At 71.7% G+C, this 115,343-nt stretch carries 95 protein-coding genes and 3 tRNA genes (1 of these 98 only partly in view); 55 read left to right on the top strand and 43 right to left on the bottom strand.

The window, feature by feature from the left end:
- Nucleotides 1–655, top strand: the 3' portion of a protein-coding gene (locus tag OG199_RS28500) for a TerD family protein (protein ID WP_356800516.1). Its footprint begins 209 nt before the window's first position; 655 of the gene's 864 nt are visible here — the last part of the coding sequence; its start codon lies beyond the left edge, outside the window; it ends in the stop codon at nt 653–655.
- An 89-nt stretch (nt 656–744) separates the two neighbouring features.
- On the opposite strand, the gene OG199_RS28495 is transcribed toward OG199_RS28500, so the two are convergent.
- The 6 genes from OG199_RS28495 to OG199_RS28470 form a co-directional block, all read right to left on the bottom strand.
- On the bottom strand, nt 745–1,485 hold the full coding sequence (locus tag OG199_RS28495) for a Tellurium resistance (protein ID WP_356800543.1): 741 nt from the start codon (nt 1,483–1,485) through the stop codon (nt 745–747).
- 197 nt (nt 1,486–1,682) lie between these two features.
- Nucleotides 1,683–2,831, bottom strand: a complete 1,149-nt coding sequence (locus OG199_RS28490) for a DUF475 domain-containing protein (protein WP_356800517.1) — start codon at nt 2,829–2,831, stop codon at nt 1,683–1,685.
- Between the two features lie 135 nt (nt 2,832–2,966).
- Nucleotides 2,967–3,542 carry a TerD family protein gene (locus OG199_RS28485; RefSeq protein WP_148013792.1) on the bottom strand — a complete coding sequence of 192 codons (576 nt, stop codon included), beginning with the start codon at nt 3,540–3,542 and terminating at the stop codon, nt 2,967–2,969.
- Nucleotides 3,543–3,823: 281 nt separating this feature from the next.
- A complete protein-coding gene (locus tag OG199_RS28480; protein ID WP_148013793.1) occupies nt 3,824–4,399 on the bottom strand; it encodes a TerD family protein in 576 nt (191 codons plus the stop codon).
- 113 nt (nt 4,400–4,512) lie between these two features.
- On the bottom strand, nt 4,513–4,971 hold the full coding sequence (locus OG199_RS28475) for a peroxiredoxin (RefSeq protein WP_356800544.1): 459 nt from the start codon (nt 4,969–4,971) through the stop codon (nt 4,513–4,515).
- A 159-nt stretch (nt 4,972–5,130) separates the two neighbouring features.
- Nucleotides 5,131–5,559: a DUF3052 domain-containing protein gene (locus OG199_RS28470; RefSeq protein ID WP_153290793.1), complete on the bottom strand. Its 429-nt coding sequence runs from the start codon at nt 5,557–5,559 to the stop codon at nt 5,131–5,133.
- A 480-nt stretch (nt 5,560–6,039) separates the two neighbouring features.
- Here OG199_RS28470 and aceE point away from each other — a divergent pair, with 480 nt between their 5' ends.
- Both aceE and OG199_RS28460 read left to right on the top strand, forming a co-directional pair.
- A complete protein-coding gene (gene aceE, locus OG199_RS28465) occupies nt 6,040–8,772 on the top strand; it encodes a pyruvate dehydrogenase (acetyl-transferring), homodimeric type (RefSeq protein WP_356800518.1) in 2,733 nt (910 codons plus the stop codon).
- Between the two features lie 81 nt (nt 8,773–8,853).
- Nucleotides 8,854–9,630 carry a potassium channel family protein gene (locus OG199_RS28460; RefSeq protein ID WP_356800519.1) on the top strand — a complete coding sequence of 259 codons (777 nt, stop codon included), beginning with the start codon at nt 8,854–8,856 and terminating at the stop codon, nt 9,628–9,630.
- Nucleotides 9,631–9,818: 188 nt separating this feature from the next.
- Here the strand turns inward: OG199_RS28460 and OG199_RS28455 are convergent, their stop codons facing one another.
- Nucleotides 9,819–11,309: an MFS transporter gene (locus tag OG199_RS28455; protein ID WP_401799221.1), complete on the bottom strand. Its 1,491-nt coding sequence runs from the start codon at nt 11,307–11,309 to the stop codon at nt 9,819–9,821.
- A 243-nt stretch (nt 11,310–11,552) separates the two neighbouring features.
- Here OG199_RS28455 and OG199_RS28450 point away from each other — a divergent pair, with 243 nt between their 5' ends.
- The 3 genes from OG199_RS28450 (at nt 11,553) to OG199_RS28440 (ending at nt 14,483) form a co-directional block, all read left to right on the top strand.
- Nucleotides 11,553–12,212 carry a TetR family transcriptional regulator gene (locus OG199_RS28450; RefSeq protein WP_356800521.1) on the top strand — a complete coding sequence of 220 codons (660 nt, stop codon included), beginning with the start codon at nt 11,553–11,555 and terminating at the stop codon, nt 12,210–12,212.
- Between the two features lie 131 nt (nt 12,213–12,343).
- The gene (locus OG199_RS28445; RefSeq protein WP_405831873.1) at nt 12,344–13,561 is read left to right on the top strand and encodes an alpha/beta hydrolase; all 1,218 of its coding nucleotides are present in this window, start codon (nt 12,344–12,346) and stop codon (nt 13,559–13,561) included.
- Between the two features lie 67 nt (nt 13,562–13,628).
- Nucleotides 13,629–14,483, top strand: a complete 855-nt coding sequence (locus tag OG199_RS28440; protein ID WP_356800523.1) for a DUF4429 domain-containing protein — start codon at nt 13,629–13,631, stop codon at nt 14,481–14,483.
- Between the two features lie 24 nt (nt 14,484–14,507).
- Here OG199_RS28440 and OG199_RS28435 read toward each other — a convergent pair whose 3' ends face one another.
- Nucleotides 14,508–15,524, bottom strand: coding sequence for an aldo/keto reductase (locus OG199_RS28435; RefSeq protein ID WP_405831871.1), 1,017 nt, complete (start codon nt 15,522–15,524; stop codon nt 14,508–14,510).
- Nucleotides 15,524–16,003: a MerR family transcriptional regulator gene (locus tag OG199_RS28430; protein ID WP_401799016.1), complete on the bottom strand. Its 480-nt coding sequence runs from the start codon at nt 16,001–16,003 to the stop codon at nt 15,524–15,526. The genes OG199_RS28435 and OG199_RS28430 overlap by 1 nt, the downstream gene beginning before the upstream one ends.
- Before the next feature lie 110 nt (nt 16,004–16,113).
- Here OG199_RS28430 and OG199_RS28425 point away from each other — a divergent pair, with 110 nt between their 5' ends.
- Both OG199_RS28425 and OG199_RS28420 read left to right on the top strand, forming a co-directional pair.
- Nucleotides 16,114–16,584: a GNAT family N-acetyltransferase gene (locus tag OG199_RS28425; protein WP_356800526.1), complete on the top strand. Its 471-nt coding sequence runs from the start codon at nt 16,114–16,116 to the stop codon at nt 16,582–16,584.
- A 19-nt stretch (nt 16,585–16,603) separates the two neighbouring features.
- Nucleotides 16,604–17,425 carry a serine hydrolase domain-containing protein gene (locus OG199_RS28420; RefSeq protein WP_356800527.1) on the top strand — a complete coding sequence of 274 codons (822 nt, stop codon included), beginning with the start codon at nt 16,604–16,606 and terminating at the stop codon, nt 17,423–17,425.
- A gap of 267 nt (nt 17,426–17,692) precedes the next feature.
- On the opposite strand, the gene OG199_RS28415 is transcribed toward OG199_RS28420, so the two are convergent.
- Nucleotides 17,693–18,355 (bottom strand): pirin family protein, encoded by a 663-nt coding sequence (locus tag OG199_RS28415; RefSeq protein WP_356800545.1) that lies wholly within the window; start codon nt 18,353–18,355, stop codon nt 17,693–17,695.
- A 135-nt stretch (nt 18,356–18,490) separates the two neighbouring features.
- Between OG199_RS28415 and fasR the strand changes: the two genes are divergently transcribed.
- From fasR to fabF, 5 genes are all read left to right on the top strand, one after another.
- Complete coding sequence (gene fasR / locus OG199_RS28410) at nt 18,491–19,696, top strand: fatty acid biosynthesis transcriptional regulator FasR (RefSeq protein ID WP_266698965.1); 1,206 nt, start codon at nt 18,491–18,493, stop codon at nt 19,694–19,696.
- An 89-nt stretch (nt 19,697–19,785) separates the two neighbouring features.
- Nucleotides 19,786–20,709, top strand: a complete 924-nt coding sequence (locus OG199_RS28405) for an ACP S-malonyltransferase (RefSeq protein ID WP_356800528.1) — start codon at nt 19,786–19,788, stop codon at nt 20,707–20,709.
- Between the two features lie 16 nt (nt 20,710–20,725).
- Nucleotides 20,726–21,757, top strand: a complete 1,032-nt coding sequence (locus tag OG199_RS28400) for a ketoacyl-ACP synthase III (RefSeq protein WP_356800529.1) — start codon at nt 20,726–20,728, stop codon at nt 21,755–21,757.
- A 71-nt stretch (nt 21,758–21,828) separates the two neighbouring features.
- Entirely contained in the window at nt 21,829–22,077 is a 249-nt protein-coding gene (locus OG199_RS28395; protein WP_148013808.1) for an acyl carrier protein, read from the top strand.
- 100 nt (nt 22,078–22,177) lie between these two features.
- Complete coding sequence (fabF, locus tag OG199_RS28390; RefSeq protein ID WP_356800530.1) at nt 22,178–23,449, top strand: beta-ketoacyl-ACP synthase II; 1,272 nt, start codon at nt 22,178–22,180, stop codon at nt 23,447–23,449.
- 180 nt (nt 23,450–23,629) lie between these two features.
- Here the strand turns inward: fabF and OG199_RS28385 are convergent, their stop codons facing one another.
- On the bottom strand, nt 23,630–24,124 hold the full coding sequence (locus tag OG199_RS28385) for a DUF3145 domain-containing protein (protein ID WP_148013810.1): 495 nt from the start codon (nt 24,122–24,124) through the stop codon (nt 23,630–23,632).
- 243 nt (nt 24,125–24,367) lie between these two features.
- Between OG199_RS28385 and OG199_RS28380 the strand changes: the two genes are divergently transcribed.
- Both OG199_RS28380 and OG199_RS28375 read left to right on the top strand, forming a co-directional pair.
- On the top strand, nt 24,368–25,267 hold the full coding sequence (locus tag OG199_RS28380; RefSeq protein WP_405831869.1) for an SGNH/GDSL hydrolase family protein: 900 nt from the start codon (nt 24,368–24,370) through the stop codon (nt 25,265–25,267).
- A gap of 57 nt (nt 25,268–25,324) precedes the next feature.
- Nucleotides 25,325–26,302, top strand: a complete 978-nt coding sequence (locus tag OG199_RS28375) for an aldose epimerase family protein (protein ID WP_356800532.1) — start codon at nt 25,325–25,327, stop codon at nt 26,300–26,302.
- A gap of 121 nt (nt 26,303–26,423) precedes the next feature.
- Here the strand turns inward: OG199_RS28375 and OG199_RS28370 are convergent, their stop codons facing one another.
- A complete protein-coding gene (locus OG199_RS28370) occupies nt 26,424–28,841 on the bottom strand; it encodes a glycoside hydrolase family 3 protein (protein ID WP_405834696.1) in 2,418 nt (805 codons plus the stop codon).
- Nucleotides 28,842–29,164: 323 nt separating this feature from the next.
- On the opposite strand from OG199_RS28370, the gene OG199_RS28365 reads away from it, so the two are divergent.
- Nucleotides 29,165–29,740 carry a TetR/AcrR family transcriptional regulator gene (locus OG199_RS28365; protein WP_356800546.1) on the top strand — a complete coding sequence of 192 codons (576 nt, stop codon included), beginning with the start codon at nt 29,165–29,167 and terminating at the stop codon, nt 29,738–29,740.
- A gap of 119 nt (nt 29,741–29,859) precedes the next feature.
- Here OG199_RS28365 and OG199_RS28360 read toward each other — a convergent pair whose 3' ends face one another.
- Genes OG199_RS28360 through OG199_RS28350 form a run of 3 tightly spaced genes read right to left on the bottom strand, consistent with a single transcriptional unit; the run spans nt 29,860 to nt 31,446 of the window.
- Nucleotides 29,860–30,198 carry a YrdB family protein gene (locus OG199_RS28360; RefSeq protein ID WP_356800534.1) on the bottom strand — a complete coding sequence of 113 codons (339 nt, stop codon included), beginning with the start codon at nt 30,196–30,198 and terminating at the stop codon, nt 29,860–29,862.
- A 24-nt stretch (nt 30,199–30,222) separates the two neighbouring features.
- Nucleotides 30,223–30,621 (bottom strand): RidA family protein, encoded by a 399-nt coding sequence (locus tag OG199_RS28355; protein WP_356800535.1) that lies wholly within the window; start codon nt 30,619–30,621, stop codon nt 30,223–30,225.
- 9 nt (nt 30,622–30,630) lie between these two features.
- The gene (locus tag OG199_RS28350) at nt 30,631–31,446 is read right to left on the bottom strand and encodes an NAD(P)-dependent oxidoreductase (RefSeq protein ID WP_401799025.1); all 816 of its coding nucleotides are present in this window, start codon (nt 31,444–31,446) and stop codon (nt 30,631–30,633) included.
- Nucleotides 31,447–31,495: 49 nt separating this feature from the next.
- Between OG199_RS28350 and OG199_RS28345 the strand changes: the two genes are divergently transcribed.
- A complete protein-coding gene (locus tag OG199_RS28345) occupies nt 31,496–32,428 on the top strand; it encodes a LysR family transcriptional regulator (RefSeq protein ID WP_405831866.1) in 933 nt (310 codons plus the stop codon).
- Nucleotides 32,429–32,543: 115 nt separating this feature from the next.
- Entirely contained in the window at nt 32,544–33,902 is a 1,359-nt protein-coding gene (locus OG199_RS28340; protein ID WP_356800538.1) for a pyroglutamyl peptidase, read from the top strand.
- 42 nt (nt 33,903–33,944) lie between these two features.
- Here OG199_RS28340 and OG199_RS28335 read toward each other — a convergent pair whose 3' ends face one another.
- Both OG199_RS28335 and OG199_RS28330 read right to left on the bottom strand, forming a co-directional pair.
- Nucleotides 33,945–34,769: an EI24 domain-containing protein gene (locus tag OG199_RS28335; protein WP_401799031.1), complete on the bottom strand. Its 825-nt coding sequence runs from the start codon at nt 34,767–34,769 to the stop codon at nt 33,945–33,947.
- 72 nt (nt 34,770–34,841) lie between these two features.
- Complete coding sequence (locus tag OG199_RS28330) at nt 34,842–35,705, bottom strand: hypothetical protein (protein WP_405831865.1); 864 nt, start codon at nt 35,703–35,705, stop codon at nt 34,842–34,844.
- 279 nt (nt 35,706–35,984) lie between these two features.
- Here OG199_RS28330 and OG199_RS28325 point away from each other — a divergent pair, with 279 nt between their 5' ends.
- Nucleotides 35,985–38,543: a M14 family zinc carboxypeptidase gene (locus OG199_RS28325; RefSeq protein ID WP_405831863.1), complete on the top strand. Its 2,559-nt coding sequence runs from the start codon at nt 35,985–35,987 to the stop codon at nt 38,541–38,543.
- Nucleotides 38,544–38,632: 89 nt separating this feature from the next.
- On the opposite strand, the gene OG199_RS28320 is transcribed toward OG199_RS28325, so the two are convergent.
- A complete protein-coding gene (locus OG199_RS28320; RefSeq protein ID WP_405831861.1) occupies nt 38,633–39,052 on the bottom strand; it encodes an organic hydroperoxide resistance protein in 420 nt (139 codons plus the stop codon).
- Nucleotides 39,053–39,175: 123 nt separating this feature from the next.
- Nucleotides 39,176–40,195, bottom strand: coding sequence for an NADP-dependent oxidoreductase (locus tag OG199_RS28315; protein WP_356809629.1), 1,020 nt, complete (start codon nt 40,193–40,195; stop codon nt 39,176–39,178).
- A 127-nt stretch (nt 40,196–40,322) separates the two neighbouring features.
- Between OG199_RS28315 and OG199_RS28310 the strand changes: the two genes are divergently transcribed.
- On the top strand, nt 40,323–40,757 hold the full coding sequence (locus tag OG199_RS28310) for a MarR family winged helix-turn-helix transcriptional regulator (RefSeq protein ID WP_401799037.1): 435 nt from the start codon (nt 40,323–40,325) through the stop codon (nt 40,755–40,757).
- Nucleotides 40,758–40,979: 222 nt separating this feature from the next.
- Here the strand turns inward: OG199_RS28310 and OG199_RS28305 are convergent, their stop codons facing one another.
- On the bottom strand, nt 40,980–41,786 hold the full coding sequence (locus OG199_RS28305; protein WP_405831859.1) for a hypothetical protein: 807 nt from the start codon (nt 41,784–41,786) through the stop codon (nt 40,980–40,982).
- A 263-nt stretch (nt 41,787–42,049) separates the two neighbouring features.
- Here OG199_RS28305 and OG199_RS28300 point away from each other — a divergent pair, with 263 nt between their 5' ends.
- The 9 genes from OG199_RS28300 to rox all read left to right on the top strand — a co-directional run bounded on the left by OG199_RS28300 (nt 42,050) and on the right by rox (nt 54,209).
- A complete protein-coding gene (locus OG199_RS28300) occupies nt 42,050–43,207 on the top strand; it encodes a mandelate racemase/muconate lactonizing enzyme family protein (RefSeq protein ID WP_356804896.1) in 1,158 nt (385 codons plus the stop codon).
- A complete protein-coding gene (locus tag OG199_RS28295; RefSeq protein WP_405831857.1) occupies nt 43,204–44,208 on the top strand; it encodes a zinc-binding dehydrogenase in 1,005 nt (334 codons plus the stop codon). The genes OG199_RS28300 and OG199_RS28295 overlap by 4 nt, the downstream gene beginning before the upstream one ends.
- A gap of 110 nt (nt 44,209–44,318) precedes the next feature.
- On the top strand, nt 44,319–45,287 hold the full coding sequence (locus OG199_RS28290) for a hypothetical protein (RefSeq protein ID WP_401799044.1): 969 nt from the start codon (nt 44,319–44,321) through the stop codon (nt 45,285–45,287).
- Nucleotides 45,288–45,426: 139 nt separating this feature from the next.
- Entirely contained in the window at nt 45,427–46,545 is a 1,119-nt protein-coding gene (gene chvE, locus OG199_RS28285) for a multiple monosaccharide ABC transporter substrate-binding protein (RefSeq protein ID WP_356804891.1), read from the top strand.
- A 32-nt stretch (nt 46,546–46,577) separates the two neighbouring features.
- Nucleotides 46,578–48,128: a multiple monosaccharide ABC transporter ATP-binding protein gene (gene mmsA / locus OG199_RS28280; RefSeq protein ID WP_356804890.1), complete on the top strand. Its 1,551-nt coding sequence runs from the start codon at nt 46,578–46,580 to the stop codon at nt 48,126–48,128.
- The gene (gene mmsB, locus OG199_RS28275) at nt 48,125–49,372 is read left to right on the top strand and encodes a multiple monosaccharide ABC transporter permease (protein WP_356804888.1); all 1,248 of its coding nucleotides are present in this window, start codon (nt 48,125–48,127) and stop codon (nt 49,370–49,372) included. Before mmsA ends, mmsB begins: the two co-directional genes overlap by 4 nt.
- Before the next feature lie 56 nt (nt 49,373–49,428).
- Nucleotides 49,429–50,577 carry an aldose epimerase family protein gene (locus OG199_RS28270; RefSeq protein WP_405831855.1) on the top strand — a complete coding sequence of 383 codons (1,149 nt, stop codon included), beginning with the start codon at nt 49,429–49,431 and terminating at the stop codon, nt 50,575–50,577.
- Nucleotides 50,578–50,738: 161 nt separating this feature from the next.
- On the top strand, nt 50,739–52,478 hold the full coding sequence (locus OG199_RS28265; protein WP_405831853.1) for a pyridoxal phosphate-dependent aminotransferase: 1,740 nt from the start codon (nt 50,739–50,741) through the stop codon (nt 52,476–52,478).
- A 279-nt stretch (nt 52,479–52,757) separates the two neighbouring features.
- Nucleotides 52,758–54,209, top strand: a complete 1,452-nt coding sequence (gene rox, locus OG199_RS28260; RefSeq protein WP_405831852.1) for a rifampin monooxygenase — start codon at nt 52,758–52,760, stop codon at nt 54,207–54,209.
- Between the two features lie 26 nt (nt 54,210–54,235).
- On the opposite strand, the gene OG199_RS28255 is transcribed toward rox, so the two are convergent.
- The gene (locus tag OG199_RS28255) at nt 54,236–54,715 is read right to left on the bottom strand and encodes an ATP-binding protein (RefSeq protein ID WP_356804880.1); all 480 of its coding nucleotides are present in this window, start codon (nt 54,713–54,715) and stop codon (nt 54,236–54,238) included.
- Nucleotides 54,716–54,841: 126 nt separating this feature from the next.
- Here OG199_RS28255 and OG199_RS28250 point away from each other — a divergent pair, with 126 nt between their 5' ends.
- From OG199_RS28250 to OG199_RS28240, 3 genes are all read left to right on the top strand, one after another.
- Nucleotides 54,842–55,681, top strand: coding sequence for a Scr1 family TA system antitoxin-like transcriptional regulator (locus tag OG199_RS28250; RefSeq protein WP_405831851.1), 840 nt, complete (start codon nt 54,842–54,844; stop codon nt 55,679–55,681).
- Complete coding sequence (locus OG199_RS28245) at nt 55,678–55,926, top strand: DUF397 domain-containing protein (protein ID WP_356804877.1); 249 nt, start codon at nt 55,678–55,680, stop codon at nt 55,924–55,926. Before OG199_RS28250 ends, OG199_RS28245 begins: the two co-directional genes overlap by 4 nt.
- A gap of 103 nt (nt 55,927–56,029) precedes the next feature.
- On the top strand, nt 56,030–59,014 hold the full coding sequence (locus OG199_RS28240; protein ID WP_405831849.1) for a beta-galactosidase: 2,985 nt from the start codon (nt 56,030–56,032) through the stop codon (nt 59,012–59,014).
- 78 nt (nt 59,015–59,092) lie between these two features.
- Here OG199_RS28240 and OG199_RS28235 read toward each other — a convergent pair whose 3' ends face one another.
- A complete protein-coding gene (locus OG199_RS28235) occupies nt 59,093–59,959 on the bottom strand; it encodes an SMP-30/gluconolactonase/LRE family protein (protein ID WP_405831848.1) in 867 nt (288 codons plus the stop codon).
- Nucleotides 59,956–60,732 carry an IclR family transcriptional regulator gene (locus OG199_RS28230; protein WP_356804871.1) on the bottom strand — a complete coding sequence of 259 codons (777 nt, stop codon included), beginning with the start codon at nt 60,730–60,732 and terminating at the stop codon, nt 59,956–59,958. Before OG199_RS28230 ends, OG199_RS28235 begins: the two co-directional genes overlap by 4 nt.
- 192 nt (nt 60,733–60,924) lie before the next feature.
- Here OG199_RS28230 and OG199_RS28225 point away from each other — a divergent pair, with 192 nt between their 5' ends.
- The gene (locus OG199_RS28225) at nt 60,925–61,530 is read left to right on the top strand and encodes a hypothetical protein (RefSeq protein WP_405831845.1); all 606 of its coding nucleotides are present in this window, start codon (nt 60,925–60,927) and stop codon (nt 61,528–61,530) included.
- Here OG199_RS28225 and OG199_RS28220 read toward each other — a convergent pair.
- The 3 genes from OG199_RS28220 to OG199_RS28210 form a co-directional block, all read right to left on the bottom strand.
- A complete protein-coding gene (locus tag OG199_RS28220; protein WP_405831843.1) occupies nt 61,511–62,422 on the bottom strand; it encodes a RimK family alpha-L-glutamate ligase in 912 nt (303 codons plus the stop codon). The genes OG199_RS28225 and OG199_RS28220 overlap by 20 nt on opposite strands.
- A gap of 72 nt (nt 62,423–62,494) precedes the next feature.
- Nucleotides 62,495–63,709, bottom strand: coding sequence for an MAB_1171c family putative transporter (locus OG199_RS28215; RefSeq protein ID WP_356808912.1), 1,215 nt, complete (start codon nt 63,707–63,709; stop codon nt 62,495–62,497).
- Between the two features lie 6 nt (nt 63,710–63,715).
- Entirely contained in the window at nt 63,716–64,357 is a 642-nt protein-coding gene (locus OG199_RS28210; protein WP_401799058.1) for a toxin-antitoxin system, toxin component family protein, read from the bottom strand.
- A gap of 555 nt (nt 64,358–64,912) precedes the next feature.
- On the opposite strand from OG199_RS28210, the gene OG199_RS28205 reads away from it, so the two are divergent.
- Together OG199_RS28205 and OG199_RS28200 are read left to right on the top strand one after the other, a co-directional pair.
- A complete protein-coding gene (locus tag OG199_RS28205) occupies nt 64,913–66,469 on the top strand; it encodes an acyl-CoA synthetase (RefSeq protein WP_356808913.1) in 1,557 nt (518 codons plus the stop codon).
- Nucleotides 66,462–67,802 (top strand): carboxyl transferase domain-containing protein, encoded by a 1,341-nt coding sequence (locus OG199_RS28200; protein ID WP_405831840.1) that lies wholly within the window; start codon nt 66,462–66,464, stop codon nt 67,800–67,802. Before OG199_RS28205 ends, OG199_RS28200 begins: the two co-directional genes overlap by 8 nt.
- A 64-nt stretch (nt 67,803–67,866) precedes the next feature.
- Here OG199_RS28200 and OG199_RS28195 read toward each other — a convergent pair whose 3' ends face one another.
- On the bottom strand, nt 67,867–71,499 hold the full coding sequence (locus OG199_RS28195; protein ID WP_405831838.1) for a S8 family serine peptidase: 3,633 nt from the start codon (nt 71,497–71,499) through the stop codon (nt 67,867–67,869).
- Nucleotides 71,500–71,931: 432 nt separating this feature from the next.
- On the opposite strand from OG199_RS28195, the gene OG199_RS28190 reads away from it, so the two are divergent.
- From OG199_RS28190 to OG199_RS28180, 3 genes are all read left to right on the top strand, one after another.
- Nucleotides 71,932–72,969, top strand: coding sequence for a rod shape-determining protein (locus tag OG199_RS28190; protein WP_153290745.1), 1,038 nt, complete (start codon nt 71,932–71,934; stop codon nt 72,967–72,969).
- A gap of 56 nt (nt 72,970–73,025) precedes the next feature.
- Nucleotides 73,026–74,579, top strand: coding sequence for a GAF domain-containing protein (locus OG199_RS28185; RefSeq protein WP_405831836.1), 1,554 nt, complete (start codon nt 73,026–73,028; stop codon nt 74,577–74,579).
- A 174-nt stretch (nt 74,580–74,753) separates the two neighbouring features.
- Entirely contained in the window at nt 74,754–75,503 is a 750-nt protein-coding gene (locus OG199_RS28180) for an SDR family NAD(P)-dependent oxidoreductase (protein ID WP_405831834.1), read from the top strand.
- 532 nt (nt 75,504–76,035) lie between these two features.
- Here the strand turns inward: OG199_RS28180 and OG199_RS28175 are convergent.
- The 3 genes from OG199_RS28175 to OG199_RS28165 all read right to left on the bottom strand — a co-directional run bounded on the left by OG199_RS28175 (nt 76,036) and on the right by OG199_RS28165 (nt 76,425).
- Nucleotides 76,036–76,109: transfer RNA gene (locus OG199_RS28175), tRNA-Ile, on the bottom strand.
- A gap of 165 nt (nt 76,110–76,274) precedes the next feature.
- Nucleotides 76,275–76,347, bottom strand: a tRNA-Asn gene (locus OG199_RS28170).
- Nucleotides 76,348–76,352: 5 nt separating this feature from the next.
- Nucleotides 76,353–76,425: transfer RNA gene (locus OG199_RS28165), tRNA-Asn, on the bottom strand.
- Between the two features lie 145 nt (nt 76,426–76,570).
- Between OG199_RS28165 and OG199_RS28160 the strand changes: the two genes are divergently transcribed.
- The 4 genes from OG199_RS28160 (at nt 76,571) to OG199_RS28145 (ending at nt 82,368) form a co-directional block, all read left to right on the top strand.
- Nucleotides 76,571–76,876: a YtxH domain-containing protein gene (locus OG199_RS28160; RefSeq protein WP_356808876.1), complete on the top strand. Its 306-nt coding sequence runs from the start codon at nt 76,571–76,573 to the stop codon at nt 76,874–76,876.
- Between the two features lie 171 nt (nt 76,877–77,047).
- Complete coding sequence (locus tag OG199_RS28155; RefSeq protein WP_405831832.1) at nt 77,048–78,502, top strand: FGGY family carbohydrate kinase; 1,455 nt, start codon at nt 77,048–77,050, stop codon at nt 78,500–78,502.
- Nucleotides 78,503–78,706: 204 nt separating this feature from the next.
- A complete protein-coding gene (locus OG199_RS28150; protein ID WP_356808877.1) occupies nt 78,707–80,440 on the top strand; it encodes an ABC transporter ATP-binding protein in 1,734 nt (577 codons plus the stop codon).
- Entirely contained in the window at nt 80,440–82,368 is a 1,929-nt protein-coding gene (locus OG199_RS28145; protein WP_356808878.1) for an ABC transporter ATP-binding protein, read from the top strand. Before OG199_RS28150 ends, OG199_RS28145 begins: the two co-directional genes overlap by 1 nt.
- 96 nt (nt 82,369–82,464) lie before the next feature.
- Here OG199_RS28145 and OG199_RS28140 read toward each other — a convergent pair whose 3' ends face one another.
- From OG199_RS28140 to OG199_RS28120, 5 genes are all read right to left on the bottom strand, one after another.
- The gene (locus OG199_RS28140) at nt 82,465–83,778 is read right to left on the bottom strand and encodes an RNA polymerase sigma factor (RefSeq protein ID WP_405831830.1); all 1,314 of its coding nucleotides are present in this window, start codon (nt 83,776–83,778) and stop codon (nt 82,465–82,467) included.
- Between the two features lie 248 nt (nt 83,779–84,026).
- Complete coding sequence (dnaG, locus tag OG199_RS28135; RefSeq protein WP_405831828.1) at nt 84,027–85,937, bottom strand: DNA primase; 1,911 nt, start codon at nt 85,935–85,937, stop codon at nt 84,027–84,029.
- Nucleotides 85,938–85,983: 46 nt separating this feature from the next.
- Nucleotides 85,984–87,249, bottom strand: coding sequence for an NAD(P)/FAD-dependent oxidoreductase (locus OG199_RS28130; protein ID WP_401799073.1), 1,266 nt, complete (start codon nt 87,247–87,249; stop codon nt 85,984–85,986).
- A 93-nt stretch (nt 87,250–87,342) separates the two neighbouring features.
- A complete protein-coding gene (locus tag OG199_RS28125) occupies nt 87,343–88,716 on the bottom strand; it encodes a deoxyguanosinetriphosphate triphosphohydrolase (RefSeq protein ID WP_356807078.1) in 1,374 nt (457 codons plus the stop codon).
- 62 nt (nt 88,717–88,778) lie between these two features.
- Entirely contained in the window at nt 88,779–89,693 is a 915-nt protein-coding gene (locus OG199_RS28120) for a sirohydrochlorin chelatase (protein WP_356807080.1), read from the bottom strand.
- A 224-nt stretch (nt 89,694–89,917) separates the two neighbouring features.
- Between OG199_RS28120 and OG199_RS28115 the strand changes: the two genes are divergently transcribed.
- Both OG199_RS28115 and OG199_RS28110 read left to right on the top strand, forming a co-directional pair.
- A complete protein-coding gene (locus OG199_RS28115) occupies nt 89,918–90,637 on the top strand; it encodes a vancomycin high temperature exclusion protein (protein WP_401799075.1) in 720 nt (239 codons plus the stop codon).
- The gene (locus OG199_RS28110) at nt 90,634–92,139 is read left to right on the top strand and encodes a membrane-associated oxidoreductase (RefSeq protein ID WP_401799077.1); all 1,506 of its coding nucleotides are present in this window, start codon (nt 90,634–90,636) and stop codon (nt 92,137–92,139) included. The genes OG199_RS28115 and OG199_RS28110 overlap by 4 nt, the downstream gene beginning before the upstream one ends.
- Nucleotides 92,140–92,209: 70 nt before the next feature.
- Here OG199_RS28110 and OG199_RS28105 read toward each other — a convergent pair whose 3' ends face one another.
- On the bottom strand, nt 92,210–92,647 hold the full coding sequence (locus OG199_RS28105) for a gamma-glutamylcyclotransferase family protein (RefSeq protein ID WP_405831825.1): 438 nt from the start codon (nt 92,645–92,647) through the stop codon (nt 92,210–92,212).
- A gap of 261 nt (nt 92,648–92,908) precedes the next feature.
- Between OG199_RS28105 and OG199_RS28100 the strand changes: the two genes are divergently transcribed.
- The 3 genes from OG199_RS28100 to OG199_RS28090 all read left to right on the top strand — a co-directional run bounded on the left by OG199_RS28100 (nt 92,909) and on the right by OG199_RS28090 (nt 96,298).
- Nucleotides 92,909–94,555: a M4 family metallopeptidase gene (locus OG199_RS28100; protein ID WP_356807086.1), complete on the top strand. Its 1,647-nt coding sequence runs from the start codon at nt 92,909–92,911 to the stop codon at nt 94,553–94,555.
- A 406-nt stretch (nt 94,556–94,961) separates the two neighbouring features.
- Nucleotides 94,962–95,489, top strand: coding sequence for a hypothetical protein (locus OG199_RS28095; RefSeq protein WP_356807088.1), 528 nt, complete (start codon nt 94,962–94,964; stop codon nt 95,487–95,489).
- 164 nt (nt 95,490–95,653) lie between these two features.
- Nucleotides 95,654–96,298 (top strand): class F sortase, encoded by a 645-nt coding sequence (locus tag OG199_RS28090; protein WP_405831822.1) that lies wholly within the window; start codon nt 95,654–95,656, stop codon nt 96,296–96,298.
- Between the two features lie 51 nt (nt 96,299–96,349).
- Here OG199_RS28090 and OG199_RS28085 read toward each other — a convergent pair whose 3' ends face one another.
- Nucleotides 96,350–97,132, bottom strand: coding sequence for a TSUP family transporter (locus tag OG199_RS28085; protein ID WP_356807092.1), 783 nt, complete (start codon nt 97,130–97,132; stop codon nt 96,350–96,352).
- 111 nt (nt 97,133–97,243) lie between these two features.
- Here OG199_RS28085 and OG199_RS28080 point away from each other — a divergent pair, with 111 nt between their 5' ends.
- The 5 genes from OG199_RS28080 to OG199_RS28060 all read left to right on the top strand — a co-directional run bounded on the left by OG199_RS28080 (nt 97,244) and on the right by OG199_RS28060 (nt 102,293).
- Nucleotides 97,244–97,480 carry a hypothetical protein gene (locus OG199_RS28080; protein ID WP_405831820.1) on the top strand — a complete coding sequence of 79 codons (237 nt, stop codon included), beginning with the start codon at nt 97,244–97,246 and terminating at the stop codon, nt 97,478–97,480.
- 356 nt (nt 97,481–97,836) lie between these two features.
- Nucleotides 97,837–100,422 (top strand): nitrite reductase large subunit NirB, encoded by a 2,586-nt coding sequence (gene nirB / locus OG199_RS28075; protein ID WP_401799087.1) that lies wholly within the window; start codon nt 97,837–97,839, stop codon nt 100,420–100,422.
- Nucleotides 100,419–100,790, top strand: coding sequence for a nitrite reductase small subunit NirD (nirD, locus tag OG199_RS28070; protein WP_405831819.1), 372 nt, complete (start codon nt 100,419–100,421; stop codon nt 100,788–100,790). Before nirB ends, nirD begins: the two co-directional genes overlap by 4 nt.
- Nucleotides 100,791–100,828: 38 nt before the next feature.
- A complete protein-coding gene (locus tag OG199_RS28065) occupies nt 100,829–101,413 on the top strand; it encodes a TetR/AcrR family transcriptional regulator (RefSeq protein ID WP_356806200.1) in 585 nt (194 codons plus the stop codon).
- Between the two features lie 115 nt (nt 101,414–101,528).
- Complete coding sequence (locus OG199_RS28060) at nt 101,529–102,293, top strand: SDR family NAD(P)-dependent oxidoreductase (protein ID WP_405831817.1); 765 nt, start codon at nt 101,529–101,531, stop codon at nt 102,291–102,293.
- A 15-nt stretch (nt 102,294–102,308) separates the two neighbouring features.
- Here OG199_RS28060 and OG199_RS28055 read toward each other — a convergent pair whose 3' ends face one another.
- The 4 genes from OG199_RS28055 to OG199_RS28040 form a co-directional block, all read right to left on the bottom strand.
- Nucleotides 102,309–103,247: an oxidoreductase gene (locus OG199_RS28055; protein ID WP_405831816.1), complete on the bottom strand. Its 939-nt coding sequence runs from the start codon at nt 103,245–103,247 to the stop codon at nt 102,309–102,311.
- Nucleotides 103,248–103,315: 68 nt separating this feature from the next.
- The gene (locus OG199_RS28050; protein WP_356806205.1) at nt 103,316–103,555 is read right to left on the bottom strand and encodes a hypothetical protein; all 240 of its coding nucleotides are present in this window, start codon (nt 103,553–103,555) and stop codon (nt 103,316–103,318) included.
- 194 nt (nt 103,556–103,749) lie between these two features.
- The gene (ppdK, locus tag OG199_RS28045) at nt 103,750–106,500 is read right to left on the bottom strand and encodes a pyruvate, phosphate dikinase (RefSeq protein WP_405831814.1); all 2,751 of its coding nucleotides are present in this window, start codon (nt 106,498–106,500) and stop codon (nt 103,750–103,752) included.
- Nucleotides 106,501–106,940: 440 nt separating this feature from the next.
- The gene (locus tag OG199_RS28040; RefSeq protein WP_405831812.1) at nt 106,941–108,176 is read right to left on the bottom strand and encodes an ROK family protein; all 1,236 of its coding nucleotides are present in this window, start codon (nt 108,174–108,176) and stop codon (nt 106,941–106,943) included.
- A gap of 119 nt (nt 108,177–108,295) precedes the next feature.
- On the opposite strand from OG199_RS28040, the gene OG199_RS28035 reads away from it, so the two are divergent.
- Both OG199_RS28035 and OG199_RS28030 read left to right on the top strand, forming a co-directional pair.
- Complete coding sequence (locus OG199_RS28035) at nt 108,296–109,927, top strand: MGH1-like glycoside hydrolase domain-containing protein (protein WP_405831810.1); 1,632 nt, start codon at nt 108,296–108,298, stop codon at nt 109,925–109,927.
- Nucleotides 109,924–111,861: a glycogen debranching N-terminal domain-containing protein gene (locus OG199_RS28030; RefSeq protein ID WP_356806209.1), complete on the top strand. Its 1,938-nt coding sequence runs from the start codon at nt 109,924–109,926 to the stop codon at nt 111,859–111,861. The genes OG199_RS28035 and OG199_RS28030 overlap by 4 nt, the downstream gene beginning before the upstream one ends.
- A 6-nt stretch (nt 111,862–111,867) precedes the next feature.
- On the opposite strand, the gene OG199_RS28025 is transcribed toward OG199_RS28030, so the two are convergent.
- Nucleotides 111,868–112,395, bottom strand: a complete 528-nt coding sequence (locus tag OG199_RS28025) for a hypothetical protein (protein WP_401799102.1) — start codon at nt 112,393–112,395, stop codon at nt 111,868–111,870.
- A 67-nt stretch (nt 112,396–112,462) separates the two neighbouring features.
- On the bottom strand, nt 112,463–113,632 hold the full coding sequence (gene dusB, locus OG199_RS28020) for a tRNA dihydrouridine synthase DusB (protein WP_405831808.1): 1,170 nt from the start codon (nt 113,630–113,632) through the stop codon (nt 112,463–112,465).
- A 156-nt stretch (nt 113,633–113,788) separates the two neighbouring features.
- Between dusB and OG199_RS28015 the strand changes: the two genes are divergently transcribed.
- Nucleotides 113,789–115,258, top strand: a complete 1,470-nt coding sequence (locus tag OG199_RS28015) for an MFS transporter (RefSeq protein ID WP_356808663.1) — start codon at nt 113,789–113,791, stop codon at nt 115,256–115,258.
- Nucleotides 115,259–115,343: the final 85 nt, after the last annotated feature.

The following is a 115,343-nucleotide window of genomic DNA, read 5'->3' as shown; positions in this document are numbered from 1 at the left end:
GAAGCGCGTCGCCGAGGGCCTCTCCGACACGATCCAGACAGATCTGGCCGGTGTCGAGTCCGGCGTCGGACAGATTCTGCTGGTCGCATCGGCGGACGGGGTCTCCTTCGACCGCGTACGCTCCCTGCGCATTCTGCTGTACGACGCCTCCGGTGCCGAGGGTGAACCACTGGCGTACTTCGACATCAAGCCGGAGACCGGTACCGAGACGGCGCTGATCTGCGGCGAGCTGTACCGGCGCGGAGCCGGCTGGAAGTTCCGGGCGCTCGGTGAGGGTTACCCGAACGGGCTGGAGGGACTGGCCTCCGATTTCGGGATCACGGTGGACGAGTCGGAGCCGGAGGCCGCCGCCGTACCGGAGGCGGCGGACTGGGCCGTCCCGGTGACGTCGCCGGAGGCCTCGGTGCCGCTGCCGGCCGAACAGCCCGCTCCGGTGCCCCAGCAGCCCGCGTACGGCTATCCGCAGCCGCAGACGGCACCCGCCCAGCCCGCCTACGGCTATCCCCAGCCGGCGAGCCGGCCGGCCTACGGGTATCCGCAGCCGCAGACGGCGCCCGCCGTTCCGCCGGCGTACGGGTTCCCGCAGGCGGTCGGCGCGCTGCCCGACCCCGATTTCCGGCTGCCGCCGCAGGGTCCCCAGTTCGTCGGTCGCTGAGCCGCACCGCGGGGAGCCGTCCGACCGGGGCGGCGCTGCGCGGCCGGACGGAGATCCGTCCGGCCGGGGCGCGCCGGGTCGAGGCGTGCTCAGCGGTCGACCTTGGACTTGTACCCCCGCCCCCACTGCAGTCCCCAGCCGTACAGCCGGTCGAGCTCGGCCTGGAAGCCGTAGACGAACTTCACCTCGCGGCGCACGGTGATCTCGCCCTTGTTGTTCTCGATCATCACCACCGCGCAGGACCGGGCCTGCGGATGGCGTTCGTCGAGGCCGATCTCGATCCTCGGGCCGTTGCTCGGGTAGAGCGTGATGACGGCGTGCGTACGGTCGAAGGCGGGCGTCTGGTCGTAGATGTAGACGAAGACCAGCAGCCGTTTGATGTCGTCGCGGTGGTCGAGGTTGACGTACGCCGTCTCGCCGGAGCCGGAACCGAAGCGGTCGTCGCCGCTGAGCTTCACGAACGGCGGGCCGTTGATCTCACCGAGGAGGCCTCCCAGCGGCTGCACCACGCCCTTGGTGCCGTCCGCGAGCTCGTACAGCACACCTAGGTCGAGGTCGACGTTCACCATGCTCTGGGTGTGCGCCTGGACCACGTCCGGCTTGAAGATCTTGAGGGGGTGCCGCAGCAGACTGCCGGACTGCTGGGCGCCGCCGATGTCGGAGGTGCGCATCCGCCAGGACAGGTTGATGCGCAGGTTGCCGGTGGCCGCGCCCTGTTTGGTGAGCGAGACCGTGTGGTTGCGCTTGGTCAGTTCTATGGAGTTCGTGGCCGCGCTGCCGGAGTCGAAGTCCGTCGTGCGTCCGCGCCACAGCTCGTCCCAGAAGCCCATTGCCGATCCCGCCCCCATGTTGCCTCGATATGCGGCGGGGCGGCCGTGAGGACTGGTCCTCGACAGCCGCCCCGTTCAGAGCGTTCCCTCACCCGGCCCCGGTTCACACCCGCGCGGCGCCGCCCCCGGGGCGCGTGCGCCGAAGGGGCGCGCCGGTGCCGAGCGGGTGAACCGAGCCTCCGCGAAACGCGGGTCCGTCAGACCCCGGACGAGACCTCAGCCTTGTCGTCCGAGGTCGTCGCTTTTCCCTCGGCGGCCGCGAGCGCCTTGTTGCGGCGTACCGACGACCAGAAGGACCAGCCGATCAGGACGACACCGACGAGACCGGTGATGACCTCGTTGATCTGGTACTGGATGGTGACGAGGAGGATCACGGCGAGGGCGCCGATCGCGTAGTGGGCGCCGTGCTCCAGGTAGACGTAGTCGTCGAGGGTGCCCTGGCGGACCAGGTAGACCGTGAGCGATCGGACGTACATGGCGCCGATGCCGAGGCCGAGCGCCATCAGCACGATGTCGTTGGTGATGGCGAAGGCGCCGATGACGCCGTCGAAGGAGAACGACGCGTCCAGGACCTCCAGGTAGAGGAACATGAAGAAGGCGGCCTGGCCGGCCAGGACGACGGCGGGCTTCTTCTTGCCCGTCCGCTCGGCCTCCTCCTCTTCCTCGTGGGTGCGTTCCTCCTCCTCTTCGAGCCGGTCCTCGAAGTAGCCGGAGAGTCCGCCGACGACCATGTACGTGATCAGACCGGCGATGCCGGAGATCAGCACCGTCTGCGCCTTGTCCGCGTGGCCGCCGCCGTGCTGGTGGGCGTGGACCGCGAAGGTGAAGGAGGTGATCAGCAGGACGACCAGGGCGATGCAGACCGACAGCATGTCGACCTTGCCGAGCTTGGCCAGCGGGCGCTCGATCCAGCGCAGCCACTGGATGTCGCGGTCCTCGAAGATGAAGTCGAGGAAGATCATCAGCAGGAACATGCCACCGAAGGCGGCGATCGACGGGTGGGCGTCGGTCACCAGCTGCTGGTACTTGTCCTTGTCGTTCAGCGCGAGATCGACGGCGTCGATCGGGCCGATCTTGGCACTGATGGCGACGATCACGACGGGGAAGACCAGACGCATACCGAAGACGGCGATCAGCACACCGACCGTGAGGAAGATCTTCTGCCAGAAGGCACTCATCTTCTTCAGGATTCCGGCGTTGACCACCGCGTTGTCGAAGGACAGCGAGATCTCCAGGACGGCCAGGATCGCCACGATGCCAAAGGCGGTCCACCCCCCGTAGAAGGCCGCTGCGACCAGACCGATCGCGGTAATCGCGAACGACCAGCCGAAGGTTTTCAGAAGCACTGGCTACCCAATCATCGTGTGGTGGGGGCACCCCCAAGCGCAGGCTTGGGGGAGAGCCTCCCCCGCGCCGTACTCGGCTTTACCTACTGTTGACCACGAAGTCTAGAGGCCCGCCCTCGGCTGATACAGGTGGGCCTAGGAAACATTGACCCCGAAGTCCAGGGCGATACCGCGCAATCCGGACGCGTACCCCTGGCCCACCGCGCGGAACTTCCACTCGCTGTTGTAGCGGTAGACCTCACCGAAGATCATCGCGGTCTCCGTGGAGGCGTCCTCGGAGAGGTCGTAGCGGGCGAGCTCCTGGCCGTCGGCCTGGTTGACCACACGGATGAAGGCGTTGCTGACCTGGCCGAAGGTCTGGCCGCGGTTGTCGGCCTCGTGGATGGAGACCGGAAAGACGATCTTGTCGACGTTGGCCGGCACCTTGGAGAGGTCGATCAGGATCGACTCGTCGTCCCCCTCGCCCTCACCCGTGAGGTTGTCGCCGGTGTGCTCCACCGAGCCGTCGGGGCTCTTGAGCTGGTTGTAGAAGACGAACCACTCGTCGCCGAGCACCCGGCCGGAATTGCACAGCAGCGCGCTGGCGTCCAGGTCGAAGGGGGCTCCGGTGGTGGAACGCGCGTCCCAGCCGAGACCGATCATCACGTGTGTGAGGTTCGGTGCGGCCTTGGAGAGGGAGACATTGCCTCCCTTGGCGAGCGTGACGCCCATGATCTGATTCCTCCCCGGTGAAGCGGTCACTCAGTCCTGCGGGCGGTGTCCCCGCCGTTCCCGGCCGGCCCGTCCGCTTGGTCCGGGTCCGGGAGGTGTCTTCCCCCGGCACGGCACAGCATGCGCGCGGCGCCCCGGCGCTCGGATGTCGCACACCGGGCGCGCGGATATCGGGCAGGCCCGGCGCCGCACCCGCGGAGGTGCGACGCCGGGCCGAGGAGCCGGAGGCCGTGGGCCCGGGACGGGGCCCTACGGCCGGGGGCTCGACGCCGGAGTACGGCTCAGACGTTGACGCCGAAGTCCTGCGCGATGCCGCGCAGGCCCGATGCGTAACCCTGGCCGATGGCGCGGAACTTCCACTCCGCGCCGTTGCGGTACAGCTCGCCGAAGACCATGGCGGTCTCCGTGGAGGCGTCCTCGGAGAGGTCGTAGCGGGCGATCTCCGCCTCGCCGGCCTGGTTCACCACGCGGATGAACGCGTTGCGGACCTGGCCGAAGGACTGCTGGCGGTTCTCGGCGTCGTAGATCGAGACCGGGAACACGATCTTCTGGACGTCGGCCGGGACGGCGGCGAGATTCACCTTGATCTGCTCGTCGTCGCCCTCGCCCTCACCGGTGATGTTGTCGCCGGTGTGCTCGACCGAGCCGTCCGGGCTCTTCAGGTTGTTGAAGAACACGAAGTTCTGGTCGGAGCTGACCTTGCCGTCCGCGTTCGTGAGGATGGCGCTGGCGTCGAGGTCGAAGTCGACGCCGGTCGTCGTACGGGCGTCCCATCCCAGACCGACGATGACCGCGGTCAGTCCCGGGGCCTCCTTGGTCAGCGATACGTTGCCGCCCTTGCTGAGGCTGACTCCCACGAGTCCTCCCATTGGTGTCCGGGGGCGGGGAGCCCCGTCGTGCGTTGGTATCGGATCAACGTGTCGATCCTAGTGACGGGTTCCCGCACCCTGCAGGCCCTGCGACCGAAGAATCACAGGGTGTCGAGCGCCTTCACGTACTCGTTCAGGTCACGCGCGTCCGGCAGACCGTTGACCACGGTCCAGCGGACGACGCCCGCCTTGTCGATGATGAAGGTGCCGCGCACGGCGCACCCCTTGTCCTCGTCGAAGACGCCGTACGCGCGCGAAGTGTTGCCGTGCGGCCAGAAGTCGGAGAGCAGCGGGTAGTCCAGGCCCTCCTGCTCGGCGAAGACGCGCAGGGTGTGGATGGAGTCGTTGGAGACGGCCAGCAGTTGGACGTCGTCGTTGACGAACTTCGGCAGTTCGTCGCGCAGGGCGCACAGCTCGCCGGTGCACACACCGGTGAACGCGAACGGGTAGAAGAGCAGCACCACGTTCTTCTCGCCGCGGAAGTCGGACAGCTTCACGGTGGCGCCGTGGTTGTCCTTGAGCTCGAAGTCCGGTGCCTCGGTGCCGACCTCGATCGCCATACTCACACGCTTCCCTTCCAGGGGGCTGTTCGGGTGACGACCACCCTACGCAGGGGCATCCGGACGTCCCGGCACGGCCCATGGCGGAGGCCCCCGCCGGCGGATCGCCGGCGGGGGCCTCGGCACACACGGATGCTCTGCGGCAGACGGAGCGACAGCTCAGCGCTTCGACTTGGGCGTGGCCAGACGCGTGCCCGACCACTCCTTCCCCACGGAAATGCTCTTCGTCTGGGAGAGGCCTGCGGTCTGGGCGGCGTCATTGATGTCGCTGGGCTCGACGTAGCCGTCCCGGCCGGTCTTCGGGGTCAGCAGCCAGATCATGCCGCCGTCCTCAAGGAGACCGATGGCGTCCACCAGGGCATCCGTAAGGTCGCCGTCCTCGTCGCGGAACCACAGCAGTACGACGTCTGCGACGTCGTCGTAGTCCTCATCGACCAGATCCTGGCCGATCAACGATTCGATACCTTCACGGAGGTCGTGGTCAACGTCGTCGTCGAAGCCGATCTCCTGGACCACCTGTCCGGGCTCGAACCCCAGCCTGCCGGCCGGGTTGGTCCGCTCCTCCGCGTGGTCCGCGGTCGCGCTCACGGCTTGCCTCCTGATCATGTTTCGGTAGATGTCTCAGCCACGCGCGTGCGCGAAGCATTGGCCGTAGTCCACACGGGCGGGGCGGATCGCGCAAGTACCCGGCCGTCGAGACCGCCGAAACGGTGACGATCCCGGCAGTGTCGGCGCAACTCCAGTCGGCGAATCACGGCCATAGGTGACGCACACCACACCTTTCTGCCCCATTTGTGAAGTTCGGAACCCTTGGAGCGTACGAGACCCGAACGACTTTGCGGAACGCGTCACGGAGTGAGCGTATCGTTGCGTTTTGGTCTGGCACGTCCCGGCGATCTGCGGGAATGTCTCGGTTACCTATCGGTAGAGATGACGATTCCGTTCCCGAGGTACACGATTGGGGAACGGTGCCGAGACACCGTTCATCCGCCCCAGACAGCGCCCAGAAAGCCCTTACTCAGCCCCCCGGGCAGCCTTCAGACAGCCCTCTGACAGCGAAGGAACAGCGTGGCTTCCGGATCCGATCGCAATCCGATCATCATTGGCGGCCTTCCCAGTCAGGTCCCGGACTTCGACCCCGAAGAGACACAGGAGTGGCTCGACTCGCTCGACGCCGCCGTCGACGAGCGCGGCCGCGAACGCGCCCGCTATCTGATGCTGCGGCTCATCGAGAGGGCCCGCGAGAAGCGCGTGGCCGTGCCCGAGATGCGCAGCACGGACTACGTCAACACGATCGCCACCAAGGACGAGCCGTTCTTCCCCGGCAACGAGGAGATCGAGCGCAGGATCCTCAACGCGACCCGCTGGAACGCGGCCGTGATGGTGTCCAGGGCGCAGCGTCCGGGCATCGGCGTCGGCGGCCACATCGCCACCTTCGCCTCCTCCGCCTCGCTCTACGACGTCGGCTTCAACCACTTCTTCCGCGGCAAGGACGAGGGCGACGGCGGTGACCAGATCTTCTTCCAGGGGCATGCGTCCCCCGGTATCTACGCCCGCGCGTTCCTGCTCGACCGGCTGAGCGAGCAGCGGCTCGACGCGTTCCGCCAGGAGAAGTCGAAGGCGCCGTACGGGCTGTCCTCGTACCCGCACCCGCGGCTGATGCCGGACTTCTGGGAGTTCCCGACCGTCTCGATGGGCCTCGGCCCGCTCGGCGCGATCTTCCAGGCGCGGATGAACCGCTACATGGAGGCGCGCGGTATCGCGGACACCTCCGCGTCGCACGTCTGGGCGTTCCTCGGGGACGGCGAGATGGACGAGCCGGAATCGCTCGGACAGTTGTCCATCGCGGCTCGGGAGGGCCTCGACAACCTGACCTTCGTGGTCAACTGCAACCTCCAGCGTCTCGACGGCCCGGTGCGCGGCAACGGCAAGATCATCCAGGAGCTGGAGTCGCAGTTCCGGGGCGCCGGATGGAACGTCATCAAGCTGGTGTGGGACCGCAGTTGGGACCCGCTGCTGGCGCAGGACCGCGACGGCATCCTCGTCAACAAGCTGAACACCACACCCGACGGCCAGTTCCAGACGTACGCCACCGAGACCGGTTCGTACATCCGCGACCACTTCTTCGGCGACGACCACCGGCTGCGCGCCATGGTCGAGGGCATGACCGACGCCCAGATCCTGCACCTGGGCCGTGGCGGTCACGACCACAAGAAGATCTACGCGGCGTTCTCGGCGGCCAAGGCGCACGCGGGCCAGCCGACGGTGATCCTGGCGCAGACGGTCAAGGGCTGGACGCTCGGGCCGAACTTCGAGGGCCGCAACGCCACGCACCAGATGAAGAAGCTGACGGTCGCCGACCTCAAGGGCTTCCGCGACCGGCTGCACCTGCCGATCTCGGACAAGGAGCTGGAGGACGGCGCGCCGCCGTACTACCACCCGGGCCGCAACTCCGAAGAGATCCAGTACATGCACGACCGGCGCAAGGGACTCGGCGGCTACGTCCCGACGCGTGTCGTGCGCGCCAAGCCGCTGCAGCTGCCCGAGGACAAGACGTACGCGAGTGTGAAGAAGGGTTCGGGTCAGCAGTCGATCGCCACGACCATGGCGTTCGTACGGCTCCTGAAGGACCTCATGCGGGACAAGGAGATCGGCAAGCGGTTCGTGCTGATCGCGCCCGACGAGTACCGCACCTTCGGCATGGACTCCTTCTTCCCGAGCGCGAAGATCTACAACCCGCTCGGTCAGCAGTACGAGTCCGTGGACCGCGATCTGCTGCTCGCGTACAAGGAGTCGCCGACCGGTCAGATGCTGCACGACGGCATCTCGGAGGCGGGCTGCACCGCCTCGCTGATCGCGGCGGGTTCGGCGTACGCCACGCACGGCGAGCCGCTGATCCCCGTCTACGTCTTCTACTCGATGTTCGGTTTCCAGCGCACCGGTGACCAGTTCTGGCAGATGGCCGATCAGCTGGCGCGCGGTTTCGTGCTGGGCGCGACCGCCGGCCGTACGACACTGACCGGTGAGGGATTGCAGCACGCGGACGGCCACTCCCAGCTGCTCGCCTCGACGAATCCGGGCTGCGTCGCGTACGACCCGGCGTACGGCTTCGAGATCGCGCACATCGTGAAGGACGGTCTGCGCCGGATGTACGGTCCGGACTCGGAGGACGTCTTCTACTACCTCACCGTCTACAACGAGCCGATCCAGCACCCGGCGGAGCCGGCGAACGTCGACGTGGAGGGCATCCTCAAGGGCGTCCACCGCTTCAGCGAGGGCACTTCGGGCTCGGTCCCGGCACAGATCCTGGCGTCCGGCGTCGCGGTTCCGTGGGCGCTGGAGGCGCAGCGGATCCTCGCCGCCGACTGGAACGTCAGGGCGGACGTCTGGTCGGCGACCTCGTGGAACGAGCTGCGGCGCGAGGCCGTCGAGGTGGAACGGCACAATCTGCTGCATCCCGAGGAGGAGCAGCGCGTGCCGTACGTGACGCGGAAACTGAGCGGTTCCGAGGGACCGTTCGTGGCCGTGTCGGACTGGATGCGATCGGTTCCCGACCAGATCGCGCGGTGGGTGCCGGGGACGTACCAGTCCCTGGGCGCGGACGGCTTCGGCTTCGCGGACACCCGCGGGGCGGCGCGGCGCTTCTTCCACATCGACGCGCAGTCGATCGTGGTCGCGGTTCTGACCGAACTGGCCCGTGAGGGCAAGGTCGACCGGTCGGTGCTGAAGCAGGCGATCGACCGCTACCAGCTGCTCGAAGTGGCGGCGGCCGACCCCGGGACCGCGGGCGGCGACGCGTAGGTCCCGCGTACAGCGGTCGTGTGAGGGGCGGCGGAGCCCGGAGCTCCGCCGCCCCTCCGGCTTTCTTTCTACGATGCGGGTATGAAAGAGCTATCGGCACAGCTCCGTTGGGAGCAGCGCACGCAACGGCCCCTGCTGGCGCTCGCGGTGGCGTTCGCGGTGGCCTACGCCGTGCCGATCGTGGACAGTGAGGCCAGTCCCGCCGTGGCGGTGGCGTGCACGGTGGTGGAGTGGACGGTGTGGGGGTCGTTCGCCGTCGACTATCTCGTGAGGCTCCTGCTCGTCCGGCGCCGCAAGGAGTTCGTCCGCACGCACTGGCTGGACCTGTGCGCGGTGATCCTGCCGATCCTTCAGCCGCTGCGGCTGCTGCGGCTGGTCGCCACACTGACACTGGTCGGGCGGCGGGCCCGGATGGCCTCGCAGATCCGGCTGACGACGTATGTCGGGGGCGCGGTGATCGGGCTGCTCATGTTCGGTTCGCTCGCGGTGCTGTCGGTGGAGCGGGAGTCTCCGAACGGGAACATCAAGACGCTGGGTGACGCGGTGTGGTGGTCGTTCACGACGATGACGACCGTGGGGTACGGGGACCACGCGCCGACCACCGGGATGGGCCGCGTCCTCGCCGTCGGTCTGATGCTCTCCGGCATCGCCCTGCTCGGTGTCGTCACCGCCAACATCGCGGCGTGGTTCATCTCGCGCTTCGAGAAGGACGACGTGGAGGAGCGCCGGCAGACGGCCGCGATCGAGGCGCTGACGGAGGAGGTGCGGGCGCTTCGCGCGGAGGTCGCGGCGCTGTCGGGCGTCCGGGAGGCTGTCCGGCACCCCGCACCGGGCGTGGCGGAGGAGCATGCGCGCTGACCCGCGCGGGGCCCCTCTCGGCGCGGGAACTGCGGGCGCGCTGCCCCCCTCCGACAGCGCGCCGCAGATCCGTTCGCCTCCCTGTTCGTGCGGAGGACGTGACCCACTGTGACCTGCGGCGCGCGCCGAACGGGCGGGATCTTGTGGGGTGTCACCCGGACGGGTGACACCGCACAAGAAAACGCCGGTCAGATGTGACCGCCCCCCGCGCCCGCGGCGTCCGCGTTCTCGCCCCGCTTGGTGAGCAGCGCGACGAAGACCGCCACCAGGGCCACCACGGCGGCGACCAGGCAGGCCAGGCTCATGCCGGAGACGAACGTGTCGTGGGCGACGGTCGTGATCCTCTCCGCGAGCTGGGCCGGGGTGCCCTTGGCCACCGGCGCGGCTCCGACCTGGACGGCCTGCGAGGCCTGGTCGAGCTGGGCCGGGGTGAGCGGCGGAAGCTTGGCGTCGGCCCAGTTGCCCGCGAGGTCGCCGTCGACCTTGGAGGCCATGACGGCGCCCAGGACCGCAGTACCGAGGCTGCCGCCGATCTGCATCGCGGCCTGCTGGAGACCGCCGGCGACACCGGAGAGCTCCATCGGCGCGTTGCCGACGATGACCTCGGTGGCACCGACCATGACCGGGGCGAGCCCCAGTCCGAGGCCGGCGAACCAGAGCGACATGACGGCGCCGCTGGTGCCCGTGTCCAGCGTGGACATGCCGTACATGGAGATCGCGGTGAGGGCCATGCCGCCCGCCAGCGGGATGCGCGGGCCCGTCTTGGTGATCAGGGCGCCGGCCAGCGGGGAGCCCACGATCATCATTCCGGTGAGCGGGAGCAGATGCAGCCCGGCGTCGACCGGGCTCATGCCGTGCACGTTCTGCAGGTAGAAGGTGACGAAGAACAGGCCGCCCAGGAAGGCGATGGCCATCAGCACCATGAGGACCACGCCCGCCGACAGCGGTACGGAGCGGAACAGGCCCAGCGGGATGAGCGGCTCCTCGACCCGCGTCTCCCAGAGGGCGAAGAGCGCGAAACCGAGCACCGAGGCGGCCAGGAAGGCCCAGGTCAGGCCGGCGCCCCAGCCCCACGCCGGGGCCTTGATGAGCGCCCAGACCAGGCAGAACATGGCGCCGGAGAGCAGGGCGATGCCGGGGATGTCGAAGGAGCGCGGGGCGTTCTGCGCGCGGTGGTCGGTCAGGATCAGCAGGCCGAGGACCAGCGCGGCGACACCGACCGGGACGTTGATGAAGAAGACCGACTGCCAGCTCACGTGCTGGACCAGCAGGCCGCCGAGGATCGGGCCGCCCGCGGTGGAGGCGCCGATGACCATGCCCCAGATACCGATCGCCATGTTCAGCTTCTCGGCCGGGAAGGTGGCCCGCAGCAGGCCGAGCGCGGCCGGCATGAGCAACGCGCCGAACAGACCCTGGAAGACGCGGAAGGTGACCACCAGGGCGATGCTGCCGGACAGGCCGATCGCCCCGGAGGCCGCGGCGAAGCCGACCACACCGATCAGGAAGGTCTGGCGGTGCCCGAAGCGGTCGCCGAGCTTGCCCGCGGTGATCAGGGTGACCGCGAGTGCGAGGAAGTATCCGTTGGTGATCCACTGGACGTCGGCGAAGCTCGCGCCGAGGTCCTTCTGGATGGCCGGGTTGGCGATGGCGACGATGGTGCCGTCCAGGGCGACCATCATGACGCCGACGGCCACGGTGAACAGGGTGAACCACGGATGGCCGCGCAGCCCGGAGGGCCCCGGCCGATCCGACGGGGCGACCGGCGTCCTGTCTCCGGACCCCGTCGTGTCGATGGTGGTCTGACTAGTCATGCGTCGAGGCTAATGACAGCCACTGACAGTTGACAAACCAATTCACAAGTCGGTAACTGTCACGTCACCCGCGAGTACGCTGAGCTGGGCAGGAGAACAGAAGAGGACCCCATGGAGACGACCTCCTTCACACCGATGGCGCCGCGTCCGGGCCTGCGTGAGCGGAAGAAGAAGCGCACCCGGGACGCGCTGCTGCGGGCTGCCCTCGAGCTGTTCGTCACGCAGGGGTACGAGCGTACGACCGTGGACGAGATCGCGGAGGCCGTCGACGTCTCGCAGCGCACCTTCTTCCGTTACTTCGCGGGCAAGGAGGACGTCGCCCTGTTCACCCAGGGCATCGCGGAGTCGCGCTTCCTCGCCGCGGTCCGTGAACGTCCGCCCCACGAAGCCCCGTTGGAGGCTCTGAGCGGTGCCGTGCTGGAGGGCTGGGACACCATCAGTGAGGCGGTCGAGGCGGTCGTCCCGATCGAACTGCACATGCGCGCCCACCAGTTGATCGAGGCGACGCCCGCACTGCTCGCCGCCCACCTGCGCCGTTCCGCCGAGCTGGAGGACGAGATCGCCCGGGTGATCGCCGAGCGCGAGGGGGTCGACGTGGACACGGATCCGAGGCCGCGGGTCGCGGTGGCCGTGTTCTGCGGGGTGATGCGGGTGACCCACCGGATGTGGGGCGCGGGCGAGGACGGCAGCGTCGAGGCCATCCGCGCGCTGACCGTCACGCATCTCGACCACCTCGGGCCCGCATTGGCGGAGAAGTGGCGCACGGAATGAGCAACTCCGCGCACACAACGTCACTATTTATCTGAAACTGAACCCGCTTTGCCCCAATTACCCCGCCAGAAACGTGATCCCGACCACTCGTTTAACGGGAGGCACCCCTCTTCTCCTAGGGTGTCCTCTCAGTGACTTCCTTCGACACATCTCCCCAACTGAACGTCTGGCGCGCGTTGCTCGCGCTGGCCGTGGTTTTCGTGATGCTGGCCACCAGTGGCTGGACCGCGCTCCACAGCCATCGGGGGGCAACCCCCCTCCAGGCGTCCCGCTCCGCGTGGGAGCACGGCCGAGTGGCCGGACAGGCCCTCCCGGACCCCGACTCCGCGCCGGGCCGCCTGTCCCGCTTCTTCGCCTCGCTCGACAGCCATCAGCGCGGCCGTCTGGCGCACCGCTACCCGCTCGCGGTCGGCAACATGAACGGCGCGCCCGTACGGCTGCGCTACACGGCCAACCGCATCGCCATCGGGCAGCAGCGCAGGATCGAACTCGAGCGCATGCACGACAACCGGCTCTCGTCCGTCGGGCAGCAGGAGGCCGGACGCCGCATGCACCGCTACGAGGCGATGCTGCACAAGGGCCGTACGTTCCTCGCCTTCGACCCGATGGGCTCGGGCCGGGTCGCCGAGGTCTTCGGCGACCTCGACAGGGCCCAGCGGATCTCCGTCGTGGTGCCCGGCGTCGACACCGACCTGCTCACCTTCCAGCGCAGCAACAAGAAGTACTCGGCGCCGGTCGGCATGGCGACCTCCCTGTACGAGGCGGAGCGCGCGGCGAGCCCCCGGACCCGTACGGCCGTGATCGCCTGGGCCGACTACACCGCGCCCAGCGGACTCGGCATGGACGCGGCCACCGGCGTCCGCGCGCAGGAAGGCGCGGTCCGGCTGAACGCGCTGCTGCGCGCGCTGCCCGGCAAGGCCCCCGTCGCCCTGTACTGCCACAGCTACGGCTCGGTGCTCTGCGGTGTCGCCGCCCACACACTGCCCTCCCGGGTCTCCGACATCGCGGTCGCGGGCAGCCCCGGCATGCGTGCCGACAAGGCCTCGGCGCTGCACACCTCGGCCCGCGTCTGGGCGATGCGGGACTCCGACGACTGGATCCAGGACGTCCCGTACCTCGAGTTCGGCGGACTGGGACACGGCGCCGACCCGGTGTCGAAGGCGTTCGGCGCGCGGGTGCTGTCCGCCCGGGGCGCGAAGGGCCACGGCGGCTATTTCGAGCCCGGCACGGAGAGCCTGCGCAACTTCGCGGACATCGGCACTGGCGCATACGACACGGTGCGGTGCGCGCACGACGACGACACCTGCCGGCAGGATCTGGCCGACACCTCGGCGGCAGGACGCGCGTAGAGGACCGAAGAAGTGCGGTCCGCCCGAGGAGGGGACTCCGGCGGGCGCGCCGCTTACGATGGCCCGCATGGGTGACGTACTGGCCGGATTTCATGCCGCCTGGGAGTTCGAGTCCGACTCCGTGCTCATCCGCTTCGAGCGGGGGATCCGTACACCGAAGCTGTTCCAGGCGCTCGGCGAACGCCGTGTCCCCCTGGAGGCGATCGAGGCGGTGACGCTGACGCCGGGCAGGCGCGGCACGGTCGTGCTGCACGCCGTCCCCAGGGCGGGCGCCGATCCGCTGATGGACGCGGCCTCCGGGCAGCTGAAGGAGGGGTGCGACCCCTACCGGCTGGTGCTGCCCACCGACCGGGAGACCCTCGCCGAGTACTACGCGGACGAGCTGCGCGCCCGGCTCACCGAGGACGCCGGGCCCCCCGAGCGCTATCTCGTCGCGGCGCCCGAGGCGCCGCTGCGGTTCAAGGCGTACGACGGGAAGGCCGCCTTCGACGGCACCGCGGTGTCCTTCCGCTGGTTCTGGACCGGCGCGTCCTCCGCCAAGTGGAAGGCCGGTGACCAGAGTTTCCCGGTCGCCGGGCTGAGCGGTGTCGAGTGGCGCTCCCCCGAGGTCTTCGAGGGTCATCTGCGGCTGCTGCGCCGCGAACCCGTCACCGCGCAGCCCGCCCAGGCCGATCAGGATCCCGCCGCCGTCGTCTTCGGACTCGGTTACGGGCCCGTCCACGAGTCGCTCCCGTTCGCGGCCTCGGTGCTCGCCGCCGTACGGGCCTCGGGCCCCGCACCGGTGACCGCGGCCCCCGCTCCCCGCCGCGACCCGGCCGACATCGCCGACCGCATCCGTCACCTCGGCGAGCTGCACGAGGCGGGACTGGTCACGGACGAGGAGTTCACGAGGAAGAAGGCGGAGCTGCTGGCGGAGCTGTGAGGCGCGCCGGCGACCGCCGCGCCGTTACTCCCGCCCCGCCGACGTGGACGACATGTCCGCGTACCGCTCCCCCGCCACCTTCGAGGCGATCGGTTCGAGCAGCGCCATCTCCTCGTCGCCGAGAACGATCCGCGTGGCCGCCGCGTTCTCCTCGACCCGGCTGCGCCTGCGCGTCCCCGGGATCGGCACCGCCGGCACCCCGTACGACGCGGCCTGCCGCTGCACCCAGGCCAGCGCGATCTGGCCGAGTGAGGCGCCGTGCGCCTCCGCGATGGCGCGTACCGGCTCCAGCAGGGCGGCGTTGACGGCCGCGTTGTCGCCGGTGAAGCGGGGCTGCTGCCGACGGAAGTCGGTGTCGGTCAGCTCCTTGTCGGCGTTCGCGAACGATCCGGTCAGGAAGCCGCGCCCGAGCGGGGAGTACGGGACGAGCGCCACGCCCAGCTCCGCGGCGGCCGGGACCACGCCCGCCTCGATGTCACGGCTGAACAGCGACCACTCCGACTGCACGGCCGTGATCGGATGCACGGCCTGCGCGGCGCGCAGCTCCCCGCCGGTGACCTCGCTGAGCCCGAGGTGCTTGACCTTGCCCTCGCGCACCAGCTCGGACATGACCCCGACGGTCTCCTCGATGGGGATGTTCGCGTCACGACGGTGCATGTAGTAGAGGTCGATCACGTCGACGTCCAGCCGCCTCAGGCTCGCCTCGACGGCCTGGCGGATGTACGGGGCGTCGTTGCGGATCACCCGCGTCGTCGGTTTGTCCGGCGGGATCGACAGGCCGAACTTCGTCGCGACGACGAGCTCGTCGCGGTGCGCCTTGAAGAACGGCGACAGGAACGTCTCGTTGTCGCCCTGGCCGTAGGCGTCCGCGGTGTCGAAGAGCGTGACGCCGAGTTCGAGCGCCCGCTCCAGGGTGGCCCGCGCCTCGTCGGCGTCGGTGGGCCCGTACGCGAAGCTCATCCCCATGCAGCCCAGGCCCTGCGCCCCGACCTCGGGGCCGTCGGTGCCGAGTCGTACCTTCGCGATCTTGCTGTCCGTCATCAGGACCTCTCCGACGCCAGGGCTCGCCCGGCGTCCGCATAGAAACTGATCTTGTGGTCGAGGACCGCCAGGGTGTCCTGGAGCTCGGCGATCCGCGCCTGCACGTCCCGGCGGGTGGCTTCCAGGAGCTCGAACCGCGCGAGGTAGGTGTCGTCGCCCTCCCGCACCAGCTCCGCGTAGCGCACCATGTCGGCGACCGGCATGCCGGTGAGCCGGAGCTTGCCGACCAGGCTCAGCCAGTCCAGGTCGCGGTTGCTGTACCGGCGCTGACCGGTGTGCGAGCGGTCGATGTGCGGCATGAGACCGATCCGCTCGTACCAGCGCAGGGTGTGCGCGGACAGGCCGGTGAAGGCGACGACCTCGCTGATCGTGTAGCTGTCCTGGCCGTCCGGGCGCCGGTGCCGCTCGGGAGGTGCCGCGCACACATCGGTCCTGGTGCCGGTCTCGGCGGCCTCGGCCGTGGTCTCCATCACCGTCATGACCTCCACGCTAAAACCTTGGAGTGCACTCCAAGCAAGCGGTATCCGGTAAAAGGCGACCGGTGCGAAACGGAGGACGTCCGCGGGGCGCGCTGGCTACCGTGCGGATCATGACTCTCGTACGCCGTGCCGTGCCCGAGGACGCACCGGAAGTGCTCCGCCTGCGCCAGATCATGCTCGACTCTGTCTTCACCACCGACGGCTCCACGGAGTGGCACGCCGGGTCGCTCCCGACGATACGCGGCAGGCTGGCCCGCCCCGAGGGCGACTTCGCGGCCTTCGTCGTCGACCACCCCGGCCGGCCGGACGCGCTGGCCGCGCTCGTCGCCGGGACCATCGAGTACCGGATCGGGCGGCCCGGCAATCCGCGCGGCGCGGTCGGTCACGTCTTCAGTGTCGCCACCGACCCCGACGTGCGGCGCCGGGGATACGCGCGGGCCTGTATGGAGACGCTGCTCGACTGGTTCCGCGAGCGGGACGTGCCCCAGGTCGACCTCAACGCCTCCGCCGAGGCCGAGCCGCTGTACGCGTCCCTCGGGTTCGTGCGCAAGCCGGACCCCTCGATGCGGCTTCGGCTGTGAGCCGCTTAGGCTCGTACACATGTCCCTGCGCAGCCTGGCGTTGATCGAGAACTGGCCCGTCCCCACGGCCGCGGCGGCCGTCGTCCGCGCGGACGGCACGGTGACGGGGTCGCACGGTCCGGTCGACCACCGCTTCCCCCTCGCCTCGGTCACCAAGCCGCTCGCCGCGTACGCCGCGCTCGTGGCGTACGAGGAGGGGGCCATCGATCTCGACGAGCCGGCGGGTCCGGCCGGGGCGACGGTCCGTCATCTCCTCGCGCACACCTCGGGGCTCGCCTACGACGAGCACCGGGTGACATCCCCGCCCGGGGAGCGGCGGCTGTACTCCAACGCCGGGTTCGAGGTCCTCGGGGACCACATCGCCAAGGCGACGGACATCTCCTTCCCCGAATACCTGCGGCAGGCGGTGCTGGAGCCGCTGGGCATGACGGGGACGTCGCTGAACGGCTCGCCCGCGAAGGACGGGGTGTCGACGGTGGCGGACCTCGTGCGGTTCACCGCGGAGGTCCAGGCGCCGCGGCTGCTCGATCCCCGGACGGTGGCGGACGCGATGACCGTGCAGTACCCCGGGACGAAGGGGGTGGTGCCGGGATACGGCCACCAGAACCCCAACGACTGGGGGCTCGGTTTCGAGATCCGTGACTCCAAGTCCCCGCACTGGACGGGTGCCTCGTCCTCGCCGCGTACCTTCGGCCACTTCGGGCAGACCGGTACGTTCCTGTGGATCGACCCGGTGGTGGGCGCCGCGTGCGTCGCCCTCACGGACCGGGCGTTCGGGCCGTGGGCCGTGGAGGCGTGGACGCCGTTCACGGACGCGGTGCTCCTGGAGCTGCGCGGCTGACGCGGCTTCGCGCTGCCGGGGGCGGTTCTTCGGGTGCGGGTGGGTGGGGGCTGGTCGCGCAGTTCCCCGCGCCCCTGAAGTCGTCCGGGCCCACCGGCGTCCACAGACACGGCAAGCTCCGCGCACCACAGGACACCGGACGCGCGGCCACGCTCTCGAACGGCACGGCAAGCTCCGCGCACCACAGGACAACGGACGCGCGACCATGCCTTCAGGGGCGCGGGGAACTGCGCGATCAGCCCCCACGTACCCGCGGCCGGAAGACCTTCAGCCCGCGGCCGTCATCTCCCACAGCAACAGCTCCGCGGGAGCCGTCGCCACCGCCTCCAGGTCCTTCGCGTCCGTGACGCGGGCCGCGTCGCCCGGCCCCAGCTCCACGCCGTCCAGCCGCACCCCGCCCCGCACCGCGTGGACGTAGACGAACGCCGCGTCCGGAACCGCCGTCCGCTCCCCCACCGCCAGCCGCCGCACATGCAGCATCGCCCCCGCCTCCGGGACCGCGTACGGCGTGGAGTCCGCGATGCCGTGGACGACCTCGTAGGACGGAACGCCACCGGGCGCGGCCGGAGCCAGCCACATCTGTACGAACACGAGCGGGCCCGGCCCGTCGTTGCGCTCGACGTGCCGGACACCTGCCGCCGCGCTCAGCCGCTGCACGTCCCCGGCCCGCACCAGCGACTCGTGACCGGCCGAATCCCGGTGGGTCAGCTCCCCCTCCACCACCCACGTGACGATCTCGGTGTGGCTGTGCGGGTGCTCGTCGAATCCCGCGCCGGGCGCGAGCCGTTCCTCGTTGCAGGCGATCACCGCGCCGAAGCGGAGGTTGTCCGGGTCGTAGTGCGGGCCGAAGGAGAAGGCGTGCAGCGAGGAGATCCCGGCCGCCGGGTCCCCCCCTCGGTAGCGCTCGTCAGCGCGCCGTACCTCGATCACATCCGCCACATCCGCCACATCCGCCAGCGCCGTACGTCCGTCACGTCCCCCACCGTAGCCCCGCTCCCGTCGCTCCCGGCCCCGATGGGAGACCCGCCGCCGCACAGCTCCGTCCTGATAAGGCAGTCTTGTCCCGTGCCCGAACCCGAACGCAGCAACACCGAGCGCCCAGCGCACGACATCCACACGCACTCAGCGACCCTGAAGCGGCTGGAGAAGTCGTCCGGAAGTCTCGCCGCGCAGGCCATCGCGCGGATGGACGAGACGCTGCCGTGGTACCGGGCCATGCCACCGGAGAACCGTTCCTGGATCGGGCTCGTCGCCCAGGCCGGTATCGCCGCGTTCACCGAGTGGTTCCGGCGCCCCGACGCGCCCCAGGCCATCTCCACCGACGTGTTCGGCACCGCCCCCCGCGAGCTGACCAGGGCCATCACCCTGCGCCAGACCGTCGAGATGGTGCGCACGACGATCGAGGTGATGGAGAGCGCCATCGACGAGGTGGCCGCTCCCGGCGACGAGTCCGTGCTGCGCGAGGCCCTCCTCGTCTACGCCCGGGAGATCGCGTTCGCCACCGCCCAGGTCTACGCGCAGGCCGCCGAGGCACGCGGCGCCTGGGACGCCCGGCTGGAGTCCCTGGTCGTGAACGCCGTGCTCTCCGGCGAGGCGGACGAGGGTGCCGTCTCCCGCGCCGCCGCCCTCGGCTGGAATTCCCCCGAACACGTCTGCGTGGTGCTGGGTACGGCGCCCGACGGTGACAGCGAGCTGACCGTCGAGGCCATCCGGCGGGCGGCCCGGCACGCCAAGCTCCAGGTGCTGACCGGGGTGCTCGGAGACCGGCTCGTGGTGATCGCGGGTGGCAGCGACAACCCGCTCGGCGTCGCCAAGTCGCTGATCGGCCCGTACGCCGCCGGACCCGTCGTCGCGGGGCCGATCGTGCCCGACCTGCTCGCGGCGACCCGCTCCGCGCAGGCCGCCGCGGCCGGCCTGAAGGCGTGTTTCGCCTGGCAGGACGCCCCGCGCCCGGTCCTCGCCGACGATCTGCTGCCGGAGCGCGCGATCGCCGGAGATCCCTCGGCCCGTGAGCAACTGGTGGAGGAGATCTACAGACCACTGGAGGAAGCCGGCTCCGCGCTCCTCGAAACCCTCAGTGTGTATCTGGAACAGGCGAGCAGCCTCGAAGGCGCGGCCCGAATGCTCTTCGTTCACCCCAACACCGTGCGCTACCGGCTACGACGTGTGACTGACGTCACCGGTTGGTCACCCTCGGATGTACGATCCGCCTTCACACTGCGGATCGCGCTCATCCTGGGGCGTCTGGCCGATGGAGATCTCCAGACGTAGGCATTTGTCGGAGCCCTACAATTCCCCTTCGTGTTCTTCGTCCCTGTCCCCACGGGCGGCCGTGGCCGTCCACAAGAGAGAGTGTGAGAGTGCTCGTACTCGTCGCTCCCGGCCAGGGCGCCCAGACGCCCGGCTTCCTGACTCCCTGGCTCGATCTCCCCGGTGCCGCCGACCGCCTCGCCGCGTGGTCGGACGCCATCGGTCTCGACCTTGCCCACTACGGCACGCAGGCCGACGCGGACGCGATCCGGGACACGGCTGTCGCACAGCCGCTCCTGGTCGCCGCCGGACTCCTCTCCGCCGCGGCGCTCGGCGACGTCTCCGCCCTCGCTCCCGGCGCCGTCGCCGGCCACAGCGTCGGTGAGATCACCGCGGCCGCGTTCGCGGGGGTGCTCGACGACACCGCCGCGCTGACGCTGGTACGCACCCGGGGCCTGGCGATGGCCGAGGCCGCCGCTGTGACGCAGACCGGTATGTCGGCGCTGCTCGGCGGCGACCCCGAGACGACGGTCCCGCACCTGGAGAAGCTCGGCCTGACCCCCGCGAACGTGAACGGCGCGGGCCAGATCGTGGCCGCCGGCACGCTGGAGCAGCTGGCTGCCCTGGAGGCGGACAAGCCCGACGGCGTGCGCCGGGTGGTGGCCCTGAAGGTCGCCGGCGCGTTCCACACGCACCACATGGCACCGGCCGTCGAGGCGCTCGCGCAGGCCGCCGAGGAGCTGAACCCCGCGGACCCGCAGGTCACGTACGTCTCCAACAAGGACGGTCAGGCCGTCAAGTCCGGCGCCGACGTCCTGAAGCGGCTGGTCGGCCAGGTGGCCAACCCGGTCCGCTGGGACCTGTGCATGGAGACCTTCCAGGAGCTCGGCGCGACCGCGCTGATCGAGGTGTGCCCGGGTGGCACGCTCACCGGCCTCGCCAAGCGCGCGCTGCCGGGCGTGAAGACCCTGGCGCTGAAGACCCCAGACGACCTCGACGCGGCTCGCGAGCTCCTCGCCGAGCACAGCGGCTGACAAGGAGCCCGAGAGCATGTCGAAGATCAAGCCCAGCAAGGGCGCCCCGTACGCACGGATCCTGGGCGTGGGCGGCTACCGTCCCGTCCGGGTCGTGCCCAACGAGGTGATCCTCGAGACGATCGACTCCTCCGACGAGTGGATCCGCTCGCGTTCCGGCATCGAGACCCGGCACTGGGCCTCCGACGAGGAGACCGTCGCCGCGATGTCGATCGAGGCGTCCGGGAAGGCCATCGCCGACGCCGGGATCAACGCCGACCAGATCGGCGCCGTGGTCGTCTCCACCGTGTCCCACTTCAGCCAGACCCCGGCCATCGCCACCGAGATCGCCGACAAGCTCGGCACGAACAAGGCCGCCGCCTTCGACATCTCGGCCGGCTGCGCGGGCTTCGGCTACGGACTGACCCTGGCGAAGGGCATGGTCGTCGAGGGTTCGGCGGAGTACGTCCTGGTCATCGGCGTGGAGCGACTGTCCGACCTCACCGACCTGGAGGACCGTGCGACGGCCTTCCTGTTCGGCGACGGCGCGGGCGCGGTCGTCGTGGGCCCCTCCCAGGAGCCGCACATCGGCCCCACGGTGTGGGGCAGCGAGGGCGACAAGGCCGGCACCATCAAGCAGACCGTGCCGTGGGACCGTTTCCACATCGGCGACGTCTCGACGCTCCCGCTCGACTCCAAGGGCGAGATCAAGTTCCCTGCGATCACGCAGGAGGGCCAGGCGGTCTTCCGCTGGGCCGTGTTCGAGATGGCGAAGGTCGCCCAGCAGGCGCTGGACGCGGCCGGGATCAGCCCGGACGACCTGGATGTCTTCATTCCCCATCAGGCCAACGAGCGGATCATCGACTCGATGGTGAAGACGCTGAAACTGCCGGAGCACGTCACGGTCGCCCGGGACGTACGCACCACCGGCAACACCTCGGCCGCCTCGATTCCGCTCGCGATGGAGCGGCTTCTGGCGACCGGTGAGGCGAAGAGCGGCGACACCGCGCTCGTCATCGGATTCGGGGCGGGTCTCGTGTACGCCGCCACGGTCGTTACCCTCCCCTAGGCACACCGTCCGGACCACTCCGGCCGGAGTACCGCCACACCCTCTGGATACATACCGAAGGAGCGCCTGACATGGCCGCCACTCAGGAAGAGATCGTCGAAGGTCTCGCCGAGATCGTGAACGAGATCGCCGGGATCCCCACCGAGGACGTCCAGCTGGACAAGTCCTTCACCGACGACCTGGACGTCGACTCGCTGTCCATGGTCGAGGTCGTCGTCGCCGCCGAAGAGCGCTTCGACGTCAAGATCCCGGACGACGACGTCAAGAACCTCAAGACCGTCGGCGACGCGACCGACTACATCCTCAAGAACCAGGCCTGATCCGCGGATCGGGCCCGGCCCGGTCCACCGATCAGTCCGTTGCCCCGCCACCCGGCGGTGGCGCCGCTGAATCCTCGTATCCGTTGGAGAAAGAATTCCCGTGAGCTCGACCAATCGCACCGTGGTCGTCACCGGTATCGGCGCAACCACACCGCTGGGTGGCGACGCAGCCTCGACCTGGGAGGGCCTGGTCGCCGGCAAGTCCGGCGTCCGCGCCCTGGAGCAGGAATGGGCCGCCGAACAGGCCGTCCGCATCGCGGCGCAGATCGCCGTGGAACCGGGCGAGGTCATCCCCCGCCCGCAGGCCCGCCGTCTCGACCGCTCGGCGCAGTTCGCGCTGATCGCGGCCAAGGAGGCCTGGGCGGACGCCGGCTTCACCGACCGGGCCGGCGACGACCCGGCCATCGACCCGGACCGCCTCGGCACCGTCATCGCCTCCGGCATCGGCGGCGTGACGACCCTGCTCGACCAGTACGACGTGCTGAAGGAGAAGGGCGTCCGCCGCGTCTCCCCGCACACCGTCCCCATGCTCATGCCGAACGGCCCGTCGGCCAACGTGGGGCTGCTCGTCGGCGCCCGCGCCGGCGTGCACACCCCGGTCTCCGCCTGCGCCTCGGGCGCCGAGGCCATCGGCTACGCCATCGAGATGATCCGCACCGGGCGCGCCGACGTCGTCGTCGCCGGCGGTACCGAGGCGGCCATCCACCCGCTGCCCATCGCCGCCTTCGGCAACATGATGGCGATGTCCAAGAACAACGACGACCCGCAGGGCGCCTCGCGGCCCTACGACGTCGCACGTGACGGCTTCGTCCTGGGCGAGGGCGCCGGCGTCCTGATCCTGGAGTCCGCCGAGCACGCCGCCAAGCGCGGTGCCCGGGTCTACGCCGAGGCGGTCGGCCAGGGCATCTCCGCCGACGGCCACGACATCGTGCAGCCGGAGCCGGAGGGCCGCGGCATCTCGCACGCCCTGCAGAACCTGCTGGACAACACCGACCTGGACCCGGCCGAGATCGTGCACGTGAACGCGCACGCGACCTCGACGCCCGCCGGTGACGTGGCGGAACTGAAGGCGCTGCGCAAGGTCTTCGGCGACGACGCCGACCACATGGCGGTCTCCGCGACCAAGTCGATGACCGGTCACCTCCTCGGTGGCGCCGGGGGCGTGGAGTCGGTGGCGTCGGTGCTGGCTCTGTACAACCGGATCGCTCCGCCGACCATCAACGTCGACAACCTCGACCCCGAGGCCGAGGCGAACGCCGACATCGTGCGCGGGGAGGCTCGCAAGCTGCCTGTCGAGGGCCGCATCGCCGCGCTGAACGACTCGTTCGGGTTCGGCGGCCACAACGTGGTGCTGGCGTTCCGTACGATCTGAAGTCGGCCGTAGGCGCACTGAACCGGCGTGTGGCCCGGACTCCCTTGCGGAGTCCGGGCCACACCCGTTTGTTCGTCGTGTTCGTCTTGTTCGTCTTGTTCGTCGGGTGCGGGGTCCTGGGGGCTGGGCGGGCGCAGTTCCCCGCGCCCTTAAAGGCTTCCCCTCACGCCCCTCGTCGGGTCAGACCACCTGGTGGAGCCAGCGGACCGGGGCACCCTCGCCCGCGTAGCGGAAGGATTCCAGTTCGTCGTCCCAGGGCTTGCCCAGGAGCTTGGCGAGGTCGGCCTCCAGGTCGGTCTCGCCGCGCTGGGAGCGCAGGAGCGCGGCGCGCAGCCGGTCCTCGGGGATCAGGATGTCGCCGTGGATTCCGGTGACGGCGTGGAAGATGCCGAGCTCGGGGGTGCAGCTGTAGCGCTCGCCCTCGGCCGTGGCGCAGGGCTCGGCGGTCACCTCGAAGCGCAGCATCTGCCAGCCGCGCAGCGCTGAGGCCAGTTTGGAGGCGGTGCCCACCTCGCCCTTCCAGGAGAACTCGGATCTCCAGGTGCCCGGCGCCGCGGGCTGCCGGATCCAGTCGAGGTTGACGCGCGTACCGAGCACACCCGCGACCGCCCACTCGACGTGCGGGCACAGCGCGCGGGGCGCGGAGTGCACGTAGAGAACTCCACGTGTCGTCACTGGGGCCTCCGGGCAGAGCGAGACATCTTGTAACTTAGCGGAACGGCAGTGGCAGGGCGGCCACGTGGCGAGGCTACCGTGCGGCGGCGCAAGGAGTGTGACGTACCGTCGGTCCCAGCGCCCAGAAACATCGAGGTTTCACCCGAGGGGACGCGGCGCGACCGATCGTGCACTGCGGGATGTCGGCCAACCGTGTCGGTCAGGTGCTGACCAAACATGTTCAACGAACGAGGGGAGCAGGGGATGCGCATCCGTAGCCACCGTCCACGCGCCGTCCTCGCCATGGTCGCGGCGGCTCTGCTGGCCGTCGCCGGGTGCGACGCCTCCGGTGACGGCTCCTCCGCTGCGCACAGCACCGCCGGGGGCAGTCCGTCCCCGAAGCCGACCCCCCTCTGGAACCCCAGCCCCCGCTCCGTGGCCGCCGTCGGGGACTCCATCACCCGCGGCTTCGACGCCTGCACCGTGCTGTCCGACTGCCCCGAGGTCTCCTGGGCGACCGGCACCGACACGGGGGTCCGCAGTCTGGCCGTGCGGCTGCTCGGGCGGGCGGGGGCCGCCGAGCGCAGCTGGAACTACGCGGTGACCGGCGCGCGGATGGCGGACCTGCCGGAGCAGATGGCGCAGGCCGTCGTCGAGAAGCCGGAGCTGGTGACCGTGATGGTGGGGGCCAACGACGCCTGCCGCTCCTCGGTCTCGGCGATGACCTCGGTCGCCGACTTCCGCGCCGCGTTCCAGGCCGCGATGGGCACCCTGCGCGACGAACTGCCGCGGACACAGGTGTACGTGTCGAGCGTGCCGGATCTGAAGCGGCTGTGGTCCGAGGGGCGCGGCAACCCGCTGGGCAAGCAGATCTGGAAACTGGGCATCTGCCCCTCGATGCTGGCCGACGCGGACTCCCTGGGCTCGAGGGCGACGCTGCGGCGGGCGAAGGTGCAGGACCGGGTGGAGCAGTACAACAAGGTCCTCCATGACGTGTGCGCCAAGGACCGGCGCTGCCGCTTCGACGGAAACGCGGTCTTCGACTTCCGCTTCGGTACGGACCAGCTGAGCCACTGGGACTGGTTCCACCCGAGCAAGGACGGCCAGGCCCGGCTCGCGGAGCTGGCCTACCGCGTGGTGACGGCCCGCCTGCCGACGGGCTGAGGACCGGGCCGGTGGGCCGGGCCGGTGGGCACAGGTCGTTGGCCTAGGCTTCCGATCATGGACAGCGAACTCTTCGGCACCCTTCCCGACGGCACCCCGGTCCACCGCTGGACGCTGGAGCGTGCCGGGGTGCGGGTGCGGATCCTGACGTACGGCGGGATCGTCCAGTCGGTCGAGATCCCCGACCGGGACGGGCACCGCGCGGACGTGGTGCTGGGCTTCCCCGACCTCGACGGATATCTCGCGCACCCGGACCCGTACCTCGGGGCACTGGTCGGGCGGTACGCCAACCGGATCGCCGGCGGCCGCTTCCCGCTCGACGGTCTCACCTACAGCCTCGCGCAGAACAACGCCCCCAACTCCCTGCACGGCGGGGAGCGCGGTTTCGACAAGCGGGTGTGGGACGTCGAACCGGTCGGGCACGGGCTGCGGCTCACCCGGGTCTCCCCGCACGGCGAGGAGGGCTTCCCGGGCCGTCTGGAGGTCACGGCGACGTACGGGCTGGACGCGACGGGCGCGCTGCGTATCGCGTACGAGGCGGTCACGGACGCGCCGACCGTGGTGAACCTGACGAACCACACGTACTGGAACCTGGCCGGTTCGGGGAACGCGGGTGGTCACGAGCTCCGTCTGGCCGCCTCGCGGTTGACGCCGGTGGACGCGGATCTCATCCCCACCGGGGCGCTGGAATCCGTGGACGGTACGCGCTTCGACTTCCGGACGGCGCGGAAGGCCGGCGCCGGGTACGACCACAACTTCGTGCTGGACAAGGGGACGACGGCGAGCCCGGTCGAGGTCGCGGAGCTCCACGACCCCTCCTCCGGGCGGGTGCTGACGGTCGCGACCACCGAGCCCGGCGTCCAGCTCTACACCGCCGACCATCTGGGCGAGCCGTTCGCGCCCGGTGACGGGATCGCGCTGGAGACGCAGCACTTCCCGGACTCCCCGAACCGGCCGGAGTTCCCGAGCACGCAGTTGCGGCCGGGCGGGACGTACCGCTCGGAGACGGTGTACGGGTTCGGGGTGCGCTCCTAGGGCGTGGCCGAGGCAAGAAGTCCCCGTGGGCCGGGCGGTCCGAGGCCGTCCGGGAACCGACGAGCCCCGGTCCGGATGTCAGGTTCCGGACCGGGGCTCGTCGGGGGGGGCTTGTCCCGGATCAGACGTTAATCGTCGTCACGACCCGGCGGTCGGTGATCGAGCGTCCTGCGGCAACCTCGTACGAACCCTTCACAAACACCCACGTGCCCGCGCCCTCGTCCCAGATCTCGAAGGCGCGGCGGGGGATGCCGAGCACGGCCTCGACGCTCTCGCCCGGACCCGCCTCGACACCGGCGAAAGCGGCGAGCCGGCGGACCGGGCGCTCGCTGTCCGCCTCGACCGGTTTCAGATAGAGCTGGACGACCTCGCGGCCGGGGCGCGCGCCGGAGTTGCGGACGCGGACCGTGACCGTCGCGACGCTGTCCACGTCAACGTCGCTGTCATTGTAACTGTCGATGTCGCTGTCACCGGCGGAAGGCTCGATCGACTCGTACGCCCAGTCGGTGTAGCCGAGGCCGTGGCCGAAGGGGTACGCCGGGGTCCTGCCGTCCCTCTCCCAGGCCCGATAGCCGATGAACACACCCTCGGTGTAGGGGAGTTCGCCGTCGACCGGGACCACCTGGGTGACCGGGGCGTCCGCGAGGGAACCCCAGGTCGTGGGCAGCCGGCCGCCGGGCTCGTGGGCGCCCGTGAGCACGTCCGCGAGGGCGCTGCCGCCCTCCTGGCCGGGGAACCAGCTGAGCAGCACGGCGGCGACCTCCTCACGCCACGGAAGCTCCACCGGTGAGCCGGAGTTGACGATCACGACGGTGTTCGGGTTGGCGGCGGCGACGGCGTGCACCAGGTCGTCCTGGCGCCCGGGGAGCCGGAGGTTCTCGCGGTCGAAGCCCTCGGACTCGACACGGTCGGTGGTGGCGACCACGACGACGGCGGTGTCCGCGGCGCGAGCCGCCTCGACCGCCTCGGCGATCAGTTCGTCGGGGTCGCGCTGGGGTTCCTGGTGGACGAGGGCGAAGCCGACCATCCTCAGGGGCGCGCCCTCGGGCAGGACGACCACCTGGCGCAGGGACACCTCGTACGTCTCACCGGCGGCGAGATCGACCCGGGCGCGCTCCTCGGGGGCGCCGAAGAACGCCGTGAAGGGGCTGTCCTCCGTGCTGACCTGGGCGCCGTCGTAGCGGACCGCGCCGTCGACGGTGAGTGTGAACGCGCCGAGGCCCTTGATGCCGAAGATGTGCGTACCGCTCACGCGCGGGGTGAAGGTGCCCCTCAGGTCCACGGTGTGGAGGTTGTCGTGGGTGACGCCTTCGGGAAGGTCGTTGCCCATCCACTGGATCTGGCCGTTGGGTGCGGAGCCGCTGCCGATCATCTCGCCGTCCCGGTCGCGGCATTCCGCGCGGAGCGTGAACCCCTTGTCGGCGACGGCGAGTTCCTGGTTGGGGTCGGCTCCGACGGCGTACGTCAGGCTGCCCTCGGGGAGGGCCGCGGTGAGGCCGTCCAGGGGCGACACGACGTGGGCGGGGAAGACGGTGGCGGAGCCGCCGCCGAGGACACGGGCGTCCCGGGCGGCGGCGCCGCTCAGCGCGACCGTGCCCGGCCGCAGCGGCAGCGTCGCGTTCTCGTTGCGTACGAGGACGAAGGAGCGGCGGGCGATCTCGCGGGCCAGGGCTTCGCCGTCCACGGGCGCCGGCGGCTCGGTGACGACCGGTTCGGCACCCTCCAGGATGCCGACGCGGGCGGCGAGCCGCAGGACGTTGCGGACGGCCTCGTCGACCTTCGCCTCCTCGGTGCGGCCCGCGCGGACGGCGGCGGCGAGCGCGTCGCCGTACACGGTCTCGGGACCGGGCATGGCGACGTCGAGGCCGCCCTCGATCGCCCCCACGGTCGAGCGGGCCGCCGTCCAGTCGGAGACGTTGAAGCCGTCGAAGCCCCACTCGCCGCGCAGGATCTCGTTCACGAGGTGGTGGTGCTCGGACATCGTGGTGCCGTTGACCGAGTTGTAGGCGGTCATGATGCCCCAGGGGTGGGCGTTCTCGACAATGGCCTCGAAGGGGGCCAGATAGAGCTCGCGCAGGGCGCGTTCGGAGACGAGGTTGTCCACCGTGAAGCGGTCGGTCTCGGCGTCGTTGGCCACGAAGTGCTTGACGGTGGTGCCGACGCCGCCGGACTGCACGCCCCGCACATAGCCGGTGCCGATCCGCCCGGTCAGGTACGGGTCCTCGCTGTACGCCTCGAAGTGGCGGCCGCCGAGCGGCGAGCGGTGCAGGTTGACCGTGGGCGCGAGCAGCACGTGGACGTGCTTGCGGCGGGCCTCCTGGGCGAGGAGGACGCCGGCGCGGCGGGCCAGGGCGGGGTCCCAGGTGGCGGCGAGCGCGGTCGGTGAGGGGAGGGCGATGGACGGGTCGTCGGCGGTCCAGCGCACGCCCCGCACACCGATCGGACCGTCGGACATGACGAGGGAGCGCAGCCCGATCGCGGGGAGTTCGGGCAGCGCCCACATGTCCTGCCCCGCGAGCAGACGCGCCTTCGCGTCCAGGTCGAGCCTGCCGAGGGCCGCCTCGACGACGCTCTCGCGCGCCCGGTCCGCCGCGTTCCCTCCCCTGGTCCCGGCCCGGCCCTCGACAGTCCCCGCTGTCCCTGTCGTCCCCGCCGTCTCCGCTGCCTCCGTCACGGTGGCACCTCCTCGTTGAAGTCCGTGAAGCCCGTGAAGTTCTTGAAGTCCCCGAAGTCCCGAAGTCCGCGGAGCCGTTGGGTCGCAGGGCGCACGGCCGCGGGAACCGTCGGACGTTTCTCATCCTGCACCCGCGACCTGTAGAGCGGTAGGTTTCGTTTCCTTCCCGTGATGTTCGGGGTGGGCGGATACCGTACGGTGACGCCATGACGACCAGGACCAGGAGCGAGGAGCGGCGCGCGGAGATCGTGCGCGCGGCCCTGGAGGTGATCGCCGAACGCGGCTACCGGGGCGCGAGCATGGCCGCCGTCGCCGAGCGCGTGGGCCTCACCCAGCAGGGCCTGCTGCACTACTTCCCGACCAAGGACACCCTGCTGGTCGCGGTCCTCAAGGAGCGCGACCAGTGGGACGCCGTGCCCGACAGCCGATGGCGGCTGGATCTGCTGGCCTCGCTCGCCGACTACAACGCCATGCGGCCCGGCATCGTGCAGACCTTCTCGGCGCTGCTCGGCGAGAGCGTCACGGAGGGGCATCCGGCGCGCGAGTTCTTCACCCGGCGGTATGTCGCCGTGCGCGCGAGCATGGCGCAGGTGCTGCGCACCGAGTACGGGGAGCGGCTGCCGAGCGGGCTCACGCCGGAGCGCGCGGCCCCGCTGCTGGTGGCGGTGATGGACGGGCTCCAGTACCAGTGGCTGCTGGATCCGGAGTCGGTGGACATGCCGGCCGCGTTTCGGGACTTCCTGGTACTGCTGGGCGAGGCCTGAAACCCGGGCACGGACGGGCCGCCACCGTCGCGGCGGCCCGGCGACCCACCATCGGAGCGGCCCACCATCACGGCGGCCCACCGTCGCCGGCCGGCTGCGCCGGCTTCACCGTCGTCCGTTCACTGCCGCCAGACGATCGCCGCTGTCTTGCTCACCGCGCAGACGGCGGCGAGGGCGACGGCCCAACCCGTCGCCCCGGCGAGGGCCAGCGCGGCCACGCCCGCCCCGAACCAGAGCAGTTCGAAGCCGACGCGGACCGCGCCACGGGTCTTGTGGCGGGACTTCGGCGAACCGAACAGCGCCCACAGCACGACCAGTACGGCCGGGGCGCCGACGCCGAGCAGCCAGGTCGCCGGTGCCGCCGCGTCCGCGCCGAACCCCCAGTACCCGGCGGCCACGAGGACGGCGAGCTCCAGCAGGAACAGGACGCCCAGGTTCGCCGCCTTGATGACCTTCATGCGCGGAGTATCACCCGGAAGGAATCACTCCGGCCCCCGGGCGGCGGGGACGGCGGCCACGACCTCGATCTCGACGAGCGCCTCCGGCTTGAAGAGGCGGGAGACCTCCAGGGTCATGCTGGTGGGCGGGGTGCCGGTGAGGTACCGGGCGCGTACGGCGCCGTACTCGGGGAGCCCGGTGATGTCCGTCAGATACGTACGGATGTTGATGACGTCGGCGAGTGTCGCGCCGTGTGCCTTCAGCAGCGCGTCGATCGTCTCGAAGACACCCCGGCTCTGCTCGGCCAGGCCGACACCTTCGGCGACCTGACCGGAGAGGTACAACAGAGCCCCACCGCCCGCGAGTTCGACACGTGCCACCTGGGAGTAGTAGCCGTTGGCGGGCTGGGGCGCGCCGGCCGGGCTGTCGAGTGCGATCCGCACGGCGCCTCCTCAGGCCGAGTGCCGGCGGATGCGCTCGACGGCCTGTGCGATGTCCGCGTCGGCGACGGCGGGATCGGCCGCCGCCCGCTTGTAGTGCTCCAGCACCGCCTCCATGGCGGGGAGTTCGGCGGTCCTGGTGGCGAGGGCGACGTCCTTCACCGCGAGCGAGGTGCCGAAGTGCACCCCCTCGGCGAAGGCACGGCCGACGGCACCGCCGAGCGGCCCGCCCGCGAGCGAGCCGCGCACGGTGTCCTCGTCGAGGCCTAGCGCGTCCGCGAGGACCATGGCCTCGGCGACGAGGGCGACCCCGCCAAGCACGGCGGTGTTGACGACGAGCTTGAGCGCGGCCCCGGAGCCGGACGGCCCGGTGCGGGTGACGGTGCCGAGGGGCGCGAGCACCCGCTCGACGCCGGCCACGTCACCGCCCGCGAGGATGCCGAGCTGTCCCGCCGCCGCCTTGTCCGTGCTGCCCGCCACCGGCGCGTCGACGAGGTGCACGCCCTCCCCCAGCCGGGCGGCCAGCTCCCTCACCACGTCCGGGCCGACGGTCGACATCTCCACCCAGTACGTCCCCGGGCGCAGCCGCGGCACGACGGCGTCCGCGACCGCGTCGAGCGCGGCGGGGTCGGCGAGCATCGTGATCACCACATCGGCGTCCCGCACGGCCTCGGCCGGGGACGCGGCGAGCGTGGCCCCGGCGGCGACCAGCGGCTCCGCCTTCGCGGCGGTACGGTTCCAGACGGTCAACGGGTGCCCGGCGTCGAGGAGTCGGCGCGCCATCGCCGCGCCCATGTGACCGAGTCCGAGGAATGCGATCTTTTCCATGCCCTCGACGCTAGGCGGGCCCGGGTGATGCGGCAAGCGAATGTCTAGCATGGGTCCCATGCCCAACCCGCATGACGTACCCGGAATCTCCACCACCTGGCTGCGGGTCTTCCTGGAGGTGGCACGGCACGGTTCGTTCACCGTGGCCGCGCGGACCCTCGGCTGGACGCAGTCCGCGGTCTCCCGGCAGATCTCCTCGCTGGAGTCGGCGCTCGGCGGGGCCCCGCTCTTCGACCGGCTGCCCCGGGGGGTCCGGCTGACGGACGCGGGACGGGTCCTCGTGCCGCACGCCGAGACGGTGGTCGAGCGGCTGCACGGCGCCGGACGCGAATTGGCGGCGCTGCGCGAGGCGGCGGGCGGCCGGCTCCGTTTCGGCGCCTTCGCCACGGCCGACGCGGCGCTGGTGCCGCGCGCCATCGCCGCCTTCCGCACCCGGCGTCCGGGGGTACGGATCAGTCGCGAGGAGGGGTTGACCCCCGCCCTCCTGGACCGGCTGTCCGCGGGCCGTCTGGACCTGGCGATCGTCTCGACGACGGGCCGCGCCCCCTTGGAGGCCCACACCCTGCACCACCTTCTCGACGAGTCCCTGTACGTCGCCGTGCCCGCCGGTCACCCGCTCGCCGCCGAGACGTCGGTGCGCCTGTCCCAACTCGCCGACGCCGACTGGATATCCGGCTCCGCCCGCCCCGAGGGCACGCTGCTGGACGCGGCCCTGCGGCACGGCTTCCGTCCGCGTGTCGCGCACGTCGTGGCCGAGTGGACCGCCAAGCAGGGGTACGTCGCCGCCGGTCTCGGGGTGACCCTGGTCCCGGCGCTCGCCGCCGAGTCCGTGCGCCCGGACGTCGTCCTGCTCCCGGTGCGCGACGAGGAGGCGCCGGCCCGGGCGGTGTACGCGGCGACCGTACGGGGCCGGTCCCTCGCCCCGGCCACGGAGGCGTTTCTGGGCGCGCTGCGGGAGGCGGCGGCACGGATCCCCGGATGACCGCCGCGCACCGCATCGCGCCGCGCGCGCCACTGCTCATGGCGTACGCCCCCTCCGTCACGCGATACTGCCGCCGTCCGGCAGCACCCCACGGCGACGGAAGGCATGAACTCCCTTGACCTACACAGGCGTTCGGATCGGCTTACTCGCACTGACCCTGTTGGCGGGGTCGGCGGCCACCCCCACCGCGTCGGCCGCGACGCACCTCGGCACCACGGACTCCGGCATCGCGGACTCCGGTACCACAGGCTCCGCCACCCCGGACTCCGGCACCCCGGGTTCCGGCACCCTGGGTTCCGGCACCGTGGAGGAGCAGCGCCTCGACCGGGCCGTGCCCCAGGAGATCCTGCGGCGCTCCGGATTCGACACGGTGGCACCGGAGTTCATCCGGGTGCTGGAGCGGTCGGGCTCGTACGCACGGGCCGAGCGCGTGGTCGCGCAGCAGGGTGCGCGGCTGTGGCGGCGGGCCGTGGACCGGGCGCAGGGACGCGGCGCCGCGGGCGGTGACCTGAGCCGGGACGACGACCGGCCGCTGTACTGGGCACGGCTCGGAATGACCCGCGAAGTGCGCCAGTGGGCACCCGGGTTCGGGCTGACGGACGGGCAACGCACCCGACTGCTGGACACGTTGGAGCGGACCTCGCGCGGCCAGCAGGACATCCACTATCCGCGCGCCAAGGGCGTGAAGCGGATCCTGGTCACCGGGTTCGACCCGTTCACGCTGGACCAGGACGTCCGGACCTCCAATCCGTCCGGTGCCACCGCCCTCGCCCTCGACGGTACGACGATCCGGACGGCGGACGGACCCGCGCGCGTCGAGACCGCCGTGTTCCCCGTCCGCTGGCAGGACTTCGCCGAGGGCACCGTGGAACGGACGCTGCGGCGGCAGCTGCCGCGCGTGGACCTGTTCACGACGGTGAGCCAGGGCCGTGTCGGCCGCTTCGACGTGGAGCGGACCAACGGAGCCTGGCGGGGCGGCTACCCGGACAACGAGAACGTGTCGGTGACCGGGACGGTCCCGGTGACCGATCCGGCCTCGCAGCCGCAGTGGACGTCGACGACCCTTCCGTACGCGCGGATCGTCGCCGCGAGCACCGGCCGCTTCCCGGTCTACGACCACACGTCGGTGACCGAGATCCCGGCGGGAGGCACCGATCCGGTCGTACGCCCGGACGGCCCGACCCCGGGCTCGACGGCGCGTGCCGGGGGCGGCGGGGACTATCTCTCCAACGAGATCGCCTACCGCGCGACGCTGCTGCGCGACCGCCTCGGCCTGCACGACAGCCTGCCGGGCGGCCATGTCCACACACCCGTGCTCGAGTTCGGCACCGGCAACACGGACCCGGCGACCGGGACGGTCACGGATCCCGGGTTCGTCCGCAACCGGCTGGACATCATCGCCCAGGTCCGGTCGATCCTGACGGTGGCCGCCGACGCGAGCGCGGTCGGAGGGACGGCGCGAACGCGGGACTGAGGCCGGCCGGGACGGTGGCGACGGCGACGGCGAGGACCTGGTTCACGCCGTCGCCCCGAGCTCCCGGTCCTCCTGGTCTCCCCGGTCTCCCTGGGCCGCCGGGTCCGCGCTCGGCTCGCCCGTCTCCTCGCCCAGCAGGTCACGGGCCATCAGCGTGGCTCCCGCGACGGCGCCCGGCATCAGGAAGACGGCGACGACGGGGACCAGGAAGGCGAGGCCGAGGGGGGTGCCGAAGCCCCAGACCAGCATCTTGCGGGAACGGAGCAGGCGGAGGCGGGCGCGGAGCTCGACGCGGCGGCGCTGGAGGGCCACCGCGGTGAGTTCCTCGGTGAGGAAGAAGCCGGTGACGAAGAAGCCGATCACCGGGACGACCGTCTGGCCGACGACCGGGACGAAGCCGAGGGCGAAGAGGAGGATGCCCCAGACCAGGGCCCGTACGACGATACGGAGGCTGTCGCGTGCGGAGATCCACAGCTCGCGCCAGAGCGGCAGCCCGGACTCGGGGGCGGTGCCGTCCGGGGAGACGTCGCGGTCGACCTTCTCGGAGAGCGACTCGTAGAAGGGCTGCCCGACGAGGAGTGTGACCGCGGTGAAGGTGACCACGGCGAGCAGGAGGGCGAGGGCGAAGAGCACGGCGGTCAGGAGGCCGCGGAAAAGGCCCGTCCAGGGGCTGGTCCAGTCGTCCGCGAAGGGGGTGGCCCAGGTGACGAAGTCCTCACCCCAGACGGCGAGGGCGACGAGTGCCGCCGCGTACAGCACGAGGGTGATCAGCCCCGGAAGCAGGCCGAATCCGTACTGCTTCCCGTGCCGTACGACCCATCGCTGGCCCTGTATGAGGTAGTTGAACCCTGCCCCGAGATCACGCATGCGGGCCACCTTACCGGCGCTCGAGCCGCCTTCCCCCGCCCTCGGCGTCCCTGGGCGCGACAGCCCTGGGGCCTACGCCGGGGTCACCGCCACCACCACGCCTCCGTCCGCCGCGGGGGACACCGCCGCCGACACCCGGACCGCCGCCGCCCGCGCCACCCGTCCCGCCCGGGACGCCGAGGCCAGCAGCAGTGGCTGGAGATGTTCGAGGCCGGAGACGAGGAGCTCTTCGCCGGCGATCAGGACCGGACGGACGGCGTCCGTCGTGGCGGCGGCGGCCTCCGTGAGGTCGGCCAGCGGCGGCAGCGCGGCCCGTACCACCCCCGCCCCCGCCGTGGCCGCCCGCTCGGCGAGCGCCACCTGCAGCGGCAGCAGCGGAGCGAGCGCCGCGGTCAACGCGTCCGCGATGCGCCGGAGTTCCGGGGCCGAGTCGCGCAGGACGTCGGCCGCCGCGCGGATCACCGGCGTCGACGCCAGCAGCACCCCCGCCACCACCCCCGCCACCGTCGGCAGCAACGGCGACCCCGCCTCCAGCAACTCCCCGAGCGCGGAGGCCGCCTCCTCCACCGCGGGCTCCACCGCGTCGAGGATCGGCAGCAGGCTGTCGCCCACCGCGGCCAGCAGCACCCGGGCCGGTTCGCTCACGGGATGCGTCGCCAGCGGCGCCCCGGTCGTCCCGAGCCGCGTCAGCGTGTCCACGATCCGGTAGAAGGCCTCCTGCGCCTGGGGCGACGCACTCGCCTCGGCCAGCTCCGCCGTGGTCTCCCGGAGCACCCGCAGCGCCTCCGCCCCGGAGCCGTCCCGGGGGTCGAGGGTGTTGAGCGCGATTCTGGTGATGTTCCCGGCCGTGTCGAGGAGCTGGCCGGTGACGTCGGTCGTGGTGCGCGCGATGCGCAGCACGTCGGCCCTGCTGGGGAGCGACGGAATCGGGGACATGGGCCCTCCTCGCCACGCGCGGTACATCGGCCGGGAGCCCGCGCGACCCTCGGTCGGCGCCGGTGCCCGTCCCAGCATGCCCGCTCCGACCCGCCGAGGGTGCGCCATCCGTGGCATTGGTGACGCCCGGGTCCTTTTGTCGCGGAAGAGCCGAGCGTGTTGCGGGAGAGTCGGGCAGGTACGCCTCGCCCCAGCGACCCGTAGGCGTTTCGAAGAGCCACTCCCCGAAGACCCGTTCCGCCGGGCCGGTCCCCGGCTCCCCCCACGGAGGTACGACGCGTGCGCCTGCCGAGACCCGTCCTGATCGCCGTCGCCGGCGTCACCGTGACCGGATCGCTTCTCCTCGCCCCGCACAGCGCCACCGCGGACCGCAGACCTCCGCTCCGCGAGGGCTCCGCCCGGGACCGCGGCGCCGCCGCGACCCCCTTGAACGCGGCCCGGCAGGCCCTGACGACCCCCGTCACCGTTGTGCCTTCCGGTCTCTCCCCTTCCGGTTCCTCCCCTCGCGGCTACCCCCGCGAGCAGCTGCTCGCCCCGGACCCGGAGAACCCGGCGGACGAGTCGATCAGGCTGGGGCTCATCCCGTACCACGCCATCGCGCCGCGGCTGAACGCCCTGCAACGGCTCGGCGACCGGGTGAGCGTGGAGGTCACGGGCCGTTCGGCCGGCGGTCGCCGGCTCTACCTCGTCACCGTCACCGCCCCCGAGTCCGCCGGGCGGACCCGCGCCCAGGAGCGGATGCGCGCGCTGATCGAGAACGCGCCCGAGGCGGCGGCCGGCGACCCGGTCGTCAGGGCGGACTACAAGATCCCCGTCTTCTTCGACAGCAACATCCACGGCAACGAGTGGGAGGGCACGGACGCCTCCCTCCGGCTCATCGAGCGGCTGGCGAAGGCGAAGGACGGCGCCACCGCCGATCTGCTGGCCCACAGCCGCCTGTACTTCGACATCACCGCCAACCCGGACGGCCGTGTCGCCGGCACCCGCGCCAACGCGAACGGCTTCGACCTGAACCGGGACTTCGTCACCGCCTCCCAGCCCGAGGTGCGCGCGGTGCGGCAGATCGAGATCGACAAGCAGCCGGCGGTGATGCTCGACCTGCACGGCTACGTCAACGGCACCCTCGTCGAGCCGGCCACCCCGCCGCACGGCGAGAACTACGAGTACGACCTCTTCCTCAAGAACACCTACGCCAACGCCCTCGGTATGGAGGCCGCCGTCGACGCCCTCGGTCACACGGCGGCGAAGGACGGCGTCGAAGCCGCCCAGATCCCGTTCCGCGACCAGCGGAAGGGCTGGGACGACTGGCCGCCGGTCTTCGCACCGCAGTACGCGGCCTTCCACGGCGCGGTCGCCGCGCACACGGTCGAGCTCCCGCTGACGGTCGACAACGAGGCGTACGAGTCGCTGCCCGCCGGTGAACTGCGGCGGCGCGCGGCCGTCAACGTGGACGTGGCGGGCGCGGCGATGCGCGCGACCCTCGCCTACGCAAGAAGCCACCGGCGCGCGCTCGTCGCCGACCAGATCGAGGTCTTCCGGCGCGGGGCGAGCGGAGCCGCCCAGGTGCCGGTCTCCGCCCGGACGGTCCCGGGCGTTGCGGGCATCGGGCCGGAGGACGTGTACACCACCGACTTCCCTCGCGCGTACGTGATTCCGGCCGGATCCGCGCAACGCTCCGCCACGGCCGCCGCCCGCCTCGTCGGCCACCTGCTCGCCAACGACGTACGCGTCACCCGCGCGGCCCACGCCTTCCGGCTCGCGGGACGGACGTACGCGCGCGGCTCGTACCTCGTCGACCTGCACCAGCCCAAACGCGGCCTGGCCAACGTGCTGTTGGCGGACGGGCGGGACATCAGCGACAGGGTCTCGACGATGTACGACATCTCCGGCTGGAGCCTGGGGCGGCTGTGGGGCGCGTCGGTCGTACGGGTACAGGCCGGCGATCTGCCGGCGGCGACCGCGGCCGCCGCCGCCCGTGCGGTGCGGGCGGCGGCGCCGGCCGGGTACGTCGCCCCGCACGGCGACCTGCGTCTGCGCCTCGACACACCCCAGGCGATCGCGGCGCTCAACTCCCTGCTCCGGCAGGGGGTTCCGGTACGGCGGCGGGCGGACGGCAGCGCGGCGGTGCCCTCCTCGGCGCGCCCGCGGGCCACCGCCCTCGCCCGGAGGTACGACGTCGTCTTCGACGCGGCCACGGACACCCGGGGAACGCCGCTGCACCGGGTCCGGGTCGCCGCGGCGGTCACCCCGGGCGAGCTCTTCGCCCTGCGCGAGATGGACTTCGACGTCGTCCCGGTGTCGACGGCGGTTCTCGACGCGGGCTTCGACTGGTCCGCGGCGGACGTCCTGTTCGTGTCGGCGGGACTCGATCGCGCCCGTCTGAGCCCGGCCGCGCGGGTGGCCCTCGACGCCTTCCTGGGCTCTCACGGGCTGGTCGGACGCGGTGCGTCTGGAGCGGCGCTCAACAGCGCGACGGGCCTGCTCGCGGCAGTACCGGTCGAGGGCGACGTGGAGGCCAACGGTGTGGTGCGCGTGGTGAATTCGGAAGACGGCGGCATCACGTCCGGCGCGCCCGACCACAGCTTCGTCTACGCGCCCGTCTGGTTCACCGGTCTCGGCTCCCACGTCCGTGTCGAGCAGGCGTACGCGCCCGGCGACCCGCTCGTCTCGGGCCACTGGCGGCCGACGGCACACGGCGGCGGTCCCACGGCGGCCGGCGGTCACGCCTGCGTCATCAGCGGCCCGCACGCGGTCCTCTTCGGCACCGAGCCGCTCTTCCGGGACCACCCGAAGGGCGAATTCCCGCAGGTGGCGGAGGCGTTGCTGACGGTGTCCTGAGGCGGCGCGGGTCCCCCCGCCCCGCACTCCCCCGCACGCGGGCCGCGCCCCGTACCGGGACGCGGCCCGCGCCGCGGACGGTGGGCCCGTCAGACGAGCGTCACCGTGACGTCGCCCCGGGTCGCCTTCGAGTACGGGCAGACCTGATGGGCCTGCTCGAGCAGGTCCCGCGCCGTCGCCGCGTCCACGGCCGGGATGGCCGCGGAGATCTCGACGATGATGCCGAACCCGTCCTCGTTCTTGCCCAGACCGACCCTGGCGGTGACCGTCGAGCCGGTGAGGTCGGCGTTCCGCCCGCGGGCGACGACGCCGAGCGCGCCCTGGAAGCAGGCGCTGTACCCGGCGGCGAAGAGCTGCTCCGGGTTGGTCCCGGCGCCGCTCCCGCCCAGTTCCTTCGGCGGGTTCACGACGACGTCGAGCCTGCCGTCGTCGGTGGCGACACGGCCCTCGCGGCCGTTGTACGCGGTGGCGACGGCGGTGTAGAGGACGTCGGACTGCTGGATGGACATACGGTGCGTTCCTCCCTGGTCCGCCGCGACTCGCGCCCACGATCGCGACGACTTCGGAAAGAAGTTACCGTATGCCGGAAGTCCAGCAGAAGCCCCGCCGGGACCAGAAGCCCCGCCGGATCCTCAGAGCTTGACGATCATCTTTCCGATGTTGTCGCCGCGCAGGACGCCGAAGAACGCCTCGAGGTTGTTCTCGATGCCCTCGACGACGGTCTCCCTGTACTTGAGCTCGCCGGAGGCGACCCAGGGGCCGACCTCCTGGACGAACTGCGGCTGCAGGTCGTAGTGGTCGCCGACCAGGAAGCCCTGGATGCGGCCGCGGGTCTGGATGAGACGCGCGAGGTTCCTCGGGCCGGGGGCGGGCTCGGTGTTGTTGTAGACGGAGATCATGCCGCAGACCGCGACACGGCCGTCCCGGTTCAGCCGGCCGATGGCGGCCTCCAGGTGGTCGCCGCCCACGTTGTCGAAGTAGACGTCGACGCCGTCCGGGGCGGCCTCGCGCAGCTGCTCGCCGACCGGGCCGTTCTTGTAGTTGAACGCGGCGTCGAAGCCGTACTCCTCGACGAGCAGCTTGACCTTCTCGTCGGAGCCCGCCGAGCCGATGACCCGCGAGGCGCCCTTGAGCTTGGCGATCTGTCCGACCTGGCTGCCGACGGCTCCGGCCGCGCCCGACACGAAGACGGAGTCGCCCTCCTTGAAGGAGGCGGTGCGCAGGAGGCCCGCGTAGGCGGTCAGACCGGTCATGCCGAGGACACCGAGGTACGCGGAGAGCGGCGCGGCCTGCGGGTCGACCTTGACGGCCTGCCTGGCGTCCACGACGGCGTACTCGCGCCAGCCGAGGAAGTGCAGGACGTGGTCACCGGCCTCGATCCCCTCGGCGCGGGAGGCGACGACCTCGCCGACCGCACCGCCCTGCATGACCTCGCCCAGCTCGTAGGGGGCGGCGTACGACTTGGCGGCGCTCATCCGGCCGCGCATGTACGGGTCCACGGAGACGTACTTGTTGCGGACGAGGACCTGGCCCTCCGCGGGCTGCGGGACCTCGGCCTCGACCAGCGCGAAGTCCTCGGGCTTCGGCCAGCCGACCGGGCGGGCGGTCAGGTGCCATTCGCGGCTGACGGAGGGAAGCTGGGTGTCGGTCATGAGGGTGTGTGCCTTTCCTGCATGCATGCACGCTTGCCTGCGCACTACGGCTCTAATACTTCACTACCTGAAACAACCATGCTCCTGAATATTTCATGATGTCAAGTAAGGGAGTATCCTGGAGGTCATGGCCACCCAGAAGACGCCCCGGATCGACCCTCTCACCCTGGAAGTCGTCGACCTCATCGGCTCGGTCGTGGCCCGGTACCACGAGGACTACGAGGACGCAGCCGCCGAGCACGCCCTCACCGGGGCGCAGGCGCGGCTGCTCGGCCTGCTGTCGCTGGAGCCGCTGCCGATGCGGCGGCTGGCACAGAAGCTGAAGTGCGAGCCGTCGAACGTGACGGGGATCGTGGACCGGCTGGAGGCACGGGGGCTGGTGGAGCGGCGGCCGGACCCCTCCGACCGGAGGGTGAAACTGGCGGCGGCGACCGAGGAGGGGCGGCGGGTGGCGCACTCGCTGCGGGATTCACTGCGGTTCGCGCGGGAGCCGTTGGCGGGGTTGTCGCGTGAGGAGCGGGTGTCTTTGCGCGATCTGCTCCAGCGCATGCTGACGCCGTAACCGGGGGTTTGCCAAGGGCTGCCGCCGACAGCCCCCGCTTCGGCCTGAACGGGCTCGTCCCCGAACGCCGGACGGGCTGGGTATGTCAGCCCGTCCGGCGTTTGAGGACGAGCCCTTCGGGCGAAGCGGGGGTCCAGGGGGCGCAGCGCCCCTGGCGGGGGTCTGGGGGCGGAGCCCCCATGTTCGGGACGGGTCGGGTACGGGCGGCGGGGGCGAGAGCCCCTACGTGCACCACCAAAGGAAACGATTGCACGTGTGCGACGGGGTAGGCGTCGGAGTCGCCGGCGCCGAGGTCGGCGCGGCCGGCGGCGTCGTGACGGAACGCGGCGGCTCCGAAGAGGCGGGCGCCGACACCGACGCCCCGCCCCCCGTCCCCGCCGTCGCCGACTCCCCCTGGGTGTCCTTCTTGTCCCCGTCCTTGGACTTGTCACCCTCGGCGGACTCGGACGCGGAAGCGGAGGGCGACGCCGAGGCACTCGGCGAGCCCTTGGCGGTGGGCGCCCCGCCCCCGGGACCCCCGGTGTCACCGGCCGGCCGCGCCGTACGCTCCGCGGAGGCCCCCGAGCCCCCGTCGGCGGACGCGTCCGCGCTGGCCGCGTGCGGAGTCACTCCGGGCGCCTCGATGCCGAGTTCGGCGAGACTCAGGCCGCCCGCGGCGAGCAGCAGCCCCGCCCCGGCGAAGAGCACCCTGCGGCGCCTCCTGCGGTGCGCGGCGGCCTTCCGGTCGCGCCGGCTCGCCCCGCCCGAGGCGGGCCCGCGCCCGCGCCGCCGCCCTCGGGCGCGACGCCCGCGACGGCCGTCCTCGCCGTCACCCTCGTCCTCGCCGTCGTCTTCCTCGTCGGACGCGTCCTCGTACGCGTCCTCGCTCTCGTACGGGTCGTCGGAGTCGTACGGGTTCGCACCCGCGTCCGGTTCCGGGTGTGCCCCGGTACGGCCCCCGGGTGAGCGGAGCTGTTCGGCTGAGGTGCCGCACCCCGGGCAGGCAAGGGCGCCGTTGAGGTGCCTTCGGCACGGGTCGCAGTAGTCCATGACGCCGGAAGACTAAGTTCCTCACCGGTCACGTTGATAGTCACGGCTGTGAAAGTTGTGTGGTGAACCATCCGTTCCGGCGCGTCGCACCCCCCGTTCACAGCGGCACGTGTGCGACGTCCCGAGGCATACCGCCAAAATCCGCCGCCGACCGTTGCGTTCGACCCATTGACACTCCAGGGCCCGCATCCTACTGTCACGCCAGCATTTCGAACGTGTGACGAAATTTCGAACAAACCGCAAGAGCACAGGGGGCAACTGCCGTGCGCATCACGGGAATCAGCACACACGTGGTCGGGACGCCCTGGCGGAACCTGACCTACGTCCAGGTGCACACCGACGAGGGCCTGACCGGAGTCGGCGAGACCCGCATGCTGGGACACACCGACGCGCTGATCGGCTATCTGCGGGAGGCGGAGGCCAATCACATTCTCGGTTCCGACCCGTTCGCTGTCGAGGACCTCGTCCGGCGCATGAAGTACGGCGACTACGGGCGCGCCGGCGAGATCGTGATGTCGGGCATCGCCGTCATCGAAATGGCCTGCTGGGACATCAAGGGGAAGGCGCTCGGCGTCCCCGTGTGGCAGCTGCTCGGCGGCAAGGTCACCGACCGGGTGAAGGCCTACGCGAACGGCTGGTACACGACCGAGCGGACCCCGGAGGCGTACCACAAGGCCGCTCAGGAGGTCGTCGCCCGCGGGTACCGGGCCCTCAAGATCGACCCGTTCGGCACCGGCCACTTCGAGCTCGACCACGAGGCCACGCTCTACTCCGTCTCGCTCATCGAGGCGGTACGCGACGCGATCGGCCCCGAGACCGAGCTGATGCTGGAGATGCATGGCCGGTTCTCGCCCTCGACCGCCGTCCGGCTCGCCCGCGAGCTCGCGCCCTTCAAGCCCGCGTGGCTGGAGGAGCCGGTGCCGCCGGAGAACCTGAAGGCGCTGGAGAAGGTGGCCGCCAAGGTCGACATCCCGGTCGCCACCGGGGAGCGGATCCACGACCGCATCGAGTTCCGTGAGCTGTTCGAGAGCCAGGCCGTCGACATCATCCAGCCCGACGTCGGTCATCTCGGCGGGATCTGGGAGACCAGGAAGCTGGCCGCGACCGCCGAGGCCCACTACGTGCTCGTCGCGCCGCACAACGTCGGCGGGCCGGTCCTCACCGCGGCCTCCCTCCAAGTCGGTTTCAGCACCCCCAACTTCAAGATCCTGGAACACTTCAACGACTTCGCGGACGCGGAGATCAAGAAGGTCGTGAAGGGCGCCCCGCAGGTCGTCGACGGCTATTTCGAGCTGTCCCACGAACCCGGTCTCGGTGTCGAGCTGGACGTCGACGCTGCGGCCGAGTTCCCGCAGCAGCAGGCCCGTTTCGACCTCTGGGCGGACGGCTGGGAGCAGCGCAGGCCGAAGGGGGCGCAGTGAGTACCGCGGTCGTCGTCGAGGCGCCGGGCGTGCACCGGCTGACCACCCACGAGCCGGTGTCGCCGGCCGCGGGGGAGGCGCTGGTCCGGGTCCACGCCGTGGGCATCTGCGGCAGCGACCGTGAGGTGTACCAGGGCAACCGGCCCGACGGGTACGTGCGTTATCCCCTCGTCCCCGGTCACGAGTGGTCGGGGACGGTGGCGGAGGTGGGCGCCGGGGTGCCCGCCGGTCTCGTCGGCCGCAAGGTCGTCGGCGAGGGTTTCCGCAACTGCCAGGTCTGCGACCGCTGCCACGCGGGCGAGACCACGCTGTGCTCGGCGGGGTACGAGGAGACGGGGTTCACCCAGCCGGGTGCGATGGCCGCCACCCTGACCCTGCCCGCCCGTCTGCTGCATGTCCTGCCGGACGAAGCCGACCTGACGGCGGCGGCCCTCCTGGAGCCGGCCGCCTGTGTCGCGGCGGCCGCGCTCAAGGCGAACGCGCGACCCGGTGAGCGGGTCGCGGTGGTGGGCACGGGGACGCTCGGGATGTTCGCCGTCCAGTTCCTGCGGGCGGGTTCTCCCGCGGAGCTGCTCGTCGTGGGCACCCGCCCCGACCGGGACGAGCTCTCGCGGACCTTCGGCGCCACCGACTTCCGCACCAAGGACCAGGAACTCCCCGACGACTTCGACGTCGTCATCGAGACCGCCGGGTCCGCGTCCGCCGCGCGGACCGCCGCCTCGCTGCTCCGGCGCGGCGGACGTCTGGTCCTCACGGGCATCCCGGCGCCGGGCGCCGAGGGGCTCGACCCCACCGATCTCGTCGTACGGCAGTTGGAGGTGCACACCGTGTTCGGGGCGCCGCCGGCGGCCTGGGCGCACACGGTGCGGGTGTTCGGCGCGGGGCTGCTCAGCCCGTTGCCGCTGGTCACGCACGAACTGCCGCTCACCGGGTTCGCCGAGGCCATCGAGTTGGCGGGGTCCGGCGATCCCGAGGTCGGCAAGGTCCTTCTGCGTCCCTAGCCGTACGCCGGTGCGGAGTTACCTGACGGCTCCGTACCGGCGTACCACCCGGCTCCCGCACGCCGAATCCCGCGAACTCCGTCCGAAATCACGAACATGAAGGACAGCCAGTGACCGACCCCTCTCCCACGGCTCCCCGTCGACCCGCCGAGCAGGCGCTCGTCGCGCTCGGCCTGGGCGCGCCCGCCCTCTCCCCCGCCGACGCCTCGCCGCACAGCTTCCCGGAAGGCGGTCGCTGGCGCACCGAGGTTCCGTCCGTGGAGGGTCCCGAGGCCTTGGCGGTGGTCCTCAAGGAGTCCTCGCGGCTCGACGTTCCGATCCACCGGATCAGCCAGGGCAGCGGTGTCTGGATGCTGACCGATGCCGAGATCACCGAGATGGTCGAGGCCGCCGCCTCCCGCGACATCGAGCTGTGTCTGTTCACCGGCCCACGCGGCACCTGGGACATCGGCGGTTCGGTGCGCTCCGACTCCCGCGGCGGCGGACTGCGCGCCCGCGGTCACGACGCGGTGGCCGGCTGTGTCGAGGACGCCGTCAGGGCGACGGAGCTGGGCGTCAAGTGCCTGCTCGTCGCCGACGAGGGCGTGCTGTGGACGCTGCACCGGGCCCGCGTGGCCGGGATCATCCCGGCCGACACCACCCTCAAGCTCTCGGCACTCGTGGGGCCGGTCAACCCGGCCTCGTACGCGGTATACGAAAGGCTCGGCGCGGACTCCATCAACGTGCCGAGCGATCTGACGCTCGATCACCTCACGGAGATCCGTCGGGTTTCGGCCGCACCCATGGACATGTACATCGAAGCCCCCGACGATCTCGGCGGGTATGTCCGGATGTACGAGGTGGCCGAGCTGATCCGGCGCGGCGCACCGATCTATCTGAAGTTCGGCCTGTCCAAGGCCCCCGGGATCTACCCGTACGGGCACCACCTGCGGGATCTGACCCTGAACACCGCCCGGGAGCGGGTGCGGCGCGGCAGGCTCGCGCTGGACCTGCTCGCGCGGCACGGAGCGGACGGCGACATGGCGCCGCTCGGCTCGCGAAATCCCGGTCCGATGACGCGTTTTGACACCTCCTCATAACGTTCCGACCAACTCCCCTTCACAAAAGCCGACACGGCCGCGCACAATCCCACACACCTCTTCTCGGTCTTTTCTTCGCACCGCCCCACGGAGCGTCCCCGCATCGCGAGGCCGAGCCCGGTCCACGACATCAAGGAAGATGATCATGCGCAATCGCAGAGCTGCCCTCACCGCCATAGCCGGCGCCGCGTCCCTCGCGCTGTCCCTGTCCGCCTGCGGCCAGAGCAGCGACGGAGGCAGCAAGAGCGACAGCAAGGACATCAAGGGCGCCACCATCGGCATCTCGATGCCGACCAAGTCCTCCGAGCGCTGGATCGGGGACGGCAACAACGTGGTCAAGGACCTTCAGTCCAAGGGGTACAAGACCAAGCTGGCCTTCGGTGAGGACGACCCGGACCAGCAGGTCTCGCAGATCGAGAACATGATCACGCAGGGCGTGAAGGCCCTGATCATCGCGGCCATCGACAACAAGTCGATGAACAACGTGCTCCAGCAGGCCGCCGACGCCAAGATCCCGGTGATCTCCTACGACCGCCTCATCCTCGGCACCAAGAACGTCGACTACTACGCGTCGTTCGACAACACCAAGGTCGGTGAGCTGCAGGCGGGTTACATCGTCGACAAGCTCGGCCTGAAGGACGGCAGCAAGAAGGGCCCGTTCAACATCGAGCTGTTCGCCGGCTCGAACGACGACAACAACACGAAGTACTTCTTCCAGGGCGCGATGAGCGTCCTGCAGCCGTACATCGACAAGAAGCAGCTCGTCGTCAAGTCCGGCCAGACGCAGCTGAACCAGGTCACCACGCTGCGCTGGGACGGCGGCACCGCGCAGAAGCGCATGGACGACATCCTCACCTCGGCGTACAAGACGGCCCACGTCGACGCGGTGCTCTCGCCCTACGACGGCATCTCCATCGGCATCCTCTCGTCGCTGAAGTCGGACGACTACGGCTCCAAGAGCAAGCCGCTGCCGATCGTGTCCGGCCAGGACGCCGAGCTCGCGTCGGTGAAGTCGATCATCGCGGGCGAGCAGACGATGACCGTCTACAAGGACACCCGCAAGCTGGCGACGGTGGCCTCGAACATGGTCGACGCGGCGCTCAAGGGCAAGAAGCCCGAGATCAACGACGACAAGACCTACGACAACGGCACCAAGGTCGTCCCCGCGTACCTGCTGCAGCCGGTCAGCGTCGACAAGACCAACTACGAGAAGGAACTGGTCGCCACCGGCTACTACAAGGACAGCGACCTCAAGTAACCGCCACCTCCTAGTGATTGGAAGGCACGACCATGGCGGGACCCGTCCTGGAAATGCGCTCGATCGTCAAGACCTTTCCCGGCGTCAAGGCGCTGTCGGACGTCACTCTGACCGTCCAGCAGGGCGAGGTCCATGCCATCTGCGGGGAGAACGGCGCCGGCAAGTCGACCTTGATGAAGGTCCTCTCCGGCGTTCATCCGCACGGGAGTTACGAAGGGGACATCCTCTTCGAGTCGGAGGTCTGCACGTTCAAGGACATCAGGGCCAGTGAGCAGCGCGGCATCGTGATCATCCACCAGGAGCTGGCCCTGGTGCCCTACCTCTCCATCGCGGAGAACATCTTCCTCGGCAACGAGCACGCCACCCGCGGGCTCATCAGCTGGACCGAGACACTGCGGCACGCCTCCGAGCTGCTGCGGCGGGTCGGACTCGACGAGAACCCGCAGACCCGCGTCGCCGACATCGGCGTGGGCAAGCAGCAGCTCGTCGAGATCGCGAAGGCGCTCTCGAAGAAGGTGAAGCTGCTCATCCTGGACGAGCCGACCGCCGCCCTGAACGACGAGGACAGCGGCAAACTCCTGGATCTCATCCTGGAGTTGAAGAACCAGGGCATGACCTCGATCATCATTTCCCACAAGCTGAACGAGATCGAGCGGGTCGCGGACTCGGTCACCATCCTGCGCGACGGCCGGACCATCGAGACGCTCGACGTGAAGGCGGCGGAGACCACCGAGGACCGGATCATCAGCGGCATGGTCGGACGCGACCTCGAGCACCGCTTCCCGGAGCGGACACCGCACCACCCCGAGGAGGGCGCCGCGCCCGCCCTGGAGATCCGCGACTGGACCGTGTTCCACCCGATCGACCAGCAGCGCAAGGTGGTCGACGACGTGTCGATCACCGTACGGCGCGGTGAGATCGTCGGCATCGCCGGGCTCATGGGCGCCGGACGCACCGAACTGGCGATGAACGTCTTCGGGCGCGCCTACGGCCGCTACGCGGGCGGCACGGTGCTCAGGGACGGCAAGGAGATCCGGACCAAGACCGTGTCCGAGGCGGTCGGGCACGGGATCGCGTACGTCACCGAGGACCGCAAGCACTACGGCCTCAACCTCATCGACACGATCAACCGCAACATCACGCTCAGCGCCCTGGACAAGGTCGCCCAGCGCGGGATCGTCGACGAGCACGAGGAGCGGCAGGTCTCCGAGGGCTTCCGCAAGTCGATGAACATCAAGGCACCCACGGTGTTCGAGCCGGTGGGCAAACTGTCGGGCGGCAACCAGCAGAAGGTCGTCCTGAGCAAGTGGATCTTCGCAGGGCCGGAGGTGCTGATCCTGGACGAGCCGACCCGCGGGATCGACGTCGGCGCCAAGTTCGAGATCTACACGGTCATCGACAAACTGGCGGCCGAGGGCAAGGCGGTCGTCTTCATCTCCTCCGAGCTGCCCGAGCTGCTCGGCATGTGCGACCGCATCTACACGATGGCAGCGGGACGGCTGACCGGTGAGTTCTCGCGGGCGGAGGCCTCGCAGGAAACGCTGATGCGTCAGATGACGAAGGACAAAGAGGTAACGCGATGAGCACGGATGTGACCGCCAAGACGCCGGCCCCCGCGCCGCCGGGAAAGAGCGGATCGGCCACCGGGGGTGAGGGTCTGCTGCAGCTGCTCCTCGACGGCATGCGCCGCAACATGCGGCAGTACGGCATGCTGTTCGCCCTCGGTCTGATCGTGGTGCTGTTCGCCGTGTGGACCGACGGCGACCTGCTGCTGCCGCGCAACGTCTCCAACCTGGTCCTCCAGAACAGCTACATCCTGATCCTCGCGATCGGCATGATGCTCGTCATCATCGCGGGCCACATCGACCTGTCGGTCGGCTCGCTGACGGCGTTCGTGGGCGCGATCGGCGCCGTGCTGATGGTCAACCACAGCCTCTCCTGGCCGCTCGCCCTGGTGCTGTGCCTGGCCATCGGCGCGGCCGCGGGCGCGGCGCAGGGCTTCCTCATCGCGTATCTCGGCATACCGTCGTTCATCGTGACCCTGGCGGGCATGCTGACCTTCCGCGGTCTGACCGAGATCTTCCTCAAGGGCCAGACGATCGGCCCGTTCCCCGAGGGTCTGCAGAAGGTCGCCAACAGCTTCCTGCCCGAGGTCGGGCCCGACACGAACTACCACAACCTCACGCTGCTGCTCGGTATCGCCCTGATCGCCTTCGTGGTGTTCCAGGAGGTCCGTGACCGCAAGCGGCAGCAGGAGTTCTCGCTCGGCGTCCTGCCCAGGAACCTCTTCCTGCTCAAGCTCGTCGCGCTGATCGCCGCCGTCCTCACGGTCACCATGCTGCTCGCCAGTTACAAGGGCGCGCCGGTGGTCCTGCTGATCCTCGGCGTCCTGGTCGCCGGCTTCGGCTACCTGATGCGCAACGCGGTCATCGGCCGCCACATCTACGCGATCGGCGGCAACCTCCCGGCGGCGAAGCTGTCGGGCGTGAAGGACAAGAAGGTCACCTTCCTGGTCTTCCTGAACATGGGCATGCTCGCGGCCCTGGCGGGTCTGGTCTTCGCCGCCCGCTTCAACGCGGCCTCGCCCAAGGCCGGTCTGAACTTCGAGCTCGAAGCGATCGCGGCCTCGTTCATCGGCGGCGCGTCGATGAGCGGCGGCGTGGGCACGGTCCTCGGCGCGATCATCGGTGGTCTCGTCCTGGGCGTGCTGAACAACGGCATGAACCTCGTCGGCATCGGCAGCGACTGGCAGCAGGTCATCAAGGGTCTGGTACTGCTGGCCGCGGTCGGGTTCGACGTGTGGAACAAGCGCAAGGTCGGTTCGTAAGTCGCTAGGGCCCCCACTTCGGTGGGGGCCTTCACTTCCACTGCAGGAGCCGTCACATGGAAACCAGCAGACGAACGATCATCGCCGCGGCGGCCGCCGCGGGCGTCACCGCCGCCACGGTCGGCACCGCACACGCCGGCACCGGGGGCGGGAAGCCGGTGAAGGAGCTCTTCGGCAGGCTCGCCGACGGCACGAAGGTCCACCGCTGGTCGCTGGAGAACGGCGGCACACGTCTGAAGGTCATCTCCTACGGCGGGATCGTCCAGTCGCTGGAGATCCCCGACCGGCACGGCCGCTACGCGAACGTCTCCCTCGGGTACGACAACCTCGCGTCGTACGTGGCCGGCACGACGTTCTTCGGGGCGACGATCGGCCGCTACGGCAACCGCATAGCGGGCGGCCGCTTCACCCTCGACGGCAAGGCCTACCAGCTCTCCGTCAACGACGGCGTGAACAGCCTGCACGGCGGGGCCAAGGGCTTCAACACCAAGGTCTGGGACATCGAGGGCTTCACCTCCGGCTCCGACGTCGGCCTGCACCTGCACTACACCAGCATCGACGGCGAGATGGGCTACCCGGGCACGCTCAGGGTGAAGGTGACCTACACCCTGACCCGGCACGGCGACTGGCGCATCGACTACGAGGCCACCACCGACAAGGCCACGGTCGTCAACCTCACCAACCACACGTACTACAACCTCGCCGGTGAGGGCCGCGGTGGCATCTACGACCACGAACTCACCCTGGCCGCACGGCGCTTCACACCCACCGACGCCGGTCTGATCCCCACCGGCGAGCTGGCCGGGGTCGCCGGCACCCCCTTCGACTTCCGGCGCGCCAAGCCGGTCGGCCGCGACATCCGGGCCGGCCACCCCCAGCTGGTCACGGCCAAGGGCTTCGACCACAACTGGGTGCTCGACAAGGGCCTCACCGCCCGGCCCGAGCACATCGCCACCCTGCGCGACCCGGACTCCGGCCGCACACTGAAGATCGCGACCGACCAGCCCGGCGTGCAGTTCTACTCGGGCAACTTCCTGGACGGCACCCTGGTGGGCACCTCCGGACACACCTACCGGCAGGGCGACGGCATGTGCCTGGAGACCCAGCACTTCCCGGACTCCCCGAACCATCCCTCGTTCCCCTCGACGGTGCTGCGCCCGGGGCGGACGTACCGCACGACGACGGTGCACTCCTTCGGCACCTGACACCCCGAGTCGGCCGGCGCCGGACGCCGTCGAGGGCCCTGAGGTTGCCCCGGCGCGCGGACCCTCACGGGATCCTCACGAGTTGAACAGCGCCACTCCTCTCTCCGTATGAAGGGGCGGCCCGTGTTCCCCCGCACGGGCCACCCAGAGACGGAGGTTCCATGGCCGACAACGTCGCCTCGCTGTTCCGCGGCACTGCGGCGCACAGCCCCTCGATGGCTGCGCTCGCCCGCGAGAGCGACGGAGTCGGCCCGATCGACTTCTGCATCCCGTGCAACCCGTACTTCCCCACGCCCGGCATGTTCGACGAACTGGCCGGGCGGCTGCGCGAGATCATCACCTACTACCCGAGCAGCGCCGACACCATCACGGCCGAGCTGTGCTCGCTGCTCCAGCTCCCGCCGAGCTGTGTCGCCATGGGCAACGGTTCCACGGAACTGATCACCTGGATCGACCACCTGCTGGTCCGCGAGTCCCTCGCCATCCCCGTCCCCACCTTCGGCCGCTGGACCGACCAGCCGATGGAGACCGGCAAGCGTGTCGACATGTTCCCGCTCCAGGAGTCGACGGGCTTCGCCCTGGACCCCGCGAAGTACATCCAGTTCATCCGCGCCCGGGGCACCCGGGTCGCCGTCATCTGCAACCCCAACAACCCGGACGGCGGCTTCCTGAGCCGGCAGACGGTCGTGAACTTCATGGACGCGCTCCAGGACCTGGACCTGGTGATCATCGACGAGTCGTTCCTGGAGTTCGCCGACGCGGAGAACGAGCCGAGTGTCGTCGAGGAGGCGGTGCTGCGGCCCAACGTGATCGTGCTGCGCAGCCTCGGCAAGAACTTCGGTCTGCACGGCATCCGCTTCGGCTACCTCGTGGCCAACCCCGCGCTCGCGGGCAAGATCCGCTCCATGCTGCCCAAGTGGAACCTCAACTCCTTCGCGGAGACCGTGGTGTTCATGCTCAAGGAGCACGGCGCCGAGTACATGGAGAGCCTGCACCTGGTGCGCCGCGACCGGCTCGACATGGCGCGTCAGCTGACCGCGCTGCCCGGCCTGACGGTCTACCCCTCGCAGGGCAACTTCCTGTTCGTACGGCTGCCCGTGGGCGCCGAGGGCACCGTCGTCCGCGACAGGCTGCTCACCGAGCACCGGATCCTGGTCCGCGAGTGCGGCAACAAGATCGGTTCGTCCAGTCGCTTCCTGAGACTCGTGGTGCGCCCCCAGGTGGACGTGCGTCGCCTGGTGTCCGGCCTGGAGCAGGTGCTCTACGGGTCCAGGAGGGGAGCCGCCGTGCCCGAGCCGAGCGCAGGGACCAGCTACAGCTCGGGCACGGCGGCGGTGGACCGTCTGATCAGCGAGACGAACGGGGTCGGCATGCCGCTGGCCGCGCAGGCCGCCGCGATGCCCGGTCTGCCGCCCGCGCAGACCTGGCCGGGCCCGGCCCAGGCTCCGGCGCAGCTGCCCGGCGGCATGCCCGGACTGATGCCCGCGCCGGCCGCCGCCATGATGCCCGCCCCCGCTCCGGCGGCCGCCATGATGCCTCCCATGGCCCCCATGGCCCCCATGCCCCCGGCCGCCCCGCCGCAGCAGCAGCCCATGCCCGCGGTCGCCCAGATGCCGCCCCCGCCGATGCAGGCGGTGGCCCAGATGCCGCCCCCGCCGATGCAGGCGGTCGCGCAGGCGCCGATGCCCGCGCCACCCATGCCCAGCATGCCCAACACGACCGGTATGCCCGGCATGACCCCCGCCCCGGCCGCCGGGCTCGGCCAGACCGCGATGCCCGGACTGCGCAACGGCGGGCTGACCGCCGCCCAGGTCCGGGGCCGCACCCAGCCGGAGCCGGAACCGACACCCCAGCCGACGGGCTGGCCGGCGGCCGGCGCGATGTACAACCAGGTCGGCTAGGGCGGACGCTCACCACGGGAGATCCTCCCGGGATCCGGGTTCCGGGTTCCGCGTACGACAGAGGGCAAGGAGAACTCCCGCTCCTTGCCCTCTTCAACGTATAGCGCGCCAGGGGGCTTGCGGCAAGGCCCCGGTCATGCCGCAGAATCGTCGACCGAGGCCGGAAGCTTCGCAAATGCCCACTTCACGACGTACGCGTGCCGTTGTCCGCGTATGACATCGGGTGGCGTGCGCGCGGAGCGGCCGGCGGCCATCCCCTCTCCTTGAACGGGCGTTCCGATGATTGACGTGATCGTGGTCGGCGGCGGACCGACCGGGTTGATGCTGGCCTGTGAGCTGCGGCTGCACGACGTGCACGTGGTCGTGCTGGACAAGCTGTCCGAGCCGACCGCGGAGTCCCGCGGACGCGGCCTGCACGCGCGCAGCGTCGAGATCATGGACCAGCGCGGCCTGCTGGACCGGTTCCTCGCGGTCAGTGAGAAGTTCCAGGTCGGCGGTTTCTTCGGCGGCATCCACAAGCCGTGGCCCGACGGGGTGGACACAGCGCACCCGTACGGCCTCTCCACCCTGCAGCCGGTCACCGAGCGCCTGCTCCACGAGCGCGCCCTGGAGCTCGGTGCGGAGATCCGGCGCGGCCACGAGGTGGTCGGACTGAGTCAGGACGAGGTCGAGGACGAGAACGGGGCCGCCGCCGGGGTGAGCGTCGATCTCGCGGACGGCACACGACTGCGCGCGCGGTACGCCGTCGGGTGCGACGGCGGGCGCAGTGTGGTGCGCAAGCTGCTCGGTGTCGGCTTCCCCGGGGAGCCCGCCAAGGTCGAGACGCTGCTGGGCGACGTGGAGATGACCGAGGACCGGGCGACCGTCGAAGCCGTCGTCGCGGAGGTCCGCAGGACCCAGCTGCGGTTCGGCACCATCGCCAACGGGGACGGGACGTACCGCGTCATCGTGCCCGCCGACGGGGTGGCGGAGGACCGTGCGACCGCGCCGACCCTGGAGGAGTTCAGGCAGCGGCTGCGGGCGGTCGCGGGCACCGACTTCGGCGTGCACTCGCCGCGCCGCCTGTCGCGGTTCGGCGACGCGACCCGGCAGGCCGAGCGCTACCGGGTCGGCCGGGTCATGCTGGCCGGCGACGCGGCGCACATCCACCCGCCGACCGGCGGGCAGGGGCTCAACCTCGGTGTCCAGGACGCGTTCAACCTCGGCTGGAAGCTGGCCGCCGCGGTCGGCGGCTGGGCACCGGAAGGCCTCCTGGACAGCTACCACGCCGAACGCCACCCGGTGGGCGCCCGCGTGCTGGACAACACCCGCGCGCAGATCACGCTGCTGGGGAGCGACGCGGGGGCGACCGCGCTGCGCGAGCTGTTCTCGACACTCATGGAGTTCGAGGAGGTGAACCGGTACGTCACCGAGATGATCACCGCGGTCGGGGTCCGCTACGACTTCGGCGAGGGGCACGACCTGCTCGGCCGGCGGTTGCGCGACATGGAACTGAAGCAGGGTCGCCTCTACGCGCTGATGCACACCGGCCGCGGTCTGCTGCTCGACCGGACGGGGCGGCTCTCGGTGACGGGCTGGGCGGACCGGGTCGACCACGTCGTCGACGCCGGCGAGGAACTGGACGTGTCCGCCGTGCTGTTGCGCCCGGACGGTCATGTGGCGTGGGCCGGCGAGGACCAGGAGGATCTGCTCGGCGTGCTGCCGAGGTGGTTCGGCGTGTCCGCCGCCTGACCGCGCGCCGCTCCGCGCCGTCCCGTTCACCGGCCGCCCGCCCGTCCGGTCAGGGCCGACCATCCCGGCAGGTCGATCTCGGCGCGGACCGTCTTGCCGGGCGGTTCCCGGTCCCGCACCTCCCACCGGTCGGCGAGCGCCTCGACGAGGACGAGCCCGCGCCCGTGTTCGCCGAGCGGGTCCGCAGGCGGTACGTCACCCGGTCCGGGCGGACGCGTCCCGTCGCGTGTGTCGGTGACCTCGACCCGGACGCTGCCCGTGACGAGGGAGAGCCGCAGCTCGAAGTCGCGGCCGGGCACCCGGCCGTGGGTCACCGCGTTGGCGGCGAGCTCGGCCACGATCACGGCGGCGGTGTCGGAGGCGTCCGTGCCGTGCGGGATGCCCCAGGTGCGCAGCTGGTCCAGGGCGAGGTGGCGGGCGAGGCGGGCGCCGCGCGGAGTGGCGCTGAAGCGCTGCGTGAACACACGTACGGTAACCGGGCGTCGGGGGGTGGGTGGTGCGGTCATGCCCCCAATCTGACGGTGCGCGAGGGCACTTCACCAGGTCGGCGCCGCGTACGCCACGGGAGCGTACGCGGTGACGGGGTGGACAGTACCGGTCACGGGGCGTGACCATGGGTGGGGGAGGTGACCATGGCGGTCGAGGGTGCGGTGGGGACGGGTGGCGAGCCGGAGTCGTCGGACAGTCTGCGGACGTTCGGCGCGGTCGTACAGGCGTTGCGGGAGCATGCGGGGCTGAGCCGGGAGGAGTTCGGCGAGCGGGTGCGGTTCTCCAAACACACCGTTGCTTCGGTGGAGTTGGGCCGCCGTATGCCGGACCCGACGTTCGTCGAGCGGGCGGAGGCGGCGCTGGGGAACACCGGGGCGTTACGGAAGGCGGCGGGGCATCTGGCACGGCAGCCGGGGCTGGCGGCGTGGTTCCGGCAGTGGGCGCGGCTGGAGGCGACCGCGATCACCCTCTACACGTACGAGTGCCGGTTGCTTCCGGGGTTGTTGCAGACGGAGGCGTATGCGCGCACGTTGTTCACGAACCAGCTGCCCCCACTGGACGACGCACAGATCGAAGCGCAGTGGGTGGCGCGGGCGGAACGCCAGCGACTGTTGCGGGAGCGCCCGAACACGGCGTTCGGCTTCATCCTGGAGGAGGGGCTGCTCCTGCGGCGCACGGGCGGGGTGGAGGTCACGCGAGGGCTCATCGATCACGTCCTGGAGATCGCCCAGCTGCGGAACGTCGAGATCCAGGTCATGCCGCAGGTACGGGAGACACATGCGGGGCTCGACGGTCCCATGCAGTTGCTGGAGACACCCGACAACCGCTGGTTCGTCTACTGCGAGGGGCAGGAGAGCGGCCAGCTCATCGCTGATCCGAAGGTCGTCAGCATGCTCCAGATGCGGTATGCCAGGATGCGTTCACAGGCTCTCACCCTTGAAGATTCCCTGAGCCTCATGCAGCGCATGCGAGGAGACCTATGAGCACCGGCGAACTGACGTGGTTCAAGTCGAGCTACAGCAGCGGCGGCTCCGGCGACTGCGTCGAAGTAGCCCTTTCCTGGCGCAAATCCAGCTACAGCAGCGGCAGTCAGGGCGACTGCGTAGAGGTCGCCACCTCCCCCCGCACCATCCACGTCCGCGACTCCAAGAACCCCCTGGGCCCCCACCTCGCCCTCTCCCCCGTCACCTGGTCCGACTTCCTCACCTACGCCGTCACCCGCGCCTGAGGCCCGGTAGCCCTTGCCGCGCCGGGAACCTCATATGACCGGAATAGGACGTATCGCTGTGGACAATGATCACAGCGACGCCGCTGTCCCTGGGAGGCCCCGCATGGTGTTGAGCAGACGAACCTTCAGCGCACTCGCCGGCACCGCCGCGCTGGGACTCACGCTGGGCGGCAGCGCGGAGGGCGGCGCGTACGCGGCCGGCACCGCGCCCACCGGGCCCGCGCCCGGACCGCCCGGCGCCGACGGACGGCGGCACACCATCGGGTTCGACAGCTACTCCATGCTGATCGACGGCAGGCGCGTGGTCCTGTGGTCCGGCGAGGTCCACCCCTTCCGGCTGCCGAGCCCCTCCCTCTGGCGCGACGTGCTGCAGAAGCTGCGCGCCCACGGCTACAACACGATCAGCGTCTACGTCTCCTGGAACTTCCACTCCCCCGCCCCGGGGCACTACGACTTCACGGGCGTCCGTGACCTCGGCCTGTTCCTGCGCACGGCGGCCGAGACGGGTCTGTACGTGATCCTGCGGCCCGGCCCGTACATCAACGCCGAGGTCGACGCCGGCGGCTTCCCGGGCTGGCTGACGGCCACCAAGGGCACCGCACGGACCTCCGACCCGACGTACCTGTCGCACGTGGACGAGTGGCTGACGGCCGTGAACCGGGTCGCCTCCCGGCACCTGCACACCGACGGCGGCGGCACGATCGTCCTCTACCAGCTGGAGAACGAGTACGCGAACAACGTCACCAGCCCGCTCGGCCGCGACTACATGGCCCACCTGTACGCCAAGGTCCGCGCCGACGGCATCGACGTACCGCTGTTCCACAACGACAAGGGCAGGAACGGCCACTGGGCCCCGGGGACCTTCAGCACCGGCGGGGAGAAGGGCCGTTACCTGTACGGGTTCGACGGCTACCCGTCCCCGGCCGAACAGCCGCCGGACTGGGGCTACTACGGCATCGGCGGGACGAAGGGCGGCGCGACCGCGAGCCCCGGGACCCCCGGATTCCTGGCCGAGTTCGGCGGCGGCTGGTTCGACCCGTGGGGCGGGGTGGAGTTCGACGGCAAGGGGTACGCGGAGTCGGCCCGCACCCGGGACGCGGCGTACGAGCGGCGTTTCTACCTCACCAACCTCGCCAACGGCATCAAGGTCCACAACGTCTACATGACCTTCGGCGGTACGTCCTGGGGCTGGCTGCCCGCGCCGGTCGTCTACACGTCGTACGACTACGGGGCCGCCCTCGACGAGGCCCGCAGGCCGACCCCGAAGCTGGTCCCGATGCACCAGATCGGGCAGCTCCTGCACTCCGTGCCCGACCTCGCCAAACTGGACCGGGCGCCGGCCGTCGCGGTCGGCGAGGGCGGCGGCGGGTCACGGGCCGTCTCCGGGATCACGGCGTACCACCTCGTCAATCCCGACACCAAGGCGCACTTCCACGTGCTGCGCAACGACCGGCCCGCCGACGTCGTGGCCGACGTCACGCTCGCCGGCGAGAGCGTCCGCGTGCCCCTCCCCGGCCTCGACGCCCGGCTGCTCGCCACCGGACTCTCCCTCGGGCGGCGGACGCTGCGGTACTCCAGCGCGCAGCCCATGCTGCGGATGGCCGCCGGACGCCAGGACATCGCGGTGTTCACGGGACGGAAGGGCGAGGCGACCTGGACGGTGCTGGAGTGCGCGAGCGCGCCGAAGGTCACCGTGCTGGAGGGCGGCGCACGCCACGAGCACGCACACGGCCTCCTCCGTATCGACGCGGAACTCGGCGGTCTGACGCGCGTGTTGGTGGAGGGCGGCGGCAGCACCGCGCCGCTTCTGCTGCTCCTCGCCGACGACGCGGCCTCGGCGCGGCTGTGGCGTCACGACACCCCGTCCGGCCCGGTCCTGGTGCGCGGCCCGGCCCTGGTGCGCACCGCTGAACTGCGCGGCACGACCGTCCACCTCACCGGGGACACGGTGTCGCCCGCGGACCTGGAGGTGTGGGGGCCGCGCGGAGTGGACGGCGTGGTCTGGAACCAGGGCACGCTGCGCACCCGTGCCACCACGTCCGGCAGCCGGCTGGCCGAGCGGCGGCTGCCCGGCGTACCGGCCGTCACGCTCCCGGCGCTGGGGAAGTGGCGCCACCACACCGAGAATCCTGAGTCCGCCGCGAAATTCGACGACTCGGCCTGGCGGACCGCGGACCGGACGTCGTCCCACAGCGTCACCCCCGTACCGGCCGGACAGCCCGTCCTGTTCGCCGACGACTACGGCTTCCACTACGGGGACGTCTGGTACCGGGGCCATTTCGCGGACGCGGCCGACGCGCGGTCGGTGTCCCTGTCGTACGTCACGGGCACGCAGGGGCTGCTGATGGCGTGGCTGGACGGCAGGCCGCTGGGCACGCACCGGATGCCGGTGCCGGACAAGAAGACGGTCCGGCAGGGGACCTGGGCCGCCACGGCCACCTTCCCGATCACACCGGAGGCGAGCCGGGCGAAGGGGCCGCACGTCCTGTCCGTCCTCGTGCGCCGGATGCAGCACGACCAGGACGGCACGGCCCGGGACACGCACAAGGCGGCCCGCGGGCTGACGGCCGTGACCTTCGACGGCGCCGCACCCAAGCTCTCCTGGCGGATCCAGGGCGCCGCCAAAGCGGACCCGGTGCGCGGGCCGCTGAACCACGGCGGGCTGTACGGGGAGCGGCAGGGCTGGCATCTGCCGGGGTTCGCGGACGGCGGCTGGCAGACGGTGGAGTTCCCGCGGGCGCGGCGGGGGCAGGGCGTCTGCTGGTACCGCACCGGGTTCCGGCTCGCCGTGGATCCCGGCGTGGACGCCTCGATCGGACTCACCCTCACCGACGACCCGTCCCGCGCCTACCGTGTCCAGATCTTCCTGAACGGCTGGAACCTGGGCCAGTACATCAACGACGTAGGCCCGCAGCACACCTTCGTGCTGCCGAACGGGGTGCTGAACACACGTGGTGCCAACACCCTGGCTCTCGCCGTGCTGGCGGACGGGACCACACCCGCGGGTCCGGGCACGGTGCGTCTGACACTGATGGGCAGTGCGGCCGGAGGGGTGCCGGTGACGCAGGTGAACTCCCCCGGCCGGTGACCGGCGGCGCGACCCGATCGTCCCCGCCCGGTCGGTGACCGGGCGGGGGATCCGGGGAAGCCGGTCTTCGGAAAGCCGTCAGCCGGCGAACGCGGGCTGGGCCAGGCCCTTGCCGGCGCCGGGGACGACGAGCACCGAGCCGGAGAGCGGATGCGGCGCGACCAGACCCGTACGGGCGGTGGTGATGTACAGGTCGGTCAGGCCGGCGCCGCCGAACGCGCAGGCGGTGGGGCGGCGCACCGGGAGGGCGATCACACGGTCGAGACCGCCGTCGGGGGTGTAGCGGCGGACCGCGCCGCCGTCCCAGAACGCCACCCAGACGCAGCCCTCGGCGTCCACGGTGAGTCCGTCCGGATAACCCTCGTCCGCAGCGATGTCCACCAACGCCCGCTTGTTGTACGGCAGTTGGTCCTCGCCGACGTCGAAGACGTCGATCCGCCGGGTCGGTGTGTCGATGTAGTACATCAGCCGGCCGTCGGGGCTCCATCCCGTGCCGTTGCTGACCGTGACGTCGTCCAGGACGGTGTGCGCGGTGCCGTCCGCGGCGATCCGGGACAGCGCGCCGCCGCCCCGTGCCTCGTCGTAGCGCATGCTGCCGGCCCAGAGCGCGCCGTCGGGGGCGACCGCCGCGTCGTTGCCCCGGCGGCCGGGGACGAGGTCGCGGTGCAGCCAGCGGAATTCCCCGGACGAGCCGGACGAGCCGGCGGGACCGTACAGCCCCACGCCGTCCCGGAGGTTGACCACGAGACCGCCGCCCGCGCGAGGCTTGGCGGCGCCCACGTGCTGCTCGGTGACCATGACCGTACGGCGCCCGGTACGGGGATCGTAGGTGTGGACCCGGGAGCCGAGGATGTCGACCCAGATCAGCCGCTGTTCGCGGGTGTCCCAGGTCGGGCCCTCGCCGAGGGCCGCGTCGGCGCGTATCGCGACGTCGAGGTCGCTCATCCCACCACGCTCCGGTGTCCGAGCCGCTCGGAGAGCTCGGCGGCGCCCTTCGCGGCGAGCTGCTCCAGCTCGCCGCGGCGCTCGTCGCTCCAGCGGATCATCGGTACGGAGATGGAGAGCGCGGCGACGACCTGTCCCGCCCGGTCGCGCACCGGGGCGGCGACACAGCTGACGTCCGGGTTCGACTCACGGCTCTCCACCGCGACACCGCGGCGGCGGATCTCCGCCAGGGCCTCGCGCAGGGCGCCCGGTTCGGTGATGCTGTTCGGTGTCATCGCGACCAGGTCCGCGTCGTCGGGGATGCGGGAGGCCAGCTCCGGATCGGGCAGCGAGGCGAGCAGCATCTTGCCCACGGAGGTGCAGTGGGCGGGGAGGCGGCGCCCCGCCGCCGACACCATGCGCACGGCGTGCGTGGAGTCGACCTTCGCGATGTAGATGACGTCCGTGCCCTCCAGGATCGCCACATGGACCGTCTCGTCGCAGGTCTCGGCGACGGAGCGGGCGACCTGCTGGCCCTCCGCCGCGAGGTCCAGCTGCTCGGCGTAGCGGCTGCCGAGCTGGTACGGCCGCACACCGAGGCGGTAGCGTCCGGGCTGGCCCGGTATCTGCACGATGTACGAGCGGGCGGCGAGCGTGGTGACCAGCTCGTGCACCGTCGTCCGCGGCAGTTGCAGCCTGCGCACGATGTCGGGGGCGGAGAGCGTGCCGTCCCCGTCGAGGAAGAGCTCGAGAATGTCGAGAGCCCGGGTCACGGCAGGTACGAGGCGTCCCACAACCGGCCCCCTCCCTATGTTCGAAATTTCAACAGACGATCGGCATGACGAACACAGGCTACTCATGGTGGTCTTGGAGGGGCAATGGGTGGACGCCGGCGAGGTGCCGGGGGCTGATGTCGACCGGTGGGGACGGCGAGGCGTACGCACCTTCCACGAGGCGCCGCCCGCGTACCGGCCCGATGCGCGATCATGGGCCCCATGCCCGCCAAGCGACCCGCCGGCCCCTTCACCCCGCTCGACTTCCAACTGGTCCTGCTGCGCCGCATGGCCGACCACAACCCGGACCTCGTCGACGACGCCCGCCGCGAACTCGGCGCCTCCCTCGCGGACATGCGCGAGGCCAACCGGCGCTGGCAGGCGATGCTGCACGCCCCGCGCTCCCGCTCCGCCGCCCACCGCTACCGCTCGGTCCTCGGTGCCCCGGAGTCGGTCACCCCGCGCCGGATCGGCGACCTCACCTGCGAGGCCCTGCTGTGGCCCGTCCCCCTCTGGCCCGGCCTGCGCTTCGAGGTTCTCGCCCTGTCGAACGGGGTGGTCTGGAACGAGTGGCTGGTCCGCGCAGCCGGCGTCACCGGTCCGGTGCTGAAGACCCTCGACGACCTGACCCCCTGGTCCTGCACGGTCGACGAGGCCGCCCGCGCCTTCGCCCCCGCCCGGCCGCTGGAGGGCACCGCCCCCACCCGCTGGGGGCTCGCCTTCACGGCCCCGGACGCGTCGGGGGCACGGCAGGAGTGCGCGGCCGAGTTCACCTGGGGGCTGCTCCAGCGGGTGGCCGTCAGCGGGCGGCCCGGATGATCTCCTCGGCGACGACGGGCACCGACTCCGGGTGCAGCCAGAGGAAGAGGTTGGGTTCCACCAGTTCCAGTTCCATGACGCACGGCTGCCCGTCGTCGCCGTCGACGACATCGACCCGGGCGTACAGCAGGGCGTCCCCGTCCGTACCGGACGGTACGGCGGCCAGCGCGCGCTCGGCGAGGGCGAGTTCGGCCGCGGTCGGCTGCCAGACCTCCAGCCGGGGGTGCGGGACCTTGTCCGCGTCGTACGCCGTCCCGGGCTCGAGGACGGCGCCCTTGCGGGCGGCGTGCAGGAAGCGTCCGCCGAAGAACTGCAGCGCCCGCTCGCCGGAGGTGTCGACGCCGCGCAGGTAGGGCTGGACCATGGCGGTCAGCCCCCGCTCGTGCATCCGGGCGAGCTGTCGCAGCGCGGTCTGACGCTCCTCGGGCCGGTAGCGGGCGGCGAGCCGTGCGCCCGCGCCCGACGTGGGCTTCACCACGTACTCGTGGTCGCCGGGAAGGTCAGCGCGATCGCCGGGCGCGAGGTACCGGGTCGGCACGGTCGCCACCCCGGCCGCGGCCAGTTCGCCGACGTACCGCTTGTCGGTGTTCCACCGTACGACCGCCGCCGGATTCGCCAGCCGGGTGAGCTTCGCGACCCGCTCGGCCCACGCCACGAACTCCGCCACCCGCCAGCTGTAGTCCCAGGTCGAGCGGATGACGACCAGGTCGAAGTCCGCCCAGTCGACCGCCTGGTCGTCCCAGTACGCGATCTCGGCCCGCGCGCCGGCGTCCTCCAGGGCCCCCTTCAGTACGGGCAGGTCCCGGTCCGCGCTCGTCGTGCCCTCCTCCGGCCGGTAGGTGGCGAGTGCGATGCGGGGGCGGGCGGCGGTGCGGGCCACGGCGGACTCCATCCTCGTAACGTCTGATCCCCGGGGAGGCTACAACCGCCCGTGCGGGCCCGGCTCGTGCGGGGGGCCGGGGGTTCACCGGGCCGGGACCCGCTCGGCCGGCACGGCCACGACGGCGCGCACCGCCCGGATGTCCTCGGGGTGGCGCAGGGCCCCCGACACGGCCTCGATCTCCGCCAGCAGGTTCTCGGTGTCCGGGCCGACGAGAGGAACGGTGCCGCCGTCCCGACGCGTTCGCCTCCCGGCCCCGACGGCGTCCTGGACCGTCACCGCGTGGGCGAGCGCCCGCGCCCGGCCGGCCTCGAACCCCAGACCGACCGCCGCCTCGTACGCCGTGCGCCGCAGGTCCTCGTCGAGGAACCGGGAGAGGTGGAGCAGCGCGTCCCGGATGAACGTCTCGCGGCGCATCAGGCGCAGTTCGGGAGTGACCCGGAGCCTCAGCGGGACCCGGCTGCCCGCGACCGTGCGCAGCAGCCGGTACAGGGGCCGCAGCCGCCAGAGGCCGAGCCGGGCGCGCGCACGCCGCTGCAGGTACTGGCCGGCGTGCGGCAGGATGAAGCCGACGGCGATCAGGACGGCGGAGAGGGAGGCGACCGGCGGGCCCAGCCGGGTGCTCAGCCAGTCCAGGTCGTGGCCGCTCCAGCGGGCGCCGACGGCGCAGAGCTTCCCGGCGTCGTAGACCAGGTTCACCGTGTAGCCGACGCCCAGGAACTTCAGCCCGCCGCGCAGCCATACGTCGAGTCCGTCGGTACGGATCCAGTTCCAGAGCAGCCTGGACGTGATCAGGCAGGCCGTGGTGTGCGCGAGCAGGTAGAGCACGATCACCTCACGCATGAAGGGCGTGCGGGCGTAGTACGTGTCGAGATCCCTGATCCGCTCGACGGGCGCGTCGGCGAGCGCGAACAGCACCCACAGCGCGACGATCACGCCGGCGTACACGGCGACGACCCAGCGGGTGGCGCGCCGGGTGGCCACGCGGTCGGTGATGCCGTTGCGCCAGGTGGTGATCATCAGCAGGCAGGCTCCGCTGAAGGCGGTGACGAGGCTGTAGAGCAGGGGCGCCGAGATGTTCGGTACGCCGGTGACGCGGTTGGTCCAGGAGATCGTCGGCGGCGCGGCGAAGACGAAGACGCAGCAGGCGAGGACGAGGAGGCCGCCGACGGCCCGAAGGAGCGGATCCTTCCAGAGCTTGACGATGCCGGGCAGCTTGATGGCGAGGGCTGCGGTGAGGACCGCGATCGGTATCCAGAAGGAGATGTAGATCCCGGCGAGGAAGCGGGCGGGGTCCATCGCCGGTCAGTCCTGGGGGCCGCGGTAGCCCAGGGAGGCCTGGATCGCGCGTCCGAGCGGGTCGGCGGGTCCTTGTGGGCGGGAGCCGGTCACCCAGGAGCGGAAGACGCTCGCGAGGTGCAGGCCGAAGTCCTCGGCCTCGGCCTCGTCGGCCTCGTGCGAGCCGTTGCGGGCGGCGACGGTGAGCGCGATCTCCTGCCAGCGGGGGTCGTCCGACAGGGCGCGCGCGGCGGCGCCGGCGAAGTGGTGGTGGGAGTGCGCGTGACCGGCCGACAGGTGCCACAACTCGTGCCCGAGGATGACGAGTTGCTGGACCGCTTCGGCGCGCTCCTCGACGATGACGAGGTCGAAGTCGTGGAACTCCATCCACAGACCGGTGACCTCGATCTCGTCGGGGAAGCGTTCGAAGCGGAGCTGGACGGGCCGGCCGTCCCGGCGCCGGCTCATCTCCTCGCAGAGCGCGCCGGCCAGTTCCCGTACGTCGACGGGCGGGTCGAAACGCTTCCTCAGGACCCGGGAGAGCTCGACCGCGAGGGCGCGCATCTCGGAGTCGGCCCTGCGGGAGAACAGTGCCGCCGCGCGCTTCCAGACGCCGCCGGTCCGTCCGGCCGTCCTGCCCGTCACACCGCTCGCCGCACTCCGCGTCACTCCTCGCTCCGCCCCGCTCCTCGCTCCGTCGCGCCGTCGACCCACCGCCCCGTGATGTCGTGGCGGTTGATCCGTCAAATGGTCGCGCCGTGGGCGAGACTACGGGCCCGGATCGTCCCACGCCATGGTTTTCCGCACGGTCGTTCCCGGTTCGGGAACGACGTGACCACCCCGCCGCCCGGACGTCCCGGCGCACGGGCCGGCACGCGCCCTCGCGCGAACGTCGACGCGCGTCCTCGTGCACGTCTTCTTCGTACGGGGTCCTGGTGCGAGCCCTGGTGCGAATCGCCGAGCGCGTCCGGGTGCGCGACCTCGTGCGGGGCACCGGCGCGTCCCGGTGCGGGTCCTGGTTCGGGTTCTCTGCGCGCGCCTTCGTGCGGGCGGCGAACCGGTCCGGGCGCTGGTCGTCGTGCGAGGTCGGGTGCGGACTCCCGGCCGGTGTGATCTGCCTCGCGCTCCGCCGGTCGCGGGCTCCGGCAGGTTTCCCGCGCCCTGGTGTAGGAACGGTTCTGACTGTCACCGGCAGAACGTCCCTACTGGCAAGGAGCACCCCGCGTGTCCTCCCTCTTTCCGGCCCTGGTCAGCGGTTCGACCGCACGGCGGCCCGCCCTTCGCTTCGGCGACCGGTCCCTGACGTACGCGGAACTCGCCGCCTCCGCGGGCGCGCTGGCCGCGCGCCTGGAAGGCCGGGAACGGATCGCCGTGTGGGCGACGCCGTCCCTGGAGACGGCCGTCGGGGTGGTGGCCGCGCTGCTCGCCCGGGTGCCCGCCGTGCCCCTCAACCCCAAGTCGGGCGAGGGCGAGCTGGGGCACATCGTGTCCGACAGCGCGCCGTCGCTGGTGCTCGCCGGGGAGGGGGACGACCTCCCCTCGCCCGTACGGGAGTTGGAGCGCATCGACGTCGTGACGCACCTCGCGGGCGGGGTCGTCCCGGAGCACCCCGACGAGCCGGACGACCCCGCCGCCCCGGCCCTCGTCGTCTACACCTCCGGCACCACGGGTCCACCCAAGGGCGCCGTCGTCCCGCGTCGCGCGATCGCCTCGACCCTGGACGCGCTGGCCGACGCCTGGCAGTGGACGGGCGACGACGTGCTCGTGCACGGGCTGCCGCTCTTCCATGTGCACGGGCTGATCCTGGGCGTCCTCGGGCCGTTGCGGCGCGGCGGGGCCGTGCGGCACCTGGGGCGGTTCAGCGCGGAGGGCGTCACGCGCGAGCTGAACTCGGGAGCGACCATGCTGTTCGGGGTGCCGACGATGTACCACCGACTCGCCGAGGCGCTGGCCGAGGACACGGAGCTGGCCAAGGCGCTCGGCCGGGCGCGGCTGCTGGTCTCCGGTTCCGCCGCGCTGCCGGTGCACGACCACGAGCGGATCACGGCGGCGACCGGTCGGCGGGTCGTCGAGCGGTACGGCATGACCGAGACCCTCATGAACACCAGCGTCCGGGTGGACGGTCCGGCACGGCCCGGGACCGTCGGGGTGCCGCTGCCGGGCGTCGGGCTGCGGCTGGTCGAGGAGGACGGTTCGACGCTCGCCTCGTACGACGCGGACGGCACCCCGACCGGCTCGTACGACACCGAGGGCAACCCCACCGGCGCCTACGACGGCGAGAGCGTGGGCGAGATCCAGGTGCGCGGGCCGAACCTGTTCACCGAGTACCTGAACCGGCCCGACGCCACCGCCGCCGCGTTCACCGCGGACGGCTGGTTCCGCACGGGTGACATGGCGGTGCGCGACGCCGACGGATGCGTACGCATCGTGGGCCGCAAGGCCACCGACCTGATCAAGAGCGGCGGTTACAAGATCGGCGCCGGTGAGATCGAGAACGCGCTGCTGGAACACCCCGCCGTGCGCGAGGCCGCCGTCACCGGGGAGCCCGACGACGACCTGGGCGAGCGGATCGTGGCCTGGGTGGTGCCGGTGGACGCCCCCGCCCCGGGCCTCGACCGCGAACTCGCCGACCACGTGGCCCGCCGTCTCGCCCCGCACAAGCGCCCGCGCACGGTGCGCTTCCTGTCCGCCCTGCCCCGCAACGACATGGGCAAGATCCTGAAGCGAGCGCTCCCGGACGCCCTCGCGAACTCCCGCCCGAACGACGTCACGCATGACTGACCGCTTCCCGGCCCGCGAGGCCATCGCCCTCGTCACCGACGAGTTCACCGAACTCCGGGTGCCGATGAGGCATTTCGAGCCGGACGGCCCGCTGTCCTGGCAGGGGTACGACGAGGCACGCTCCCGTGCCGCCGCCCGCACCGGCGAGGACGAGTCCGTGGTCTGCGGCAGCGCGGTCGTCGGCGGCACCCGGGTCGCACTGATCGCCTTCGAGTTCGGCTTCCTCGGCGGCTCGCTCGGCGCACGCACCGGCGACCGTCTGGAAGCCGCGTACGCCCACGCCCGGGAACACCGGCTGCCGGTCGTCTCGCTGGTCGCGACGGGCGGCAGCCGGATGCAGGAGGGCATGCTCGCGCTCACCCAGCTCCAGCGGGTGGCACGGCAGTCGGCGCTGACCCGGGAGGCCGGGCTGCCGCAGATCGCGGTGGTGCGGGATCCGACGACGGGGGGCGGCTGGGCCACGCTGGGCGCGGGTTGCGACGTCACCCTGGCGCTGCCCGGCGCCCAGGTGGGTTTCGCGGGCTCCCGGGTCCGCCCGCCCGGCGCGGACCCGGCGGCGTACACGGCGGAGGCCCAGGTCGCGGCGGGCGCGGTGGACGCCGTCGTACCGGAGGGGGAGCTGCGGGAGACGCTGGCGCTGTGGCTGGCCCTGCTCGGCGACCCGTCCCCCGAGGCCGCGCCGGTGCCGGCCGCCCTCGGCGCGGCCGGTCTGCCGGCCACCGGCTGGGACGCCGTCGACCGGGCCCGCTCGCCCCGACGCCCGCGCGCCGAGGCCTACTTGGACGCCTACTTCAGCCGCCGCGCGGCGATCTCCGGCGATCGCTGCGGCGGCACCGACGCCGGCCTGCTGTGCGGGTTCGGCTCCGGGCCCGACGGGCGGACGGTCGCGTACGCGGCGCAGTGCGGGACCGCGACCCGTCCGGCCGGGTATCGCACCGCGGCACGGCTGATCCGTCTCGCGGGCCGGCTCGGCATCCCGGTGCTGACGCTGGTGGACACTCCGGGTGCCGCCAACGACGCGCGGGCCGAGCGGCAGGGCGCGGGCTCCGCGATCGCGGACCTGTTCGCCGCGGTGGCCGCCGCCCGTACTCCGGTCACCACGCTGGTGATCGGCGAGGGCGGCTCGGGCGGCGCCCTCGCCCTGGCCGCGCCGGGCAACACCTGGGCCACGCCGGACAGTTACTTCTCCGTCATCGCGCCGGAGCTGGCGGCGGCGATCCTCAAGCGTCCGGCGAGCGAGGTGCGCGCCACGGCGGACCAGCTCCGCATCCGGCCGCAGGACCTGGTGGACCTGGGGGTCGTACGGGGCATAGCGGAGCACCCGGGGAAGTGAACGCGCGGGCGGCGCCGGCTCCCTCTCCCAGGGGAACCGGCGCCGCCCGCACCGTGGGGGCCCGCTACCGCACCCCCACCGCCCGGACGGTCTCCTGGCTCACCGAGCCGCCCCGGTCGTCCCGGGCGAAGGCCCGCAGCGAGATGAACCGGGCGTCCCGGGGCACGTCCAGCGTCCCCTTCCAGGAGGCCTGTGCACCCGTGAGCCGGACCGTCCGCCAGGTGGCCCCGTCGTCGTACGACACCTCCAGCCTGCCGCCGCCGAGGGTCCCGGTGTCCGTCGCGCCCGCCACGTACCCGGCGTGGATCCCGACCTGCACCCGGGCCCCGCCGCGCACCGTGCCCGCGAGGTCGGTGTCGACGTCGTACGCGAGGTTGATCAGCGGCAGGAAGGTCCAGCGGTCGTCGGGGGTGGCCGCGGAGCGCACGGTCCACTCGGAGTGGCCCTTCGTCGACAGGGTCCAGCGCCCGGGGTCGAGCGTGGTGTCCGTGACGACCTTGTAGGTGTGCTCGTCGGCCGGCGCGTCCCAGACGTACGCGCCCGAGCTCGTGCGCCGGTCCACCAGGGTGCCGTCCTGGTACACGCCGGTGACCTGGGTCATCCCGGAGTCCTCGCTCCACACGTCGCCGAAGCCGGTGTGGTCGGGCCCCGAATCGCCCCAGCCGGGGGTGTTGAACTGGATCACGTTGCCCGAGCGCTGCTGGCCCCAGCCGAGGCCGGTGCCCAACCATGGGTGCAGGACCGGCTTGAACCAGTTCAGCGTCGGGTGCGTTCCGCCCCGGTAGTGGATCAGGCCGCTGCGCTCCTCCAGCGCGCCGGCCCCGAGGTTCACCGACTCGTGCCACAGCTGCCCCGCCTCCGTGGAGACGTAGTCGGTCCGCTCGGCCGGGTAGTCGATCCGCTCCTGGAAACCGATGCCGACGGGGAAGGTGTCGGTGACCGAGTACCGGAACTCGCTGCCCGCCGCCGGCCGCGACCCGTGGAACCTGGTGTGCAGCTCGGCGAGTTGACGCGCGCCGGGCCGGTAGGTGAGCTCTCCCCGCGGGACGGCGCCCGGGTGGCCCTGCGAAAGGTCGTACATATAGGGCGTGTTGCGTGTGCCGGTCATCCCGACGTGTCCGAGCGCCCGCAGCCGGGTCGCGTCCGCCGTGTTCACCGTGGCGATCTGCAGCGGCCGGTCCGCGTTGTCGTCCGTGCCGAACCAGGCGTTGAGCCGCCCGGCCGCGTCGTCGGTCACGAACAGGGCCTTGGCGCCGGCGTCCTGGGCGGCCTGGGCGAGCGCGGCGGGTTCGACCCCCTCGCCGAGCCGCGCGAGGACGGCCTTGCCGCGCACTCCCGTGAACGGCCCGGTCCCGACGTCGACCAGGGGCAGCCTGCTGTGCCCCTCGATCAGGGTGCCACCGGGCTGGACCACGGCCTCACCGACGCCCTCGACCTCCAGCAACGGCTTGCCCAGCCGCCACACCGTCCGGTACTCGAAGCCGCCCTGGGTCACCTTCGGCGTCGGCGCGGCGAACACGCTGTCGTACATGACGGGCACCTGGACGGCGCCGGACCGATCGGAGCCGCCCGCGTTCCGGTCGTACTCCATGAGCAGCTGCCGGGTCTCGGTCCGCCGGTCGACCTTCGCCTTGATCTCCTGCAACCGCCTCCCGTCCAGGGTGACTTCACGATTCCGGTCGAGGGTGATCTCCGGCGCCGCGAGGAAGCCCAGGCCGAGCGAGTCGGCGCCGTGGCTGCCCCGCACGTCGAGGAAGGACGTCAGACCGTACGTCCCCGGCACCAGCCGGAGCTTCAGGGTGCCGGAGTCGCCGACCGCGGCGGAGTAGGGGTCGACACCCGCGGCGAACCGCTGCACCGCGAGGTCGGCGGCCGTGGGAGCTCCGTCCCGGTCCTTGACGTGGACGGTGAGCGTGTACCGCTCCTCCTCCTTGACCAGCCCGAACACGGTGTGCGCGACGGGCGCGCCGTCCGCCGACGCGACGATCTGGCCGGAGGTGTCGCCCACCGGGGCCTTCGAGCCGTCGCCCGTCACCGTCGTGGACGCGGTCCCGTGCGCGGGGACGGTGAGCGTGGAGTCGGCGAGCGTGGCGACCCCGTCGGCGGCGCCCCGCACGGAGAGGCTCAACTCCACGTCTGTGTCGGAGGAGTTGGTGTACGTCACGGTCTTCGTGACCGGCTCGTTCGTGTCGTAGGGCCAGCCGTAGAAGCCCAGATCGGCGCTTCCGGTGGCGGTGACCCGGGCGTCCACCGCGTCCGGCACGCTCACCCGGCCCGCGCCCAACAGGTATCCGGACGCGTCGAGTTGCTTCGACGTCGACATCAGCGCGTCCTTGAGCCGGGCACCGGACCAGTCGGGGTGCCGTTCGGCGAGCAGCGCGGCGACCCCCGCGACGTGCGGCGTCGCCATCGACGTACCGCTCATGGACGTGTAGTAGCCGTCACCGTCGACGAGCCCGGAGCGGGCCGCGAGGATGTCGACGCCCGGCGCGGAGAGGTCGGGCTTGAGGGCGTTGTCGCCGTAGCGCGGCCCACCGCTGGTGAAGTAGGCCGGCTGGTCGTCGGAGTCCACGGCGCCGACGGTCAGCGCGGCGTCGGCCGCGCCGGGCGAACCGATGGAGGAGGGGGCACCGGTGTTTCCGGCGGCGACGACGAAGAGCGCGCCCGTCTCCTCGGACAGCGCGTCGACCGCCTCCGCCATGGGGTCGGTGCCGTCACTGGGCTCGGTCGAGCCGAGGCTCATGGAGATCACCTTGGCGTGCACGTCCCGGGCGGCCCACTCCATGCCCGCGATGATCTGCGAGTCGCTGCCCGAGCCCTGGTCGCTGAGCACCTTGCCGACGGCGAGCGCGGCACCGGGCGCGACGCCCCGCTCCTTGCCGTCGGAGGCCGCGCCGCTGCCGCCGACGGTCGAGGTCACGTGCGTGCCGTGCCCGTTGCGGTCGGCGACCTCCTGCCCCTCGATGAAGCTCTTGGTCGCGAAGACCCGCCCGGCCAGGTCGGGGTGGGTGACGTCGACCCCCGTGTCGAGGACGGCGACCGTGACGCCCTTGCCGGTGAGCCCGGCCTCCCAGGCCCGCGGTGTGCCGATCTGCGCGTTGCTCTCGGCCATCTCCGCCCGGACCCGGCCGTCGAGCCAGACCTTGCCGAGACCGGCCTGCCGGGTCAGGGACTCCCAGAAGGTGCGCCCCTTGTCCGCGGTGAGGGCGGCGCCCCGGATGCTGGGCAGCTCCCGCGTGCGCTCCGAACCGCGCGGGGCGGCCGTACGCGCCGCTCTGTCGTACGTCTTCTTGTCGTACGTGACGATCAGCGGCAGTCGGTGCGTCGTACGGTCGGTGAGCCCCTGGCGTATCAGCTCGCTCACGTCGAACAGCCGTCGGTCGAGGGTGCCCGCCCGCAGGTAGGGCAGCGCCTCGTCGGGTACGACGGTGACGGCGCCGTTCGTCACCTGGGTGCGCACCGCCCCGGTGGCCCCCGCGGGCCGCTCGACCGTCACCGTCCTCTTCCCGCCGCCGAGGTCGGTGACGGTCACCCGGTCGCCGGTGACGAGGGTGACGGTCCGTACCGTGGCGGGGCTCTTCGGCGCGGTTCCCGTCCCCGCGGCCCCCGCCGCGTCCGCCCGCCCCATGGGCAACGCGGCGAGCACGAGCCCGGCCGACAGCAGTGCCGCCCCGCGTCTCGCTGGTCCTCTGGTCATCGATGCCCTCTCCTCGTCGGCACGTGATGGCTCCGGTGCTGCGAAGAGTGTCGGGGGCCTTGTGTTGCGGGGGAGTTGACCGGTCGTGGCGGGAAGGCGCCCTGGCGGCTTCCCGCCAGGACGGGCCGGGACGGCCCGGGACGAGCCGGGCCGAGCCGCGGAAAGCAGGACATCGACGCGACTTGCGGCGGCCCGGGGAGCGGCACCGGTTGCGAGGACGGGGGACATCTGTACGCGCGCCGGGAAGCGGGGCCACGGTCGTACGAGCCCGGTCCCCCCGCCGGCCGGGCGCCGGGTACCGCCCGGCGTCACCCGTTCGGCGGTACCCCGCCCGGCCCCTCTCGGAAGGCGCCCCGGCCCTCTTGAGCGGACGATGCGAGAAGGGACCGCCAAGAGGCGGAGCCCGACGGTCTGCTCTCGGGAGGACCCGCCATGACCGCCAGTCTGGAGCAGCTGCGCCGCTGCCACTTCGCCGTCGACCTGGGCGCGGCCAGGACACGTGTGTATGTGAAGGGCGCGGGACTGGTCGTCGACCAGCCGAGCGTCGCCGCGATCAACACGAAGAACGGCGCGCTGATTGCGGTCGGTGAGTTCGCGGAGAAGATGACGGGCCGCACCCCCGACTACATCCGGGTGATGCGGCCGGTGTCCGGCGGGACGGTCGTCGACATCGAGATGGCCCAGCGCATGCTGCGCCAGCTGCTCGGTGACAAGGTGCGCCGCACTCTGCGCCGCAAGCCGCGGCTGCGCGCCGCCGCCTGCACGCCGCACGACGCGGACCCGCTGGCGCAGCGCGCGACGATCGAGACGCTCGTCGGACTCGGGGCGAGGCGGGTGGAGCTCGTCGACACGCTGATCGCCGCGGCGGTGGGCTGCGGGCTGCCGGTCGAGCGGCCGGAGGCCACCATGATCATGGTGTGCGGTGCCGCCGCCACCCAGGTCGCCGTGCTGTCCCTGGGCTCCATCGTGACCGCCGAACGCATTCCGGTGGGCGGCGAGGCCGTGGACCGCGCGATCGTGCAGCACCTGCGCCACCAGCACGAGCTGATGCTTCCGTCGCAGTCCGTACGGCCGCTCCAGCTCGCCCTGTCCGGCAACGGGCTCACCCCGCACGGCCCGACGTCCACGGAGATCCACGGGCGGGACGTGGCGACCGGCCTCGCCCGCTCGGTGCAGGTCGACACCGCCGCCGTGCGCGATGCCATCCAGACCCCGCTGACCGCCGTCCTCGACGGGATCGGGAAGGTGCTGCGGGCCTGTCCGCCGGATCTGGTGGCCGACCTCGCCGACCGCGGGATCATGATGGTCGGCGGCAGCGCGCTGCTCCCGGGACTCGACCAGATGCTGCGGCACGCGACGGGCATGCCGGTGCACATCGCCGAGCGGCCGGACGTGTGCGCGGTGCAGGGCCTGGGTTACATGCTGGAGGGCAAGATCGAACCGCTGACGCTGGAGCCGCTGCCGGGCTGACGGCCGGCCCGCCCGGGACAGGTCGACCCCCGTCCCCCGACCTCCGAGGGGCCCGTATGACCGACCCCGTCCCCCGTCTGCCGGCCCTCGTGGAAGCCGTCCTGTGCGTCGGGTCCGACCTCGAACTGCGGGCCACGCTCCAGCACATCGTGGATGCCGCCGCCGAACTGACGGGAGCCAGCGGCGCGGCGCTGGACATGGCCGAGCCGGGCGACGCGGGACCGCTGGAGATCCGTACGGCTCGGCCGGCGGCGGCCGGACCGGACCGAAGCCCCGATGAGCGGTCCGACGACACCCTGGGCGTCCCCATCCTCGTGGACGAGACGGTGTTCGGGAACCTGTACGTCGCCGGGAAGCGCGCCGGTCCGTTCACGGACGAGGACGAGCAGTTGTTGCGGGTGCTGGCGACCCAGGCCGGCGTCGCGATCGGCAATGCCCGGCTGTACGAGACGGCCCGGCAGCGCGAGCGGTGGATCGAGGGCGCGGCGGCCGTCACCACCGCGCTGCTCACCGGGGAGGACGCCGCCGACGCGCTGCTGACCGTCGCCGAACGGGCCCGGATCCTCGCCGACGCCTCGGCCGGCCTCATCCTGCAGCCCACGGACCGGGGCGGCATGGAGATCGTGGCCGCCGCCACCCCCGACGGCTGTGCCGACCCCGGTGACTTCGTCGGCACCACGATCGAGCCGGGCAGTCCCCTGCTGGCCCAACTTCTGGGCGGCGAGCCGGTGTTCATCGACGACTCGGCGACCGACCCGCGGCTGACCACGCATGTACGACACCGGTTCGGGCCGAACATGATGCTGCCGCTGCAGTCGGGCGGCCGTCTCATCGGCACGCTCGGCCTGCCCCGGGGCCGCGGCGGCCGCCCGTACAGCGCGGCGGAACGGCTGCTCGCCGCGCAGTTCGCCTCACAGGCCGCGCTGGCGCTGGTCCTCGCGGACGCCCAGCACAGCCGGGAGCGGCTGGCGGTCTACGAGGACCGCGACCGGATCGCCCGCGACCTGCACGACCTGGTCGTCCAGCGGCTCTTCGCCACCGGCATGATGCTGGAGTCCACACAGCGGCGCAGCTCCGGGGAGGCCGACGCCGAGGTGCGCGAGATCCTGGGCCGGGCCGTCGACGAACTGCAGTCCACCGTCCAGGAGGTCCGCACCGCGATCTTCGCCCTCCAGCAGCCGCCCGCCGACGCCCCCACCACCCTGCGCGGCAAGGTGCTGCGCGAGACGGCGGGCGCGGCGGCGGCCCTGGGTTTCCAGCCGTCCACCCGTTTCACCGGCGCGGTGGAGGCACTTGTGCCGGAACCGGTCGTCGGCCACCTGCTCGTGGCCCTGCGCCGCGCCCTCGCCTCCGCCGCGGGACGCTCCGGGGTGTCCCGCGTCGAGGTCACGGTGGACGCGACGACGAGCCTTCCGGACGGGCGGGCCGGGGTACGGCTGACGGTGTCCGACGACGGCGACACGAGGGGGAGCGGCGCGGGCGGAGGGGACACGGAGGGCGGGGACGCGGGGGACGCGGACATGGGGGACGCGGGGGGCGCGGACACGAGGGACGCGGACACGGAGGGCGGCCGTGCGGGGACGACGGTCGTGTGGCAGTCGCCCGTGTGAACGCCCGGCCGGTCACCCCTCACGTCAACTGCGCCTTTCCCCGCGGCGCTTGACGCCTCACCCCGGCCTCCGTACCGTCACCTCTCGCGTGCGCGGACATGACCCTGATTCACATCCGCGGACGCGAGGGACCGGACGAGCGCGGAACAGGACGAGGGTGAGGACGGGGTGGCCATGACCCAGCGGCGCGTGGTGGTGTCCGGTGGTGGCACCGGGATCGGCCTGGCGACGGCGGAGGCGTTCGCCGCGGACGGGGACCGGCTGGTGCTCCTCGGCCGCCGCGAGGAGGTCCTGCGCAAGGCGGCCGACGCGCTGAACAGCCGGTTCGGGGAGTCGACGGCGACCTGGTGCGCGGCGGACCTCTCCGACCCCGAACAGGTCGGCACCGTGAGGGACTTCGTCACGGCGGACGGGACTCCGGTGGACGTGCTGGTCGCCAACGCGGGCGGCAACGCGGCCGCCGCGCACGACGGCACCCTCGCCTCCATCGCGGACGGCTACCGCCGCAACTTCGACGCCAACGTCCTGACCGCCGTGCTGCTCACCGAGGCCCTGCTCCCCCACATCCGCAGGCCCGGCGGCCGCATCGTGCAGCTCTCCTCCATCGCCTCGCTGCGCGGCCCGGGGTCGTACGGCGGCTCCAAGGGCTGGGTCAACACGTACACCTACGACCTCGCCCAGCGCGTCGGCTCCGAGGGCATCACCGTCAACGCGGTCGCCCCCGGCTTCGTCGGCGACACGGAGTTCTTCGGCGACCGCGCTACCCCGGAGTTCGTGGCGTCGCGGGTCGCGCAGTCCCTGACGGGGCAGCCGGGTCACCCCTCGGAGATCGCCGCGGCCGTCCGGTACGTGGCGTCACCCGAGGCGGCGTATCTGACGGGGCAGCTGTTGCACATCAACGGCGGGGCGGCGCTGGGCCGGTAGCGCGCGGGGGTGCGGCGCCGGGCCGCCGGCACGTGGCCGCCACCGGGGTGCGGCGCCGGGCGGTCAGCACGTGACCGCCCTTTCCCGCCGGGCGGGCGGTGAGGCGACCCCCGTCGCTCCCGGACCGGCGCCGGGGCGGTGTCGTGGAAGGACAGGACGACGGTCCGGCGCCCGGAGCCCTCGCCGGAGAAGCCTGCGCGGCCGCGACGTTCCGGAATCGGGACGCGGCGTTCACCAGTTGGAGTGAGCCCGGCCCTGTCGCCCCGCCCCCTCTCGGAGAGGTCGACCTGGTCGCTCTCCGGACGCGCGTGGAGGCGAGTGGATCAGGATCACCCGGCCGGTGTCCGGCACGCCGTCACAGAAGGCCGTGCGGCCGTCGACGGGGGTCTGCGGGCCATTGGTCGGCCGTCCGTGCGCGGCGGGGCCACCTGGTCCTGGTCCGGATGGATGAATGCGGACCGCCGCCTCGGGGCTGCGACTCCCGTTACCGCGTTTCCACAGATAGAAACGGTTCTGCTACGCAGGCACTGGGTGGGGCGGGTGGGACTCGAACCCACGGCCGACGGATTATGAGTCCGCTGCTCTAACCGGCTGAGCTACCGCCCCTTACGGCGCGTCGCGCACATTTGTGCGCGCCGTCTGCCGCAGCATAGCCGCTCATACGATCTCCTGCTTCGGATGGTCGGCAACGCATGACCATGAGGACTTCGGTGCCGGCCACGCGGTTCCCCCGGACATGAAAAAGGACCCCTGAGGGGTCCTCTTCCGTTGCTCTCCCGACTGGACTCGAACCAGTAACCTGCCGGTTAACAGCCGGCTGCTCTGCCAATTGAGCTACAGGAGATCGCGCTCCCCCGACTGGACTCGAACCAGTAACCTGCCGGTTAACAGCCGGCTGCTCTGCCAATTGAGCTACGGAGGATTGCCTCGTTGCATCGAACGCACCTACCTGGGTATTCGCCAGGGGGCGTGCGCTCGCTGCGACACATACATTAGCGCAAGCAGGGGGGTGCTCCGCCAATCGGTTCCCCCCGCACCGATGCCGACGCAAGGGAAGGGTGGCCGTCATGCGCTACCGGCTCACATTCGTCGCCGGACTGGCCGTGGGTTACGTGCTGGGCACACGCGCCGGGCGCGAGCGCTACGAACAGCTGAAGAAGTCCGCGCGGCAGATCGCGCAGAACCCCGCGGTGCGCAACACCGCGGAGACCGCCGCCCAGCAGGGGCGCCAGGCCGCGGGCAAGGCGTACCACGCGGTGAGCGAGAAAATGGGCGACCACGTGCCCGACTCGGTGACCCAGCGGGTCCGCTCCCTGCGCGAGCGGAACACCAACGGCACCGGCGCGGACGACTGGGGCACCACCAACACCTGAGCCTCCGGACGGCACCCGGGCCTCCGGATGGCCGTATCGCCCGAAAAGCCCGGTGCGAGAGGCGTCGGGCCCCTCGCACCGGGGCCTCAGGGGCCCCCGGGCACCCGTGTTCACCAGGGGTGACACCCGGCCCGGCGCGCTCACCTCCCGCGGTACGGCAGAATTTCCGCCATGGGGATAGTCGCCGGGTTGGACAGTTCACCCGATTTCACTCGCATCGTCGTCTGCGACACGGACACGGGCGCCGTGCTCAGGCAGGGGTACGCGCCGCACCCGGTGGAGAGCACCGAGAGCGGCGGTCGCCCTTCCGACGTCGATCCGCAGGCGTGGCTGCTGTCCCTGGGCGAGGCCGCCGGCGGCGGCCTGCTCGAAGGCGTGCAGGCCATCGGCGTGTCGGCACAGCAGAACGGGCTCGTCCCGCTGGACGCGCAGGGCAACACGGTGCGTCCCGCCCTGGTCGGCGGTGACAGGCGGGCCCAGGTCGCCGCCGCCGACCTGGTGGACGCGCTCGGCGGCCGCGAGGCGTGGGCCCAGGCCGTGGGCTGCGTCCCCCAGGCCGCGCAGCCGGTGACCAAGCTGCGCTGGCTGAACAGGAACGAACCCGACGCGGCCCAGCGCACCGCCGTGCTGCTCCAGGCGCACGACTGGCTGGTGTGGCAGTTGCTCGGCCGCCCGCTGCGCCGGACCACCGACCGCGGCGGGGCCTCCGGCACCGGCTACTGGTCGGCGGCGACCGGCGCCTACCGGCCGGATCTCGTCGACCTCGCGCTGGGCCACCAGGCCACGCTGCCCGAGGTGCTCGGTCCGTCCGAGGCCGCGGGCACCACCCCCGAAGGGCTGCTGATCTCGGCGGGTACCGGCGAGACGATGGCGGCGGCCTTCGGGCTCGGCATCGGACTCGGGGACGCGGTCGTCTCCCTCGGCGCCTCCGGGTCCGTGATGGCCGTACACACCGAGGCGCTGGCCGATCCCTCCGGCATGATCACCTCGCTCGCGGACGCGACCGGACTTCATCTGCCGGTGGTGACGACGCTGAACGCCGTACGGACCCTGCGCGGCGCCGCCGAACTGCTCGGCCTGCCCGACCTGGAGAGCCTGTCCGAGCTGGCGATGAAGTCCACGCCGGGCTCGCACGGACTGGTCCTGCTGCCCTATCTGGAAGGCGAGCGGACCCCGAACCTCCCCCACACGGCGGGCACTCTCGCCGGGCTGCGGCGCGAGTCGATGCGGCCCGAGCACCTGGCGCGGGCCGCTTTCGAGGGCATGCTCTGCGGGCTCGCGGACGCGCTCGACGTCCTGCGCGGGCGGGGCGTGGACGTCCGGCGGGTCTTCCTGCTCGGGGCCGCCGCGGAGCTGCCGGCCGTGCAGGCCGCGGCGCCCGCGCTGTTCGGCGCGCAGGTCGTCGTGCCGCAGCCCGCGGACTACGCGGCGCTGGGCGCGGCCCGCCAGGCGGCCTGGGCGCTCGGGGTGTCGCAGGGCACCCTCGATCCCCGGCTGCCACCCGTCTGGCAGGGTGCGGTCGCCCAGATCCTGGAGCCGGGTGAGGAACTGGCGGTGGGCCAGGCCGTACGGCAGCAGTACGTCTCCGTACGGGAGCAGACGCATCCTGGGGCGTTTCGCGCGTGACGGCGCGCAGGGGGGCACACGGGAGAGCCGGGACGTGCGGTGAAGTCCCGTGGGAGCCGCGGGCGTACGTCCGAAGGTCCGGTTCCGGTCGGCTCTTGGTCCGCTCTTGGATTAATCGATTGGGGTAACGCGGGTGGAGTGTCCGACGATAGGGGGTGGTGCACCACCGACCGCACTGCCGTCGACGACTCCGAGAGAAGCCGCGTGCTCATACGACTGCTTCGGACCTACCTCAGTCCGTACAAGAAACCCATCGCCCTCCTGGTGTTCCTGCAGTTCCTGCAGACCTGCGCCACCCTCTACCTGCCGACCCTGAACGCGCACATCATCGACAACGGCGTGGTCAAGGGGGACACGGGATACATCCTGTCCTTCGGTGCCCTGATGATCGGGATCTCGCTGGTCCAGGTCTTCTGCAACATCGGAGCCGTCTACTACGGCGCCCGGACGGCGTCGGCCGTCGGCCGGGACATCCGCGCGGCCGTCTTCGACCGGGTGCAGTCGTTCTCCGCGCGCGAGGTCGGTCATTTCGGCGCTCCGTCACTGATCACCCGCACCACGAACGACGTGCAGCAGGTGCAGATGCTGGCACTGATGACGTTCACCCTGCTGGTGTCGGCGCCGATCATGTGCGTGGGCGGCATCGTGCTCGCCCTCGGCCTGGACGTGCCGCTGTCCGCGATCCTGGTCGCCGTCGTGCCCATCCTCGGTATCGGCGTGACGCTGATCGTGCGCAGACTGCGCCCGCTGTTCCGGACCATGCAGGTGCGGCTGGACACCGTGAACCGGGTGCTGCGCGAGCAGATCACCGGCAACCGTGTCATCCGCGCCTTCGTCCGGGACGACTACGAGAAGGACCGCTTCCGGGGCGCGAACACCGAGCTGACCAAGATGTCCCTGGCCACCGGCCGGATGCTCGCACTGATGTTCCCGATGGTGATGACCGTCGTGAACCTCTCGTCGATCGCCGTGGTCTGGTTCGGTGCCCACCGCATCGCCAGTGGCGGCATGCAGATCGGCGACCTCACCGCGTTCCTCGCCTATCTGATGCAGATCGTGATGTCCGTGATGATGGCCACCTTCATGTTCATGATGGTGCCGCGCGCGGAGGTCTGCGCCGAGCGCATCCAGGAGGTCCTGGACACCTCCTCCAGCGTCGTGCCGCCCACCGCGCCCGTCCTGGAGCTGCGTCGGCACGGCCATCTGGAGATCCGCGGCGGCGGGTTCCGCTACCCGGGTGCCGAGGAGCCGGTGCTGAAGTCCATCGATCTGGTGGCGCGGCCGGGCGAGGTGACGGCCGTGATCGGGTCGACGGGCAGCGGCAAGTCGACCCTCCTGGGTCTGGTCCCCCGTCTCTTCGACGCCACCGACGGCCAGGTGCTGGTGGACGGTGAGGACGTGGCGAGCGTGGAGCCGCAGCTGCTGGCCAGGACGGTCGGGCTCGTCCCGCAGAAGCCGTACCTGTTCGCGGGCACGGTGGCGAGCAACCTGCGCTACGGCAATCCGGACGCGACCGACGAGGAACTGTGGCACGCCCTGGAGGTGGCACAGGCCAAGGGGTTCGTGGAACACCTGGACAACGGCCTGGACTCGGTGATCGCGCAGGGCGGCACAAATGTGTCGGGCGGTCAGCGCCAGCGCCTCGCGATCGCGCGCACCCTCGTGCAACGCCCGGAGATCTACCTCTTCGACGACTCCTTCTCGGCCCTCGACTACGCGACGGACGCGGCGCTGCGGGCCGCGCTCGCCGAGGAGACCGCCGAGGCGACCGTGGTGATCGTCGCCCAGCGGGTGTCGACCATCCGTGACGCCGACCGCATCGTGGTCCTCGACGAGGGCCGGGTCGTCGGCACCGGACGCCACCACGAACTGATGGCGGACAACGAGACCTACCGGGAGATCGTGCTCTCCCAGCTGACGGAAGCGGAGGCCGCCTGATGGCCGGGCCCATGGGACGCATGATGGCCGGGGGCGGCCCCGATCAGCGCTCGCTGGACTTCAAGGGATCCGGAAAACGGCTCCTGGCGCAGTTCAGACCCGAACGCGTGACCCTGTACGTCATGCTGTGCGCGGTCGTGCTGAGCGTGGGGCTCTCGGTGGTCGGACCGAAGATCCTCGGCAAGGCCACCGACCTGGTCTTCGCGGGGATCATCGGGCGGCAGATGCCGGCCGGGGCCACCAAGGCCGAGGTCCTCGCGGGCATGCGCGCGCGGGGCGAGGGCGGCATGGCCGACATGCTCTCGGGGACGGACTTCACCCCGGGCAAGGGCATCGACTTCGGCGCCGTCGGCAACGTACTGCTGGTCGCGCTCTGCACCTTCCTGGTGGCCGGACTGCTGATGGCGGTGGCGACGCGCCTGGTGAACCGGGCCGTCAACAAGACCGTCTTCCACATGCGTGAGGACCTGCAGGCGAAGCTGTCGCGCCTGCCCCTCTCGTACTTCGACAAGCGGCAGCGCGGCGAGGTGCTCTCGCGGGCCACCAACGACCTCGACAACCTCCAGCAGACGCTCCAGCAGTCGATGGGCCAGCTGGTGAACTCGCTGCTGACCATCGTGGGTGTGCTCGCGATGATGTTCTGGGTGTCGTGGCTGCTGGCGCTCGTCGCGCTGGTCACCGTCCCGCTCTCCTTCTTCGTCGCCACCCGCATCGGCAAGCGCTCGCAGCCGCACTTCGTGCAGCAGTGGCGCACCACCGGCCAGCTCAACGCGCACATCGAGGAGATGTACACCGGTCACACGCTGGTGAAGGTGTTCGGACGCCAGGAGCAGTCGGCCGCGCAGTTCGCGGAGCAGAACGAGAAGCTCTATGAGGCCGGGTTCAAGGCGCAGTTCAACAGCGGGGTCATGCAGCCGCTGATGATGTTCGTGTCGAACCTGAACTACGTGCTGGTCGCGGTGGTCGGCGGACTGCGGGTCGCGTCGGGCACGCTGTCGATCGGCGATGTGCAGGCCTTCATCCAGTACTCCCGGCAGTTCTCGATGCCGCTGACGCAGGTCGCGTCGATGGCGAACATGGTGCAGTCCGGGGTCGCCTCGGCGGAGCGCGTCTTCGAGCTGCTGGACGCGGAGGAGCAGGAGGCGGATCCCGTCCCGGCGGCGCGTCCGGACGAGTTGCGCGGGCGGGTGGCGCTGCACAACGTGTCCTTCCGCTACGACCCCGAGAAGCCGCTCATCGAGGACCTGTCCCTGAAGGTGGAGCCCGGACACACGGTGGCGATCGTCGGCCCGACGGGTGCGGGCAAGACGACGCTGGTGAACCTGCTGATGCGCTTCTACGACGTCACGGGCGGCCGGATCACGCTCGACGGGGTCGACATCGCGTCGATGTCCCGGGACGAACTGCGGTCCGGGATCGGCATGGTGCTCCAGGACACCTGGCTGTTCGGCGGCACGATCGCGGAGAACATCGCGTACGGGGCCTCGCGCGACGTGACCCGCGGGGAGATCGAGGAGGCGGCGCGGGCGGCGCACGCGGACCGGTTCATCCGGACGCTGCCGGACGGCTACGACACCGTCATCGACGACGAGGGAAGCGGGGTCAGCGCGGGTGAGAAGCAGCTGATCACCATCGCGCGCGCGTTCCTGTCCGATCCGGTGATCCTGGTGCTCGACGAGGCGACCAGCTCCGTCGACACCCGCACCGAGGTGCTGATCCAGAAGGCGATGGCCAAACTGGCGCACGGGCGGACGTCGTTCGTGATCGCACACCGGCTCTCCACGATCCGGGACGCGGACACCATCCTCGTGATGGAGAACGGGTCGATCGTGGAGCAGGGGGCGCACGCGGAGCTGCTCGCGGCGGGCGGGGCCTACGCGCGGCTGTACCAGGCGCAGTTCGCCCAGGCGGTGGCCGAGGTCGACTAGGCCGGGCCGGGGAGACCGGGGAGGGGTGCTCGCCGCCGCGAGCGCTCCTCCCCGCTCCTTTGCCCGTTCCCTCGTCCGGCACCGGCGGAGGCGTGCTCAGTCGAGGTAGCCGCGCAGTTGGTCCGCGAAGGCGTGGTCCCGCAGTTTGTTGAGGGTCTTGGACTCGATCTGGCGGATGCGTTCGCGTGTCACGCCGAAGATGCGGCCTATCTCCTCCAGGGTGCGGGGGCGGCCGTCCGCCAGACCGTAGCGGAGCTGGACCACCTTGCGTTCCCGCTCGCCGAGCGTGGACAGGACCGCCTCCAGGTGCTCGCGCAGGAGGAGGAACGCGGCGGACTCGACGGGCGACGCCGCGTCGCCGTCCTCGATCAGGTCACCCAGTGCCACGTCGTCCTCCTCGCCCACGGGGGCGTGCAGGGACACCGGCTCCTGGGCGAGGCGCAGGACTTCGCTGACCCGCTCGCTGGGGAGGTCGAGGTGGGCGGCGACCTCTTCGGGGGTGGGTTCGTAGCCGCGTTCCTGCAGCATGCGGCGCTGCACGCGGACCACCCGGTTGATCAGCTCGACGACGTGGACGGGGACCCGGATGGTCCTGGCCTGGTCGGCCAGCGCCCGCGACATGGCCTGCCGGATCCACCAGGTCGCGTACGTCGAGAACTTGTACCCGCGGGCGTAGTCGAACTTCTCGACGGCTCGGATCAGGCCCAGGTTGCCTTCCTGGACGAGGTCGAGCATGGTCAGGCCGCGGCCCACGTAGCGCTTCGCGACCGAGACCACGAGCCGCAGGTTCGCCTCGATCAGCCGACGCTTGGCCATGCGGCCCATGACGACCAGTTTGTCGAGGTCGAGGGCGAGTTGGCTGTCCAGGTCGCAGGCGAGCCGCAGCCTCTCCTCGGCGAAGAGGCCGGCCTCCACCCGGCGGGCGAGTTCGACCTCCTCGGCCGCGGTGAGCAGCGGGATGCGGCCGATCTCGCGCAGGTACTGACGGAACAGGTCGGAGGAGGGGCCGCCGGTGTCCGCGGTGCGGGTACGGAGCGGCTCCACGGGCTCGGGGGCCTCGGTCTCGACGTCGACCGCGTCCGTGGGCGGCCCGTCCGGCTCGGACGGGACGTCCGGCTCGGACGGGGCTTCCGGCTCCGCCTCGGGGTGGTGCGCGGCACGGCTCTGCGGGGGGAGCGCCGCGCCGACGCCGGGCTCCGCGTCCGTGTCCGTGGGGTTGTCGGTCTGTGTCAGGGTCTGGGTCTGCACGGGGGCGACCTCCAGGAATGTCGCTGCTGAGACGTGCGGCAGCGGTACGTCGGGGATGGGGTCGGCGGCCTCGCCGCTGTCCATCCCGTAGTCGTTTGGCGGAACGGCGGGTATCGGGAACCCGCCGCGTGCGGGTCGGCCGCGCTCCGAGGACTCAGGCACCGGAACCCAGTGTGGAGTACGACACATCGCCGCCACGAGGGGCGTGCGGTGACTTTTTGCGTCCGGTCCGTGACCGCGCGATTACCCTCGTGCACGAGTGCGCAGGGCCGGGCGTGCGAAACCTGTGGAAAGGCGCATGTGGGGGGCGAGCACCCCGGGGACGGCGTGAGCGCCGGGGTCGCTTCCGTGGCGTGCGGGCCGCGGGCGCGAGGCCCGCGGCGCGGCGGCGGCCCGGACCGGGCCGGGCTTCAGAGCGCCTCCGCGCCCCGTTCGCGCAGCGCCTGCCCGTACTGCTGGAGGACCCACAACTCGTTCTGCACGGCGGTCAGCTGGGCCGGGTCGCCGTGGGCGCTGGCGCGGGCCAGGGCGCCCTGGACGTCCACGACGCGGCGCTCGACGGCACGGCGGCGGACCATGACGAGCTGGTCGCCGGCGTAGGTCTCGTCGACGGTCCTGCGCATGATGGCCTCGACGGCCAGCTCGGTGACCATGGCGCGCACCGTGTTGTCCGGGGCCGCCTCACGGACCAGGACCAGGTACTCCTGGGGGTCCTGGGCCCCGTACTCCGCGCCGCCCGCCTCCATGATCGCCTGGCGTACGGCGGCGTACGGCGGCGCGGTGAACTCGTCGATCCCGTAGGCGTCGAAGGCCGGGGAGACCAGCTCGGGGCGCTGGAGGGCGAGCTTGAGCAGTTCGCGTTCGGTGGCGAAGACGGGGTTGCGGAGGTTGAGCGCGGGTCCGCCGCGCGGTGTCTGGACGGCCGCGTACGTCTGCTGGGGCCGCTGTCCGGCGGGGGCCGGTCCGGCCGGGCCCTTGCCGCCGCGGTCGCGGGCCCAACGGGCCAGCTGGGCCACCCGCTTGACCACGAACTGGGTGTCGAGGATGCCGAGCATGCCGGCGAGCTGCACGGCGACCTCGTGCTGGGCGCCGCTGTTCTTGATGCGGGCGACGACCGGGGCCGCCTCGTCGAGGGCGGCCGCCCGTCCGGCCGGGGTCTCCAGGTCGTAGCGCGCGACGATGTGGCGCAGCGCGAACTCGAAGAGCGGGGTGCGCGGTTCGACGAGGTCGGCGACCGCCTCGTCGCCCTTGGCGAGGCGCAGTTCGCAGGGGTCCATGCCGTCCGGGGCGACCGCGATGTAGGTCTCGGCGGCGAACTTCTGGTCGTCCTCGAAGGCGCGCAGGGCCGCCTTCTGGCCGGCCGAGTCGCCGTCGAAGGTGAAGATGACACGCGCCGAGCCGTTGTCCATCAGCAGCCTGCGGAGGATCTTGATGTGGTCGCTGCCGAAGGCCGTGCCGCAGGTCGCGATGGCGGTCGTGATCCCGGCCAGGTGGCAGGCCATGACGTCGGTGTAGCCCTCGACCACGACCGCGCGGCTGGTCTTGGCGATCTCCTTCTTGGCGAGGTCGATGCCGTACAGGACCTGGGACTTCCGGTAGATCGCCGTGTCGGGGGTGTTGAGGTACTTCGGGCCGTTGTCCGCCTCGTACAGCTTGCGCGCGCCGAAGCCGACGACCTCGCCGCCGATGTCGCGGATCGGCCACATCAGGCGTCCGCGGAAGCGGTCGATGGGGCCGCGGCGGCCCTCCTGGGAGAGGCCGGACAGGAGCAGCTCCTTGTCGGAGAAGCCCTTGCCGCGGAGGTGGCGGGTGAGGTGGTCCCAGCCCTGCGGGCTGTAGCCGACGCCGAAGTGCGCGGCGGCGGCCTGGTCGAAGCCGCGCTCGGCGAGGAACTTGCGGCCGGCGTCGGCCTCGGGGCTGGTGTCGAGCTGCTCGATGTAGAACTGCGCGGCGACCTTGTGGGCCTCGACCAGGCGGATGCGTTCGCCGCGCTGGTGGGACGGGTTGTACCCGCCCTCCTCGTAACGGAGTGTGATGCCCGCCTGTCCGGCGAGGCGCTCGACGGCCTCCGAGAAGGAGAGGTGGTCGACCTTCATCACGAACGTGATGGTGTCGCCGCCTTCCTGGCAGCCGAAGCAGTGGAAGAGACCCTTGCTCGGGCTGACCTGGAAGGACGGTGACTTCTCGTCGTGGAAGGGGCAGAGGCCCTTGAGGTTGCCGCCGCCCGCGTTGCGCAGCTGGAGGTACTCCGAGACGACGGCGTCGATCGGGACCGCGTCCCGAACAGCCTTCACGTCCTCGTCGTTGATCCTTCCAGCCACGGGTGAATTCTACGGGGGCGCGGTGACAGCCGAGTGCCGCCGTGGGTCACGGGAGCAGACTGTCCAGCGGGACGTGCGGGTCGGCCAGTGCCTCGGCGTCCAGCCGGGCCCGGGATCGGATCAGCTGCTGGATCGGCTCCGTGACGTCCCACACATTCACGTTCATCCCGGCCAGCACCCTGCCCTCCTTCAGCCAGAAGGCGATGAACTGCCGCTTGCCCGCGTCTCCCCGGATCACCACCTGGTCGTAGGTGCCCGGGGGCGCCCAGCCGGAGTACTCGAGTCCGACGTCGTACTGGTCGGAGAAGAAGTAGGGCACGCGGTCGTACGGCGTCTCGCGGCCGAGCATCGCGCGGGCGGCCGCCGGTCCGCCGTTGAGGGCGTTGGCCCAGTGCTCGACGCGCAGCCGGGTGCCGAAGAGGGGGTGGGGGAAGGCGGCGACGTCGCCGGCGGCGTGGATGTCGGGGTCGGAGGTGCGCAGCCGCTCGTCGACGGCGATGCCGCCGCCGTGCGCCCGGGGGGCGATCTCCAGGCCCGCGGCCTCGGCGAGCCCGGTGCGCGGCGCGGCTCCGATGGCCGCCAGTACGTCGTGGGCCGGGTGTTCTTCGCCGTCGTCGGTGCGGGCGGCGAGCACCATGCCGTCCTGGCCGACGATCTCGGTGAGGCGGGCGCCGAAGTGGAAGCGGACGCCGTGCTCGCGGTGCAGCTCGGTGAAGAGCTGGCCGAGCTCGGGGCCGAGGACCGAGTGCAGCGGGGTCGCCTCCGGCTCGACGACGGTGACCTCGGCGCCGTACTCGCGGGCCGCGGCCGCGACCTCCAGGCCGATCCAGCCGGCGCCGGCGATCACGATGTGCCCGTTGTCCCGGCCGAGCGCGGCGAGGACTCCCTTCAGCCGTTCGGCGTGGGCGAGGCGGCGCAGGTGGTGGACTCCGGCGAGGTCGGTGCCCGGGATGTCGAGGCGGCGTGGCTCGGCACCGGTCGCGAGGAGCAGCTTGTCGTAGTGGACGAGGGTGCCGTCGTCGCCGAAGCGGACCGTCTTCGCGGTCCGGTCGATCGCGTCGACGGTCTGGCCGAGGTGCAGCTCCACGTCGTTCTGCGCGTACCAGGCGGGTTCGTGCACGAAGACGCTGTCGCGCTCCTCCTTGCCGAGGAGATACCCCTTGGAGAGCGGCGGGCGCTCGTAGGGGTGGTCACGTTCGTCGCAGATCAGTATCACCCGCCCGGTGAATCCCTCCGCTCGGAGTGTCTCGGCCGCCTTGGCGCCGGCCAGGCCTCCTCCGACGATGACGAATGTCTGATCCGCGTCGACCACTTGATGCCTCCTCGTAAGGATGTCGCCCCATGCGAGCGTCCCGCACGCAGCGTGATGCGGGAAGAGGGAGTGGCCCGATCAGGCCACGCAGGGTCACACTCCGCCGCCTGTGGTGGGGCGGGTGGTGAGCCTGAGGTGCAGTGAGCGCGCCGAGGCGTCCGTCAGCGAGGCGATCTGGTCGACGATCACCCGCTTGCGGGCGCGGTCGTCGGGCGCCTCGTCGAACAGTGCCCTGAACTGCGGGTCCAGGCCGTCCGGGGCGCGGGCGGTGAGCGCCTCGGCGAGTTCGGCGACGACGATCCGCTGATCGGCGCGGAGCAGTTCCTGCTCGGCGCGCTGCATGACGTAACGGTCGGCGACCGCCTTGAGGACCGCGCACTCCAGGCGCGCGGCGCGCGGAACGACCAGTTCCGCGCCGTAGCGGGTGAGTCTGCCGAGGCCGTACGTGGTCCGGGTGGCGCCCTCGGCGGCCAGGCAGAAGCGGCCGATGAGCTGGCTGGTGGCGTCCTTGAGCCGGGCCTGCGCGATGGCCGATCCGTCGTAGCCGTGCGGCCACCAGTCCTGGTCGAGGAGGCGGTCGAGGGCCTCGGCGAGCTCGGCGGGGTCGGTCTCCGCGGACACGTACCGCCCGATGGCCACCGCGAAGATCTCCTGCCGCTCCGGCTCGGCGTACAGACAGCCGGGGTCGATGTGGCCCGCGTGCAGCCCGTCCTCGACGTCGTGCACCGAGTAGGCCACGTCGTCCGCCCAGTCCATGACCTGGGCCTCGAAGCAGGTACGGGTCGCCGGGGCGCCCTTGCGGATCCAGTCGAAGACCGGCCGGTCGTCCTCGTAGACCCCGAACTTCGAGGACTCGGGGGCGGTGGGGTGGGCGCCGCGCTGCCAGGGGTACTTGGTGGCGGCGTCGAGGGTGGCGCGGGTGAGGTTGAGGCCGACGCTGACCAGCTCGCCGGTCTCCTCGGACCGCACGAACCGCTTGGGCTCGATGCGGGCGAGCAGCCGCAGCGACTGCGCGTTGCCCTCGAAGCCCCCGCAGTCCCGCGCGAACTCGTTCAGCGCCTGTTCGCCGTTGTGTCCGAAGGGCGGGTGGCCGAGGTCGTGGGAGAGGCAGGCCGCCTCGACGAGGTCGGGGTCGCAGCCGAGGGCCGCGCCCAGCTCGCGGCCGACCTGGGCGCACTCCAGGGAGTGCGTGAGCCGGGTGCGGGGGCTGGCGTCCCAGGCCCGGTCGAGGGTCCCCCCGGTGCGGGCGGCGTCGAGGCCCTGGGGAAGGGTGCCGGGCGTGACGACCTGGGTCTTGCCCGCCAGCCGGCGCAGCGCGGAGGAGTGCAGCACACGCGCGCGGTCGCGCTGGAAGGCGGTGCGTCCGGGGCGCTTGTCGGGCTCGACCGCCCAGCGCTCGACGGCGGTCTCGTCGTACTCCTCGTGGCCGGTGCTGTGCTCGTACGCCTTCGGTGCGGTGCCTTCCATGCACCCGACAGTAGACGCAGGTGGTGACGATCGGGGCTCGGAGGACCACCGCGAGCCCCGGTTCAGGTGGCGGCGAGCTCGCGTTCGGAGGCCGGTTCGGGGGCCGCGAGGGCCTGGTCGTAGCGGTGCAGGACGAGGCGGGCCATCGCCGGGTGGGCGCCCAGGGGCGCGGCGGCGATCCAGGGGGCGGCCTCGGCGCAGGCGGTGGCGAAGCGGCCGGGCGCGGTGAAGTAGGAGGCGACGGCGACGCGGTGGCGGCCACGGGCGGCCATGGCCCGCACGGCGGCCGGGACGGTGGGCGCGGCGGCGGAGGCGTACGCCGCCACGACGGGCACGCCGAGGCGTTCGGCCAGCAGTCGGGCGGTGCGGCGGGTGTCGACGGCCGCTTCGGGGTCGCGGGAGCCGGCGGCGGCCAGCACGACACCGCTCGCCCGGCGGGCGGCGTCACTCGCCCGGGTGCGCCAGCCGGCCTCGACCAGCCGCTCGTACAGCGTCTCGACGAGCAGTGGGTGCGGGCCGAGCGGGGCGGCGACGCGGGCGCGCAGGCCCGGGACGGCGGCCGCGGCGTCGGGGACGTCCCGCTTGACGTGGTGGCCGCGGCTGAGCAGCAGTGGCACGAGGACGGCCCGGGGGTCCCGGTCCGTGTCGATCGAGGCGAGGGTGGCGGGCAGCAGCGGTTCGTCGAGCTCGATGTGACCGAGCCGCACGGACAGGTGCGGGCGCAGCTCGCGGACCCGTTCGACGAGGGTGCGAACGGTGCCGAGCGCGCGCGGGTCGCGGCTGCCGTGCGCGACGAGCACGAGCGGTGGGGGCGCCGGGCGCCGCGTGCCGTTGAGCGAGACGAGGCTGAGCTGACTGCCGAGCCGGCTGGTGATCGCGTTCATCAGTTGCGCCGTACTGTCGAGGGGGGCGCCCGGGAGCGGCCGGCCCCCGGTGCCGGTCGGGGACTCGTCGTGAGGGGTGTGCGACGCCGTCATGGACTGATCGTGCCGGTAGGAGGTTGCCGCGCCGTTGCACCGGCATGACGGGTGTTTTCCGGGGGTTCACGGTGACCTGCGGCCGGTCCGTGAGCCTCCTGCACCCGCGGTCACCCTGGCGGGGTGACCCCGGTCACCGCAGGGCGCCGAACCGAACCGGCTCACGCTGCGTCCCCATCTGTCGAACGCCGCTGCGAGCCGACGCCATCTGGGGGACACCGATCATGCTGCGCCTGCCGCGCCCGAGCATCCGTAGAGCGTTTCCCCGACGGCTCCCGCGGCTCCCGCGCACCCGCGCCGGGCAGCGCAGGGCGGTGCAGGTGATCATGCTGCTGTGCGTTCTGGCGCTGCTTCCCGCGACCTGGCTGTACGTCGTGACGGGCGACCGGCTGCGGACCACCGCGGACGTGCCGAGGACCGAGGTCGCGGTGGTGTTCGGGGCGGGGCTGTGGGAGGGCGAACCGTCGCCGTACCTCGCGCACCGGCTGGACGCGGCGGCGCGGCTGTACCGGGCGGGGCGGATCGAGGTCGTGCTCGTCACCGGGGACAACAGCCGCGAGGACTACGACGAACCGGACGCGATGCGCGCGTATCTGACGAAGCACGGGGTGCCGGACGGCCGGATCGTCAGCGACTACGCGGGATTCGACACCTGGGACTCGTGCGTGCGGGCCCGGAAGATCTTCGGGGTCCACGAGGCGGTGCTGATCAGCCAGGGGTTCCACATCCGGCGGGCCGTCGCGCTGTGCCGGGCGGCGGGGGTGCGCTCGTACGGCGTCGGGGTCGACGCCAAGCACGACGCCACCTGGTACTACGGGGGTGCGCGCGAGGTGTTCGCGGCCGGCAAGGCCCTGCTGGACGTGGTGTTCGAGCCCGACCCGCGGTTCCTCGGGCGCAAGGAGCCCGGGGTGGCGCGGGCGCTGGCGGCTGCGGGCGAGCGGTGATCCCCGCCGACCTGACGCCCGCGGAGTGCCGGGTCCGGGACGCCTTCCCGCTCGGTGAGGGCGTCGACTTCCGGGAGAGCCCCGACGAGGACCCCGCGGGCGGGGCGTCCTGGGGACCGGAGCGGACCGTGCGCGCCGAGGTGCTGCGGGCCCTGCTGATCGGCGGAGCCGCCCGGGACGGCGAGATAGCCGGCCTGAGGCTGAGCGGGGCGCGCGTCACCGGGCGGCTGGACCTCACCTACGGGACGGTAGACCACCCCGTACGGCTGCGGTTCTGCCACTTCGAGCAGGACCCGAACCTGTACGGAGCGCGGCTGCGCAACCTGGTGCTGAGCGACTCGGTGCTGCCCGGACTCACCGCGGGCACCCTGCGGGTGGAGGGGGTGCTGCGGCTCAGCTGCTGCCGTGTCAGCGGGCAGGTACGGCTCCAGGGAGCGAAGATCTCGGGCGCCGTCTTCCTGAACGGGGCGCGGCTCGGCACGCCCCCGGACCCGGACGCCCCGGACCGGGATCCCGGGGCGCCGGAGGCCTCCGCGGAACCGGCCCTCCAGCTCAACCACGCCGAGGTCGGCACCGATGTGTGGGCCGTCGGTCTCGTCGCCCACGGCCAGGTCCGGCTGAACGGGGCGACCCTGGGCGGGCAGTTGAACCTCGACGACGCCGAGCTGCACACGCCGGGCGGCACCGCGCTGCACGCCGAGACGTTGTCGGTCGGCACCGATCTGCGGGCCATGCGGCTGCGCGCCCACGGGCGGGTCAACCTGAGCGGTGCCAGGATTCCCCACCAGCTCAATCTCGCCTACGCCCGGCTGTCGAACCCCGGGGGACCGGCCCTGCGGGCCACCAGCTGTGTCATCGGCGAGCTGTGGCTGCGCGACGCCGCCCCGATCGTGGGCACCGTCAATCTGCGCCGCTCCCAGCTGGACCTGCTGCACGTCCCCCCGGAGACCTGGCCCGGCCGGGTGCGCATCGACGGCCTCAGCTACCGCACCCTCGCCCCGCACCTGCCCGCCGAGCTGCGGCTGCCGCTGCTGGAACGGGAGGAGTCCGGTTATCTTCCGTACGCCTACGAGCAGTTGGCCACCGCCTACCGGACCGTGGGGGACGACGCCGCGGCGCGCACGGTGCAGTTGGCCAAGCTCCGGCGGCACCGCGGGACGCTGCCACGCCCCGCCCGGTTCTGGGGTCATCTGCAGGACGCGACCGTCGGGTACGGCTTCCGGCCGATGCGTGCGGCCGGCTGGCTGCTGTTGCTGCTGTGCACGGGCGCGGTCGCCTTCGCGCTGCACCACCCGGCCGCCCTGAAGCCGGCCGAGGCGCCCGGTTTCAATCCCCTCGTGTACACCCTCGACCTGCTGCTGCCCCTGGTCGACTTCGGGCAGGAGACAGCCTTCGCGCCGCGCGGCGGGTACCAGTGGCTCTCGTATCTGCTGATCGCCACCGGCTGGATCCTGGCGACGACGATCGCGGCGGGCGTCACCCGCTCCCTCAACCGGCAGTAGCCGACGGCGGACTCCGCTCGCGCACCGCGCCCGGCGCGCCGCTTCCGCCGGGCGCCGACGACGGATTTCGTCACCGCGTACGCCGACGCTCCCGCCAGTCCCCGCCCGGGACGAGCCGGCCGTGGGCGCGCAGCCGGGCGGTGACGGCGGGGGCGGCCACGTACACCCAGGCCCGCGTGGCCGTGCCGTCCGCGCGGGTCACGTCCCGGACCACCCGCTCGTACAGGTTGCGGGGGTCGCCCGGCACGTACTCCTCCAGCCTGTCGAGCGCGCCGAGCAGTTCCGCGTACGTCTCGGGCAACGCCGCGACCAGCTCCCCGTGCACGACACCGGCGGGCTCCTCGACGGCGTACGGGTACCCGGGTCCGTCGTAGAGCACGATCCCCCGCATCGTCGCGGGCCGTTCGGACAGGGTCCGTCCGCGCAGGAACAGGTCGTGGTTGTGCTCGCCGGGGCGCAGGGTGCCGTAGACGAAAATGGGCAGCCGTCCCCCGTCCGTGACGCTCAAGAGTCGTTCCCCTCCCTCGTTCCCGGGTTGTCCCGGTGCCGCTCCGGACGTGGTCACCACGGTCGTTCCTGTGCTCGTTCCGGGGATGTTCCGGCCACCGTCTCCATGATCGTCTCTCATTAGTGAGGGCGCGGAAACGATTCCCTCCACACGCGCCGCAACCGCGTATGCGCTATGGACATGACATGTCATGGACCTTTAAACCTGAACCGACATCAGCGCCCCCCACACGCGCCTGAGCGTGCCTCCCCGAGGAGACCGATGAGTCGGAACCGGATACGGCCCACCCGAGGTTCCCGTCTGGCCGTCGGGGTGGCCGCCGCCACCACCGCCCTGCTGGCGACCGCCCTCACCCCCACCGCCGGCGCGGCCGACCGGCCGAGCCGGGCCACCGCCATCGGCGACGCGGCGGCGGCCCTCGTGCACGAGGCCGCCCGCCTGGGCCTGACCTCCGCCGAGGGCACCAGCGTGCGCGATGTCGTCATCGACGCGGACGGCAGCCGGCATGTGCGCTACGACCGCACCTACCGCCGGCTTCCGGTGCTCGGCGGCGACTTCGTGGTCCATCTCGCCCCGAACGGCTCCTACCGCGGCGCGGACCGGGCCACCGCCCGCGACCTCGCCGTCCCCACCATCACACCCGCGCTCTCCGCGCCGAAGGCCGCCGGTCTGGCCGCCACCGCGCTGCGCGCCGCACACGTCGGCCAGACCCTGAAGAAGGTGACGGCCAGTCCGAAGCTGGTCGTCGACGCCCTGCACGGCGCGCCGCGACTGGCCTGGCGCACCGATGTGGTGGGCCAGGACTCGCTGGGCAACCCGGTCGCCCGCGCGGTGCTGACCGACGCCCGCACCGGCCGGCAGATCGACGCCTGGGACAGCATCGAGACGGCGACCGGTACCGGCAGGTCGCTCTACAGCGGCACGGTCCCGCTGGAGACCACTCCGTCCGGATCGGCGTACCAGCTCAAGGACCCGACGCGGGGGAACACCTACACGGGCGACGCGGCGAACAAGACGGACCTGTGCGTCCTCGGCATCTGCGTCAGCCGGGCCCCGGCGACCCTCTTCACGGACGCCGACAACCACTGGGGCAGCGGGGCGGCCGCGGACCGTGCCTCGGCCGCGGTCGACGCCCAGTACGGCACGGACGCGACCTGGGACTACTACAAGGACGTGCACGGACGGAACGGCATCGCGGGCGACGGCAAGGGCTCGTACAACCGTGTGCACTACGGCAGCAGCTACAACAACGCCTTCTGGGACGACAGTTGCTTCTGCATGACGTACGGGGACGGTGACGGCACGACGTTCGGCCCGCTGGTCGCGCTGGACGTGGCCGGTCACGAGATGTCCCACGGTGTCACCTCGAAGACGGCGGCGCTGACGTACTCGGGCGAGTCCGGCGGACTCAACGAGGCGACCTCCGACATCTTCGGCACGCTGGTGGAGTTCCACGCGCACAACGCCACCGACCCCGGTGACTACCTGATCGGCGAGAAGGTCGTGCGTTCCGGGTTCGGCAAGCCGGCCCTGCGTTTCATGGACCGGCCCTCCAAGGACGGGAACTCGGCGGACTGCTGGAGTTCGTCGGTGGGGAACCTCGACGTCCACTACTCGTCCGGTGTGGCGAACCACTTCGCGTACCTGCTCGCCGAGGGCAGCGGCGCGAGGACCGTCAACGGCGTCTCCTACAACAGCCCGACCTGCGACGGCGCCAAGGTCACCGGCATCGGCCGGGACAAGCTCGGCGCGATCTGGTACCGGGCACTGACGGTCTACATGACGTCCTCGACCGACTACGCGGGCGCGCGGACGGCGACACTGAACGCGGCGAAGGATCTGTACGGCGCGGGGAGCACGGAGTACGACGCGGTGGCGGCGGCGTGGTCCGCCGTGTCCGTGGGCTGACGCGCCGGGCCGTACACCCGGGTACCGTCCGGTCCCGCCGAGGGCGAGCGAGTGCCGTGTCCTGCCGCAGCGCGTGCCGTGTGCTGCCGCCGGGGCCGGACGCCCGTGCCGCCGAGGCCGGACGCCCGTCTCCGCCGGGGCCGGAGGCCATCACCCGTTCACCATCGGCCTCCCCCCTTCGGGCCCCCGTTCTGCCCTCACGTCCGCGGCACACCGTTGACCTGCCGAAACGCTCTCCGATCCCCCCGTACGGCCCTCTCGCACCACACCCGTTCACCACACTTCCGGCCTTTCCCCGGCAAGCGGGCCCGCACCGATGCCACTTACCTCGGAAGGGCAGGGGCGCGACCGACGCAGCGGCACTTGGGGGTGCCGCGGGCCGTGCCCCCTCGGAGGAGCAGCAACCATGCGACGCACAGCCCGTCTGGTGACCGGTACCGCGCTCGCCGTCGCCGCCGCGGCCCTCACCGCCGTGCCCGCGTACGGCGGGAGCACCGTGAGCCTGGAGGTGTCCCCCTCCACCGCGCTCCCGGGTCACGACATCGCCGTCAGCACGGCGGCGTGCGGCACGAACGGCGCCGCCACGGGTGACGCCAGCGCGGTCGGCGCCGGCACCTTCATGCTCGCCGCCGGCACGCACGAGAACGACGCGGTCGGCCGGTTCCGGGTGCCGCCCAGCGCGCAGCCGGGGACGTACGAGATCGTCGCGAAATGCTCCCACGGCGCCCAGGTCACCGGCGATCTGACGGTGACGATGACGGCGGCGGCCTCGTCGCGCGACCAGGTCCAGCCGCACGGGCATGTGAACACGGGCGTCGGTGGCGCACTCGGCACCGACCCCACAAGGACCGCGGCGGGAGTGGCGGCCCTGGCCGTCGCCGCCGCGGGCGGTACCTGGCTCCTGCATCGCCGGGCGAGAGGCGACGGGATCTGACGGACACCCTCCGCTGTCCGTCCGCCGGTACCGCCGTTCCCTCCCCCTCCGTGGCCCGACGCCCCTCGCGGCCCGGAGGGGGACGGGGACCAACCCACCCACCCCCGAGCGACACCCCCGAGGCAGCCCGGAAGGACCCCTGCCTCCCCCGAGAGGAGGCTCCAGTGCACCGGATACCCAAGGCCGGTCACCCCGGCCGCGTCGGCAACACCGTCATAGCGTCCGTCACCGTGGTCGCCCTCTGCTCGGGCGTCTGGCTGGTGCGCAGCGGCACCGAGCGCCATCCGCCGCCCCAGCCCTCCGCCGCCCAGTCGGGCACCGGCAGCGCCGCCCGGCAGTCCGTGCCCGCGCTCCGCCACTCCCCGCCCGAACGGATCCGCATACCCTCGATAGGCGTGAACGCCCCGCTGATGGGCCTCGGGCTCACCCCCCAGGGCAGTCTGGACGTCCCGCCCGCCGAGGAGAAGAACCTCGCGGGCTGGTACGAGGCCGGCACCACGCCCGGTGAGCGCGGCACCGCCATCGTCGCCGGTCATGTCGACAACACCGAGGGACCGGCCGTCTTCTACGACCTCGGCGCCCTGCACAAGGGCAGCGCCATCGACGTGGCGCGCCGCGACGGCGGCACCGCGCACTTCACCGTCGACGCCGTCGAGGTGTACGACGCCCGTGACTTCCCCGACGACAAGGTGTACGGGGCCGCGTCCCGCCCCGAACTGCGCGTCATCACCTGTGGCGGCGGCTATTCGAGGACGACGGGCTACCAGGGCAACGTGGTCGTCTTCGCCCACCTCACCGGCGGCAGCTGACCCGGGCCCGCCCGCGGGCGGGCCGACGCGGGTCCGGCCGGAACGCAGGCCTCAGGCCACCCACTGCTGGTACGCCAGGTTCGCCACCAGCGCGAACACCACCGTCAGCAGGACCACCCGGACGAAGCCGCTGCCCCGCTTCAGCGCGGTGTGCGCCCCGACGGTGCCGCCGACGAGGTTGAAGACCGCCATCAGCGCGGCCAGTTGCCAGTACACCGTGCCCTTCCAGGCGAAGGTCGCGAGGGCGCCCGCGTTGGTGCAGCAGTTGACGATCTTGGCGGTGGCGGAGGCGGTGACCAGGTCGAGATGGAGCAGCGCGGTGAGGGCGAGGACGAGGAAGGTGCCCGTGCCGGGGCCGATGAGCCCGTCGTAGAAGCCGATGCCGAGGCCCGCGAGGCCGATCGCGGCGAGCACGCGGCGCGGCGGGACGGGCTCGGCGGAGGGCGCGGTGCCGAAGGCGGGGCGCAGGATGACGAACGTCCCGACGCCGACCAGGACCACCATGACGACCGGCTTCAGGACGTCCGTGCTCATCCCGGCGGCCACGAAGGCTCCGCCGGTGGAGCCGGCGAGCGCCGCGAGACCGATCCGGACGGCCAGCCGCACGTCGACGGGCGCCTTGCGGGCGTAGGTCACCGCCGCGCCGCTCGTCCCGACGATCGCGACCGCCTTGTTGGTGCCGAGCGCGTACGCCGCCGGGGTGCCGCCCGGCAGTCCGAGGAGCAGCGCGGGCAGCAGGAGCAGTCCGCCGCCGCCCACCACGGCGTCGATCCATCCCGCCGCGAGGGAGGCGAGGCACAGCACAACGACCATGGTCAGCGATATGTCGGGCATGATCGCGACCCTATGGAGGAGATGGATGTGCCGTCCATGGAATTGGGCGTCTTCTGAGGTACGGCGCTGGTCCGGAGCCCCGCGGGACCGCCCGGCACCCTCCGCGGACGCGTGTCGGGCGACGCCACCCACGGGTACACGGCATCCGGCGACGGCACCCACCGGTACCCGACGCCCGGCCACAGCACCCACCGGTACGCGACACCCGGCCACGGCACCCACCGGTACGCGACACCCGGCCACAGCACCCACCGGTACGCGACGCCCGGCCACAGCACCCACCGGTACGCGACGCCCGGCCACAGCACCCACCGGTACGCGACGCCCGGCCACGGCACCCGCCGGTGACGCCTGTGGGGCCGCCGCGGGGCGGGACCCTCACAACCGGCCGCCGCCTCCGCTGAGATCAGCGTTCCGCCCGGGAAACAGCGGGGATGCGGCCGGGTAACACCGGCATCGCACGCTGCGGGCATGACCTCGAACGAGCGGCCGGCGGTGACCGGTGCCGGATCCGCGGGGACCCGTCCCGCCCGCGGCGGCCCGAACCCGGGGCCGCGACGAACCCGGCGTCGCGAAGAGCCGGTGCCTCGGTGGTGTCCGCCGTACCCGCGGATGCCGATGAGCACCGCCCGCGCCACCGCGTGCCGCCCGCCCGGGTCCCGGCCGCAAGCCGCACGACCGCTCCCCGACGACGGAGGCTCCTGATGTCCACGGACTCCCCCACGATCGTGCTCGTCGGCCACGGCATGGTCGGCCAGCGCTTCCTGGAGGCGCTGGCCGAACGCGGGCTCACCGCCACGCACCGGGTGGTCGTGCTGGGCGAGGAGCCCCGTCCGGCCTACGACCGCGTCCGGCTCACCTCGTACTTCTCGGGCCGCACCCCGGACGAACTCTCGCTGACCGACCCCGGGTTCATCACCGCGCACGGCATCGAACTGCGCCTCGGCGACCCGGCCGAGACGATCGACCGGACGGCACGGACGGTGACGGCCCGCTCCGGCCTGACCGTCGCCTACGACACCCTGGTCCTCGCCACCGGCTCCGCCCCCTTCGTGCCGCCCGTGCCCGGCAGGGACGCCGAGGGCTGCTTCGTCTACCGGACCATCGAGGACCTGCTCGCCATCGAGGAGTACGCGAAGACGCGGGCGACGACCGGCACCGTGGTCGGCGGCGGCCTGCTGGGCCTGGAAGCGGCGGGCGCGCTCCAGAGCCTCGGACTGGCCACGCACATCGTGGAGTTCGCACCGCGCCTGATGCCCGTGCAGGTCGACGAGGGCGGCGGCGCGGCACTGCTGCGCACCGTCGGGGACCTCGGTCTGAGCGTCCGCACCGGTACCGGCACGCGGGAGATCGTCACCGGAGCCGACGGCGCCGTGACCGGCATGAGACTCTCCGACGACTCCGAACTCGCCACGGATCTCGTGGTGTTCTCGGCGGGGGTGCGTCCGCGCGACCGGCTCGCCCGCGACGCCGGACTCACGGTCGGCGAGCGCGGCGGCATCACGGTCGACGAGCGGTGCCGCACCTCCGACCCGCGCGTGTACGCGATCGGCGAATGCGCCCTCGCGTCCGACGGCCGGGTGTACGGGCTGGTCGCGCCCGGGTACGAGATGGCCGAGACGGCCGCCGCGACGATCGCCGGCGCGGACGCCGCTTTCACCGGTGCCGACCTCTCCACCAAGCTCAAGCTGCTCGGCGTGGACGTCGCATCCTTCGGCGACGCGCACGGCACCACCGCCGACTGCCTCGACGTCGTCTACGCCGACTCGCGCTCGGGCACGTACCGCAAGCTCGTCGTCGGCCGCGACGGCGAGTTGCTCGGCGGCATCCTGGTCGGCGACGCCGACGCGTACGGCACCCTGCGCGCCCTCACCGGATCGGTACCGCCGATCGCCCCCGGGCAACTGGTCCTTCCGGCGGGCGCGGGCGCCCCGGCCGTTCTCGGCCCCTCCGCGCTCCCCGACGCGGCCGTCGTCTGCTCGTGCCACCACGTCACCAAGGGCACGGTCCGCGACGCGGTCGCCGAACACGCCTTCACCACCGTGCCGGAGGTGAAGAGGTGCACCAAGGCCGGTACCGGCTGCGGGAGTTGCGTCAAGGTCCTCGGTCAGCTCGTGGACGAGGAGCTGGCGGCGCAGGGCGTCGAGGCCGACCACGGCCTGTGCGGCTGCTTCCCGCAGACCCGCGAGGAGCTCTACGAGATCGTCCTCGCGCTGCGGATCTCCTCGTACCGGGCGCTGCTGGACCGCTACGGGCGGCCCGGTGCCCGGGGCGGCGACGGATGCGAGATCTGCAAACCGGCGGTCGCCTCGGTCCTCGCCTCGCTCGCCCCGGTCATCGGCGCGAGCGGCCATGTCCTGGACGGCGAGCAGGCCGCCCTCCAGGACACCAACGACCACTTCCTCGCCAACCTGCAGAGGAACGGCTCGTACTCGATCGTGCCGCGCGTCCCGGGCGGCGAGATCACCCCCGAGAAGCTCATCGTGATCGGTGAGGTGGCCCGGGACTTCGGCCTCTACACCAAGATCACGGGCGGTCAGCGCATCGACCTGTTCGGCGCCCGGGTCGAGCAACTCCCGCTGATCTGGGCCAGGCTGGTGGACGCGGGCTTCGAGTCCGGGCACGCGTACGGAAAGGCGCTGCGGACCGTGAAGTCCTGCGTCGGCCGGACCTGGTGCCGCTATGGGGTCCAGGACTCGGTCCGGATGGCGATCGACCTGGAGCTGCGCTACCGGGGACTGCGCTCACCCCACAAGCTCAAGTCGGCGGTCTCCGGGTGCGCCCGGGAGTGCGCCGAGGCCCGGTCCAAGGACTTCGGCGTCATCGCGACGGCAGGCGGCTGGAACCTCTGGGTCGGGGGCAACGGCGGCGCCACACCGCGCCACGCGGACCTGCTGGCCCAGGACCTGGACGATGCGCGGCTGATCCGTCTGATCGACCGGTTCCTGATGTTCTACATCCGTACCGCCGACCGGCTGGAGCGCACCTCGGCCTGGCTGGAGCGGATCCCGGGCGGCCTCGGCCACATCCGGGACGTCGTCGTGCACGACTCGCTCGGCATCTGCGAGGAGCTGGACTCCCTGATGGCCGCCCATGTCCGCGCCTATCGCGACGAGTGGGCGCAGACCCTCCGCGACCCGGTGCGACTGGCCCGGTTCGTGTCGTTCGTGAACGCCCCCGGCGTCCCCGACCCGGTGGTCGGCTTCGTCCCGGAGCGCGACCAGATCAAGCCGGACCTGCCGCTCCTGGCCATCGGCCGACGCCCTCTGGAAGGAAGCGCCCAGCGATGACCCGACCCCGGAACACCCAGACCCCGAGCGTCCAACTCCTCTTGGGTGCCGACTGGTTGACCATCTGCGACCTGTCCGCCCTCACGCCCGGCCGGGGGGTGGCCGCACTGCTGCCGGACGGCCGTCAGGCCGCCGTCTTCCGCGACCGGACGGGCCGGACGTACGCCATCGACAACCGCGACCCGTTCAGCGGCGCGGCGGTCCTCTCCCGCGGCCTGACCGGCTCCCACCAGGGCCGGCCCTTCGTCGCCTCGCCGCTCCTCAAGCAGCGGTTCGACCTGGAGTCGGGACGGTGCCTGGACGACGAGACGGTGACCGTCACGACGTACGCGGTGCGGACCCACCGGAGCAGCGCGCACACCAAGTAACTTGACCAGTCGTTCTGGAAAAGCCTAGGCTGCCTCGCATGGCCAGGACCAAGGAGTTCGATCCGGACGCGGCGCTGCAGTCGGCCCTGGAGCTGTTCTGGCGCCGCGGCTACGAGGCGACGTCGATGACGGATCTCGTCGAGCACCTCGGCGTGGGGCGGGCCAGCATCTACGCGACCTTCGGCAACAAGCACGACCTGTACCTGAAGGCGCTGGACCGTTATCAGCAGGCGCGCAATCCGCAGCTGCTGCGGGAGTTGTCCCAGCCGGGCCCCGCCCTGCCGGCCGTCCGTGCGGTGGTCCGCCGTTTCGCGACCGAGGCGGCGACCGGCGAACGGCGCCTGAGCGGCTGCTTCGTCACCAACACGGCCACCGAACTGGCGCCGCACGACACCGACGCGGCGCGCCGGGTCGAGCACAACTGGGACCACCTCGAAACCCTGCTGCACGCGGCCCTGGTCCGCGCCGAGGCCCAGGGCGAACTGCCCGCCGGCCGCGACCCGCTGGCCCTCGCCCGCATGCTGCTGGTCCTGATGCAGGGGCTGCGGGTGGTGGGCAAGGCGTCCACGGACCCGGCCCGCGTGCGGGACGCCGCGGAACAGGCACTGACCCTGCTCGACTGAACACGCCGCCGCTCAGCGCGTTTCGGCGTCCCCTCATATTGAACCGATCAGTCAATAAAGTTGCCCTCTCCTCACCTACGCATCCCGTACGACACCGCAGACGAATGGAGGACTCGTGAGCGTCCGCTTCTCCGGCAGGACCGCCCTCGTCACGGGTGCCGGATCCGGCATCGGCCGCACCACCGCCCTGGCGTTCGCCGCCGAGGGCGCGCACGTCGTCGTCGCCGGGCGCACCGCCGCCCCGCTGGACGAGACGGTCGCGCTGATCGAGGCGCGCGGCGGCAAGGCGCTGGCCGTGCCCGCCGACGTGTCGCGCGCCGCCGACTGGCGGGATCTCGTCGGGGCGGCCGTGGACCGCTTCGGCTCACTCGACGTGGCGGTCAACAACGCGGCCGTCTTCCACGGCGGAACACCGCTCGCCGACCTCGCGGAGGCCGACTGGCGCGCACAGTTCGACATCAACACGACCGGCGTGTTCCTGGCTCTCCAGGCCCAGATCCGGCAGATGCGGACCCAGCCGTCCGGCGGCGCGATCGTCAACATCGCCTCCACCATCGGCGTGCACACCCGGCGCCCGGGCGTCGCCGCCTACGCCGCGTCCAAGGCGGCCGTCACCGCGCTGACCCGCGCCGCGGCCCTCGACCACATCGCCGACGGCGTCCGGATCAACGTCGTCAGCCCCGGCGCCGCCGCCACCACGATGTCGCTGCGCCCCGGGGAGTCGGAGGCCGAGCGGGTCGAGCGGGTGCGGCACGAACTGCCGCTCGGCCGGGTGTCCAGGACGGCGGAGGTCGCCGCGGCCGTCCTGTACCTGGCGTCCGAGGACGCGGCGTCGGTCGTCGGCACGGACCTGGTGGTCGACGGCGGCGGGGCGCTCTGAGCGCCGGCGGACCGGTCAGGCCTTCAGGGCGTCGTACGACACTCCGGTGAGCCGCTCGGAAACGTCCCAGAGCCGCTCGCCCGCCGTGTCGTTGCGGGTCCAGCCGGCCCGCCAGGACTCGGCCGGCGCGCCCCGCCACATCGCGAACGAGGGCCCGGTGAAGGAGTCGGGGCGCACACCGGGCGCGGTGGCCGCGTACAGCGTGGGCAGGGCCCCCGCCTGCGGGCTCTGCCCGAAGACCCGGTTGCCGATCTCCATGAACCGCTCGGCCCCCTTACGGCCGGCCATCCTGGGCCCGGCGGTCTGCAGGTTCGTCGCGGCGTACCCGGGATGGGCCGCGGCCGCCACGACGTCGGAGCCGACTGCGTCCAGCCGGCGTGCCAGTTCGTGGGTGAAGAGCAGGTTGGCGGTCTTGGAGCGGGCGTAGGCGATCCAGCGCCGGTAGGAGGGCCGCTCGCTGTCGAGGTCGTCGATGTCGATGTTGGAGAGCGCGTGCATCATGCTCGACACGGTCACGACACGTGCGTGGGGGGTGTTCAGCAGCGCGGGGAGCAGCAGCCCGGTGAGCGCGAAGTGCCCCAGGTGGTTGACCCCGAACTGCGTCTCGAACCCGTCGGTGGTACGCCCCTGCGGCAGGGCCATCACCCCGGCGTTGTTGACGAGCAGATCGAGCCGCTCGCCGTACAGGTGGTCGTACGTCGCCGCGAACTCCCGGACGGAGTCGAGATCTCCCAGGTCCAGCCGCACGAACTCCAGTTCCGCACCCGGCACTTCGGAGACGATCCGGTCGCCCGCCTCGCTCCCCCGCGCCTCGCTGCGGCAGGCCAGCACGACCCGCGCCCCACGCCGGGCGAGCTCACGCGCCGTCACATAGCCGATTCCGCTGTTGGCGCCGGTGACGACGGCCGTACGACCGCTCTGGTCGGGGATGTCGTTCACGTTCCACGCGGCCATGCCGGACCTCTCTCCACCGATGTCTGTTCCTCACCGTACGCCGCACCAGGTGCCCGACGTCCGTGCCGTCAGTCGCGTCGGATCAACTCGGGGTCGATCCGTCGCCCGGACAACGGCAACGCGCCGACGGCGGCCACGATCACGACGCCCAGCGCGCAGGCGAGCAGGACGGGGACCCCGGCCCCGTCCCAGCGGACCGGCCCTCCGCCGATGACCAAGCCGAGGATCATGCCTACGGTGAGGAGGGTTTTGACGACGGCCACTTCCTGGAGCGAGGTGACGACAAGGCCCTGCGGAATGACGTCCACAGCAGGCGCGGGCGAGGGTCCGGTTGGGTTGTCAACCGCCACTGGAGCGCGGCGACTTGCCCGGTCAGGGCCACGCACGACGGGGCGGCACCCCGCACAAGGTGCCGCCCCGCTTCTTTCGTACGCCGGAGCCGTCGATCGCCGGTGAGGGTCGAATGGTGGTCGACGGCGCCGGAGTTCCCGGTTTCCCGGGGCTACCGGTGGTCGCTGCCCTTCGCCGTCGACGCCGCGCGGCCCGCCTCCAGGCGTGCCACCGGAATCCGGAACGGCGAGCAGGAGACGTAGTCGAGGCCGACCTCGTGGAAGAAGTGGACCGACTCGGGGTCGCCGCCGTGTTCGCCGCAGACGCCGAGCTTCAGGTCGGGACGCGTCGCGCGGCCCGCCTTGACGGCGGAGCGGACCAGGGAGCCCACGCCGTCCCGGTCGATGGTCTCGAAGGGCGACACCCCGAAGATGCCCTTCTCCAGGTACGCCGTGAAGAAGCTCGCCTCCACGTCGTCCCGGGAGAAGCCCCAGACGGTCTGCGTGAGGTCGTTCGTGCCGAAGGAGAAGAACTCGGCGGCCTCGGCGATCTGCCCCGCGGTGAGAGCCGCCCGCGGGAGCTCGATCATGGTGCCGATGGCGAGCTTCAGCTCGGTGCCGGTCGTCTCCTGCACCTCCGCGATGACCCGGTCGGCCTCCTCGCGGACGATCTCCAGTTCCTGGACCGTGCCGACCAGCGGGATCATGACCTCGGCGCGCGGGTCGCCCTTGGCGTTCCTGCGCTCGGCCGCCGCCTCCGCGATGGCCCGTACCTGCATCGTGAACAGGCCGGGGATGACCAGTCCGAGGCGCACACCGCGCAGACCCAGCATCGGGTTCTGCTCGTGCAGCCGGTGCACCGCCTGGAGCAGGCGCAGGTCGTTCTCGTTGGCGTCGCCGCGCGACTCCGCGAGCGCCACCCGTACCGACAGTTCGGTCACGTCGGGCAGGAACTCGTGCAGCGGCGGGTCGAGGAGACGGATCGTCACCGGAAGGCCGTCCATCGCCTCGAAGAGTTCGATGAAGTCCCGCTTCTGGAGCGGGAGCAGCTCCTTCAGGGAGTCCTCGCGCTCCGCGTCCGTGTCGGCCAGGATCAGGCGTTCCACCAGTTCGCGCCGGTCGCCGAGGAACATGTGCTCGGTGCGGCACAGGCCGATGCCCTGCGCTCCGAAGCGCCGGGCCCGCAGGGCGTCCTCCGCGTTGTCGGCGTTGGCCCGCACCCGCAGCCGGCGGACCCGGTCCGCGTACGCCATGATCCGGTGCACGGCGGCGACCAGTTCGTCGGCGTCGTCCGCGCCGGCGTGCATCCGGCCCTCGAAGTACTCGACGACCGGGGAGGGCACGACCGGGACCTCGCCGAGGTAGACCTTGCCGGTGGAGCCGTCGATGGAGACGACGTCGCCCTCCTCGATCACCACACCGCCGGGGGCCGTCATCCGGCGCCGCTTGGTGTCGACCTCCAGTTCCTCCGCGCCGCACACGCACGTCTTGCCCATGCCGCGCGCGACGACCGCCGCGTGCGAGGTCTTGCCGCCGCGGGAGGTGAGGATGCCCTCCGCCGCGATCATGCCGTCCAGGTCGTCGGGGTTGGTCTCGCGGCGGATCAGGATGACCTTCTCGCCGGAGCGCGACCACTTGATCGCCGTGTACGAGTCGAAGACGGCCTTGCCGACGGCCGCGCCCGGTGAGGCGGCGATGCCGCGGCCGATCTGCTCGACCTTCGCCTGGTCGTCGAAGCGCGGGAACATCAGCTGGGCGAGCTGGGCGCCGGTCACGCGCTGGAGCGCCTCGGCCTCGTCGATCAGGCCCTGGTCCACGAGCTGGGTGGCGATCCGGAAGGCCGCGCCGGCGGTGCGCTTGCCGACGCGGGTCTGGAGCATCCACAACTGGCCGCGCTCGATGGTGAACTCGATGTCGCAGAGGTCCTTGTAGTGGTTCTCCAGGGTCTCCATGATCTGCATCAGCTGGTCGTACGACTTCTTGTCGATCGACTCCAGCTCGGCGAGCGCGACGGTGTTGCGGATGCCGGCGACGACGTCCTCGCCCTGGGCGTTCTGCAGGTAGTCGCCGTACACGCCCTGATGGCCGGAGGCCGGGTCGCGGGTGAAGGCGACTCCGGTGCCGGAGTCGGGGCCCAGGTTGCCGAAGACCATCGAACAGACGTTGACGGCCGTACCGAGGTCGTGCGGGATGCGCTCCTGGCGGCGGTAGAGCTTGGCGCGGTCGGTGTTCCAGGAGTCGAAGACCGCGTGGATGGCGAGGTCCATCTGCTCGCGCGGGTCCTGCGGGAAGTCCCGGCCGGCCTCGGTCTTGACGATTCTCTTGAACTTCGTGACCAGCTTCTTGAGGTCCGCCGCCTCCAGCTCCGTGTCGACGGTGACCTTCTTGGCCGCCTTCGCGGCCTCCAGCGCGTCCTCGAAGAGCTCCCCGTCGACGCCGAGGACCGTCTTGCCGAACATCTGGATGAGGCGGCGGTAGGAGTCCCAGGCGAAGCGGTCGTCGCCGGCCTGCTGGGCGAGACCCTGGACCGACTTGTCGGAGAGCCCGATGTTCAGGACCGTGTCCATCATGCCGGGCATCGAGAACTTCGCGCCGGAACGGACCGACACGAGCAGGGGGTCGTCGGCCTGGCCGAGCTTCTTGCCCATGCTCGCCTCGAGCGCCTTGAGGTGCGCGCTGACCTCGTCACGCAGTGCCGCGGGCTCCTCGCCGCTGTCGAGGTAGGTCTTGCACGCCTCGGTGGTGATCGTGAAGCCGGGAGGGACGGGAAGGCCCAGGTTGGTCATCTCGGCGAGGTTCGCGCCCTTGCCGCCCAGGAGGTCCTTGAGGTCTTTGTTGCCCTCGGTGAAGTCGTAGACGAACTTCACGTCCCCGACGCCGCTGTCGCCGCTCTCGGCTACGTGGGGATCTTTGTTTTCCGACACGAGTCTCGACTCCTCGACGTCGCGGTGGCTGCCCTGACGGCGAGGAACATACCCAGATCGAAGGCGCCTGGGTACGTCTACTTGCACGTCATGAGCCTGTAACCACCCGTCCGCCACGCGATCGAAAGTCAAGGCTTGGCAAGCGCTCGGAGGGGGATGTTTTCACTTCTTGAACGAGCACCCCTCCACGCGCCAACAAAAACGCTCACGTGAGCACCCTCAGGCACGTCTGAGTTTAATCGATGAACGATCAAGGGGTGGCACTGAGTGCCACCCCTTAGGAAAGTGCAGTCGCCGAAGATCCGCTCATCTGAGCGCCACCCCGATCAGAGGTGGCGAGAATCACGCCGGGAGGGCGGCCGGGATTTCATCATGCGGACCGCGACGCGGACACGACACACGGCTGTCACACGGTGCCGGGCACCGGGCCGCGCGGACCCTCAGACACCCAGCGCCGCCAGCCGCTCCTCGACCCGCTCCGGCGCGTACAGGTACTCCACGACCAGAGCCCCGGCGCCGACCAGTCCGGCCCGCTCGCCGAGCCTCGACGTCACCACGTCCAGATGAGCAGTGGAGCGGGGCAGTGCCCGCTGGTACAACAGCTCACGCACGCCCGTGAGGAACGGGGTTCCCGCCAGGTCTCCGGCGATCATCAGGACACCCGGGTTGAGCAGGGTCACGACGGTCGCGAGGACGTCCCCCACCTGGCGCCCCGCCTCCCGTGCGAGCGCCATCGCCTCCGGGTGTCCGGCCGTCAGCAGGTCGCGCACGTCCGAGCCGGAGGCGGCGGGCACCCCGGACTCCGCGAGCCGCCGCGCGACGGCGCCTCCGCTCGCGACGGCGGCCAGACAGCCGTACGACCCGCACCGGCACAGCGCGTCGGCGCCGACGCGGATGTGCCCTATGTCGCCGGCGCCCCCGTCGACACCCCGGTAGATGGAGCCGCCGACGACCATGCCCGCGCCGATCCCGGTGGAGACCTTGACCAGGGCGAACGCCGAGCAGTCCGGGTACCCGGTGCGCTGTTCGCCGTACGCCATCAGGTTGGCGTCGTTGTCGACGAGGACGGGGACCGCGGCGGCGCGGCTGCCCGTGTGCTCCGCGAAGGCGCGCCCCAGGCGCCCCCGGATGTCGTAACCGTCCCAGCCCGGCATGATCGGCGGCTGCACGACCCGGCCGGTCTCGCTGTCGACCGGGCCCGGCACCGCCAGACCGATCCCGCACACCGAACCGACCGGCCGCCCGGCCTTCTCCAGCAGTTCGGCGAACCAGCCACCGAGTTCGCCGAGGACGGCGTCCGGGCCGTCCTCGATCCGCAGCGTGCCGTGGTGCTCGGCCTGGATCTCGCCGGTCAGCGAGACCACGGCGGCCCGGCCGTGCCGGGTGTCGAGGTCGGCGGCGAGGACGACGGCGTGCGCGTCGTCGAACTCCAGGGTGATGGAAGGGCGGCCGCCCAGCGGTGAGTCCACCGGGCCGCCCGCGCCCTCACGCAGCCAGCCCGCGCGGAAGAGCCGGTCGAGGCGCTGGCCGACCGTGGCCCGCGACAGACCGGTGGCCTGCTGGAGCGCGCCGCGCGTCGTGGCACGGCCGCTGCGCACCAGCTCGAGCAGATCTCCGGAGCTTGCCTGGTTCCCGGCCCTCATGCCCTTCGCCGTCCTTCCCGTCATGCCGGTCATGCCTCACCCCTTGCGTTCCCCAACTCTGCATTACATATTGAGTTTTGCGTGTTAAATAGGCGTAACCCTACGGTACCCAGTGCCGAACCGGTCGGCCGGACGTCTTCGGGGAGACCTGAGTGGACAGCACAACCCAACTCACCATCCACCGCACGGGAATCACCACCCCCGTGCGCACCTCGGGCTCCCCCGCTCCGCCCGGCTCGCGCGAGATCACCCACGCCGCCGCCGACGTATACGATCCCGTCAGGTCCGCCCGGTCGCTGCACCTCAGGGCCGCTCACGTGCTCGAAGACAACTGGACGGGAACGTCCACCGTCCCCTCGCGCGGCCTGTATCCGCACCAGTGGTCCTGGGACTCGGCCTTCGTCGCGATCGGGCTGCGCCATCTGTCGCCCCTGCGGGCGCAGACGGAACTGGAGACCCTGCTCGGCGCCCAGTGGGGTGACGGCCGGATTCCGCACATCGTGTTCAACCCCTCCGTCCCGCTCGACGCGTACTTCCCGAGCCCCGACTTCTGGCGCTCCTCGACCGCGGGGCGCGCCGCGGGCGCCCCGCGCACCGTACAGACGTCCGGCATCGTGCAGCCACCGGTGCACGCGTTGGCCGCCTGGCTGGTGCACCAGGCCGACCCCGGCCTGTCCCGGGCGCGGTCCTTCCTTCCCCGGGTGTATCCCCGACTCGCGGCCTGGCACCGCTATCTGCTGCACCGTCGGGACCTGGGCGGCGGCGGCCTCGCCTCCGTGGTCCACCCCTGGGAGCAGGGCATGGACAACAGCCCCTGCTGGGACGCCCCGCTCGGCCGGATCACCCCGGCCTCGCCGCGCACCTTCCGGCGCGCCGACCTGGACCACGGGTCCGCCGAGGACCGCCCGACGGATCTCGACTACGGGCGGTACGTGCGGCTCGCGACGGACTACCGGGACGGCGGATACGCCGACGGGGCCGGGGACGGGGCCGGGGCCGGGCGATTCGCCGTCGAGGACCCCGCGTTCAACGCGCTGCTGATCGCCTCCGAGCACGCGCTCGCGGCCATCGCCCGGGAACTGGGCGCGGCGGGGACCGCACGGCACGCACGCGCGGAGCGCCTGACGGCGGCGCTGGTGGAGCGGCTGTGGGACCCGGCCGAGGGGATGTTCTTCTGCCGGGACGTGTACGGCGGGAGTGAGAGCGGTGCTCACCGTAGGGAGCGGCGCTCTCCGAGTGGGGCGCTGATCCCCGAGCGCAGTGTCGCCGGGCTGCTCCCGCTCATCCTCCCCGCGCTGCCCCGCGACATCGCCACCACTCTCGTCCGCACCGCGGGCGGCCCGCACTTCGGGCTCGGCGGGGTCGCCCGGCTGGTGCCCAGCTACGACCTGACCGGACACGCCTTCGACCCGCGCCGCTACTGGCGCGGTCCGGCCTGGTTCAACACCAACTGGCTGCTGGAGCGCGGGCTGCGGCTGCACGGGGAGCACGGGCGGGCGGAGGAGCTGCGCTCGGCGCTGCTGGAGACGGCGGACGCGTCCGGCTTCGCGGAGTACGTGGATCCGTACACCGGCGAGGCCTGCGGAGCACTCGGCTTCAGCTGGACGGCCGCGCTGACGCTGGACCTGCTGCACGAGCCCTCAGGGGCGGATCAGGTCGTGTCCCGTCCGGGGTGCGACGCGTTCGACACGGCACAGGGCGCGGCCTCGCACGGCACACCGCCGGACGGCACGGCGCCGCGCAGTTCATTCGAGACGGGCGCCAAGGGAGGGGACCGGGGATGACGGACCGGCATCATCTGCTCGTGCACGGTGGGACGTTCGCCGCCGTGGGTGACGGCGGGGACATCAGCGGGGTGCGGGGCGGCAGCTCCCCGGACGGGTTGTTCGTACGGGACGCCCGGCACCTCAGCCGCTGGCAGCTGACCGTCGACGGCGCGGTGCCCGAGGCGCTGACGCCGGTCTCGGACGGCGACACGGCACGCTGTGTGCTGGTCCCGCGCGGCGGCCGCAACGAACCGCCCGCGTACACGCTCTTCCGTGAACAGGCGGTCACCGACGGCGCGTTCGTGGAGGCGCTGCGGGTCACCAGCAACCGTCCGACGCCCACGACCGTGCGGATCGCGCTCACCGTGGACGCCGACTTCACGGACCAGTTCGAGCTGCGCTCCGACCACCGCACGTACGCCAAGGCCGGGGCCGTACGAAGGCGTCAAGTCCTCGACGATGGGGTGGAGTTCAGCTACCGGCGCGGGGAATGGCGGTCCCGTACGACGGTCACCTCCGAGCCGCCGCCGGACGGGGTCGAGGAGACGGGCACGGGCGCCCGGCGCCTCGTGTGGACCCTGGACCTCCCACCGCACACCTCGTCGGAGCTGTCGCTGCGCGTCGCGGCGCGTCCGCACGGCGCGCTGAAGGAGCCGGAGGTGCCCGACTCCCCCGCCGCGGCGAACGAGCGGCTGCTCGCGCTGGAGGACGAGTTCGCGGAGGGTGTGCCCTTCCCGACCGGCTGGCCGGAGCTGGCGGCGGCCTGCGCGCGCGGGCTGTCGGACCTCGCGGTGCTCCAGGTCCCGGCGACCGGCCCGGACGGCGAGGAGCTGCGGGTGCCGGCCGCGGGAGTCCCTTGGTTCCTCACGCTGCTGGGCCGTGACGCCCTGCTGACCTCGCTGTTCGCGCTTCCCTACCGTCCGCGGCTCGCCGCCGCCACGCTGCCCGCGCTCGCCGCGACCCAGGCGGTCGAGGTGGGGGCGGCCGCGGTGGCCCAGCCCGGCAAGATCGTGCACGAGGTGCGGCACGGCGAGCTGGCGCACTTCGGGCAGGTGCCGTACGGGCGGTACTACGGGTCGGTGGACGCCACGCCGCTGTTCCTGGTGCTGCTCGGCGCGTACACCGAGCAGACCGGTGACGTGGCCCTGGCCCGGCGGCTGGAGTCGCACGCGCGGGCGGCGATCGGCTGGATGCTGGACCACGGTGGCCTGACCTCGTGCGGTTATCTCGTCTACCGCGCGGACGGCGGCGGTCTCGCCAACCAGAACTGGAAGGACTCCCCGGGCGCGATCTGCTCGGCGGACGGCAGCCGTCCCAGCGGCCCGGTGATGGCGGCGGGCGCGCAGGGATACGCGTACGACGCGCTGCGCCGCACCGCCCATCTGTCCCGTACGGTCTGGGGCGACGAGGTCTACGCGGCCCTTCTGGAGCAGGCCGCCGGTGATCTCCGCGACCGCTTCCAGCGGGATTTCTGGATGAGCGAACAGGCCTTCCCCGCGCTGGCGTTGGACGGTGACGGCCGCCAGGTCGACGCGCTCGCCTCGGACGCGGGCCATCTGCTGTGGTCCGGCCTCCTGGACAAGGAGTACGGCGAGCTGGTCGGGCGGCGTCTGCTGGAGCCGGACTTCTTCTCGGGCTGGGGCGTACGCACCCTGGCCGCCGACCAGCCCGCGTACCACCCGCTGTCGTACCACCGCGGCTCGGTCTGGCCCCACGACAACGCGCTGATCACGCTGGGGCTGGCCCGCTACGGCCTGCACGACGAGGCCCGCACGGTCGCCCACGCCCTGGTCGACGCGGCCACGGCGGCCGGCCACCGGCTCCCCGAGGTCCTCGCGGGCTACGGCAGGGCCACGCACGCGGAGCCGGTGCCCTACCCGCACGCGTGCGTACGGGAGTCGAGGTCGGCGGCGGCGCCGCTGGCGCTGCTGACGGCGGTGGGGGGAGCCTGACGGGACTCAGAGGGCGCTCATGGCGTCCCGGGCCGTCCCGGTGAACCGCTCCAGTGTGTGGCGGAAGGCCGCGTGGGCCTCGTCGAAGCGTTCGCGGGCGCCCGGGTCGCCGCAGGTCACGCGCCACAGCGCGCGGTTGGCCTGCGCCGCCGCCTGCTGGAGGGCGGTGGCCGCCTCGGCGGCCCGGACCGGGCCCTCCAGGACGACGACCCGGACACCGCGCATGAGCGGGTCGAAGGCGCCGCGCAGTTCGTCACGCAGTTCCTGAACACGCGTCAGACGGTCGTCCGGGTCGTCGAGTTGCGCGTAGGCGTCGCCGACCCGCCAGTACAACTGGCCGGTGAGGTGCGCCTGTTCCATGAGGTCGAGGTAGGCGGCCCGCCGGGTCTCCCGGAGCCGGTCGCGGTGCTGGACCCGGGCCGACGCCTCGGCCTGGACCCGGGCCGCGCGGGCGTTGCCCAGGGTGGTCACCCAGCCGGCGAGCACCGCCGTCGCGCCGGTGAAGACCGCGACCCATACCGTGCTGTCCGTCACGCCGATCAGTGTCGGGGAGCGGTGGTCCCCTGTCGAGGGCGCCTGCCGTCGACAGGGACCGGCCCGGTCAGCCCCCGGAGGTGTCCAGTTCGGCGTCCTCACTGATGCCCGCGCAGTCGTACGGGTCCTTCAGCCAGCCGTCCGGCAGGACGACCCGGTTGTTGCCGGAGGTGCGGCCACGGGGGCCGTCGGCACCGGTCGGCCACGACTGGTCGAGATTCAACTCGGCGAGCCCGTCGGCGAGTTCGGCCAACGACGAGGTGATCGCGAGGCGCTTGCGCAGGTCGGAACCGACCGCGAAGCCCTTCAGGTACCAGGCCACGTGCTTGCGGAAGTCGATGACGCCGCGGGCCTCGTCGCCGAGCCACTCGCCGAGCAGGGTGGCGTGCCGGACCATGACGTCCGCGACCTCACGGAGGGTCGGGCCGCCGCCGTGTCCGTCGGACCGGCCGTCCGCACGCCCCTCGAAGGCGGCCACCAGATCGGCGAACAGCCACGGCCGGCCGAGGCAGCCGCGCCCGACCACGACGCCGTCGCAGCCGGTCTCGCGCACCATCCGCAGCGCGTCCTCGGCGGACCAGATGTCGCCGTTGCCGAGGACGGGGATCTCCGGCACGTGCTCCTTGAGGCGCGCGATGGCGTCCCAGTCCGCCGTGCCGCCGTAGTGCTGAGCGGCGGTGCGGCCGTGCAGCGCGATGGCCGTGACACCCTCCTCGACGGCGATCCGGCCGGCGTCCAGGAAGGTGATGTGGTCGTCGTCGATGCCCTTGCGCATCTTCATCGTGACGGGCAGGTCCCCGGCGCCGCTCACGGCCTCCCGCAGGATCGCCCGCAGCAGGTTGCGCTTGTAGGGGAGGGCGGAGCCGCCGCCCTTGCGCGTCACCTTCGGCACCGGGCAGCCGAAGTTGAGGTCGATGTGGTCGGCGAGGTCCTCCTCCGCGATCATGCGGACGGCCTTGCCGACGGTCGCCGGGTCCACGCCGTACAGCTGGATCGAGCGCGGCTGCTCGGTCGCGTCGAAGCGGATCAGCTGCATGGTCTTCTCGTTGCGCTCGACCAGCGCCCGCGTGGTGATCATCTCGCTGACGAACAGGCCCTTGCCGCCGCTGAACTCCCTGCACAGGGTGCGGAAGGGCGCGTTCGTGATCCCGGCCATGGGGGCCAGGACGACGGGCGGCTGGACGGTGTGGGGGCCGATCGACAGCGGGGCGGCGGGGGCGAGGACGGTCGTGGACATTCCCCCATTGTCGCGTACGGGAGCGGGTGCCGTGACAGTGGCCGGCGCCTCTCGGGGACGTGCGGTGGACGTCGAGGCCGCGCCGTGACCGCCGTCACGGCATCCGACCAGGGTCATTAGTTAGACGCACTATCGAAGCGGGCGTAGGCTTGTGGAATGCCCGAGCTCACCCCACGCCGCCGCCTCCTGGTGCTCGCGATCTGCTGTATGAGTCTGCTGATCGTGAGCCTGGACAACACGGTACTGAACGTCGCCCTGCCCTCGATGCAGAAGGAACTGCACGCGAGCGTCGCCGGCCTCCAGTGGACGATCGACGCGTACACGCTGGTCCTCGCGTCGCTGCTGATGCTCGCGGGTTCGACCGCCGACCGCATCGGCCGCCGCCGGATCTTCAAGGCAGGTCTGGTGATCTTCACCGTCGGCTCGGTGCTGTGCTCCGTCGCCCCGAACCTCGAATCGCTGGTCGCCTTCCGCATGGTGCAGGCGGTCGGCGGTTCGATGCTGAACCCGGTGGCGATGTCGATCATCACCAACACCTTCACGGACCCGCGCGAGCGCGCCCGCGCGATCGGGGCCTGGGGCGGCGTGGTCGGCATATCGATGGCCGCCGGCCCGCTGGTCGGCGGACTCCTGGTGGACTCGGTCGGCTGGCGCTCGATCTTCTGGATCAATCTCCCGGTGGGCCTCGCCGCCCTCCTGCTCACCTGGCGGTACGTCCCGGAGTCCCGCGCCCCCAAGGCCCGCCGCCCCGATCCGGTCGGCCAGGTCCTCGTCATCGCGCTGCTCGGCTCACTGACGTACGCGATCATCGAGGCGCCCAGTTCCGGCGTCGCCAGGACCACCGTGTTCGGCGCGATCGCCGCCGCCGCCCTGCTCGGCCTGCTGTGGTACGAGCCCCGGCGCGCCGAACCCCTCATCGACCTGCGCTTCTTCCGCTCGGCGCCGTTCAGCGGGGCGACGGTCATCGCCGTCAGCGCGTTCGCGGCGCTCAGCGGCTTCCTGTTCCTGTCGACGCTCTATCTGCAGAACGTCCGCGGCCTGGACGCGCTGCACGCGGGCCTGTGGATGCTGCCCATGGCGGCGATGTGCTTCGTGTGCGCGCCGCTGTCCGGGCGACTGGTCGGCAGTCGGGGGCCGCGTCTGTCGCTGCTGATCGCGGGCGTCGCGACCACCGCCAGCGGGCTGCTGTTCGCCGCGTTCGAGGCCGAGACGTCGAACGTCACACTCGTCATCGGCTACGTGCTGTTCGGCCTGGGCTTCGGCTTCGTCAACGCCCCCATCACCAACACCGCCGTCTCCGGGATGCCCCGCACCCAGGCCGGTGTCGCCGCCGCCGTCGCCTCGACCAGCCGCCAGATCGGCGGCACCCTGGGCGTCGCCGTGATCGGCGCGGTCCTCGCCTCCGGCATCCACGCCTCCGCGTACCGGGAGACGTTCGTCTCGGCCGCCCGCCCCGGCTGGTGGATCCTCACCGGCTGCGGTCTCGCCGTCCTCGTCCTCGGCGCCCTGACCAGCGGACGCTGGGCGCGCGGCACCGCCGAACGCACGGCGCGGCAGCTGGCGCCCGCGGAGGCGGAGACGCGCGAACCGGTGGGCGCCCGCGCCCAGGACGCGCCGGCCACCTAGAAGACCCGGGGAGGCCCACCCCTGGGCCTGTCCGGCCATTTTCGTGATCGCCCGCAGGGCTGACGGGAACGGCCGGACGGGCACG

Source organism: Streptomyces sp. NBC_01176, assembly GCF_045039825.1.
Classification (GTDB): Bacteria; Actinomycetota; Actinomycetes; order Streptomycetales; family Streptomycetaceae; genus Streptomyces.
The sequence above is the reverse complement of the archived record's forward strand: the minus strand, read 5'-3'. Positions and strand labels throughout refer to the sequence as shown.

Bases quoted from the DNA above. Each gene is read 5' to 3' on its own strand.
- OG199_RS28380 (WP_405831869.1), top strand. From the start codon at position 24,368: ATGCGCATCCGTAGCCACCGTCCACGCGCCGTCCTCGCCATGGTCGCG.
- OG199_RS28200 (WP_405831840.1), top strand. From the start codon at position 66,462: ATGACTGACCGCTTCCCGGCCCGCGAGGCCATCGCCCTCGTCACCGAC.
- OG199_RS28220 (WP_405831843.1), bottom strand. From the start codon at position 62,422: ATGGAGTCCGCCGTGGCCCGCACCGCCGCCCGCCCCCGCATCGCACTC.
- OG199_RS28015 (WP_356808663.1), top strand. From the start codon at position 113,789: ATGCCCGAGCTCACCCCACGCCGCCGCCTCCTGGTGCTCGCGATCTGC.
- OG199_RS28335 (WP_401799031.1), bottom strand. From the start codon at position 34,769: ATGCGTGATCTCGGGGCAGGGTTCAACTACCTCATACAGGGCCAGCGA.
- OG199_RS28315 (WP_356809629.1), bottom strand. From the start codon at position 40,195: ATGACCGACACCCAGCTTCCCTCCGTCAGCCGCGAATGGCACCTGACC.
- OG199_RS28345 (WP_405831866.1), top strand. From the start codon at position 31,496: ATGGGTCCCATGCCCAACCCGCATGACGTACCCGGAATCTCCACCACC.
- OG199_RS28425 (WP_356800526.1), top strand. From the start codon at position 16,114: ATGACTCTCGTACGCCGTGCCGTGCCCGAGGACGCACCGGAAGTGCTC.
- OG199_RS28310 (WP_401799037.1), top strand. From the start codon at position 40,323: ATGGCCACCCAGAAGACGCCCCGGATCGACCCTCTCACCCTGGAAGTC.
- OG199_RS28485 (WP_148013792.1), bottom strand. From the start codon at position 3,542: ATGGGCGTCACGCTCGCCAAGGGAGGCAATGTCTCCCTCTCCAAGGCC.
- OG199_RS28085 (WP_356807092.1), bottom strand. From the start codon at position 97,132: ATGCCCGACATATCGCTGACCATGGTCGTTGTGCTGTGCCTCGCCTCC.
- OG199_RS28450 (WP_356800521.1), top strand. From the start codon at position 11,553: ATGGAGACGACCTCCTTCACACCGATGGCGCCGCGTCCGGGCCTGCGT.
- rox (WP_405831852.1), top strand. From the start codon at position 52,758: ATGATTGACGTGATCGTGGTCGGCGGCGGACCGACCGGGTTGATGCTG.
- OG199_RS28195 (WP_405831838.1), bottom strand. From the start codon at position 71,499: ATGACCAGAGGACCAGCGAGACGCGGGGCGGCACTGCTGTCGGCCGGG.
- OG199_RS28320 (WP_405831861.1), bottom strand. From the start codon at position 39,052: ATGTCCATCCAGCAGTCCGACGTCCTCTACACCGCCGTCGCCACCGCG.
- dusB (WP_405831808.1), bottom strand. From the start codon at position 113,632: ATGTCCACGACCGTCCTCGCCCCCGCCGCCCCGCTGTCGATCGGCCCC.
- OG199_RS28185 (WP_405831836.1), top strand. From the start codon at position 73,026: ATGACCGACCCCGTCCCCCGTCTGCCGGCCCTCGTGGAAGCCGTCCTG.
- OG199_RS28125 (WP_356807078.1), bottom strand. From the start codon at position 88,716: ATGGAAGGCACCGCACCGAAGGCGTACGAGCACAGCACCGGCCACGAG.
- OG199_RS28305 (WP_405831859.1), bottom strand. From the start codon at position 41,786: ATGGACTACTGCGACCCGTGCCGAAGGCACCTCAACGGCGCCCTTGCC.
- OG199_RS28040 (WP_405831812.1), bottom strand. From the start codon at position 108,176: ATGACCGGCATGACGGGAAGGACGGCGAAGGGCATGAGGGCCGGGAAC.
- nirD (WP_405831819.1), top strand. From the start codon at position 100,419: ATGACCCGACCCCGGAACACCCAGACCCCGAGCGTCCAACTCCTCTTG.
- nirB (WP_401799087.1), top strand. From the start codon at position 97,837: ATGTCCACGGACTCCCCCACGATCGTGCTCGTCGGCCACGGCATGGTC.
- OG199_RS28235 (WP_405831848.1), bottom strand. From the start codon at position 59,959: ATGAGCGACCTCGACGTCGCGATACGCGCCGACGCGGCCCTCGGCGAG.
- OG199_RS28265 (WP_405831853.1), top strand. From the start codon at position 50,739: ATGGCCGACAACGTCGCCTCGCTGTTCCGCGGCACTGCGGCGCACAGC.
- OG199_RS28475 (WP_356800544.1), bottom strand. From the start codon at position 4,971: ATGGCGATCGAGGTCGGCACCGAGGCACCGGACTTCGAGCTCAAGGAC.
- OG199_RS28400 (WP_356800529.1), top strand. From the start codon at position 20,726: ATGTCGAAGATCAAGCCCAGCAAGGGCGCCCCGTACGCACGGATCCTG.
- OG199_RS28240 (WP_405831849.1), top strand. From the start codon at position 56,030: ATGGTGTTGAGCAGACGAACCTTCAGCGCACTCGCCGGCACCGCCGCG.
- OG199_RS28395 (WP_148013808.1), top strand. From the start codon at position 21,829: ATGGCCGCCACTCAGGAAGAGATCGTCGAAGGTCTCGCCGAGATCGTG.
- chvE (WP_356804891.1), top strand. From the start codon at position 45,427: ATGATCATGCGCAATCGCAGAGCTGCCCTCACCGCCATAGCCGGCGCC.
- OG199_RS28145 (WP_356808878.1), top strand. From the start codon at position 80,440: ATGGCCGGGCCCATGGGACGCATGATGGCCGGGGGCGGCCCCGATCAG.
- OG199_RS28225 (WP_405831845.1), top strand. From the start codon at position 60,925: ATGGGCCCCATGCCCGCCAAGCGACCCGCCGGCCCCTTCACCCCGCTC.
- OG199_RS28255 (WP_356804880.1), bottom strand. From the start codon at position 54,715: ATGACCGCACCACCCACCCCCCGACGCCCGGTTACCGTACGTGTGTTC.
- OG199_RS28215 (WP_356808912.1), bottom strand. From the start codon at position 63,709: ATGGACCCCGCCCGCTTCCTCGCCGGGATCTACATCTCCTTCTGGATA.
- OG199_RS28160 (WP_356808876.1), top strand. From the start codon at position 76,571: ATGCGCTACCGGCTCACATTCGTCGCCGGACTGGCCGTGGGTTACGTG.
- OG199_RS28460 (WP_356800519.1), top strand. From the start codon at position 8,854: ATGAAAGAGCTATCGGCACAGCTCCGTTGGGAGCAGCGCACGCAACGG.
- OG199_RS28350 (WP_401799025.1), bottom strand. From the start codon at position 31,446: ATGGAAAAGATCGCATTCCTCGGACTCGGTCACATGGGCGCGGCGATG.
- OG199_RS28245 (WP_356804877.1), top strand. From the start codon at position 55,678: ATGAGCACCGGCGAACTGACGTGGTTCAAGTCGAGCTACAGCAGCGGC.
- OG199_RS28190 (WP_153290745.1), top strand. From the start codon at position 71,932: ATGACCGCCAGTCTGGAGCAGCTGCGCCGCTGCCACTTCGCCGTCGAC.
- mmsA (WP_356804890.1), top strand. From the start codon at position 46,578: ATGGCGGGACCCGTCCTGGAAATGCGCTCGATCGTCAAGACCTTTCCC.
- OG199_RS28360 (WP_356800534.1), bottom strand. From the start codon at position 30,198: ATGAAGGTCATCAAGGCGGCGAACCTGGGCGTCCTGTTCCTGCTGGAG.
- OG199_RS28030 (WP_356806209.1), top strand. From the start codon at position 109,924: ATGACGGACCGGCATCATCTGCTCGTGCACGGTGGGACGTTCGCCGCC.
- OG199_RS28455 (WP_401799221.1), bottom strand. From the start codon at position 11,309: ATGATGGTCGCCCTGGACGGCACCATCGTCGCCATCGCCAACCCGGCC.
- OG199_RS28155 (WP_405831832.1), top strand. From the start codon at position 77,048: ATGGGGATAGTCGCCGGGTTGGACAGTTCACCCGATTTCACTCGCATC.
- OG199_RS28420 (WP_356800527.1), top strand. From the start codon at position 16,604: ATGTCCCTGCGCAGCCTGGCGTTGATCGAGAACTGGCCCGTCCCCACG.
- OG199_RS28065 (WP_356806200.1), top strand. From the start codon at position 100,829: ATGGCCAGGACCAAGGAGTTCGATCCGGACGCGGCGCTGCAGTCGGCC.
- OG199_RS28055 (WP_405831816.1), bottom strand. From the start codon at position 103,247: ATGGCCGCGTGGAACGTGAACGACATCCCCGACCAGAGCGGTCGTACG.
- OG199_RS28250 (WP_405831851.1), top strand. From the start codon at position 54,842: ATGGCGGTCGAGGGTGCGGTGGGGACGGGTGGCGAGCCGGAGTCGTCG.
- OG199_RS28100 (WP_356807086.1), top strand. From the start codon at position 92,909: ATGAGTCGGAACCGGATACGGCCCACCCGAGGTTCCCGTCTGGCCGTC.
- OG199_RS28180 (WP_405831834.1), top strand. From the start codon at position 74,754: ATGACCCAGCGGCGCGTGGTGGTGTCCGGTGGTGGCACCGGGATCGGC.
- OG199_RS28430 (WP_401799016.1), bottom strand. From the start codon at position 16,003: ATGACGGTGATGGAGACCACGGCCGAGGCCGCCGAGACCGGCACCAGG.
- OG199_RS28440 (WP_356800523.1), top strand. From the start codon at position 13,629: ATGGGTGACGTACTGGCCGGATTTCATGCCGCCTGGGAGTTCGAGTCC.
- OG199_RS28270 (WP_405831855.1), top strand. From the start codon at position 49,429: ATGGAAACCAGCAGACGAACGATCATCGCCGCGGCGGCCGCCGCGGGC.
- OG199_RS28115 (WP_401799075.1), top strand. From the start codon at position 89,918: ATGCTGCGCCTGCCGCGCCCGAGCATCCGTAGAGCGTTTCCCCGACGG.
- OG199_RS28120 (WP_356807080.1), bottom strand. From the start codon at position 89,693: ATGACGGCGTCGCACACCCCTCACGACGAGTCCCCGACCGGCACCGGG.
- OG199_RS28435 (WP_405831871.1), bottom strand. From the start codon at position 15,524: ATGACGGACAGCAAGATCGCGAAGGTACGACTCGGCACCGACGGCCCC.
- mmsB (WP_356804888.1), top strand. From the start codon at position 48,125: ATGAGCACGGATGTGACCGCCAAGACGCCGGCCCCCGCGCCGCCGGGA.
- OG199_RS28095 (WP_356807088.1), top strand. From the start codon at position 94,962: ATGCGACGCACAGCCCGTCTGGTGACCGGTACCGCGCTCGCCGTCGCC.
- OG199_RS28495 (WP_356800543.1), bottom strand. From the start codon at position 1,485: ATGGGCTTCTGGGACGAGCTGTGGCGCGGACGCACGACGGACTTCGAC.
- OG199_RS28375 (WP_356800532.1), top strand. From the start codon at position 25,325: ATGGACAGCGAACTCTTCGGCACCCTTCCCGACGGCACCCCGGTCCAC.
- OG199_RS28330 (WP_405831865.1), bottom strand. From the start codon at position 35,705: ATGTCCCCGATTCCGTCGCTCCCCAGCAGGGCCGACGTGCTGCGCATC.